Origin of the sequence: Gorillibacterium sp. CAU 1737 (assembly GCF_039888655.1) — a bacterium.
GTDB lineage: Bacteria > Bacillota > Bacilli > Paenibacillales > NBRC-103111 > Gorillibacterium.
On the sequence record NZ_JBDQQO010000001.1, the window covers coordinates 745,103 to 860,445 of the forward strand.

General features: G+C 55.4%; 100 protein-coding genes and 2 pseudogenes (2 of these 102 running past the window's edge). 81 read left to right on the plus strand and 21 right to left on the minus strand.

From position 1 onward, the window contains the following. Positions 1–622, plus strand: the end of a protein-coding gene (locus AAFN83_RS03460) for a DUF5808 domain-containing protein (RefSeq protein WP_347767074.1). It extends 767 nt beyond the left edge of the window; the window shows 622 of its 1,389 coding nt (coding positions 768–1,389); its start codon lies off the left edge, out of view; its stop codon occupies positions 620–622. Positions 623–670: 48 nt separating this feature from the next. On the opposite strand, the gene AAFN83_RS03465 is transcribed toward AAFN83_RS03460, so the two are convergent. After that, positions 671–1,447, minus strand: a complete 777-nt coding sequence (locus tag AAFN83_RS03465; RefSeq protein WP_347767075.1) for a TetR/AcrR family transcriptional regulator — start codon at positions 1,445–1,447, stop codon at positions 671–673. Here AAFN83_RS03465 and AAFN83_RS03470 point away from each other — a divergent pair. Then, positions 1,425–1,967 carry a hypothetical protein gene (locus tag AAFN83_RS03470; RefSeq protein WP_347767076.1) on the plus strand — a complete coding sequence of 181 codons (543 nt, stop codon included), beginning with the start codon at positions 1,425–1,427 and terminating at the stop codon, positions 1,965–1,967. The two genes, AAFN83_RS03465 and AAFN83_RS03470, sit on opposite strands and share 23 nt — an antisense overlap. A gap of 75 nt (positions 1,968–2,042) precedes the next feature. Here the strand turns inward: AAFN83_RS03470 and AAFN83_RS03475 are convergent, their stop codons facing one another. Beyond that, positions 2,043–2,291, minus strand: a complete 249-nt coding sequence (locus tag AAFN83_RS03475) for a helix-turn-helix domain-containing protein (RefSeq protein ID WP_347767078.1) — start codon at positions 2,289–2,291, stop codon at positions 2,043–2,045. A 140-nt stretch (positions 2,292–2,431) separates the two neighbouring features. On the opposite strand from AAFN83_RS03475, the gene AAFN83_RS03480 reads away from it, so the two are divergent. Beyond that, a complete protein-coding gene (locus AAFN83_RS03480; protein ID WP_347767080.1) occupies positions 2,432–2,749 on the plus strand; it encodes a DUF6809 family protein in 318 nt (105 codons plus the stop codon). 71 nt (positions 2,750–2,820) lie between these two features. Here the strand turns inward: AAFN83_RS03480 and AAFN83_RS03485 are convergent, their stop codons facing one another. Next, the gene (locus tag AAFN83_RS03485; RefSeq protein ID WP_347767082.1) at positions 2,821–2,988 is read right to left on the minus strand and encodes a hypothetical protein; all 168 of its coding nucleotides are present in this window, start codon (positions 2,986–2,988) and stop codon (positions 2,821–2,823) included. A 132-nt stretch (positions 2,989–3,120) separates the two neighbouring features. Between AAFN83_RS03485 and AAFN83_RS03490 the strand changes: the two genes are divergently transcribed. The 13 genes from AAFN83_RS03490 to AAFN83_RS03550 all read left to right on the plus strand — a co-directional run bounded on the left by AAFN83_RS03490 (position 3,121) and on the right by AAFN83_RS03550 (position 17,993). Then, a complete protein-coding gene (locus AAFN83_RS03490; RefSeq protein WP_347767083.1) occupies positions 3,121–3,798 on the plus strand; it encodes a response regulator transcription factor in 678 nt (225 codons plus the stop codon). Next, positions 3,795–5,174: a HAMP domain-containing sensor histidine kinase gene (locus AAFN83_RS03495; protein ID WP_347767084.1), complete on the plus strand. Its 1,380-nt coding sequence runs from the start codon at positions 3,795–3,797 to the stop codon at positions 5,172–5,174. Before AAFN83_RS03490 ends, AAFN83_RS03495 begins: the two co-directional genes overlap by 4 nt. A 62-nt stretch (positions 5,175–5,236) precedes the next feature. After that, positions 5,237–6,361: an ABC transporter permease gene (locus AAFN83_RS03500; RefSeq protein ID WP_347767085.1), complete on the plus strand. Its 1,125-nt coding sequence runs from the start codon at positions 5,237–5,239 to the stop codon at positions 6,359–6,361. Then, positions 6,358–7,035 carry an ABC transporter ATP-binding protein gene (locus tag AAFN83_RS03505; protein ID WP_347767086.1) on the plus strand — a complete coding sequence of 226 codons (678 nt, stop codon included), beginning with the start codon at positions 6,358–6,360 and terminating at the stop codon, positions 7,033–7,035. Before AAFN83_RS03500 ends, AAFN83_RS03505 begins: the two co-directional genes overlap by 4 nt. A gap of 142 nt (positions 7,036–7,177) precedes the next feature. Next, positions 7,178–8,032, plus strand: a complete 855-nt coding sequence (locus AAFN83_RS03510) for a VanW family protein (protein WP_347767088.1) — start codon at positions 7,178–7,180, stop codon at positions 8,030–8,032. Positions 8,033–8,109: 77 nt separating this feature from the next. Then, the gene (locus AAFN83_RS03515) at positions 8,110–8,832 is read left to right on the plus strand and encodes an ABC transporter ATP-binding protein (protein WP_347767090.1); all 723 of its coding nucleotides are present in this window, start codon (positions 8,110–8,112) and stop codon (positions 8,830–8,832) included. A gap of 467 nt (positions 8,833–9,299) precedes the next feature. Next, positions 9,300–11,267, plus strand: coding sequence for a COG1361 S-layer family protein (locus AAFN83_RS03520; protein ID WP_347767092.1), 1,968 nt, complete (start codon positions 9,300–9,302; stop codon positions 11,265–11,267). Beyond that, positions 11,260–12,621, plus strand: coding sequence for an ABC transporter permease (locus AAFN83_RS03525; RefSeq protein ID WP_347767094.1), 1,362 nt, complete (start codon positions 11,260–11,262; stop codon positions 12,619–12,621). Before AAFN83_RS03520 ends, AAFN83_RS03525 begins: the two co-directional genes overlap by 8 nt. A 202-nt stretch (positions 12,622–12,823) precedes the next feature. Then, complete coding sequence (locus AAFN83_RS03530; protein WP_481810472.1) at positions 12,824–13,507, plus strand: response regulator; 684 nt, start codon at positions 12,824–12,826, stop codon at positions 13,505–13,507. 4 nt (positions 13,508–13,511) lie between these two features. Continuing rightward, on the plus strand, positions 13,512–14,642 hold the full coding sequence (locus AAFN83_RS03535) for a sensor histidine kinase (RefSeq protein ID WP_347767097.1): 1,131 nt from the start codon (positions 13,512–13,514) through the stop codon (positions 14,640–14,642). A 122-nt stretch (positions 14,643–14,764) separates the two neighbouring features. Continuing rightward, entirely contained in the window at positions 14,765–15,700 is a 936-nt protein-coding gene (locus AAFN83_RS03540; RefSeq protein WP_347767098.1) for an ABC transporter ATP-binding protein, read from the plus strand. A 12-nt stretch (positions 15,701–15,712) separates the two neighbouring features. Next, positions 15,713–16,840, plus strand: a complete 1,128-nt coding sequence (locus AAFN83_RS03545) for an ABC transporter permease (protein WP_347767099.1) — start codon at positions 15,713–15,715, stop codon at positions 16,838–16,840. Between the two features lies 1 nt (position 16,841). After that, positions 16,842–17,993 carry an ABC transporter permease gene (locus AAFN83_RS03550; protein WP_347767101.1) on the plus strand — a complete coding sequence of 384 codons (1,152 nt, stop codon included), beginning with the start codon at positions 16,842–16,844 and terminating at the stop codon, positions 17,991–17,993. A 74-nt stretch (positions 17,994–18,067) separates the two neighbouring features. Here the strand turns inward: AAFN83_RS03550 and AAFN83_RS03555 are convergent, their stop codons facing one another. Continuing rightward, positions 18,068–18,472: a CBS domain-containing protein gene (locus AAFN83_RS03555; RefSeq protein ID WP_347767102.1), complete on the minus strand. Its 405-nt coding sequence runs from the start codon at positions 18,470–18,472 to the stop codon at positions 18,068–18,070. 314 nt (positions 18,473–18,786) lie between these two features. On the opposite strand from AAFN83_RS03555, the gene AAFN83_RS03560 reads away from it, so the two are divergent. Both AAFN83_RS03560 and AAFN83_RS03565 read left to right on the plus strand, forming a co-directional pair. Beyond that, on the plus strand, positions 18,787–19,755 hold the full coding sequence (locus AAFN83_RS03560; protein ID WP_347767104.1) for a LacI family DNA-binding transcriptional regulator: 969 nt from the start codon (positions 18,787–18,789) through the stop codon (positions 19,753–19,755). Between the two features lie 25 nt (positions 19,756–19,780). Further along, positions 19,781–20,665 carry an ROK family protein gene (locus tag AAFN83_RS03565; protein WP_347767106.1) on the plus strand — a complete coding sequence of 295 codons (885 nt, stop codon included), beginning with the start codon at positions 19,781–19,783 and terminating at the stop codon, positions 20,663–20,665. A gap of 116 nt (positions 20,666–20,781) precedes the next feature. On the opposite strand, the gene AAFN83_RS03570 is transcribed toward AAFN83_RS03565, so the two are convergent. Further along, on the minus strand, positions 20,782–21,708 hold the full coding sequence (locus AAFN83_RS03570; RefSeq protein WP_347767108.1) for a helix-turn-helix domain-containing protein: 927 nt from the start codon (positions 21,706–21,708) through the stop codon (positions 20,782–20,784). A gap of 233 nt (positions 21,709–21,941) precedes the next feature. On the opposite strand from AAFN83_RS03570, the gene lpdD reads away from it, so the two are divergent. After that, entirely contained in the window at positions 21,942–22,292 is a 351-nt protein-coding gene (lpdD, locus tag AAFN83_RS03575) for a prenylated flavin chaperone LpdD (protein WP_347767110.1), read from the plus strand. A 150-nt stretch (positions 22,293–22,442) separates the two neighbouring features. Here the strand turns inward: lpdD and AAFN83_RS03580 are convergent, their stop codons facing one another. Beyond that, positions 22,443–23,045 carry a beta-class carbonic anhydrase gene (locus AAFN83_RS03580; protein ID WP_347767112.1) on the minus strand — a complete coding sequence of 201 codons (603 nt, stop codon included), beginning with the start codon at positions 23,043–23,045 and terminating at the stop codon, positions 22,443–22,445. 173 nt (positions 23,046–23,218) lie between these two features. Between AAFN83_RS03580 and AAFN83_RS03585 the strand changes: the two genes are divergently transcribed. Then, positions 23,219–24,736, plus strand: a complete 1,518-nt coding sequence (locus tag AAFN83_RS03585; protein WP_347767114.1) for a carboxypeptidase M32 — start codon at positions 23,219–23,221, stop codon at positions 24,734–24,736. Positions 24,737–24,825: 89 nt separating this feature from the next. Here AAFN83_RS03585 and AAFN83_RS03590 read toward each other — a convergent pair whose 3' ends face one another. Continuing rightward, positions 24,826–25,623, minus strand: coding sequence for a DUF2935 domain-containing protein (locus AAFN83_RS03590; RefSeq protein ID WP_347767115.1), 798 nt, complete (start codon positions 25,621–25,623; stop codon positions 24,826–24,828). Positions 25,624–25,860: 237 nt separating this feature from the next. On the opposite strand from AAFN83_RS03590, the gene AAFN83_RS03595 reads away from it, so the two are divergent. From AAFN83_RS03595 to AAFN83_RS03615, 5 genes are all read left to right on the plus strand, one after another. Further along, complete coding sequence (locus tag AAFN83_RS03595; RefSeq protein WP_347767117.1) at positions 25,861–28,230, plus strand: mannosyltransferase YkcB-related protein; 2,370 nt, start codon at positions 25,861–25,863, stop codon at positions 28,228–28,230. Between the two features lie 20 nt (positions 28,231–28,250). Continuing rightward, on the plus strand, positions 28,251–29,264 hold the full coding sequence (locus AAFN83_RS03600) for a glycosyltransferase family 2 protein (protein WP_347767119.1): 1,014 nt from the start codon (positions 28,251–28,253) through the stop codon (positions 29,262–29,264). A gap of 208 nt (positions 29,265–29,472) precedes the next feature. Then, positions 29,473–30,474 (plus strand): ABC transporter substrate-binding protein, encoded by a 1,002-nt coding sequence (locus tag AAFN83_RS03605; protein ID WP_481810473.1) that lies wholly within the window; start codon positions 29,473–29,475, stop codon positions 30,472–30,474. Between the two features lie 100 nt (positions 30,475–30,574). Continuing rightward, positions 30,575–31,366, plus strand: a complete 792-nt coding sequence (locus AAFN83_RS03610; RefSeq protein ID WP_347767122.1) for an ABC transporter ATP-binding protein — start codon at positions 30,575–30,577, stop codon at positions 31,364–31,366. Beyond that, entirely contained in the window at positions 31,363–32,193 is an 831-nt protein-coding gene (locus AAFN83_RS03615; protein WP_347767124.1) for an ABC transporter permease, read from the plus strand. Before AAFN83_RS03610 ends, AAFN83_RS03615 begins: the two co-directional genes overlap by 4 nt. Before the next feature lie 105 nt (positions 32,194–32,298). Here AAFN83_RS03615 and AAFN83_RS03620 read toward each other — a convergent pair whose 3' ends face one another. Next, positions 32,299–33,270: a MerR family transcriptional regulator gene (locus tag AAFN83_RS03620; protein WP_347767125.1), complete on the minus strand. Its 972-nt coding sequence runs from the start codon at positions 33,268–33,270 to the stop codon at positions 32,299–32,301. A gap of 349 nt (positions 33,271–33,619) precedes the next feature. Here AAFN83_RS03620 and AAFN83_RS03625 point away from each other — a divergent pair, with 349 nt between their 5' ends. From AAFN83_RS03625 to AAFN83_RS03635, 3 genes are all read left to right on the plus strand, one after another. Next, the gene (locus AAFN83_RS03625; protein WP_347767126.1) at positions 33,620–36,271 is read left to right on the plus strand and encodes a glycoside hydrolase family 9 protein; all 2,652 of its coding nucleotides are present in this window, start codon (positions 33,620–33,622) and stop codon (positions 36,269–36,271) included. A gap of 31 nt (positions 36,272–36,302) precedes the next feature. Continuing rightward, on the plus strand, positions 36,303–39,167 hold the full coding sequence (locus AAFN83_RS03630) for a glycoside hydrolase family 48 protein (protein ID WP_347767127.1): 2,865 nt from the start codon (positions 36,303–36,305) through the stop codon (positions 39,165–39,167). Positions 39,168–39,575: 408 nt separating this feature from the next. Beyond that, positions 39,576–40,964: a glycine--tRNA ligase gene (locus AAFN83_RS03635; protein WP_481810467.1), complete on the plus strand. Its 1,389-nt coding sequence runs from the start codon at positions 39,576–39,578 to the stop codon at positions 40,962–40,964. Positions 40,965–41,061: 97 nt separating this feature from the next. Here the strand turns inward: AAFN83_RS03635 and AAFN83_RS03640 are convergent, their stop codons facing one another. Both AAFN83_RS03640 and AAFN83_RS03645 read right to left on the minus strand, forming a co-directional pair. After that, positions 41,062–42,390, minus strand: a complete 1,329-nt coding sequence (locus AAFN83_RS03640; protein WP_347767129.1) for a glycosyltransferase family protein — start codon at positions 42,388–42,390, stop codon at positions 41,062–41,064. A gap of 153 nt (positions 42,391–42,543) precedes the next feature. After that, the gene (locus AAFN83_RS03645; RefSeq protein ID WP_347767130.1) at positions 42,544–42,690 is read right to left on the minus strand and encodes a hypothetical protein; all 147 of its coding nucleotides are present in this window, start codon (positions 42,688–42,690) and stop codon (positions 42,544–42,546) included. A 159-nt stretch (positions 42,691–42,849) separates the two neighbouring features. Here AAFN83_RS03645 and AAFN83_RS03650 point away from each other — a divergent pair, with 159 nt between their 5' ends. Further along, a complete protein-coding gene (locus AAFN83_RS03650; RefSeq protein ID WP_347767131.1) occupies positions 42,850–43,833 on the plus strand; it encodes an aromatic acid exporter family protein in 984 nt (327 codons plus the stop codon). Between the two features lie 6 nt (positions 43,834–43,839). On the opposite strand, the gene AAFN83_RS03655 is transcribed toward AAFN83_RS03650, so the two are convergent. Next, positions 43,840–44,340, minus strand: coding sequence for an AAA family ATPase (locus AAFN83_RS03655; RefSeq protein WP_347767133.1), 501 nt, complete (start codon positions 44,338–44,340; stop codon positions 43,840–43,842). Between the two features lie 185 nt (positions 44,341–44,525). Here AAFN83_RS03655 and cotE point away from each other — a divergent pair, with 185 nt between their 5' ends. Both cotE and AAFN83_RS03665 read left to right on the plus strand, forming a co-directional pair. Next, positions 44,526–45,086, plus strand: a complete 561-nt coding sequence (gene cotE, locus AAFN83_RS03660) for an outer spore coat protein CotE (protein ID WP_347767135.1) — start codon at positions 44,526–44,528, stop codon at positions 45,084–45,086. Between the two features lie 155 nt (positions 45,087–45,241). Then, positions 45,242–46,762, plus strand: coding sequence for a putative amidoligase domain-containing protein (locus AAFN83_RS03665; protein ID WP_347767137.1), 1,521 nt, complete (start codon positions 45,242–45,244; stop codon positions 46,760–46,762). 102 nt (positions 46,763–46,864) lie between these two features. On the opposite strand, the gene AAFN83_RS03670 is transcribed toward AAFN83_RS03665, so the two are convergent. Beyond that, entirely contained in the window at positions 46,865–47,731 is an 867-nt protein-coding gene (locus AAFN83_RS03670) for a helix-turn-helix domain-containing protein (RefSeq protein ID WP_347767138.1), read from the minus strand. A 209-nt stretch (positions 47,732–47,940) separates the two neighbouring features. Here AAFN83_RS03670 and yiaY point away from each other — a divergent pair, with 209 nt between their 5' ends. From yiaY to AAFN83_RS03690, 4 genes are all read left to right on the plus strand, one after another. Continuing rightward, positions 47,941–49,095: an L-threonine dehydrogenase gene (gene yiaY / locus AAFN83_RS03675; RefSeq protein ID WP_347767140.1), complete on the plus strand. Its 1,155-nt coding sequence runs from the start codon at positions 47,941–47,943 to the stop codon at positions 49,093–49,095. Positions 49,096–49,314: 219 nt separating this feature from the next. Further along, positions 49,315–52,062: a DNA mismatch repair protein MutS gene (gene mutS, locus AAFN83_RS03680; RefSeq protein WP_347767377.1), complete on the plus strand. Its 2,748-nt coding sequence runs from the start codon at positions 49,315–49,317 to the stop codon at positions 52,060–52,062. Between the two features lie 80 nt (positions 52,063–52,142). Continuing rightward, positions 52,143–54,236 (plus strand): DNA mismatch repair endonuclease MutL, encoded by a 2,094-nt coding sequence (mutL, locus tag AAFN83_RS03685; RefSeq protein WP_347767141.1) that lies wholly within the window; start codon positions 52,143–52,145, stop codon positions 54,234–54,236. A 282-nt stretch (positions 54,237–54,518) separates the two neighbouring features. Further along, complete coding sequence (locus AAFN83_RS03690; protein ID WP_347767142.1) at positions 54,519–55,235, plus strand: FlxA-like family protein; 717 nt, start codon at positions 54,519–54,521, stop codon at positions 55,233–55,235. 120 nt (positions 55,236–55,355) lie between these two features. On the opposite strand, the gene xylA is transcribed toward AAFN83_RS03690, so the two are convergent. Beyond that, positions 55,356–56,672 carry a xylose isomerase gene (gene xylA / locus AAFN83_RS03695; RefSeq protein ID WP_347767143.1) on the minus strand — a complete coding sequence of 439 codons (1,317 nt, stop codon included), beginning with the start codon at positions 56,670–56,672 and terminating at the stop codon, positions 55,356–55,358. A gap of 207 nt (positions 56,673–56,879) precedes the next feature. Here xylA and AAFN83_RS03700 point away from each other — a divergent pair, with 207 nt between their 5' ends. The 21 genes and pseudogenes from AAFN83_RS03700 (at position 56,880) to glnA (ending at position 78,084) form a co-directional block, all read left to right on the plus strand. Then, positions 56,880–58,025, plus strand: coding sequence for an ROK family transcriptional regulator (locus tag AAFN83_RS03700; protein WP_347767144.1), 1,146 nt, complete (start codon positions 56,880–56,882; stop codon positions 58,023–58,025). A 15-nt stretch (positions 58,026–58,040) separates the two neighbouring features. Continuing rightward, the gene (locus tag AAFN83_RS03705; protein WP_347767146.1) at positions 58,041–58,937 is read left to right on the plus strand and encodes an ABC transporter ATP-binding protein; all 897 of its coding nucleotides are present in this window, start codon (positions 58,041–58,043) and stop codon (positions 58,935–58,937) included. Next, complete coding sequence (locus tag AAFN83_RS03710; RefSeq protein ID WP_347767147.1) at positions 58,934–59,638, plus strand: hypothetical protein; 705 nt, start codon at positions 58,934–58,936, stop codon at positions 59,636–59,638. Before AAFN83_RS03705 ends, AAFN83_RS03710 begins: the two co-directional genes overlap by 4 nt. A gap of 28 nt (positions 59,639–59,666) precedes the next feature. Then, entirely contained in the window at positions 59,667–60,437 is a 771-nt protein-coding gene (locus AAFN83_RS03715; RefSeq protein ID WP_347767148.1) for a class I SAM-dependent methyltransferase, read from the plus strand. After that, complete coding sequence (miaA, locus tag AAFN83_RS03720; protein ID WP_347767150.1) at positions 60,434–61,438, plus strand: tRNA (adenosine(37)-N6)-dimethylallyltransferase MiaA; 1,005 nt, start codon at positions 60,434–60,436, stop codon at positions 61,436–61,438. The genes AAFN83_RS03715 and miaA overlap by 4 nt, the downstream gene beginning before the upstream one ends. Positions 61,439–61,488: 50 nt before the next feature. After that, positions 61,489–61,725, plus strand: a complete 237-nt coding sequence (gene hfq / locus AAFN83_RS03725; protein ID WP_347767152.1) for an RNA chaperone Hfq — start codon at positions 61,489–61,491, stop codon at positions 61,723–61,725. A gap of 206 nt (positions 61,726–61,931) precedes the next feature. After that, a complete protein-coding gene (locus AAFN83_RS03730; protein ID WP_347767154.1) occupies positions 61,932–64,466 on the plus strand; it encodes a PBP1A family penicillin-binding protein in 2,535 nt (844 codons plus the stop codon). Further along, entirely contained in the window at positions 64,463–65,143 is a 681-nt protein-coding gene (locus AAFN83_RS03735) for a peptidylprolyl isomerase (protein WP_347767156.1), read from the plus strand. Before AAFN83_RS03730 ends, AAFN83_RS03735 begins: the two co-directional genes overlap by 4 nt. A 332-nt stretch (positions 65,144–65,475) precedes the next feature. Further along, positions 65,476–67,293 carry an APC family permease gene (locus AAFN83_RS03740; RefSeq protein ID WP_347767158.1) on the plus strand — a complete coding sequence of 606 codons (1,818 nt, stop codon included), beginning with the start codon at positions 65,476–65,478 and terminating at the stop codon, positions 67,291–67,293. 223 nt (positions 67,294–67,516) lie between these two features. After that, positions 67,517–68,746, plus strand: coding sequence for a DUF445 domain-containing protein (locus AAFN83_RS03745; protein ID WP_347767159.1), 1,230 nt, complete (start codon positions 67,517–67,519; stop codon positions 68,744–68,746). A 93-nt stretch (positions 68,747–68,839) separates the two neighbouring features. Next, a pseudogene (locus AAFN83_RS03750) lies at positions 68,840–69,415 on the plus strand (AAA family ATPase); the annotation flags it as partial. 127 nt (positions 69,416–69,542) lie between these two features. Further along, positions 69,543–69,743 (plus strand): cold-shock protein, encoded by a 201-nt coding sequence (locus AAFN83_RS03755; protein ID WP_347767160.1) that lies wholly within the window; start codon positions 69,543–69,545, stop codon positions 69,741–69,743. 220 nt (positions 69,744–69,963) lie between these two features. Continuing rightward, positions 69,964–70,170, plus strand: coding sequence for a cold-shock protein (locus AAFN83_RS03760; RefSeq protein ID WP_347767161.1), 207 nt, complete (start codon positions 69,964–69,966; stop codon positions 70,168–70,170). Between the two features lie 175 nt (positions 70,171–70,345). Further along, the gene (locus AAFN83_RS03765) at positions 70,346–70,723 is read left to right on the plus strand and encodes a BlaI/MecI/CopY family transcriptional regulator (protein WP_347767163.1); all 378 of its coding nucleotides are present in this window, start codon (positions 70,346–70,348) and stop codon (positions 70,721–70,723) included. Positions 70,724–70,889: 166 nt separating this feature from the next. Continuing rightward, on the plus strand, positions 70,890–71,063 hold the full coding sequence (locus AAFN83_RS03770; RefSeq protein WP_347767164.1) for a hypothetical protein: 174 nt from the start codon (positions 70,890–70,892) through the stop codon (positions 71,061–71,063). Positions 71,064–71,150: 87 nt separating this feature from the next. Beyond that, positions 71,151–72,683, plus strand: a complete 1,533-nt coding sequence (locus AAFN83_RS03775) for a recombinase family protein (RefSeq protein ID WP_347767166.1) — start codon at positions 71,151–71,153, stop codon at positions 72,681–72,683. Then, positions 72,658–73,095 (plus strand): annotated as a pseudogene (locus tag AAFN83_RS03780) (AAA family ATPase); the annotation flags it as partial. The gene AAFN83_RS03775 and the pseudogene AAFN83_RS03780, both read left to right, overlap by 26 nt. 213 nt (positions 73,096–73,308) lie before the next feature. Further along, positions 73,309–74,616, plus strand: a complete 1,308-nt coding sequence (gene hflX / locus AAFN83_RS03785) for a GTPase HflX (RefSeq protein WP_347767168.1) — start codon at positions 73,309–73,311, stop codon at positions 74,614–74,616. Between the two features lie 125 nt (positions 74,617–74,741). Next, positions 74,742–75,992, plus strand: a complete 1,251-nt coding sequence (locus tag AAFN83_RS03790) for a methionine gamma-lyase family protein (RefSeq protein ID WP_347767170.1) — start codon at positions 74,742–74,744, stop codon at positions 75,990–75,992. Positions 75,993–76,120: 128 nt separating this feature from the next. Beyond that, positions 76,121–76,507: a MerR family transcriptional regulator gene (locus AAFN83_RS03795; protein WP_058304694.1), complete on the plus strand. Its 387-nt coding sequence runs from the start codon at positions 76,121–76,123 to the stop codon at positions 76,505–76,507. A gap of 239 nt (positions 76,508–76,746) precedes the next feature. Continuing rightward, positions 76,747–78,084, plus strand: coding sequence for a type I glutamate--ammonia ligase (gene glnA, locus AAFN83_RS03800; RefSeq protein ID WP_347767172.1), 1,338 nt, complete (start codon positions 76,747–76,749; stop codon positions 78,082–78,084). 146 nt (positions 78,085–78,230) lie between these two features. Here glnA and AAFN83_RS03805 read toward each other — a convergent pair whose 3' ends face one another. The 3 genes from AAFN83_RS03805 to AAFN83_RS03815 all read right to left on the minus strand — a co-directional run bounded on the left by AAFN83_RS03805 (position 78,231) and on the right by AAFN83_RS03815 (position 79,800). After that, positions 78,231–78,797 carry a YhcN/YlaJ family sporulation lipoprotein gene (locus AAFN83_RS03805; RefSeq protein ID WP_347767173.1) on the minus strand — a complete coding sequence of 189 codons (567 nt, stop codon included), beginning with the start codon at positions 78,795–78,797 and terminating at the stop codon, positions 78,231–78,233. A 118-nt stretch (positions 78,798–78,915) separates the two neighbouring features. Beyond that, on the minus strand, positions 78,916–79,287 hold the full coding sequence (locus AAFN83_RS03810; RefSeq protein ID WP_347767175.1) for a hypothetical protein: 372 nt from the start codon (positions 79,285–79,287) through the stop codon (positions 78,916–78,918). A 171-nt stretch (positions 79,288–79,458) separates the two neighbouring features. Then, positions 79,459–79,800: a cupin domain-containing protein gene (locus AAFN83_RS03815; RefSeq protein ID WP_347767176.1), complete on the minus strand. Its 342-nt coding sequence runs from the start codon at positions 79,798–79,800 to the stop codon at positions 79,459–79,461. 171 nt (positions 79,801–79,971) lie between these two features. Here AAFN83_RS03815 and AAFN83_RS03820 point away from each other — a divergent pair, with 171 nt between their 5' ends. Then, on the plus strand, positions 79,972–81,228 hold the full coding sequence (locus tag AAFN83_RS03820; protein WP_347767177.1) for a DUF438 domain-containing protein: 1,257 nt from the start codon (positions 79,972–79,974) through the stop codon (positions 81,226–81,228). On the opposite strand, the gene AAFN83_RS03825 is transcribed toward AAFN83_RS03820, so the two are convergent. The 3 genes from AAFN83_RS03825 to lexA all read right to left on the minus strand — a co-directional run bounded on the left by AAFN83_RS03825 (position 81,229) and on the right by lexA (position 82,902). After that, the gene (locus tag AAFN83_RS03825; RefSeq protein WP_347767179.1) at positions 81,229–81,729 is read right to left on the minus strand and encodes a Crp/Fnr family transcriptional regulator; all 501 of its coding nucleotides are present in this window, start codon (positions 81,727–81,729) and stop codon (positions 81,229–81,231) included. Between the two features lie 112 nt (positions 81,730–81,841). Further along, the gene (locus tag AAFN83_RS03830; RefSeq protein ID WP_347767181.1) at positions 81,842–82,165 is read right to left on the minus strand and encodes a carboxymuconolactone decarboxylase family protein; all 324 of its coding nucleotides are present in this window, start codon (positions 82,163–82,165) and stop codon (positions 81,842–81,844) included. A 113-nt stretch (positions 82,166–82,278) separates the two neighbouring features. Next, positions 82,279–82,902: a transcriptional repressor LexA gene (gene lexA / locus AAFN83_RS03835; RefSeq protein ID WP_347767182.1), complete on the minus strand. Its 624-nt coding sequence runs from the start codon at positions 82,900–82,902 to the stop codon at positions 82,279–82,281. A gap of 145 nt (positions 82,903–83,047) precedes the next feature. On the opposite strand from lexA, the gene AAFN83_RS03840 reads away from it, so the two are divergent. From AAFN83_RS03840 to murA, 8 genes are all read left to right on the plus strand, one after another. Beyond that, positions 83,048–83,554 (plus strand): LysM peptidoglycan-binding domain-containing protein, encoded by a 507-nt coding sequence (locus AAFN83_RS03840; RefSeq protein WP_347767184.1) that lies wholly within the window; start codon positions 83,048–83,050, stop codon positions 83,552–83,554. Positions 83,555–83,737: 183 nt separating this feature from the next. Then, positions 83,738–83,929: a DUF896 domain-containing protein gene (locus AAFN83_RS03845; RefSeq protein ID WP_347767186.1), complete on the plus strand. Its 192-nt coding sequence runs from the start codon at positions 83,738–83,740 to the stop codon at positions 83,927–83,929. Beyond that, entirely contained in the window at positions 83,919–84,434 is a 516-nt protein-coding gene (locus AAFN83_RS03850; RefSeq protein ID WP_347767188.1) for a hypothetical protein, read from the plus strand. Before AAFN83_RS03845 ends, AAFN83_RS03850 begins: the two co-directional genes overlap by 11 nt. 17 nt (positions 84,435–84,451) lie before the next feature. Then, positions 84,452–85,270: an HAD family hydrolase gene (locus AAFN83_RS03855; protein WP_347767190.1), complete on the plus strand. Its 819-nt coding sequence runs from the start codon at positions 84,452–84,454 to the stop codon at positions 85,268–85,270. Positions 85,271–85,361: 91 nt separating this feature from the next. Further along, positions 85,362–86,240 carry an NAD-dependent epimerase/dehydratase family protein gene (locus AAFN83_RS03860; protein ID WP_347767192.1) on the plus strand — a complete coding sequence of 293 codons (879 nt, stop codon included), beginning with the start codon at positions 85,362–85,364 and terminating at the stop codon, positions 86,238–86,240. 171 nt (positions 86,241–86,411) lie between these two features. Then, positions 86,412–89,855 (plus strand): methionine synthase, encoded by a 3,444-nt coding sequence (metH, locus tag AAFN83_RS03865; protein ID WP_347767194.1) that lies wholly within the window; start codon positions 86,412–86,414, stop codon positions 89,853–89,855. A 71-nt stretch (positions 89,856–89,926) separates the two neighbouring features. After that, positions 89,927–90,886, plus strand: a complete 960-nt coding sequence (gene rnz / locus AAFN83_RS03870) for a ribonuclease Z (RefSeq protein WP_347767195.1) — start codon at positions 89,927–89,929, stop codon at positions 90,884–90,886. A 407-nt stretch (positions 90,887–91,293) separates the two neighbouring features. Next, on the plus strand, positions 91,294–92,598 hold the full coding sequence (gene murA / locus AAFN83_RS03875; protein WP_347767196.1) for a UDP-N-acetylglucosamine 1-carboxyvinyltransferase: 1,305 nt from the start codon (positions 91,294–91,296) through the stop codon (positions 92,596–92,598). 216 nt (positions 92,599–92,814) lie between these two features. Here the strand turns inward: murA and AAFN83_RS03880 are convergent, their stop codons facing one another. Continuing rightward, a complete protein-coding gene (locus AAFN83_RS03880) occupies positions 92,815–94,629 on the minus strand; it encodes an ABC transporter ATP-binding protein (RefSeq protein ID WP_347767198.1) in 1,815 nt (604 codons plus the stop codon). A gap of 3 nt (positions 94,630–94,632) precedes the next feature. Next, positions 94,633–96,486, minus strand: coding sequence for an ABC transporter ATP-binding protein (locus AAFN83_RS03885; protein WP_347767200.1), 1,854 nt, complete (start codon positions 96,484–96,486; stop codon positions 94,633–94,635). A gap of 185 nt (positions 96,487–96,671) precedes the next feature. Here AAFN83_RS03885 and AAFN83_RS03890 point away from each other — a divergent pair, with 185 nt between their 5' ends. From AAFN83_RS03890 to AAFN83_RS03965, 16 genes are all read left to right on the plus strand, one after another. Next, positions 96,672–98,963 (plus strand): DEAD/DEAH box helicase, encoded by a 2,292-nt coding sequence (locus tag AAFN83_RS03890; protein WP_347767202.1) that lies wholly within the window; start codon positions 96,672–96,674, stop codon positions 98,961–98,963. After that, complete coding sequence (locus tag AAFN83_RS03895) at positions 98,960–100,531, plus strand: ribonuclease H-like domain-containing protein (RefSeq protein ID WP_347767204.1); 1,572 nt, start codon at positions 98,960–98,962, stop codon at positions 100,529–100,531. The genes AAFN83_RS03890 and AAFN83_RS03895 overlap by 4 nt, the downstream gene beginning before the upstream one ends. Before the next feature lie 120 nt (positions 100,532–100,651). Further along, positions 100,652–101,455 (plus strand): Fpg/Nei family DNA glycosylase, encoded by an 804-nt coding sequence (locus AAFN83_RS03900; protein WP_347767205.1) that lies wholly within the window; start codon positions 100,652–100,654, stop codon positions 101,453–101,455. Beyond that, on the plus strand, positions 101,452–102,321 hold the full coding sequence (locus tag AAFN83_RS03905) for a deoxyribonuclease IV (protein ID WP_347767379.1): 870 nt from the start codon (positions 101,452–101,454) through the stop codon (positions 102,319–102,321). The genes AAFN83_RS03900 and AAFN83_RS03905 overlap by 4 nt, the downstream gene beginning before the upstream one ends. A 202-nt stretch (positions 102,322–102,523) precedes the next feature. Further along, positions 102,524–103,294 (plus strand): ABC transporter ATP-binding protein, encoded by a 771-nt coding sequence (locus AAFN83_RS03910; RefSeq protein WP_347767381.1) that lies wholly within the window; start codon positions 102,524–102,526, stop codon positions 103,292–103,294. Positions 103,295–103,474: 180 nt separating this feature from the next. Continuing rightward, on the plus strand, positions 103,475–105,139 hold the full coding sequence (locus tag AAFN83_RS03915; RefSeq protein ID WP_347767207.1) for a serine/threonine protein kinase: 1,665 nt from the start codon (positions 103,475–103,477) through the stop codon (positions 105,137–105,139). Positions 105,140–105,437: 298 nt separating this feature from the next. Continuing rightward, positions 105,438–106,559 carry a CpaE/TadZ family protein gene (locus AAFN83_RS03920; protein ID WP_347767209.1) on the plus strand — a complete coding sequence of 374 codons (1,122 nt, stop codon included), beginning with the start codon at positions 105,438–105,440 and terminating at the stop codon, positions 106,557–106,559. After that, entirely contained in the window at positions 106,552–107,775 is a 1,224-nt protein-coding gene (locus AAFN83_RS03925; protein WP_347767210.1) for a TadA family conjugal transfer-associated ATPase, read from the plus strand. The genes AAFN83_RS03920 and AAFN83_RS03925 overlap by 8 nt, the downstream gene beginning before the upstream one ends. After that, entirely contained in the window at positions 107,772–108,722 is a 951-nt protein-coding gene (locus AAFN83_RS03930; protein ID WP_347767212.1) for a type II secretion system F family protein, read from the plus strand. The genes AAFN83_RS03925 and AAFN83_RS03930 overlap by 4 nt, the downstream gene beginning before the upstream one ends. 15 nt (positions 108,723–108,737) lie before the next feature. Further along, positions 108,738–109,526, plus strand: a complete 789-nt coding sequence (locus AAFN83_RS03935; protein ID WP_347767214.1) for a type II secretion system F family protein — start codon at positions 108,738–108,740, stop codon at positions 109,524–109,526. 16 nt (positions 109,527–109,542) lie between these two features. Further along, complete coding sequence (locus AAFN83_RS03940; protein ID WP_347767215.1) at positions 109,543–109,743, plus strand: Flp1 family type IVb pilin; 201 nt, start codon at positions 109,543–109,545, stop codon at positions 109,741–109,743. Between the two features lie 10 nt (positions 109,744–109,753). Continuing rightward, complete coding sequence (locus AAFN83_RS03945) at positions 109,754–110,776, plus strand: TadE/TadG family type IV pilus assembly protein (protein WP_347767217.1); 1,023 nt, start codon at positions 109,754–109,756, stop codon at positions 110,774–110,776. 15 nt (positions 110,777–110,791) lie between these two features. Beyond that, positions 110,792–113,047: a hypothetical protein gene (locus tag AAFN83_RS03950; protein ID WP_347767219.1), complete on the plus strand. Its 2,256-nt coding sequence runs from the start codon at positions 110,792–110,794 to the stop codon at positions 113,045–113,047. Further along, on the plus strand, positions 113,043–113,729 hold the full coding sequence (locus AAFN83_RS03955; protein ID WP_347767382.1) for a TadE/TadG family type IV pilus assembly protein: 687 nt from the start codon (positions 113,043–113,045) through the stop codon (positions 113,727–113,729). Before AAFN83_RS03950 ends, AAFN83_RS03955 begins: the two co-directional genes overlap by 5 nt. Positions 113,730–113,757: 28 nt before the next feature. Continuing rightward, positions 113,758–114,288 (plus strand): A24 family peptidase, encoded by a 531-nt coding sequence (locus tag AAFN83_RS03960; protein ID WP_347767221.1) that lies wholly within the window; start codon positions 113,758–113,760, stop codon positions 114,286–114,288. Continuing rightward, positions 114,285–115,343, plus strand: partial view of a DUF6382 domain-containing protein gene (locus AAFN83_RS03965; RefSeq protein WP_347767222.1) — the 5' portion only. It continues 489 nt past the right edge of the window; the window shows 1,059 of its 1,548 coding nt (coding positions 1–1,059); the start codon lies at positions 114,285–114,287; its stop codon lies beyond the right edge, outside the window. Before AAFN83_RS03960 ends, AAFN83_RS03965 begins: the two co-directional genes overlap by 4 nt.

Sequence of the window (115,343 nt, forward strand, 5' to 3'; positions counted from 1 at the left end):
AATTGTGCTCGTGCTTTCCTATACCTGGCTATGGTTCTCTCACAAGAAGAAATGGCTGGGCGACGAAGGGGAAGCCGAGCTGCCGGTAGACGAGGATGACCTATGGATCGGCGGGCTTCTGTACCGCAACCCGAATAATCCTGCGATCTTTGTGGAGAAGAGATTCGGCTTCGGCACGACGGTGAATGTCGGGACGCGGGGAGGGAGAGCCTTCCTGTGGGGAACCTTAGGCGTGACAGCAGCGGTGATTCTCGGCGTAGGCCTTCTCATCGGGATACTGGACAGCCGAACGCCGCAGCTGGAAGTTACCGCTGATCAGAAGGTAGACATCCGCTACCCGCTGTATTCGTACTCCTTCTCGCTGGATCAAATTCAGACGCTCACCCTGGAAGAGAGCTTGCCCTCGGGAAGGCGTACGAATGGCATCGCAACGGATCGAATCGCCCGTGGGGATTTTCGTCTGGATGGATGGGGCCGATCGAAGCTGTATGTCTTTAAGGATATCCCGCCGTATCTCGTTATCAACCTGGGCGAGCTCCATGTGGTCTACAACACGGACAATCCGCAGGCTACTCGAGCGCTGTACGAGCGTTTAAAAGCAGCATCCGATAGTGGGAAATGACCTTGCATCTCAATCAATCAAAAAGAGCTCCTCGTCCGTCATGGCGGATCAGGAGCTCTTTTGGGGTTGGGGCGGCTCCGTCCCGAGGGAATCGGATAGACAGAGGTGATCCAGATGGGCGGAGAGAATCGCGGTGATGGTGTCGGAGGAGAGCCTCCCGGGTTCCATCAATGCATGCAGGGCGAGACCGTCAACAACCGCGTACAGTCGTTCCGCCTCCAGCTCCTTGTTCAGGTCGGGGCGGAGTGCGCCGGCTTCCTCCAGATCGTCCATCACTCGGGTAACCAACCACAGGATGCCATCCGGCTCGATGCTGGATGAATCGGAAGAGGCCGCCAGCTTCTGAAAGGTGAAGGAGAACCACACTTCGAGTTCTGTCATTTTCTCTGCGGTCGTCGGTAGCAGCTCCAGAAGGAGTCGAGTTGCCTTTTCCTTCGGGGGCATAGCAAGCGGGTAGAGGCTCCGGACGCGTGCTCCCACCCGTTCCTGAACGAGCTTCATCGCGAAGGCAAGCAGTTCCTCCTGAACGGAGAAGTAATGACGGAGGGCGCCGAGGGTCAGCCCCGCCTCCGCTGCGATGTTGCGAACGGTAGCAGCCTGAACGCCGTCGCGAAGAATGACACGCCAAGCAGCTTCTGCAATTTCAATTTTTCGTTGGGTATGATCGACTCGTTTCACCATATCCTCATTGTAGCAAAAGAAGAAGGCGGACACAACGAAATGATACACTTGTATGGAATAGATGTTCATGATAAACTGTGATGGATCGAAATCATACAACTGTATGGACTGGAGGGTCTTGATGAGTGGAATTGCTTGGGCCATCATCGCCTGCGAAGTGGCCTTTTGGCTTTTTATTGGAGCGGGGCTTGTTACCCGGTATGCATTCAAGATGGAAAAGGCAGGCCTTGTGCTGCTCGCCATGACGCCGGTGATTGATGTGCTGCTGCTGCTCTTGACGGGAATCGACTTGTATGGCGGAGCGACTGCGACAGCCGCGCACGGTATCGCAGCCGTGTACATTGGGGTATCCCTCTTGTTTGGCAGAGACATGATTCGTTGGGCGGATAAGCGGTACCAGGTCTTCATCCTTCGAAAAGGGGCATTGCCTCCCAAGAGGTATGGGCGGGAGCATTCCATGCAAGAGCTTAGAACCTTTCTTAAGCATGTAGCCGCGTTCTTGGTGGCCGCCGGACTTATTTGGGGGCTTACCCTCATCATGGATGATGCCTCTCGTACTTCTGGATTAGCGGGTGTGACGCAGATTTGGTCGGTTGTTCTCCTGATTGACTTTGTGATCACGGCTACTTACTTGGTCTGGCCCAAGAAGAGGCCTCAGGCTTGAGCTTCGACATTTTGATTTAGCTCTAACACATGCGAACCCAGGGCAAGTAAAAAGACTAGTCACGCAATTGCGCGGCTAGTCTTTGTTTTCGTACGGGACTTCCTCCATTTCAGCTTCCATCAGCTCGATAAATTCAGATGCCTTCATGCCGAGTGCTTCGGCCAGGGCGAACAAGGATTGCAGCGAAGGCTGATGAACATGACGCTCCAGCATGGAGATATAGGTTCGATCCAGGTTGCTCTGAAAGGCTAATGTTTCCTGGCTGATCTGAGACTTTTTGCGCAGATCGCGCAGGACGTTTCCAAAAATCTGTTCGGGTAACAAATGCATTCCTCTTTTTAGCTTCATTATCTTGTGGGGGATCGTTATCAATCTACGTAGTATACTCTACAAAACAGCCTTCGCTCATGGTATGATTTCACCATAATGTTCCAATTAGAAAGGACTGTCCGAAGGAGGAAGCAATGAAGAGTATGATTGAACAGTTAATTCGCGGGGAACTGTGCCACCCTGATGAAGCCATTATCCGGAATGAAGCCGTGAGAAAAGCAAGCGAGACCATCCTCAAGGCGTTGGAGGACTGGCGGCGTCGCCATTCGCATTCCGATTGGGTTGAACTTGAAGCGTTGCTGGAGCTATACGGCAAACGGCACGCCATCGAACAAGGCCTATCGTTTCGCACCGGATTTCGGGCGGGAGCGGGGCTCATGGTGGAGGTTCTCACCGGAAACGGCGCAATCGCCGATCAAATCAGCTCGACCAGAGACGAGCTCCAGGCTTAGTTCCCGCACAAAAGTCCCGTTAGCGGCTCAGATGAGCGCGGCAAACGGGACTTTTTTGAGGAAACAGACGGTTACGGCTCGTCTTCCACCAGATCTTCGGGATCGAACAAGGCGGCGGGCTTGGCGACCCATTCATCCGCTTCAGGTTCAATATCGACTCCGCTTTCGATCTTTTTCTTTTCGGCGAGGGAGTCATTCTTCTCATTCAGCTGGTTGCGAAGTTCTGCTTCATCCGGCATGGGGGTTCCTCCTGGCTCATAATGGACTTGCCTGTGGAATAGCGTTTCCAACCGATGGCGATTTCATCCAACGCGATTTGTCAAACCAGCCCGATATGCTATTCTTGTCGTGACAGGACAGGAGGAACCTCAATGAAGCATATCTTAATTGCGGATGATGATGCCAATATTCGTGCGCTGGTGCGCCATGTACTGCTCCGGGAAGGCTACCGGGTTACCGAGGCGGAGGATGGGCTTGCTGCGGAAAGGCTGACCGAGACGGAGACGTTCGACCTGGCCATTCTTGATGTCATGATGCCCGGGCTGGACGGGTATACCCTCTGTGAACGGCTGCGGGAACGAGAGGATCTTCCCATTATCCTGCTCACCGCTCGGGATCAATTGGCGGACAAGGAGAGGGGCTACCGGCACGGTACCGACGATTATGTCACAAAGCCCTTCGAGCCGGAGGAGCTGCTCTTCCGCATCAAAGCCTTGTTCCGCCGCTATCTGCACGTTTCGCTTGACCGGATTCGGTTGAACCAAATCATCATCGACCGCAAGACGGCGGAGGTGACGGACGGGGAGACGGTCTTCCTTTTGCCGTTGAAGGAGCTGGAGCTGCTGTCCCAACTGGCTCAGTTCCCCGGCAGGGTCTTCTCCCGAGAAGATCTGATCCGCCTCATCTGGGGCGCAGACTACGAAGGGGACGATCGAACGGTAGATGTGCACATCAAGCGGCTGCGACAGCGCTTTGCCGGCTATGAGCAGGATTTCACCATCGAGACGGTACGCGGTCTGGGGTATAAGATCGAGGTGAAGGGCCGATGAAATCGATCTATACTCGTGTCTTCCTCATTACCATCGGCACCGTTTTGTTCAGCAGCTTGTTCGCCTTTCTCCTCTCGAATGTTTACTACCATGTGAAGCTGAAGCCCTACAATGACAACAAGCTGACCGAAATCACCCAAACGATCCGCTCCTACGCGGAGGAGCATTCGAAGGACCTTACGGAGTATTTGACGAATACAGCGGCCATCGGGTACGAGCTGTACCTGGTGGACGACCAAGGGAACGGAACGTTTTTTGGGCGGCCGTTTCGTGAAAAAGAGATCGCGCAGGAAACCGTGCTGGCGGTTCTGGCGGGCGGCGTTTACCACGGAGTGGGACAGTTTCCCACCAAACCCTTCATCACCGGCTTTTTTGACAACAGCCTAACCAATACCATCGGTGTTCCGATCCAAGCGGAAGGCAAAACCTACGCGTTGTTTCTTCGCCCTGATGTGGTGCTCCAGTTCGGTGAACTGCGCATCTTCTTCGCATTGATCGGGGCGCTGACGGTCTGCTGCAGCCTGATCTTCTTCCTCTTCAGCACCCGCTTTGTCGTTCGCCCGATTACGGACCTGACCGAAGCTACGAAGCGAATGGCGGAAGGCCATTTTCAGCACAAGTTGCCGGAGAAGCGCAAGGATGAAATCGGCCAGTTGGCGGTTCACTTCGGCAAGATGAGCCGCGAGCTGGAGAGAACCGAGCAGGCGCGTCAGCAGTTTGTCTCCAACGTCTCGCATGAGATCCAATCTCCGCTGACGTCCATTCAAGGCTTCGCCCAGGTTCTGGCGGACAGTGAGCTGCCGAACGATGAGCTGAAGCGGTATGCGGAGGTGATCGCTCAGGAGAGCCGCCGCCTGTCCCGGCTCGGCAAGGAGCTGCTGACGCTGTCCGCCATCGAGCAGGGCAAGGAAGGGCTGAAAGTTCGGCGGTTTTCTTTGAAAGCTCAGCTTCGGGAGGCGCTGCTAGTGTTGGAGTGGCAGCTGGAGCAAAAGGAGCTGGCCGTTTCGTTCGCAGTCCCGGACGGCCTGGAGCTGACCGGTGACGAGGTGCTGCTCATGCAGGTATGGATGAACCTGCTCGGCAACGCGATTCAGCATATCCCGGCGGGATGCTCGATTCAGGTTAAGGCAGAGCGTATCGGCAGCCGAACGATCCTTCGTTTCTCTGACACGGGGGAGGGCATCGATGCGGAGCACTTGCCTTACCTGTTCGACCGCTTCTACCGAGTGGATGAAGCGAGGGAACGGCGTTCGGGCAGCACGGGACTCGGACTGAGCATCGCCCTCAAAATCGTGCAGCTGCATGGAGGAACCCTTGCCGTCGAGAGCACGAGAGGAGAAGGAACGACGTTCACGGTCGAGCTTCCTGACCTGTAATCCCTTGTTCATACGGAGTTCATAAACCCTTCCTATACTTGGCCTATAGAGAGAAGGAGGGAATGAACCCGATGTATTTGGCACTCCGTGAAATTCGTCATGCCAAGCTGCGATTCGCGCTTGTCGTGACCATCATGCTGCTGGTGTCGTTTCTCGTGCTGTTTATAACCGGGCTCGCCAGAGGGCTGGCGTACGACACCACTTCGGCCTTGGAGACGATGAAGGCGGATCATTTTGTTTTGGAAAAGGGGGCGGACAACCGCTTCGGACGGTCTCTCTTGACCGGGAATGAGTTGGATGCAGCCCAAGAAGTGGTTGGTTCGGACAAAGCTTTGCCGCTCGCGGTGCGGATGTCTACCGTATCCATCGAAGGAGCGGCCGTGAAGAAGGATGTCACCCTGTTCACGGTGGATGCGGACAGCTGGCTCCTGCCCGACGTGATGGAAGGAAGCACGATCACGAGTACAAGCGAAGGTCACGTTCTGGCGGACAAAAAACTGAAGAGCGCAGGAGCAGAGGTCGGCACGGTTCTGAAGGATCCGGCCTCCGGGATGTCCTGGACGATCAGCGGGTTTGTGGATCAGTCGGCATACAGCCATACGCCGGTTGTGTTCCTGAACCAGAAGGACGGTGCCAAGCTTCGAGCCGCTTTCCGCTCGCAAGCCTCCACCCAAACAGATTCCTATAATGTCATTGCCGTTCAAGCGACGAAGGAGCAAGTCCATGAACTGGCTCAGCGCCTTCCCGAGACGGATATCATTCCGCGGCAAGATGCGATTGATGCCATTCCGGGCTACAGCGAGGAGCAAGGCTCCTTCACGCTTATGATCGCTTTCCTGTACGTGATCGCCGCTTTTGTTCTGGCTGTGTTCTTCTATGTCATCACCTTGCAGAAGCTTAGTCAGTTTGGCATCCTCAAAGCAATCGGTGCCAGAACCGGAACGCTGGCAGCGGGGCTCATCGTCCAGGTGCTGCTCCTGTCGGTGGGAAGCGCGGGCATCAGTCTTCTTCTCGTCCGGTTCATGATGCAGGCGCTCCCGGACACGATGCCCTTCCGGCTCGGAACGGCAACCATGCTGCTGACCGCCGGAGCCTTCGTTCTGGTCGCGGTGCTCGGTTCGCTGCTGTCCATTGGAAAAGTGGCGCGTACGGATGCTTTGGAAGCGATAGGAGGGACAGCCGGATGAAGCCGAAGCTCAGCTTGCATCAGATAACACATTCCTATGAGGATGGCAGCGGCAGGGTCTCCATTCTGCGCGAGCTGTCACTGGACGTGCAGCCAGGGGAATTCATTGCGGTCATGGGGCCGTCCGGGTCTGGCAAAAGCACCTTCCTGTCCATTGCGGCGGCGCTGCTTACTCCAACGAGCGGTGAGGTTCGGGTCGACGGCCGCTCTCTTGCGGACAAGAGCAGCAAGGAGCTTGCCGATTTGCGCCTTCGCCAATTCGGATTCATCTTTCAGAGCGCCCACCTGGTTCCGTATTTAAAGGTGGAGGAGCAGCTGCTCTATGTGGGCAAGCTGGCCGGGATGAGGCGATCGGAAGCCTCTGCACGCGCCAAGCTGCTGCTCGGTCAGTTGGGGCTGGCGGAACGCAGGCTCGCCTATCCTGAGAAGTTGTCCGGCGGAGAGAAGCAGCGGGCGGCCATCGCCCGTGCCTTCATGAACAAGCCGGACGTCCTGTTTGCCGATGAGCCTACCGCAAGCCTGGATGCGGCGAGAGGGCAGGAGGTCGTGCAGCTCATCGCGGATCAGGTCAAGCGGGAAGGAAGCTCGGCTATCATGGTTACCCATGATGAGCGGGTGCTTCATCACTGCGACCGCGTGCTGGAGCTGGAGAACGGGAAGCTGCGCGTTTCATAATCGCGGTGGAAACAATGAAAATGAGCGAATCGAGTGGGCAACCGCAGCCCGTTCGATTCGCTCTTTTTTGCGAAGGAAGATTCTGTAACATATCCTCCAGTGAAAACGTCTAGTATTCAGTATCAATAATGGGGGGAACGTCATGAAGAGTGCCATTCTCAAGCGGTTTCCAGTCCTATATCAAGCGAGGGTCAATCAGCTTCGGATCAATCGGAAATGGAAGGATCTCCGGCCTTCGCTTCGTTTTGCATCGGTTCAAACAGAGGAAACGTTCTCTTTTGCTTGTAAGAAGCATCAGTCGCTGCTTCGCCGAAGGTTGGGAGCTTCCGATCCTCAGCTTCAAGAGAACAAGGTGGTGAACCTCGGGATCGCCAGTGCAACGATCGACGGGCTCCTGATTCGACCGGGTGAAACCTTCTCGTTCTGGAACCGAATCGGGGTTCCTTCCGCCGATAAAGGGTATATCGACGGCCTTCTCTTGTCCAGAGGGGAGGTCAAGACGGGAGTAGGCGGCGGCCTCTGCCAGCTGGCCAATCTGTTGTACTGGATGGCCCTGCACTCTCCACTCGAGGTGGTGGAACGGCATCATCACAGCTTCGATCCCTTTCCCGATGACCAGCGGGTCTTGCCCTTCGGAAGCGGAGCCAGCGTCTTTTACAATTATATCGATCTGAGGCTATTCAACCCGACTTCCCACACCTTCCAAGTTCGGGTCTGGCTGACGGAACAACACCTGAAGGGAGCCTTGTTTTGCGAAGAGGAATGGCCGCTTTCCTACCATATTGAAGAACGCAAGCACCGGTTTGTGCGGAAACACGATATTTTGTATCGAGAAAATGAGATTTGGCGTTTCTCTACAGACAAACGGACGGGAACCCAAGCCGGTGAAGAAAGGCTCATCGCCAACTGCGCAGAGGTCAAATATGAGCTGCCGGAGGGCATTCTCGTCGAGGAAGAAGATTTGCTTCAATCCCCTCGTAAGATTGAAACAAAATGAGGGGGTAGATCGTCTATAATAGAGGTCGGACATACATAGTTGAACATCGGGAGAAGACAGGGGGGAACACAAGCATCGTGGGGGAGCCCATCATTGAAATCAAGGACCTGCGCAAGGTCTATCGGCTCGGGAGCGAGAAGGTCGTTGCCCTGAACACGATCAATCTCACCATCGAAAAGGGAGAATGCTGCTGCCTGCTCGGGACATCGGGTTCCGGGAAGTCAACGCTTCTGAACATGATGGCGGGACTGGAGAAGCCGACCAAGGGAACCGTCACCATTCGCGGCGAGGTCGTAAGCCGCATGAGCGAGAAGAAGCTTGCTCGCTTTCGTCAAGACTATCTCGGCTTTATTTTTCAATCGTATAACCTGATCCCTTCGCTCAGTGCGCTGGAAAACGTCTGTATGCCGTTGACCTTCAAAGGGATTTCGCGAAGGGTTCGGGAGAAGCGTGCCGCCAAGCTGCTTGAAGCGGTCGGACTCGGCACCCGCGTGAAGCACAAGCCGTCCCAGATGAGCGGCGGCCAGCAGCAGCGGGTCGGGATTGCGCGCGCCTTTGCAGCAAATCCCGAAATCATCTTCGCGGATGAGCCGACAGGGAACCTGGATACCAAGACGACGCTCGAAGTCATGGAGCTCATGATCAGGCTTGCGCGTCAGAAGAACCAGACGCTTGTTATCGTCACGCATGATCTGGAGATCGCGGCTTATGCAGACCGCATCATCCGAATCCGGGACGGCATCGTCGAGGGCATGGAAGTCAAACCAAAGAATGAAGAATCGGTCGGGGTGGTCATGTGAAACGGAATCTATGGGTAGCACTTATTTTGGTCATTGGCCTTATTGGCGGGCTTTTGCCTGCGCCTGCTGTTCATGCGGCAGGACCGGAGTTGTTTGTATTAAATTACACTTCAAGTTCGCAAAAGATTAAGGAAAAAGAAAATGTTAAGATTACCGTGAACTTTAAGAAAGCTAACCAAAAGCTCAATGATCTCTACGTTGAAATTGATGAGTCAAGTTCCTTTTATGGTCAAACATCAAATCGCATAGGAGATGCGGACCTAAATGATCAAGATAAATATTCTATTGGTTTGCCGCTTGTTTACAACGGAACAGGGAATAAATTAAAGCTCACGTTTTTCTACACCCTTGAGGATGGAACGAGTGGAAACTTTCAAGAAACGTTGAATATTACCCAAGCACAGCCAACCGTCGAAGTAATCCCAACCCCCACCCCGACGCCTTTCCAAATCGACACGAGCAAGCTCGTGCCGAAAATTAGCATCGTGGGTTCGGGCGACATCCCGACGGTCAAGGCGGGAAGCACCCTCAGCCTCAAGCTTCCCATCAAGAATACCTCTACCTACAGTGCGCAGAGCATCATGGTGACGCTGGAACCGGAAGACAAGACAAAAATTCCCTTCCTGCAGGGGATGACCAACCTGTCCGCCTCGGTAGACAGCCTGGGGAGCTCCGTCACCAAGACGGCGGATTTCTCGATTCCGATCAAAGCAGATGCGGCCTCCGGAATCTATGCAGTGAAGGCCGGCTTTTCCTTTACCAACGGGATGGGAGATTCGTTCACTTCCTCGGAGACGCTCTACATCAAGGTGAACAACGATTCGACCGGGCCTGTTATCGTCTTGGAAAAGGTAGACAAGTCGCCCGCCCAAGTGGTCCCTGGTGGGAAAGTATCGTTGAAGGTGGCGCTGTCCAACTCCGGCAGCCTGCCCGCGAAGGACGTCCGCATTACCCTGACTGGACTGAAGCCCGAGGGTTTTACGCTGGATAACTCTACCGATATTCGTAAAATCAATCAGATCAATGGCTTTAGCCTCGAAACGGTAACCTATAACCTGAGCGTATCCTCCACAACGCCGGGAGGCAGCCAGCAGTTGGGGCTCAAATGGCAATACAAGGACGAGACCGGAACGGTCATCACGGAAGAGAGCCAAGTCTTCATTCCGGTTATCACCAAATCCAGCGGGCAAGCGCTGCTGACCCTGGCTGACATTCAAGCTCCGCAAGCGACGCTCGTGCCGAAGGATGCGTTCATGGTCTCCTTCGTGGTGAAGAACACGGGAACGAAGAAGAGCGAGAACATCAAGGCTGCCCTTACAACGGATAAGGAATTGATCCCGAAATCCCTCAGCACGATGGTGATTCCGGCGCTGAGTCCCGGTGAAAGCAAGAAGTTGACCTTCGCCTTCGAAGTAGCGCCGGACGCTGCGACGAAGAGCTATCCGATCGGAATTACGGTCGAGTACGATGACCCGAAGGCAACAGGAGAAGCGGCCGCTGGCAAGGCAACCTTGAGCCAATATGTCGGGGTCTACGTAGAAGGAAAAACCACTGATCCGGACGGAGAAAAGAAAACCGTTCCGCGAATCATCATCAGCCAATACCAGTTCGATCCGCAATCCGTTCTGGCTGGACAGGACGCCGTGCTGTCCATGTCGATTCTCAATACGAGCCGCCTGACGAGCGTTCGGAACATCAAGCTGACGGTTACTTCCGACGACGGCACCTTTACCGCCCTCGGCAGCAACACCTTCTTCATTGAGAATATCGGGCAGACTGCTTCGGTGGAGCGTTCCTTGAAGCTGCGAGCCAAGCCGGATGCAGAAGCGAAGATCTACCCGATCTCGCTCAACTTTGAGTACGAGGATGAGAAGGGCAATCCTTACACCTCCAAGGAATCGGTCAGCATCCCGGTCATGCAGAACAATCGCTTCATGGCCGGCGAGGTGAACGTACTGGGTGAAGCTTATCCCGGCCAGCCGGTATCACTCAGCATGGACTTCTATAACATGGGCAAGTCGGTTCTGTACAACCTCATGATTAAAGCCGAAGGGGATTTCACCACCACCGGCGGTGGCGGCTATTATGTCGGCAATTTTGCATCAGGCCGGACCGATACGTATGATTTCTCGATCATTCCGAATGCAGCCGGAGAGTTGAAGGGGGATGTCGTCTTCACCTTCGAGGATGCGACCGGCAAGCAGACCGAGATTCGCAAAGCCTTCACCGTCAATGTTATGGATATGCCGGTCATGGAGCCGATGCCGGGCGAGCAGCCCGGTATGGAGCCGCCGATGAATGCGGGCTCCGGCGACAAGTGGAAAAAGATTATGTGGATCGGCATTCCATCAGCCGTGGTTCTGGCTGCCTTGACAACGGGGTTGATCCTCCGCAGGAAACGGCGGAAGAGAAAGGAACTGGAGCTGGATGAATAGCTTCGATCTGATCCGACTCGCGACGATCAACTTTCTCCGAAGCAAGATTCGCTCCTTCCTGACCATCCTCGGCGTGGTGATCGGAACCGCGTCCATCGTCGTAATGCTGTCCGTTGGCCTCGGGATGAACGAGGGCTTCAAGCAGCAGGTCAGCCAGATGGGGAGCTTGACAACCATTGATGTCTACCCTGGTGGTGGAGATGGAGGGATGATGATCGGCGGAGGAGGCAAGACGGGGACGGCCAAGCTCGACGATAAAGCCGTTCAAACGATGAGCGCGATGAAAGGCGTTCAAGTCGCGACTCCGCTTGTGCAAACCTCTGCCAAGGTCATTGTCGGCAAGTACATGGCTTGGATTCAGTTAACGGGGATCCGTCCGGAAGCGATCGAGAAGCTCGGCTATAAGGCAGCCACCGGACGACTGCTGGAGGAGACGGATACCGATTCCCTTCTCTTCGGATTCGGCGTCCCCATGAACTTCTACAATCCGAAGTCACGTGTTTACCAGCCTGCCCCACAGATGGATTTGTTGACGGAGAAGATGCAACTGACCTTCGATACCATGTACGGGGAAAACACCGGCAATTCGGAGAATCCGGGTCAGGAAGAAAAACAGCCTTCGAAGCTGTACAAAATCAAGGCGAGCGGCGTTCTCGTTCAATCGAACAATGAGCGGGATTGGTCGGTCTACATGAACCTGGAGCATCTCAATAAGCTTCTTCGGGAAAATTCGAAGGCCAACCGCCAGCAAGGGATGGGGAACAACACCCAGTCCGGCTACCAGCGAGCGATTGTTCAGGTGACCGACATGAAATACGTCGAGCCGGTCCGCGAGGAGATCAAGAAGCTGGGCTTCTCGACCAGCGCATTGACCGACGTGTTGAAGGGGATGCAGGAGCAGTCCAAGATGATGCGGATGCTGCTCGGCAGCATCGGGGCCATCTCTCTGGTCGTTGCGGCGATTGGTATAGCCAATACGATGATCATGTCCATCTACGAACGCACGCGGGAGATCGGCATCATGAAGGTGCTTGGCTGCGAGCTGAAGGACATTCGCCGCCTGTTCCTGCTGGAGGCCGGCTTTATCGGATTCTTCGGCGGTATCTTGGGGGTACTGGCCAGTATCGGGGCTTCCTACCTGCTCAACAAATTCGGCGGCAGCCTGCTCGGCTCCACCATGGGTGGAGGCGGGATGGTGGACGCGAACGGAGTACCGATCAAAAGCTCCATCATTCCGTTGTGGCTAATGGGATCGTCGGTTGTGTTTGCCACCTTGATCGGCTTAATCTCGGGGTTCTACCCGGCCCGTCGGGCGATGAAGCTGAGCGCCCTCGAGGCGATCAAAACCGAATAGTTGGCAACTTACAGCACGCCTGCGTGGAGGCTTCTACTCCTTGCAGGCGTGTTTTCTCCTTCTAGCAGATGGGAGCTTTCGATCAATTCCTGCTTGCTTTTGCCAGGGGATTGGTGTGTAATTAAGCCGTTATCAGGGAAGGGGACTTCCGGTGAAGATCAAAGTGCTTATTGCGGATGACAATTCCTTTATACGAGAAGGAATGAGGATTATCCTTACCACCTTTGAGGAGTTCGAGGTGGTGACTACGGTGGAAGACGGAGCTCAGGCGGTGCAAGCCTGCCGCGAGCAGGAGATTGACGTCGCTCTCTTGGATATTCGGATGCCGGTGATGACCGGCGTGGAAGCGGCTCGCGAAATTGTGGCTGCGACTCGCACGAAGCCGCTCATGCTCACCACGTTCGATGACGATGAATTTATTCTTCAAGCGATCCAGGCGGGGGCGAAGGGCTACCTGCTGAAAAATAACGACCCGGAGCGCATTCGAGATGCGATCCGAACAGTGCATCATGACCATCATGTTCTGCAGGATGTCGTCGTAGAGAAGATTCGGGCGAGCCTGGCGCAAGCCGCTTCTTCCTCGTTTGCATCCTCTGCAGGCACATTACCAGACCCGGCCCCTGTCGTGCCGAAGGAAGCGTCCGCGGGGAGTGCCTTTATCCCCGGAGATCGAATTGACCGCTCTCTCTTCACGGAGCGGGAGCTTACCATCATGGAGTTGATCGCCAAAGGCTTGTCCAATCGAGGGATGGCCCGCCAGCTCTACCTGTCTGAGGGCACGGTAGCCAACCACATCACCTCGATTTTAAGCAAGACGGGCTTGAGCCACCGGACGCAGATCGCCATCTATTATTTGACGGGAGAAGTTCATCAAACGGAGGAATAGGGTTATGCCAAGCTCGGAATTAGGGTCTTTGGGGAACAAAGTGCTCCTCCTGCTTTTCCTGTGGGTGGACGCTTACGAACGAGCAGGCAGCGGGATGAACCCGTGGATGATTTTGGCCTCCCTCTGTTACCTGGCCCTTTCCCTTGCGGCCGCGATTCTGTCCAAGCATCCCAAGGCCTATCGGACACTGGAGATGGGCTCTGCTCTCTTTGTCCTCCTGTGTACCTTTCAGATGGAGGAGGCGTTCGTGCTGCTGTTCCCGATCTCCCTTTGGGGGATCGGAGGGAGAGCGAACTGGCATGGGGCCATTCTGCTCAGCGCTTGTCTCGTTCCACTCCCTTTCCTTTCTCAGGATCAGGTTGCGGTCTACGTCCTCGCAGCCGGACTGACGGGGCTTCTTCAATTCAGTGTGAGGCGCTATGCGCAGCGACTGGCGAAGATTGAGGAAGAATTCGAGCTCATGAAGGGGCAACTGGATGGGGTAAAGCGGTCCCTGCGTGAAAACGGAGAGCTGCTCCGGCAATCCGCTTACACGGTCAAGCTGGAGGAGCGGAACCGGCTCTCGCAGCAGATTCACGATGACATCGGCCATTCGATGGCAGGTGCCTTAATCCAGATGGAAGCGGCCAAACGGCTGCTGCATCATCAGGTGGATCAAGCGGGTGAGCTGCTCACCAATGCCATTTCGATATCGAAGGAGGGGCTGGAACGCATCCGCCTCACCTTGAAGGATGTGAAGCCGAAGCCGGAGGAGTTGGGCTACCAGCGCCTTCGCTTGTTTGCTGAGAAGGTCGCGGCCGAGCACCTCATTCAAACAACAGTAGCCTGCAGCGGAGAGATGAGCCGGGTGACGCCCATTCAGTGGAAGGTTATTCATGAGAATGCCATGGAGGCGGTAACCAATTCCATTCGCTACAGCGGCGCCAGTACGATTCACCTCGACATTCAAGTGCTCAACCGATTTGTGAAGTTTGTGGCGGTGGATAATGGCCGCGGGACTGATAAAGTGGTCAAAGGATTGGGCATCATCGGCATGGAGGAGCGAGCGGCTACTCTCGGAGGGACTGTGACGGTCAATGGGACGAACGGCTTTACTGTGACGAGCCTGCTGCCCTGTACGGATCGCCCCGCATGAGCATGAGAAATCTCATAGGACCTCTTTCGTTCGGGGGAGAAAAGGGATGAACTTCTGCACTGGCAGGAGTTCATCCCTTTTTTTACAATGAAACAAGGACGCAGCAGATAGGAGATTGACCCATGAACATACTGGAAATTGAAAACCTGACCAAGAAGTTTGGAGATTTCGTCGCAGTCGATCAGATGAATCTGACAGTGCGAAAGGGGGAGATCTTCGGCTTTCTAGGAGCTAATGGAGCCGGTAAGAGCACCACGATCAATATGGTAGCTTCCCTGCTCCAAATCACCCGAGGCGAAATTCGATTGAACGGGCGGAATATAGAGAAGAATCGCACTTATGCGAAGATGAACACCGGGATCGTCCCTCAGGAGCTGGCGATCTATGAGGATATGACCGCCTATGAGAATGTGAGCTTTTTTACGGGATTGTACGGCTTGCGAGGGGCGCTGCTGAAGGAAAGAACGGAAGAGGCGCTGGAGTTTGTTGGCCTTGGCGACCGGATGAAGGCGATGCCCAAAACCTTTTCGGGCGGGATGAAGCGGCGGCTGAACATCGCCTGCGCCATTGCCCATCGGCCTGAGCTGATCATCATGGATGAACCGACGGTAGGCATTGATCCGCAATCCCGCAACTACATTTTGAAATCGGTTCGGAAGCTGGGTGAGCTCGGCAGCACCATTATCTACACGACTCACTACATGGAAGAGGCGGAAGAACTGTGTACGCGCATTGCCATCGTCGATCACGGTAAAATCATTGCAGAGGGAAGCGCGGAGCAATTGAAGGCGACCATCACGGATTCCAAGGAAATCTGGATCGGCCTGAAGCTCGAAACAGAACCGAATCTCGGCAAGTTGAAAGAGCTCCCCGGGATTACCGCCGTTCATTTGGAGGACCAGACGCTCAAAATCATCTCCAAAGCAGAGGTAAACAATCTGAATCTTATTCTCCAGCAGTTGATGGAGGATCACATAGAGATTCGATCCGTGGACGAGAAAGCGCCGAATCTGGAAACGGTGTTTCTCACCTTAACCGGACGAAATTTGAGGGATTGAGGAGGGGTGGTTATGAGCAACAGCTTGAGGATTGCCTGGAAGGAAATCAAAACCACCCTGCGGAACCGATTTACCTTTCTGCTGATGATCGCTTTTCCCATCGCCATGATGACAGTGCTCGGATTTGCCTTGAGTGAAAACTTCTCTTCAGAGCCTTCTCTTGACAGGATCTCCATCGTGGTGCAAAAGAACGTCAACCAGGATGAGCTTCGTACAGCATGGGATTCGTTTGAAAAAGGCATGGCGGAGAGAGGAGTCAACTGGACAGAGAACCTGGGCCGAGCAGAGAGCGAGCGCGGCGTAACCCAAGGCCGGTATACGGCCTATCTGGACGTGAACGACAAGGGAATCCGATACACATCCCGTCATTCGGGAGGGATCGAGGACAATATCGTGGAGGGGATGCTTTCTGCCTTTGTAGACCGTTACAACCTGGCGGTAGCTGCTTTCCAGGAATCCCCGGAGCTCGGCATGCGGTTAACAAACGCTCTGTCAGCAGAGGCAACGCCGATCAAGGAAAGCTCCATTAACCCGAACCGCTCTCCAGGATCCATGGATTATTACGCTATGGCGATGTCCACCATGATCGCCTTTTACGCAGCGACGACCAGCACCCATCTGATCCAGGGAGAGCGGGCTCGCAAAACAGATAGCCGGCTCATGTCGTCCCCGCTTACCAAAGCCCAGCTGTTTGTTGGCAAGGTGCTGGGAGCCACCCTCATCAATACCTTGTTCGTGCTCGTCGTGGTATTGTTCAGCCGATTCGTGTTTCACGCCGATTGGGGCGGCCATTACGGGGTTGTCCTCGCACTCCTCATGACCGAAGTTCTCTTGTCCGTAAGCATCGGCCTGGCCGCTGGCTATCTGTTCAAAAAAGACAGCAGCACCGCCGTCATGATTATTCTGACGCAGGTCGTCTCCTTCCTCGGAGGAGCGTATTTCCCGCTGTCTCAAATAGGCGGGTTTCTGGGCAGCCTAACCTGGCTGTCGCCCCTTCGCTGGGCTAACCATGCGATGATCGAGATCATCTACAACGATCGGCTGACCGCGGCTATCCAGCCTATAACGTTGAACTTGGCACTGGCCGCCTTGTTCCTATTCATCTCAGCGGTTTCTCTGAAGCGAAAGGAGGGTCTCTAGGATGGCCAACATTCTCTGGATGATGCGCAAGACCTGTTTGAATACGTTTCGAAGGCGCATGAGCTGGCTGATCCTCTTTTTCATGCCTGTCGTCGGAGTCCTGATTTCCATCCTGCTTTATTCCGGCACGAGCTCCATGCCGCTTCGCCTCGGGGTGGTCAATATGGATGGAACAGAGAAGCAGGCAGAGGACACGATTCACTTCCTGAAGGGGCTGAACAAGGTCTCCTTAACCTTGATGGAGGAGAAGGAGCTGAACGAGAAGATCGCCGCCGGTGAACTGGATGCAGGCGTTCTCCTTGCAAAAGGGTATTCGGATGCGCTTCTTGCAGGAGACCGAAGCGGACTGGAGATCCGGTCCATGAAAGGAGCCGAATCGACAGCCTTTCTAAAAGCGATGCTGGAGCAGTATTCCGGCAATCTCGCCTCGATCGGAGCGGCGGTTCAGGGAGATCGGGAGGCCTTCGATCAGTTGCATGATCGTTATCGACAACAGAGCTTTCAAGTAGAGCAGGCGTCGGTATCCGCCGATACGACTCATTCTCAAGATGTAACCTACCAAACCTTCGGCTTCCTGATCCTGTTCATGCTCTTTTCCGCAACCAACATGGCCTCCTTGATATTGGAGGAAAAAGAAAACCGGACCTATCTGCGGTTGATGTCCTCTCCGCTCACGGCCCGGGCTTATGTTTTATCCAACGCACTCGTTAGCCTGCTGGTGCTGCTGCTTCAGATTGTCGTCACTCTGTTTGTCATGAAAGAGCTGCTCGGGCTTGATCCCGGAATAAGCACCTGGAAAATCGTGATGGTGTTTACCGTATTCAGCTTAGTGGCGATCGGATTGGCTCTCATGCTGGCTTCCCTGTGCAAATCAAGCAACAGTATGATTTCCATGCAGAACCTCATCGTGGTACCGAGCTGCCTCTTGGCCGGCTGCTTCTTTCCTATAAGCGTAATGCCCGCAGCACTTCAGAAGGCGGCAGCCTTCACCCCGCAGCATTACATCCTGGATGCGCTCGATCGGTTTCAGAGCGGCCAATCCATCTCCGGATTCGGCATGAATTTCGCTATCTTGTTCGCTTTTGCTCTTGTCTTCGTTCTCGCCGCCATCTATCGGTTCGGACGCAATAACGATACCCGCATGTTCTTTTAACGGTTACAATGAAAAACCGCGCTGACGCTCTCCTGTTTCGGGAGGAGAGGCAGCGCGGTTTTTGCGTGGTGCGATTAATCCATAATACTGTCGTTATAGTATTCAATGATGTCCCTGCGTCGGATGATGCCCAGAAACACTCCGCTCTCGTCCACGACCGGAATAAAGTTCTGGTCCGCGGCCAGGTTCAGCATATCCTCCATGCTAGTGTCGATTCGAACACTTTCCAGCCGAAAGCGTTTCTCCACGTCGGAGAGCGGAACCTGATCCATCGTAGCGAAGGACAATCCAGGGGTTCGTTTGATTTTCCAGAGGAGGTCGCCCTCCGATAAGGTTCCGATGTATCTGCCGTCGGGATCGATTATGGGGATGGCCGTGTAAAGGTGTTTTTCCAGCTGCTCCGCTGCCTCCAGCATGCTGACGGACGAGAGAAGATAGGCAACCCGCTCCTTCGGCAGCAAAAATGAAGAGACCAACAATGTCCTCAGCTCCTTATTCCATGCTTCTGGAGCGTGTTTGCTAACCTAGGAAACGTCGATTAGCAGGTGAGAAAAGAAAACTCGACCGAAGATCGGGTTTGTAAACACGCTCTAAATCATTAAAGCACAGCAGGAAGGGCTTTGAAAGGTTTGAGCGAAAATTCACAAGAAAAAAATATGGTTCACCCTGCATCAAATGAGATATCAGCATGCGTTGAAACGTTTCATCGAAGGTGGTATACTCGGAACATCTGCTTGGTGAGGCTTCTCTGTCGGCAGAGAGTACGATCATTTTGACGAATGCAGGTGATTCCATGCCGAGCATGAAGGACGTTGCCAAGCTTGCCGGAGTGGCGATCGGTACGGTTTCCCGCGTGATAAACGGCAACCCTACGGTTACCGATGAAGTGCGCTGGAAGGTTCAGCAGGCGATTGAGCAACTGCAATATGTCCCCAATGAAATGGCGCGAAACCTCAAGAAGCAGACCTCAAACCTCGTGGCCTTGCTCGTGCCGACGGTGTGGCATCCCTTTTTCTCTGAGCTTGCCTCCTATGTAGAGGAGGAGCTGGACAGCTGGGGCTACAAGCTTCTGCTCTGCAACAGCGGGAGCAAGCCTTGGAAGGAGAAGCAGATCATCGGCCTCCTGGAGCAAAATAAAGTTGCCGGGATTCTCGGGATCTTCTCCAATCCGGTGGAGGAATCCGTCTTGCACCGCATCCCGGTGGTGAGCATCGATCGACCTTTCCGGGCGAATATCCCTTGCGTAACCTCGGACAACCATGCGGGCGGGAAGCTGGCTTTGCATGAGCTCGTGAAAGCAGGCGCGCGTCGGTTGGCGTATTTGGGAAGTGTCCCCACCGTACCGAATGAATGCGTTCGACGGCGAGACGGCTTTCTTGAAGCGGCGTCGCAGCTCGGCATCCCGGTTACGGTCTTTGAACCGGAGGAGCCGATCGGCGATTGGAACGCCTACCTGGAGCGCTTTTTGGATCAGACGCCCGGCATTGACGGTATTTTTGCGAGCCAGGATGAGAAGGCGATTCGCTATATTGCCTTTGCCGAGAAACGAGGCATTCGGGTTCCGGAGGATGTGAAGGTCATTGGCTACGATGGGATCGCCTTTGAGGGAGGACTTCGCGCAAGCTTGTCCACCATCCGGCAGCCGGTGGAAGAGATGGGACGAATGGCGGTCCGTCTGCTGCTGCAGCGGATTGCCGGTGAAAGCATGGAGGAGAAAGTGTACCCCCTTCCGGTCGTCTATCGGCCGGGAGATACAACTTGAAGAGACCTGAGGGAGGATGTACAGCATGCGCTTTGGAGCAATAGAAGCCGGAGGAACGAAATTTGTTTGCGGCATTGGCAACGAGAACGGCGTCATCGAGGAGAGAATCAGCATTCCGACGGAAATGCCGGAGAAAACCATTCCGCAAGTGATCGAGTATTTCAAGGACAAGCAGGTAGCGGCCATCGGGATTGGGTCGTTTGGTCCCATCGATATCGACAAGAACAGCCCGACTTACGGGCATGTAACCACCACGCCGAAGCCGGGCTGGAACGGGTATGATTTTCTGGGAGCCTTAAAGTCGGCCTTCGACGTACCGTTCGGCTGGGATACGGATGTCAATGCGGCCGCATACGGCGAAGCCATCTGGGGCGCAGCCAAAGGGCTCAAGAGCTGCGTGTACTACACCGTCGGTACCGGGATTGGCGTCGGCGTTTATTCCCAAGGACGGCTGGTTCACGGCCTGGTCCACCCGGAAGGCGGACATGTGCTGCTTCGCCGTCATCCGAGCGACAGCTTCGTCGGCTTTTGCCCGTATCACAATGACTGCTTTGAAGGACTGGCTGCCGGACCCGCCATTGAGAAGCGCTGGAAGGTCAAAGGAAGCGAGCTTGCCAAGGATCACGAGGCCTGGGAACTTGAAGCCTACTACCTCGGGCAATCCATTGCCAATACGATACTGATGCTCTCGCCCGAGAAGATTGTGCTGGGGGGCGGAGTCATGAAGCAAGAGCAGCTCTTCCCGCTGATTCGTGCGGAAGTTCGCAAAAACCTCAATGGCTACGTAAGCGCACCTCAGCTGCTGGACGGGCTGGACGATTACATTGTAAGCCCGGGACTCGGCGATAACGCAGGGCTGGCCGGCTCGCTGGCGCTTGGGGTCGCAGCCTACCGCAAGGAAGAAGTTTGACCGAACGAGCGCTGAACTTGAGATAAGGATTGCGATGCAGAACCTCCATCCATGAAGAAACCCTTCCGGGCAGTAGGAGCGAGAACCGCTCTGCCTGGAAGGGTTTTTCGTGCTGGTTACATCAGAGATGCAGCTTCACGATTCGCCTGCCGAACAGGCCGCGCTTCAATGTAGCCGCGGTAGCCCATCGGGGCGAGTTGGAAGCGCGGGCCCTCCTCGTCGGCCCAGGTGAAGCCGTACAAGGTTGGGTCGTAGCTCTTCATCATATCCCACACCTCGCCGATGGCTTCCCCGTAATTCTCATCATCATACGGCTGGCCTTGGAAGACCATCAGCTTGCAGGCAGCGAGATCGATGACCTCGAAGCCTTCCGGCACCGAGCCTGCGTAGTCTCTAGGGACTTCTACACCCTGAGTGTAGACAGAAGTTCCAGCCGGACGAAGAGAGTCGGGCATCCACATGCCGATCGGTTCGTAGAGGGCCCCCTTAATGGCGGTAAGAACCTCCCAAATGTCACAGCCCATCTCTTCGCAATACTCGAAATAATGGGTGGCCTTCTTTCCTCGTTTCAAAATCAGCTTTCGAGCCGGACGCTCGACCACTTGCACGAAGACGGTGCGAGCTTGCGCTTTTTTCGTCATGGCTTGATCTCCTTTTTGAATAGTGAGGTAGTAATCCTGGACCCGGGGAGGCATGAACAGCTTAACGGCGGGCTGATCCTTGCAATAGGTTTTCGGGCAGATACCGAATTCGCGGGTAAAGGCTCGCGTGAACCCTTCATGGGAATCAAAGACATAATCGAGGGCAACATCGAGAATCCGCATCCGCCCCTCCTTCAGGCTAAGGGCCGCTTGAGTGAGCCGAAGGGACCGAATATAGTCGAAGGGAGTTTTACCGAGAAGTTCTTTGAAGATGCGGCTGCTGTGCCAAGGGGAATAGCCGGCTTGCGCCGCCAGTTGATGCAGGGTGATCGGTTCGCTGAGGTGATCTTCGATATACGCTTGCATGCGTTGTACGGCTTCGACTTTTTCCCGGTTCTCCATTTCTTCCACCTCCTAAACCCAGCATACGACAACGAGGAGAAACGCACTTGACCGCAATTGCGAAGCTGAAGGCTCTATCATAACGGGAAAATAAGGAAGGTTCTATGCGCTCCTCGAGCGCCTTTCTTTTTGTCCAACCGTTGAAAAATAGCTTGAATGCGCATACAATAAGAAGGAAGTATTGAGAATATTTCGCAAACAATATCGATTCCAAAGAAACGGAGGCGACCGGCATGAGCGCAGGGGCAAAGAAACCGTTTGACATCCGCATCCACACCATTCGATTAGGCAGTGATTATCTATTCGTGGTGACGGGAGGGGAGGCACACATCGGGGCTTCGGCAATGGCTTACTTTCAGGACGGCAAGATCCACACGGAGCTGGCAGTGGTCCCCGGACACCGGGAAGACCGGCTCGCCCTCGAATGTGCGGGATTGGCTAGCACAAAGCTAGGGGCAACGGTGACCGTCACCATGGGCATTCACATCGAGAAGGCGAGCCGTTCGGACATCGAACTGGCGGTTCAGACGGTCCGCGAGGAGATGAACCGGGTGTTGGATGAGCTGCTTCAGCCTGCAGAATGAGGAAGCAACGCAGACCCTTCGGGTTCCGGCCATGTGCCGGGACTCGAGGGGTTTTCTACGGATACCAACACAAAAACCCTCAGGAGGTCACTTGTGTCAACCGTGACTCCTGAGGGTCGCCGCTCACCTTCCGCTGGTGGCAGGCTGTTGTTATGATAGGGTTTTGTTCGGTTCTTCTGTATGCTCGGTCTCCCGTTCTTTGCCGCGGGTAACGACGAGCAGCTCGCCGGTCTCGGGATTCATGACCAGCCCGTGGACGCCGATATCGGAAGGAAGCAGGGGGTGGTTGCGAATGACGCGTACGCTGTCTGCCACGGCATCCGAAACGGAATGAAAGCCGGTAAGGAAGCGTTGGAGGTTGATCCCTGAGTTCTCCAGGGTCCGGATGGTTTCTTTGGAGATTCCGCGCGCTTCCGCGTCCGTCAGGACTTGCTCGGCATTCAAGCTTGTCATGCCGCAATCCTGATGGCCGACCACGTAGACCTCTTCGGCGCCAAGCGAATAGATGGCGACCAGGATACTGCGCATGATACTTCCAAAGGGATGGGCGACGATGGCGCCGGCACTCTTGATAATCTTGGCGTCGCCATTGCGAAGGTTCATGGCCTTGGGCAGCAGCTCGACGAGGCGGGTATCCATGCACGTGAGGATAACCATCTTCTTATCAGGGAATTTCGTGGTGCGAAAAGCTTCAAACTCTCGGTTTTGAACGAAAGTCCTATTGTATTCCAGGATTTCAGTAAGACGCGACATGGTGTCCCTCCTTATGGATTTTATTTGAGTGAAGCGATCGATAATCAGTGTAGCACAAGGCAGTCTCTGACACCAACTGGTTTCCTGTGAGCCATTCCATTGAAAAGATTGGAGAAAATCGGTAAGATCGAAGATGGAGTTCATTTCGGAATGAGAGAAACGAGGCGAATGGAATGAGTGTATTTGAAGAGAAAAAGAAAAGCTTTCTTGACCTGACCAGCCGCATGAAGCAATACCAAGAGGCTGTGGGGATCATGTATTGGGACCTTCGCACCGGCGCACCCAAGAAAGGGGTAGCGAAGCGGTCCGAGGCCATCGGCCTTCTGTCCACGGAGATTTTCAAGCTTTCGATCTCGGATGAAATGGTCGGGTACCTGACCTACTTCGAGCAAGAAGAGAATGCCAAGCAAGTGGACCCGATTACGAAACGTCTCGTGGAAATTCTTCGCAAGGAATACGACCGCAGCGCGAAGATTCCTGCCGAACGCTACCAGGAGTATGTGGTTCTGACTTCACAGGCGGAGTCCGCTTGGGAAGAGGCCAAGAATGCCGACGATTACAGCAAGTTCAGCCCTTACCTGGAGAAAATCATTGCCTTCAATCGCGAGTTCGTCGAGATTTGGGGCTATGAAGAGCATCCTTACAACGCGCTCCTGGATCAATTTGAACCAGGGATGACCGTGGCGAAGCTGGATCAAGTGTTTGGCGCGCTCCGTGAGAAGCTGGTTCCTCTCGTTCACGGCGTTCAGGAATCGAGTCACAAGCCGAAGACCGACTTTATGTTCACCTCCTACCCCGTCGAGAAGCAGAAGACGTTTAATCGCTTCATTCTCGAACAACTGGGTTATGACTTTGATGCAGGCCGTGTCGATGAGACCGAGCACCCGTTTGCCAGCGGCTTCAACTTAGGCGACGTTCGCATCACGACACACTATAAAGAAAACCATTTCTCCGATGCGCTGTTCAGCACCATCCATGAATGCGGACATGCCCTTTATGAACAAAATGTGATGCAAGAGCTGGACGGAACGCTATTGTGCTCGGGAACGTCAATGGGCATTCATGAATCGCAATCCCGCTTCTGGGAGAACATGATCGGTCGCAGCCGTTTCTTCTGGGATCGATATTTCACCGATCTCAAGAAGCAATTCCCGGAGCAGCTGGACGGGGTAACCGAGGAAGCCTTCTATGTTGCGCTGAATGAAGCGAAACCGTCGCTCATCCGCACCGAATCCGATGAGTTGACCTACAACCTGCACATCATGATCCGCTACGAGCTGGAAAAGGACATCATCAGCGGCAAGGTTACCGTGGACGAGCTTCCAGCACTGTGGAATGCCAAGTACGAAGAGTACCTCGGTGTGACCCCGCCGAACAACAAGCTCGGCATCCTTCAAGATGTTCACTGGGCTGGCGGTAGCTTCGGTTATTTCCCGAGCTATGCGCTTGGCAACATGTATGCTGCGCAGTTCGAGCGCGCACTGCGCAAGGACCTCCCCAACCTAGATGAACTCGTCCAAGCCGGTGATTTCGCACCGATTAAGCAATGGCTCACCGACAAAATCTATCAATATGGCATGCTGAAGACCCCGGGCGAGCTCATCACCGGCATTACCGGCGAAGAACTGAACCCGGATTACCTTGTCCACTACTTGACGAAGAAGTATTCCGACATCTACAAGCTGGTGTAAGCGGAACGATCGAGATACCAGCCGAACATCCTTGAAACCGAAAAGCGAACCAAGCCGGACATCCACCGGCAGGGTTCGCTTTTTGCTTGTTACCCGGATTTGCTGACCAGAGCCCCTTCAAACAGATCAATGATGTGCAGGAAGTGCTCCGCCTCCCGGAAGACATGATCGGCGAGCAGCGGGTGAATGATGCTCTTGATACGGCAGGCTTCAATCAGATCGCGGGCTGTCTTTTTGAAATCCCGTAAAGACTTTACCGAAACTCGGTTTTGATCCAGGAATTGATCGAGAAGAGGAACCGTTTGAGATTGCGGCCGCATCGAGTCCAGGTCTCGGGCCTGATTCAACAGTTGGTCGAACTCGTCACTGAAGGTTCGAGCTTGATCGACCAGCTTCCTCTCGGAAGGATCGAGCAGGTGACCGATGAACTTGGCGTGGTCGGCCATGATGCGGAGGAAGAAGACATTTTCATTGATGATGGCATCCGGCAAGGCATCCAGCTGTCCCGTATTGAGCTGTTCGAGCCGGTTGCGGAAATAGAAGGCCTCACGGCTGACGTGGTCCACCAACAGAGGGAAATTGTTTTGTCCAGGTAACTGGCATCGCAAGATCAAGCCCAATACTTTTCGCTTGAAAGCCCAAATGTGCGTAACGGCGGTATGGACCTCGGCATTGAACCGCAGGATGGTTTGGGGGTCCGTCCCTGCATTATAGGTGTGCGACTTGCTTTCAATGGCTTCAAAGATCGAGTAAAACTGATTGGCTTCCTGAATCAAGGTTGTATCCTCGCAGCGAAAGCCCAACCGGAGAAACAACGAGTGTTCCTTCATGATACGAGACCAAAATTGGATTTCATCTAACGAACGAATAACAAAGGCATCTGGCACAGAATGTCCTCCTTTTGGTGGATCTCCCTACTAGTGATGTATTCCGAACCGAATGTCCTTTATACCGCTGTCACGAAATGTTTGCCGCTTCTCCAGTGCTCAACGGGAGCAGTGTTTTTTTCGCTCTTTAAGCTTCCATTAAGCTAATGATAACGTGCCGTTAAGGAGGATCGTGCACAATACAGAAAAACCTCTGGAACGGTGCGGGTGACACGAGGAATGAAGGAGTCGGTTGGGATGGAGAAACGATGGAAGCGAGTGGATGGGTATTTAGCAGGGATCACGCTCCTGTCTTTGTTTTTGAATGTGTTTGGCATATGGAGGGACACCTACTCCAATTCCTACTACACCGCAGCGGTGGCGAGCATGATGGAGAATTTCAAAGCCTTTTTCTTCGGGTCACTCGACCCGGTAGGCTTTGTGACAGTGGATAAGCCCCCGGTTGTATTCTGGATTCAAACGCTGTTTGCCAAAGTGTTCGGGTTATATGGCTGGAGCGTGATTTTGCCTCAAGCCCTCGCCAATGTTGGGTCGGTGCTGCTCCTCTACTTCCTTCTGAAGCCGACGTTCGGCAAGCTGGCTGCACGCATGGGAGCGCTCGTTCTGGCCCTCACCCCCATTGCAGTTGTCATCAGCCGCTCCAACAACATTGACGGGATGCTGGTGTTCACCCTGCTGCTTGGAGCCTGGATGCTGATGAAGGGAGTCCGAACGAAGAAAGCAGGATGGGTCCTCGGAGCATTCGCAATGATCGGTATCGGCTTCAACATGAAGATGCTGCAGGCATATATGGTGCTTCCCGCTTTCTATCTCTTTTATTGGCTTGCGGTAAAAGGTAACTGGAAAAAGAAAATCGGGCTTCTCTCAGGAGCTACGGCTCTCTTGTTGGTGATTTCGGTATCGTGGGCGGTCATTGTGGATGCCATACCAGCCGACAAGCGGCCTTACATCGGAAGCAGTCAAACCAACTCGGTGCTGGAGCTGGCCTTTGGTTATAACGGTGTTAGCCGATTAACCGGCGACCGAAACAATGGAGGAAGCGGAGGCTTTGGCGGCGGGCAAATGCCAAGCGGGTTTGAGCGGTCTGCAACGGGACAGGCAGCTCCAGGTGAGCAGGGCTCTGGACGCGGGCAGCGGGGCAACTTCAACGGTGGCAACAGCATGACAGCTCCTGGTGGTCGCGATGGACAAGGGAATGCGCAAGGCAGCTCGCCTGGACAGAGCAGCAGTGCCGACGGGGCGACCGATGGCGCAGCAGGCGCACCGACCGGAGAAGCCATGCAGGGCGGACCCGGCGGGATGAATGGTCAGATGCCCGGCGGGAATTTCCCCGGCGCGGGCGATGACGGTGGCGCCAACCGCAATGGCGGCAGCGGCGGGATGTTTAACACCGGGACGCCGGGTGTCTTCCGCCTCTTCCAGTCGGAGCTCTCCGGCCAAGCCAGCTGGCTCTTGCCCTTCGCGCTTGTCGCCAGCATCGGCTTGCTGGCCGGCATCCGGTTCCGCCGCGGCGGCATGGCGGCTCGTGAACGAGAGACGCTGTTCTGGCTGGCCTGGTTGATTCCGGTCGGCGGGTTCTTTAGCATCGCGGGGTTCTTCCACCAGTATTACCTGATCATGCTGGCACCGCCGATTGCGGCCTTGGCAGGTGCCGGCTGGAGCGTGTTATGGAGCTACTACCGCGAGAAGCAAGGCTGGAAGGCATGGCTGCTTCCTGCTGCTCTACTCGCGACGACTGCCTTCCAGCTCTATGTGCTTGACCCTTACCAAGAGTCGATGGGCAAGGGATGGCTGATCGGGGTAGGAGCAGGCGGCACAGTCCTTTCGATTTTGTTGCTTCTCCGGCTTCTTCCGAAGAAAAGCTCCTTTGCCGCTGCCTTGCTCGGAATGCTCGTCCTGCTCTCGGCTCCAGGGTACTGGTCCTACTTTCCTTCCACGCAAGCGAACCCGAACTCTTCCGTTCCAGCGGCTGGCCCCACCGGAGCGACCGGGATGGGGATGGGCGGCGGAAACCGAACCGCCATGGCTTTCCCCGGCGGGATGCCGGGAATGAACGGATCGACGGATGATACGGGCAACCCAGGCAACCCGGGGAACTCAGAGAATCCGAGCGCCTCGGGTGACTCAGCCCAACCTGGCGATGCCTCTGTGGCGTCCGGTGAGCGTACGGATGGTCGGACTGACGCGAACAGCGGCGGCTTCAACTTCTCTCGAGGCTCCTCATCGGTGGACACCGATCTGGTCGCTTATCTGAACAAGAACAACACTGGGGAGAAGTACCTGTTTGCCACGACCAGCTCGCAAACGGCGGCTCCCTATATCATCCAAACCCGGCAAGCGGTCATGGCCATGGGCGGTTTCTCCGGCTCCGACCCCATTCTGACGGTCGACAAGCTGAAGGAGATGGTCGCAAACGGCGACGTGAAGTACTTCCTTATGAACGGAGAAGGCGGAAGGGGAGGTTCTTCGGAAGTAACGGAGTGGATTATCGCGAACAGCACGGCGATTCCAGAGAGCGAATGGAAGGGTGCCTCCGCCTCCACCGAAGAAGGCGTGATGGGAAACGGAGGCTTTGGCGGAACGACCTTGTATGAAATCAAGTCATGAGGGAAGGAGGCGGATTGGGCATGGAAGGAACGTTGAAATACAGCATCGTCATCCCCGTATACAATGAGGAGGAGGTCATCCATGAGACCTACCGACGTCTGCAAAACGTCATGGACACCACCGGAGAATCGTACGAGCTGATCTTCGTCAACGACGGGAGCCGCGACCGTACCGCCGAGATTCTCAAAAGCTACTGTGCGGTGGACGGAACGGTGAAGCTGATTGATTTCGCTCGGAACTTCGGCCATCAGGTGGCCATCACGGCCGGGATGGATTACGCAGGCGGGGAGGCGGTCGTCGTCATTGACGCCGACCTCCAGGACCCTCCGGAGCTGATTCTGGAGATGATCTCCTTGTGGAAGCAGGGCTATGAGGTGGTCTACGCAAAGCGGATTGCACGCAAAGGCGAAACTTGGTTTAAGAGGACGTCTGCCCAGCTCTTTTATCGCGTACTGCGGGCCTCTACCGAGATCGACATACCCGTAGACACCGGTGATTTCCGATTGATCGATCGGCGGGTGTGCGAGGAGATGAAGAGGCTGCCGGAGAAAAATCGGTTTGTCCGGGGACTCGTCAGCTGGGTAGGCTTTCGGCAGACCGCCATTGAGTACGTTCGCGATGAACGGCTGGCGGGGGAAACGAAGTATCCGCTTAAGAAGATGCTTAAGCTCTGCTTGGACGGGATCACGTCCTTTTCCCATAAGCCCTTGAAGCTGGCCGGGTACGCAGGCTTTCTCTGCTCCGCGGCAGGCTTCATCTACATGCTGACGGTTTTCTATCAGCGATTGTTTACCTCGCATGCGGTTCCCGGCTGGTCCTCGCTCATGATCGTGCAGCTCTTTTTCAGCGGCTTCATTCTGATCATGCTGGGAGCTGTCGGCGAATACATCGGGCGAATCTATGAGGAGGCTAAGGGCAGGCCGCTCTATATTGTCCGAGATGTGGTTTCGATGAGAGCCGATTCCGCTGCCGCTCCCGCTCCCGCTCGCCAGGAGTACTCCAATGTGCGGGAACTGGCGTCGAGACGGCGATAATCTCAAGTATTCGCAGGGAACGCTAGAATCGCACTTCCTGCTAGACGGGTTTGCAAACACGCTCTAAGCCTTGCGTAGGGGTTTCGGAAACCGAAGCCCGCGCAGGGCTTTTTGCTGTGTCGTTCTCCTCGTAAGTGGGACCACTTTTCCCATAGGCGCATACACTGTTGAAAGACAGCATGACTTGGGAGGGAAGAGGATGAGGAAGATGGCATGGTGGAGGCGGACCGCCCTTGCGGGGCTAAGCATAGCCCTGGTGATCGGGCTCGCGGGATGTGGAGAGAAAGAGGCATCGAAGGTGAAGATTGGGGAAGTGACGCGCTCGCTCTTTTATGCCCCGCAGTATGTTGCCTTGTCTCAAGGGTTTTTCAAGGAGGAAGGGCTGGACGTCGAGCTTCAGACGACCGCAGGCGGCGACAAGACGATGACCGCCATTCTGTCTGGAGTAGTGGACATTGGACTCGTAGGCTCCGAGACGTCCATCTATGTCGAGCAGCAGGGCTCGGATGATCCGGTCATCAATTTTGCTCAGTTGACGCAGACGGACGGAACCTTCCTCGTCGCGCGGGAGAAGAAAGCGGCGTTCGATTGGAATGAGCTCAAGGGGTCCACCTTTCTCGGTCAACGAAAGGGCGGCATGCCCCAGATGGCGGGCGAGTTTACGCTAAAGAAGCATGGGATAGACCCGCATCAGGACATGACGCTCATTCAAAACATTGAATTCGCCAACATCGCGACCGCCTTTGCTTCCGGGACCGGGGAGTTCGTGCAGCTCTTCGAACCGCAGGCTTCGGTCATGGAGAAGGAAGGCAAAGGGGCGGTCGTCGCTTCCTTCGGCGTAGAAAGCGGGCACCTTCCTTACACGGTATTCATGGCAAAGCAGAGCTTTCTGAAGAAAAATCCCGAGCTGGCACAAAAATTTACGAATGCCCTTTACCGGGCGCAAATCTGGGTTGAGAAGGAGTCGGTTCCGACGATCGTCGATGCGATTCAGGAATACTTCCCCAACACCGATCGCGATATCCTGGAGAGCGCTGTGAAGCGGTACAAGGAACAAGGGTCATATGCGGCGGATCCGATCATTGACGAGAAGGAATGGAACAACCTGCAGGATGTGATGGAGCAGGCAGGAGAATTGAAAGCCCGCACGGACTACGGAAAGCTGGTTGATAACTCCTTCGCGGAGAAAGCGATGGAGGCCAAGAAGTGAGAAAGCGCAGGCCGACCGCCACCGTGCAGGGTTATCCTGCCTGGAGGAGGCCGGCCTTCGCCTTCCATTTTGGTCAACCGGCCAAGGGAGGGATGAAACGTTGCGCGAATCGGCTCTACAGGTAGAGGGCATCACCCATGTGTATGTGTCGGAGCGAGGCGCTTCGCTTGCGCTTGATGACATCTCGTTTGCCATCCGAGCCGGCGAGTTCGTCAGCTTGGTAGGACCAAGCGGCTGCGGCAAAACGACGTTGCTTTCGATCATGGCCGGCCTGATCGTACCGACCCGAGGAACGGTTGTGTTCCCCGAAACAGGCAGTAGTCCGGGAGCTTCCTCCCGTATCGGGTATATGCTGCAGCAGGATTACCTGTTTCCCTGGCGGACCATCCTCGACAATGTCCTGCTCGGCTTGGAGCTTCGGGGCCGCGTGGCCGAGGAGCGCCGGGAATGGGTGCTTCAGCTCCTGGATGAGCTTGGGCTCTTGCAGGTGAAGGACCGTTACCCGCACCAGCTGTCGGGGGGGATGAGACAGCGGGCGGCCCTGGTACGGACGCTTGCGACGGAGCCGGATCTCTTACTTCTGGATGAGCCCTTTTCCGCCCTCGACTACCAGACGCGGCTTCAGTTGGAGGAGCTGATCCTGGACATTTTGCGGATGCATAACAAAACAGCGCTCCTCGTCACCCATGACATCGCAGAGGCGGTGGCGATGAGCGACCGGGTGCTCGTCATGGAGCGAAACCCCGGCCGCATCCGGCATGAGCTGTCCGTCCCGGATGCCGTTCGTCTGGTCAGCCCGATCGAGGCGAGGGAGACTCGCGGGTTCCACTCTCTGTTTCATGAGATCTGGCGAGAGCTGGAAGACCCCGACAGCAAGGAGGGACGAACATGAAGCGAGACTTGGAGGAAGAGCGACTCCGGTTGACGCAGCAAGCGCATCGGGCTTATTTGAATGAACGCAAGCGCATAAGGCTGCACGTTCGGATCACTCAGCTCACTCTGCTCGTGCTCTTCTTTGGGCTGTGGGAGTGGGCGGGCCGAAGCGGCCGGATCGACACGCTGTTGTTCAGCTACCCCAGCAAGATTATCCGGCTTTTGTCCGAGATGACGGGAGACGGCTCGCTGTTTCCCCATATCGGCATGACGGTGACCGAGACGGTGATTGGATTTGTGCTGGGCACGATCATGGGTACGGCGGTGGCCGTTCTGCTGTGGTGGTCACCTTTTGCAGAGCGGGTACTCGATCCCTTCATCGTTGTCCTGAACAGCATGCCCAAGGTGGCGCTTGGTCCGCTGTTTATCGTGGGGCTCGGTCCGGGCATGCTCTCGATCATCGGCACGACACTAGCCGTGAACGTGATCATTACGACGCTCGTGATCTATGCGAGCTTTCGCGAAGTGGAGCCGGGGTATACGAAGGTGGTTCGCCTGCTTGGGGGGAGCCGCTCCCAGGAGTTCCGCAAGGTGATCTTCCCGGCCGCTTACCCCGCGATCGTCTCCACGCTCAAAGTGAACGTAGGCCTGTCCTGGATCGGTGTCATCGTTGGGGAATTTCTCGTCTCCCAGAAGGGGCTCGGCTATTTGATCGTATACGGCTTTCAGGTCTTCAACTTTACGCTCGTGCTGGGCACGCTCTTCCTGATCGCCATTGTTGCGACCTTCATGTATCAGGCAGTAGCGTGGGCAGAACGCAAGCTGGTAAGCACGAAGCAGGGCTGATCTCTCCTAACTAACATAATAATAGCCGTTCGGATGAGAAGGCCTCCCTCTCTCCCGAACGGCTTCGAGTTTTTCCTCCTGCATGTGCAAACCGTAACGGTTTCACTACTTAAGCGAAGAAACCATTTCTTCTTGCGGCAGCGGACTGCGTTTCACAATGGGAATGAACAGATCCATCTGCTCGCGGCGGTTGCCTTCGGCATCTTCCATCGATCCGATGATGTGGCCCATGTCGTAACGCTCGGCCTCATCATTTTCGAGGGTGGAGACGGCATAGACCTCACTGGCTTCCGCCCATTTGTGAACGAACGTGTTCACTCGGTTGATATCATCATCGTCAAACGCAACGGCCGCTGCGTACAAGCCTCCCGGAAAGTCAAATACCTCGAAGCCGTTCGTATCGGTCATGCCTTCCGGGATGGCAAACAGCCATTCGAAATCATTTAACACGGGGTTAAACCACATGAAGTCGCGCGGAAACAGGTTTTGCGGCGGATGGATCGCGCTGAACCAACGGTCGAAGGGTTCCAGGCCCTTTTTCCCAGACCGAGCCATTCGAACGGGAGGCAGGGTGAGAATGCGGATATCGGGCTTCTTCTCCAACTGCTCAACGGTCTCCAGGAGGGAAGGAGCGGCCTTTGCTTTTTCTGCGTCCTGAAAGCCTTCAATATAAGATTCGACCTTGTTCGCCTTCTCATAAAGGAGCTTCAGATCCATTTCCTTCTGCATGTCGTAGCTTTCGATCTGCTCGATCAAAGCGATCAACAGGCTGCGCAAGTGCAGCAGCAGTTCCTTCTCGCGGTCGATCGTCTTCAGCTTGTCACTCAGCACTTCAATCAAGACCGAAGCATTCGGGCTGGAAAAGATGCGGGCAATGTCCTTGATGGAAATATCCAATTTGCGAAGGATCAGGATGTGTTCCAGGCGTTTGACGGCTTCCTCGTCATAGCAGCGATAGGAGTAATCGTCGACATGCAGGCTTTTGATCAAGCCCATTTCCTCATAGTACTGCAGGGCTCTTGTGGTGATGCCGTATTGCAAGGTAACTTCACGAATCTTGAGCAGTGGGGCGGTCACGGGAAATCCCTCCTATTGGTAATTGTCTCTATCTTAAACGACGACGCAGCGGCAGAGTCAAGAGAAAGAGAGAAGAAGAGGATGCACGCTTGTGAAAAAGGGAACCTTTAGGGGGATAAATGTTCAATGTGAATAAATATTATAGCATGAGGAAAATATGGCACCAATTAGCAAAAAGGTGGATTATTTTATAGAAAAGTAGCTTTTCCACCCTATGAAATTTGTTAAATAAAGGCAATAATTGGCTTGTCAGAGGGAATTCCAATCTGATAATAAGAAGAAAGGAGGAAGTGTAAGCGCTTAATTGATGTTCACTGGGAGCTTCCAACTAAAAAAAGAGGGTGAGAGAATGAGATGCAAGAGCCGTAGTTTCAAGCATGTGAGCATGTGGCTGTTGGTGATCTGTCTGGTAGCGGGGTTGTTTCCCGCGACCCGGAACGGAGGCGTGACCGAAGCGGCAGGAAGCTACAACTACGCGGAGGCCTTGCAAAAAGCTATTTATTTCTATGAAGCGCAGCGATCGGGTGATCTCCCAGCGAACAATCGGGTAGAATGGCGCGGAGACTCGGGCATGTTGGACGGCTCCGATGTCGGAATTGACTTGACCGGCGGTTGGTACGACGCGGGCGACCATGTGAAATTCGGGTTCCCGATGGCGTTCTCGGCCACCATGCTCGCTTGGTCGGCTTACGAGTATCGCGCTGGTTATCAACAAGCCGGCCAGCTCGACAAGCTTCTGGAGAACCTGAAGTGGGCTACGGACTACTTCATCAAGGCTCATACCGCACCGAACGAGCTGTATGGTCAGGTCGGAACCGGCGGCATCGACCACTCCTGGTGGGGGCCTGCTGAAGTGATGCAGATGGAGCGGAAATCGTACAAGATTGACGCAACGAAACCGGGTTCGGATCTCGCAGCGGAGACGGCAGCAGCCCTTGCCGCCTCGTCCCTCGTTTTCCGGCCGACGGATCCTGCTTATGCCGATACGCTGTTGACTCATGCCAAACAGCTCTATTCGTTTGCAGACACGTATCGCGGCAGCTATTCGGACAGCATTACGGATGCCGGACAATTCTACAAATCCTGGAGCGGGTATCAGGATGAGCTGTCCTGGGGCGGAGCCTGGCTCTATCTGGCCACGCAGGATACGACTTATCTGAACAAGGCCATTGCCGCTACTGCAAGCTGGGGCAAGGAGCAGGATGGGAGCTGGCCGGTCAAGTGGACGATCAATTGGGACGACAAGCGATATGGCGCCCAACTGCTGCTCGCCCGGATTACCTCCAAGCTCGGCATGCCGGAAGCGCAAACCTTCACCCGAGAAACCGAGCGCAACCTGGACTTCTGGACGGTCGGCACGAACGGGCAGCGGGTTTCCTATACCCCTGGCGGACTGGCATGGCTGGATACCTGGGGTTCGCTCCGCTATTCTGCAAACGCTTCCTTCCTTGCTTTTGTCTACTCTGATTTTGTAACGGACCCCGTCAAACAAGCGCGTTATCGTGATTTCGGCGTAAGTCAAATCCGTTACATGCTGGGTGACAACCCTTCGAACCGGAGTTATGTCGTGGGCTACGGGAACAATTCGCCGCAGCATCCGCATCACCGAACTTCGCACGGTTCCTGGTCGGACAGCCAATCGGTCCCGGTTAATCACCGGCACATTCTGTACGGAGCATTGGTAGGCGGCCCAGACAAGTCCGATGGTTATACCGACAGCATCTCCGACTACGTGAGCAACGAAGTAGCGACCGATTACAACGCTGGCTTTACCGGTGCATTGGCGAAGATGAACCTGCTTTATGGCGCCGGTCAGCTTCCGCTCGCAAACTTCCCCGCGCCGGAGACGCGCGAGGACGAATTCTTCGTGGAAGCCGCAATCAACCAAGCCAACACGAACTTCACTGAAATCAAAGCCCTCTTGAACAACCGTTCCGGCTGGCCGGCCAAGATGGGCGATAAGCTCTCCTTCAAGTATTTCATCGATCTGAGCGAGGTTTATGCCGCAGGGTACACCGCCGACCAAGTGACGGTGAACACCAATTACAATCAAGGGGCCACCGTCTCGAAGGTGCTGCCTTATGATGCGGCCAACCACATCTACTATGTGCTGGTAGATTTCACGGGAACGAAGATTTATCCCGGCGGCCAGCCTCACTTCAAGAAGGAGATTCAATTCCGCATCAGCGGACCGCAAGGAGCCTGGAATCCGGCAAACGACTTCTCGTATGCAGGCCTCACCAGCTCCGGTGTTGTGAAGACGTCCAAGATTCCAGTCTATGATGCAGGCGTGAAGGTGTTCGGCCAAGAGCCGGGAGGAGTCATCCCGACGCCGACCCCGACTGCAACGCCAACGGCCACGCCGACTGCAACGCCAACGGCCACGCCGACTGCAACGCCAACGGCTACGCCGACTGCAACCCCGACGGCCACGCCGACTGCAACGCCAACGGCCACGCCGACTGCAACCCCGACGGCTACGCCGACTGCAACGCCAACGGCCACGCCGACCGCAACCCCGACGGCAACGCCAACCTCGCCGCCTGGGGCCCTTAAGGTGCAATACAAGGCGGGGGATACCAATGCAACGAACAATGCGATCATGCCTCAGTTTAATATCGTGAACACCGGGTCGACGGCCGTTGACTTGAGCACGCTTACGATTCGGTACTACTTCACGAAGGATGGGCAGACATCCCTCAACTTCTTCTGCGATTATGCCCAAATCGGAAGCACAAACGTGCAAGCGAAGTTCGTCACGATGGCGACTCCGACGGCAACAGCCGATACGTACCTGGAGCTTACCTTTAAGGCTGGATCCGGTAATTTAACAGCAGGCGGGGAGTCCGGTGTGATTCAAACCCGCTTCCACAAAAATGACTGGTCCAACTTCAACGAGGCAAACGATTACTCGTTTGATGCCACGAAGCTCAACCTCGTCGATTGGAATCAAATCACGCTCTATCAAAACGGAACGTTGGTTTATGGGATCGCTCCCTAACCATATCAAACCCTAAGGAGGTTGTTCGAGGATGAAAAAGAAACGGTTTCGCAAAGGCCTTGCGGTCGTGCTGAGCTCCGCTCTTCTCTTCACGGGCTTTACGAGCACGAATCTTCAGAAGGCTCAAGCGGCGGACAGCGAGAACAAAACTCGCTTCCTGCAGATGTACAACCAGATCAAGGATCCATCCCACGGGTATTTCTCGGTCGAAGGCATTCCGTACCATTCCATTGAGACCCTGCTCAGCGAAGCGCCTGACCACGGGCACATGACCACCTCGGAAGCTTACAGCTACTGGCTGTGGCTGGAAGTGATCTACGGCAATTATACCGGCGATTGGAGCAAGCTGGAAGCGGCATGGGACAACATGGAAAAGTACATCATTCCAAGTGCCACCGAGCAGCCGACCATGAGCTATTACAACCCTACCAGCCCGGCGACCTATGCGGCGGAAAAGCCTCAGCCTGACCAGTATCCATCCCAATTGTCGGGACAATATGCACCAGGGAAGGATCCGCTTGACGCCGAGTTGAAGGCGACCTATGGCAACAACCAAACCTATCAAATGCACTGGCTGGTCGACGTAGACAATTGGTACGGATACGGCAACCTGCTGAATCCGTCTCACATTGCGACCTATGTGAACACCTACCAACGCGGGGAACAAGAGTCGGTGTGGGAGACAATTCCGCATCCGTCTCAGGACAACAAAACCTTCGGGAAAGCCAATGAAGGCTTCATGAGCCTCTTCACGAAGGAAACCAATACTCCTTCCGCTCAATGGCGTTATACGAGCGCAGCCGATGCAGATGCCCGTGCTGTACAGGTCATGTATTGGGCCAAGAAGATGGGCTACAACAACTCGGTCTACCTGAACAAAGCGAAGAAGATGGGGGACTACCTCCGCTACACGATGTATGACAAGTACTTCCAAAAAATCGGAAGCGCTTCCGGCGGTTCCCCGAGCGCCGGTACCGGCAAGGATGCCAGTGCCTACCTGCTCGCTTGGTACACGGCTTGGGGCGGCGGTTTGGGAACGACCGGCAACTGGGCTTGGAGAATCGGCGCCAGCCACTTCCACCAAGGGTACCAAAACCCGGTAGCCGCTTACGCGCTTTCGCAGCCGGAAGCCGGACTGATTCCGCTTTCTCCGACCGCTCAAGCGGACTGGAATACCTCGCTCAAGCGGCAGCTGGAATTCTACACCTGGCTGTTGTCCAATGAAGGAGCTATGGGCGGCGGTGCGACCAACAGCTACAATGGTGCTTATCAGCAATACCCGGCCGGCACCAGCACCTTCTACGGCATGGCTTATCAAGAAAATCCGGTTTACCGCGATCCGGGTTCCAACACCTGGTTCGGGATGCAAGCTTGGCCATTGGAGCGTGTAGCGGAAATGTACTACATTCTCGCCTCCAAGGGAGAGCTGACCTCCGAGAATTATCAAATGGCCAAGACGGTTATCACCAAATGGGTAGATTGGGCGATGGATTACACCTTCGTTAACAAGAAGCCCTTGTCGGATGCGGACGGCTTCTATCTCACGTCTACCGGTCAACGGGTTCTTGGCGGCAACAATCCGGTGATCGCCACGGTTGACGCGCCTGGACAATTCTACATTCCGAGCAATGTCGATTGGACCGGTCAACCGGATTCGTGGAATGGCTTCTCCTCCTTCACAGGCAACCCGAATCTCCGCGCCGTGACCAAGAACCCGGGTCAAGACGTAGGCGTATTGGGCAGCTACATCAAGGCCCTGACCTATTTCGCAGCAGCAACCAAGATTGACAACAGCGGGAACTACTCGGCTCTTGGCACCCAAGCCAAAACGCTTGCCGATCAACTCCTGAATGTTGCTTGGGGTCTGAATGACGGGATCGGGATTGTGACGCAAGAGCCGAAGGGCGATGCTTACCGCTACTTCGAGAAATCCGTTTACTTCCCTGCAGGCTGGACGGGAACCTTCGGGCAAGGCAACACGATTCCCGGCCCGACGGCTGTCGCTTCCGATCCTGCAAAGGGCGGCAACGGAGTTTATATCAGCTTCGCGGAACTACGTCCGAAGCTCACGCAAGATCCGAATTGGTCCTACCTGCTGAACCTGTATAACACGTCCTGGAATCCGGTGACGAAGAAGTGGGAGAACGGCACCCCGACCTTCACCTTCCACCGCTTCTGGTCGCAAGTGGATATCGCCACCGCATTCGCTGAATTTGATCGGTTGATTGGATCTTCGGGACCGACACCAACTCCGACACCTACGGCTACTCCAACGCCGACCCCGACGCCAACGGCCACGCCGACTGCAACGCCAACAGCAACCCCAACTGCAACGCCAACGCCAACCCCAACGGTCACCCCGACTGCAACCCCAACACCTACGCCGACGCCGACCGTGACGCCGACCGCAACGCCGACGGTCACGCCGACACCGGCTGGCAATGTAAAAGTACAGTACATGACCAGTTCCACTAACGCAACGGATAACTCCATCACTCCGCACTTCAATGTCGTCAACACCGGCACAAGTGCAGTGAACTTGAGCGATGTCAAAATCCGTTACTACTTCACGAAAGACACGACCACGGCTAGCCTGAACTACTTCTGCGATTATGCTCAAGTAGGCGGCAGCAACATTCAAGCTCAGTTCGTGTCTCTGGCAACGCCAACGGCTACTGCGGACACGTATCTGGAGATCAGCTTCAAGCCGGGAGCCGGCTCGCTTGCTGCAGGAGCTCAAAGCGGCATCATTCAGAGCCGGATTCACAAATCCGACTGGTCCAACTTCAATGAAACGAACGATTTCTCCTACGGAGCAACCCAAACGAGCCTGGGCGACTGGTCGAAAGTGGCCGTGTACGTCAACGGTACCCTGGTATCCGGAACGACTCCGTAACGGACATTCTCCTTGCCCCCGTGAATGTCCAACGCTCCGGTACGGATGAAAATCCGGTTTGACAATTGTCCGCGAAAACGGTAATCTGGATGCAAATCAAATTCGGCGATGAAAGAGCGATAGTACGCGGAGATTTGTTGGGCAAGCGATCCAGGGGCGGTGCGAGCCTGGACCAACAACCGGGGAAACGGCACTCCCGAGCTGAATGGCGTGAAAGTGGGCATGGCTGCAAGCCTTCCTTCGGGAGTGGCCGGCAGAAGTGTCAACCGGGGTGGAACCGCGGGAGCGTGATAGCTTCCGTCCCCGGACAAGAGGCGATCTTGTCCGGAGGACGGGGGCTTTTTATTTTCCTCCAGCGCAAGTTCGCCAAACGGTTGAACACTTTATGATGAAGGGGCAGAACACACAATGAGCACGAAGGTAACGATGGACCAAATTACTGCAATCGCCAAGCACCGGGGATTCATTTTCCCGGGATCGGAAATTTACGGCGGACTCGCAAACACCTGGGATTACGGTCCACTGGGCGTTGAGCTGAAAAACAATGTCAAGAAGGCTTGGTGGAAGAAATTCATCCAGGAGTCTCCATACAACGTTGGGCTTGATGCAGCCATTCTGATGAATCCCAAAGCATGGGTCGCCTCCGGCCACGTGGGCAATTTCAACGATCCGATGATCGACTGCAAGCAGTGTAAAGCCCGTCATCGTGCGGACAAAATCATCGAGAATGCCCTGGCGGAGAAGGACATCGAGATGGTGGTCGACGGCCTCAGCTTCGATCAGATGATGGACCTGGTGAAGGAGCATCACATCGTCTGCCCGGATTGCGGTGCCTTCGATTATACGGATATCCGTCAATTCAACCTGATGTTCAAGACCCATCAAGGTGTTACGGAGTCGAGTACCAACGAAATCTACCTGCGTCCGGAGACGGCGCAAGGGATCTTCGTCAACTTCAAGAACGTTCAGCGCACGATGCGCAAAAAGCTTCCTTTCGGGATTGGCCAGATTGGCAAGAGCTTCCGCAACGAAATCACGCCCGGCAACTTCACCTTCCGGACTCGTGAATTTGAGCAGATGGAGCTGGAATTCTTCTGCAAGCCAGGCGAAGACATGAAGTGGTTCGAGTACTGGCGCGCCTTCTGCAAGGAATGGCTGCTGAATCTCGGCATGACCGAGGAGAATATGCGTCTGCGCGATCATTCCGAGGATGAGCTCTCCCACTACAGCAACGCGACGACTGATGTGGAGTACCGCTTCCCGTTCGGATGGGGCGAGTTGTGGGGCATCGCAGACCGGACGGACTTCGACTTGAAGCAGCACATGGAGCATTCCGGGGAAGACTTCCAATACATTGACCAGGAAGCAGGGGAGCGCTACGTTCCGTATTGCATCGAGCCGTCGCTCGGCGCAGACCGCGTCACGTTGGCCTTCCTCATCGACAGCTACGAGGAGCAAGAGCTTGAGGGTGGCGACAGCCGTACAGTTCTTCACCTGCATCCAGCACTTGCCCCCTTCAAGGCTGCGATCTTCCCGCTGTCCAAGAAGCTCGCGGATGGCGCAGGTCAAGTATTTGCAGAGCTGGCCAAGGACTTCATGGTGGACTACGACGACGCCGGGTCCATCGGCAAGCGGTACCGCCGTCAGGATGAGATCGGTACGCCGTTCTGCATTACCTATGACTTTGAATCCGAGCAAGACGGCCAAGTGACGGTGCGTGATCGCGATACGATGGAACAACTGCGCATGCCGATCGCCGAGCTGAAGGGCTTCCTGGAAAAGAAGCTGGCTTGGTAAGCAAGGCTGGGCTCTTCGGATAGCAAGAAAAAAAAGGACTCCATTTTCCTCGCTTGAGGGAATGGAGTCCTTTTGAATTTTTCGCCGGAAGACGAGATTAGAAGACAAACTTTAGTACGAAGAGCACCGAATAGAAGCAGAGAGAGAAACCGAGCACAACATCCACCCCGGAGCGAACGATGGTCGGTGCTTTCCGAAGCAGGAGAGCGCCCATCAGGTAGAGGACAAAGAGTCCGCCGACATAGCGGGGGCCGCTCAGAAGGCCGGTTGGAGAGAACGAAATGATGATGTAGACAAAGGCGAAGGCTGCATAGGAGAGCCTCAGCTTCTTTAGGGTGACGATCAGCAGGACAAGGGCGATGAAGAACAACAAAATGCCGGGAATCCAGATGCCGAAGGCATAGCGGGTTTCGCCTGTAATGATCTTGCCGGTATGGCGGGCAAGCAGATCTGCGAAGAATCCGAACTTCTGCTTCCAGTGCTCGCGTTGATAGACGAGAAATTGCAGCCAATCGCCCGTAACAAGCTTGTTCACGAGAAGGTAGATCCCGATTCCGATCGGCGGCAGAGCCAGTGCAGACAGGCGGCTGGCAATCCCTTTGAGCTTCGTTCGGAACGTCGTGTTCTCAGACCGGAGATTACGGAAGAATTCGTGATCATACAAGATCTCAATGAGAATCGGCAAGGCCAGCAATACCCCTTGGTTCCGGGTCAGCGCGGCCAGCATCGCAAACAGACCGGCGAGAAGCCATTTTTTGCGGCGCAAGGTATAGAAGGTCAGGATGGTAAAGGCAATGAAGACCGATTCTGTATAGGCGATGCTGAAGAAGAAAGAGAACGGGAACAGCAGCAGGTATTTGGCAGTGAGAATGCCAGTCTCCGAATCCTTGTATTCCCACTCCACGAGCCGAACCAGGTAATAGAGGGCAACGAGGAGGAACAAGTTAGAGACGACCACTCCAGAAGCGAAATAGCCCGGAATGACGTAATGGAACAGCTTGACGAGAGCGGGATAGAGCGGATAGAAGCAGATCGAAAGGCGATCATGCCCAGTGGTGCGATAGCCGTACTGAGCGATGCCCAGGTACCATTCCGTGTCGTAGATCTTGAACATCTTAATGAAGGTTTGAACGAGCGGAGGCTTGGAATTGGTGGTGACCGCCTTGTAGCAATAGGCCCCTACGAAGATCAACACGCGGGTAATGGCGTAATAAGTTAGAACGCTGGTCCACAGCTTACGGCGGCCCAAGGGGACAAAGGGAACATCTGCAGCTTGAGGCGGATAAGCAAAGCGGCCGGTTATGGGCTTGCCCAGAAGGGTGCCGCTGATGTATTCCTGAGTGAATTTCACCAGAAGCACACAAACACAGGCAAAAGCGATGAGAATGGAACTGTAGCGGACAAGCTCGGGTGCAAACGATGACATAAGTAACATCCTTTTTTTTACATGATTAATAGCGGCTCCTCTCCGATTATAGGGATTGCATCTTCAAATGGCAATGGGAGGGAACGAATCCTCCGACACGCTATGACAAAACCAGCCGAAGAAGCGGACTTCTTCGGCTGTTCTCAAGCTTTCTCAGCGGGGCTCCTCCGTCAGGTATTCGTTTGGCGTTAAGGAGTCGCCGGTGCTTTCGTTCTTGATTGCGCTTTTGCGGCCGTTTCGCTGCTCGCCGGTATGCTTTGGCTTGTCCGGCTCGTCTCCGGCTTTTTTGGGACGGGTCATGGGAAATCCCTCCTTTCCTTGGTTAACGCCTGTGTAGTGTTCCCGGCCAGATGGAGGTTCACACGAAACAGGGTCGAAATGGGAGTTGTTGGGGAAGGGCAAAGCGCGTATACTGTCAAAAGAAGTTTGAAGCCCGCGAAACCGGAGGGAACCATCATCATGCTTGTCCGCGTCGTCAAATCATCCATCGCAGCCGTCCTCTCCATAGAGGGGGCGCTGCTTCTCGGCTTGAGCAATGCTTATACAGCCGGGCTCTTTGCCATTCTCGGCATTGATACCACCAAAAAAAGAAGCGTTCAAAGCATCATCGTCCGCTTCGCCGCATCGGTCATCGGGTTATTCATCGCGATCGGAGCCTTTCAATTGTTCGGCTATCACGTTTGGGTGATCGGCTTGTACTTGCTTGTCACGTACTATGCCCTCTATAAACTGAAGATGCAGGACGGCATTGTCATGAGCTCGGTGATCATGCTGCATTTCTATGCGGCGAGGGACACCTCGCTCCCGCTAATCGGCAATGAGATTGCATTGCTCGCCATCGGCCTCGGGATTGCCGCCGTCATTAACTTGATCTATACCCCTCGATCTGAGCAGCAGATGCTGCGTACGAAGGTAGAGATCGAGGAAGCCTTCTCCAAGATCTTCAAGGAGATCGCAGGTCACTTGGGTGATGTCCATCGCATCTGGGACGGGACGGAGCTGCTTGTCGCCATGGAGAAGGTCGAATACGGCTGCAAGCTCGCTCGTGAAGCGGACGAAAATGCCTTGTTCCAAAACAAAGGGGAATGGCATACGTATTTTGAAATGAGGCGGCAGCAGCTGTTCTCCATTCAGCGGATGCTGGATCTCGTCTCTCAGGTTTATCAGAGCCTTCCGCATGGAGAAGCGGTTGCCCGTCTTTTTGAAGAGCTGGCGGAAGACTTGAAGATTCCCTATTACACCGGAAGGATCGACGAGGAGCTGAGTCTTCTGGATGCCGGGTTTAAGAGGATGCCGCTGCCTGCAGACCGTCTTGAATTCGAGGTCCGTTCGGCTCTCCTGCAGATCAACCTGGAGCTCAAAACCTTCTTGTCCATCGCCAAGCAGCTCAAGAAAAAACGCCCTCAAGGGCGTACCGAAGTGAAAGCAGGGCGAGGGGAATAAGGACCTTTACCCCGTAGCAAGCGGCTTTTTGTAATGGGTAAGAACCCAATCCCGGATGCGAAGGGCGGTTTCCTCCACCGTCAAATGATCGGTTACCACGACTTGGATAGGCGGTTGAACCTGATTCGTCAGCTCCAGCATGTTCTGGGCAAATTGGCGGGAGTACTCGATCAGAAACTCTTCCCACCCTCTTGCCTCGAGCCTCTCTCGCCGGACCGCATCGCTGCAATGAAGATTGAGGTAGAGAAAGTGGATGTGGCTCCCAAATTTTTGTCTAATCGGTTCAAAATGCTGGGGCAAATAGTTTCCACACACGATCATCCCTATATCGCTTTTGGCTACATTCCATGCCAAACCTGACCATCCTGAAATCGCATACTCAAGCGGCTGGAGGAGATCGGCGTCAAACACGACAAAACGGGGGAGCAGGCGGCGCAACTCCGGTATAACCGTCGTCTTTCCCGACCCGCATGCACCGGTCACGATAAAAAGCTGGGCCGTAGTCATGACGTTCCCCTTTCTATATAGGCGACTCAAAAAATTCCGATAAAGACATGCCCTGCTCCTCCACGGGGAGAAGGAACAGAAGCCTGCCTAAAAAATATCTTGGGCTCTGAGGGCTCGGTTAATCAACATCTGCCCATGTCCTGCATACACTGCTAAAAGAATGAGTGTATGGAGGAGGTTGAAACATGTCGTTCGCAGATAGAGACTTGCAAAGAAGAGAAATCATTACCAAAGCGGTATGCGGCAAAGGACGTAAATTCAGTCAGGTGAGCCATACCGTCACGCCGTCTAACGCTCCAACCAGCATCCTGGGCGCTTGGATCATCAATAATCAGTATGAGGCGGTTCATTCCACGAACGGAGTAGAAGTGATCGGGTCCTACGATATTAACATCTGGTATTCCTATGATCGGAACACCAAGACCGATGTCGCCAAGGAAACGGTCTCGTACGTGGATGTGGTTCCGCTCTCGTATCTGGACCGCAAGCATAAACCCGCGACGGCTGAAGTGTACGCTTTGGCGGTTACCGATCCGAACTGTGTGGAAGCGAGCATTTCGGGGGCGGGGGTCATCATCCGAGTGGAGCGGGAATTCCAGGTGGAGATGACGGCAGAAACGAAAGTGTGGGTTCTCGTCGACCCGAACGGGGGGGACGGAGAAGAGAAGAGCTTCGAGTTCGACGGCTCCGACGAAACCGGCTACGACGAACTCGATCTGGAGCTGCTTGACGAAGAATTGAGCTGATTTCGGGAGGGATGATTGATCACGGCGGTGATCGTCCTCCTCCCGAAGAGGGTTACATCATCATACGCAATCTTAGGGGCACTGCTCGCGGCGGATGCCCTCTTTTTGTATGATGGACGAAAACAAGGCCTTGAAACGCCAAGGAGGTGGTAGGGGTGAAGTGCTTTTGGCTGCATGCCGGAGAAAAGGGGATTGAGCGGTTGACCGGATTGCTCACCTTTCCGAATGGCAGCAAACTTCCGGCCGACGCGGAGGCGGACGTGGTCATCCGTTATGGGCGACTTGCCCCCGAACCGGCGAGTCCGGTGCTGTTGGGTCGTTTGGCGCCTATTCTGAGGATTTTGCGCGGCAAGGGACAAGGAGACCTGCTGAGAGAATGCGGGCTGAAGCCAGCTTTCTTCTTTGGAACTCGCCGTTCGCAGGCAGATTCTTCCGTCTTGCCGCCAAGCGTCGTCTGGGAATATCGCATCCCGGTATTCCAGCAGGAAGCGCTCACTGTCTATGGGCGGAAAGCCGGAGCCGCCGGAGAAGCCATGCTGGTGAAACAGGGAGACCAACGGTTTCGTGAGCTGCCCGATGAGGAGCGTCAGCATCGGGCGCGCCGCGCGATGAAGGATGCCGTGCGGGCGGTCTATGCGCTCGGGCTGGATTACGCGCTGGTGACGGTGCTCTCCACCGCAGAGAGCGAAACCTGGATCGCCGAAGTCGACGCCATGCCGGACTGGCGCGGGGAATGGACGATCCGTTTCGCTGAGGCGTTCAATCGGTTCGCGGCAGAGGAGTGGCCCGAGAAGCCGTCGCTGCTGCTCGGGGCAGACCCCGAGTTCCTGCTGGTCAGCGAGAGCGGCAAGGTCGTCCCCGCCTCTCGCTACCTCGACCGGCAGGGGAAGGTGGGCTGCGATGCCGTGATTCTGAGCGGCCACCGCGTCATCCTGCCGCTCGCGGAGCTGCGCCCCGCCCCGAGTCTGGACGTGGCGGGGCTCGTTCGCTCGCTGCGGCGCACAATGCGTGCCGCAGCACAGCGCATTCCCAGCGCGGAGCTCGCGTGGCTCGCTGGAGGCATGCCGGTCAAGGGATTGCCCCTTGGGGGGCATATCCACTTTAGCGGCGTGCCGCTCACGAGCCCGCTCTTGCGCGCGCTGGACAACTACGGCGCCCTCCCCTTGCTGCTGCTGGAAGGGGAGGGCTCGCGGGGCAGGCGGCCGCGCTATGGCCGCCTCGGGGACAGCCGCCGCAAAAGCCACGGCGGCTTCGAATACCGGCCGCTGCCGAGCTGGCTGGCTTCGCCGGAGCTGGCGGCCGGGGTGCTGGCGCTCGCGCGCACGATCGTGCTTCACTGGCGCGAGCTGCGCCAGGACCCGCTCCTGCACCCGGGGCTGCGCCGCCGCTTCTACCGCGGCGATGCCGACGCGCTGCGGGAGACGGCCGCACGCCTCTGGGCCGAGCTGGAGCCGCTTGCGGCTTACCGCGAGCAGGCGAAGGAGCTCGCCTGGCTGAAGCGGCAGCTCTTCGCGGAGCCGGCAGGCCGCGGCTTGATCGACTCCGGCGGCGACATCCGCGCGGCCTGGGGCATAGGCGCGGCGGATTACACCTTGCCCGAGTCCCTCGCGGCACCTCTGCGCGGGCCTCTTCTCAAAGATGCTGCGCTCCACCCGCTTATACCGGAGCTCGTTTAACGGGAGCGTCCACTTTCTTCACAGAGCCCCGCTTGTCTGCTGCCTCCTGACGGCAATGGACAGCGGGGCTTGTTTGCTTTGGTCAACGGCAGAGCGAGTCGCTTAGTGCAGCTTGCCCATGCAGTCCAATTGGTACTGCTTCGGGGTTTGGTTGAACTTTCGTTTGAACAGGGCAATAAAATGCGACAGGTTCTCGTAGTTCAGGTCGTAGGCGGTCTCCGTCACACTCTTCGTGCGCAGCATTTCGCGGGCGAGCATCAGCTTCTGATTCGTGATGTATTCGAGCGGGGAGAGCCCCGTCACTTTTTTGAATTGATTGGTGAAGTGAGCGGCGGACATGTTGTAGCTTGCAGCGAGATCCTTGACGCGATGAATGGAGAGCAGGTTGTCGTGAATGTCGCGGACTGCCCGGCGGATGGGATGCGAGCTGGCCGGACCCAACAGACTGCGCGAGCCTTCCAGCCGAAGAACGTGGTAAGCCATCTCTTGCGCGGCGAGGTCCATCAGGAAGGCGAGGTCCGCAGGATTGCCCGTCAGACAGGCTTTGATTCGTTCAAGCGGTTCCGAGAGAAGTTGCGCCTCTCCGTTTAGGGGATAGCGATTCAGGGAATAGCCCCGTTCGGGAAGCTGCATCTCCAGCTCCTCCGCTACCGGACCGCGGAGCTTGTCCAGCAGATGATCGTTCAGTTCAAGAGCAAGCGCCTTGGTATGGCGCACTATGGACATCTCTACTCGGCTGTGCGGAGGCAGGAGAATAAATTCACTTGCGTCGTAATGAAAATTCTCCGTTTCGTTCAACGTAACGGCTTTTTCCCCATCCAGGATGAGGCAGATCCGAGGATTTTCATAGGATGCATACGTTTCCGCGTAGGCTTCCGGCAAGTCGTAATAGAGCAGGCGAAGAGATTCCGACTCAAAGCCGTAATGAAGTTCATCGTAACGGTCAAAATTATGCATGCAGCGCTCCATTCGGCACCTCTCCATGTTAAATAAATCACATAAGGCGGGGGAGAACCCCGCTCTAGTAAAAAACAAGCTAGTTTTTCATAGATTCGGTTAGTTTTGAACCGCCCCGATTTGATAGGCTAAGTCCGTAAAACACCAAGCAGCAAGATTAGCAAGCAAGAAGCAATTCCCATCCTACCACAGAAATTTCCGTAAAGAAAGGATGCAATGATATGGCAAAGGTGTATAAATTTGCAATGCCTGCTTTGAGTCTGATGGGCTCTGGTGCACTGAAAAGCGCAGGAGAAGAAATTCAATCGATGGGGTTCCGCCGTGCCCTCATCGTCACGGATGAAGTGCTGGTGAAGATCGGACTCGTCGCCACCGTCCAAGGCGTGCTTGCCGATGCTGGTGTGGAATCGACGGTCTACAGCGGCACCCAGCCGAACCCGACCGTCACCAACGTGCGTGAAGGACTGACTCTTCTGAAGGAAGCCGACTGCGACATGGTCGTGTCCCTCGGAGGCGGTTCTCCGCACGATTGTGCGAAGGGAATCGCGCTCGTCGCGGCGAATGGCGGGGAAATCGCCGACTATGAAGGCGTGAACCGCTCCGCCAAGCCGCAGCTGCCGCTCGTGGCGATCAATACCACGGCAGGAACCGCTAGTGAAATGACCATGTTCTGCATCATCACGGACGAAGTGCGGCACATCAAGATGGCGATCGTGGACAAGCACACCACACCGGCCATCGCGGTGAACGATCCCGATCTGATGATGGCGATGCCAAAGTCGCTGACGGCGGCTACCGGCATGGATGCGCTGACTCACGCCATCGAGGCTTATGTCTCGACGAATGCGACCCCGATCACAGATGCTTGCGCGCTGCAAGCCATCGGCTTGATCCGCGACCACCTGGCTGCCGCTGTCCGCGACGGCAGCGATGCTCATGCCCGCGACCGCATGGCGTATGCCGAATTCTTGGCCGGCATGGCCTTCAACAATGCCGGACTCGGCTATGTGCACGCGATGGCCCATCAGCTCGGCGGCTTCTACAACCTGCCGCACGGGGTGTGCAACGCCATTCTTCTGCCGCACATTGAGCGCTTTAACGCTACGGTCGCCGCAGAGCGCTTGCGTGACGTTGCGAAGGAGCTGGGCGTACCTGTGGAGGGCCTGAGCCCCGAGCAAGGAGCAGCCAAAGCCATCGAGGCTATCGTTGCCCTGGCTGCTGAAGTGGGCATCCCGAAGGGACTCGCCGACTTGGGCGTCAAGGAAGAGGATTTCGATACACTTGCGGCCAATGCCATGAAGGATGCCTGCGGGGCCACGAATCCCATTCAACCGACGCACAGCCAAGTGGTCGAGCTGTTCCGCAACGCACTTTAATGACCCTGCTGTTGTCTGCTTCACTGCCATGGAGCGGTTACACCAGACGCTTCCCGATGTTCGGGAGGCGTTTTTTCTTTGGTCCGGCAAGTCTATTTTCGTAGCAGCAGGAGGGGGAGAGATTAGGTACTAGGCTTCCTTTTCCCTGCGAGATTTGGAGCGCGGTATGGTATACTGAGAAGAAGAATCATGCCGAAATGGCGTTGTTGGAGGCTGGACCTGTTGGCATATACCCCTATGATGGAACAATACTTAAGCGTAAAGGCCGAAGTGCCGGATGCGTTTCTCTTCTTTCGGCTTGGCGATTTCTATGAAATGTTCTTCGAAGACGCCGTACGGGCATCTCGGGAACTGGAGCTTACCTTAACGGGACGGGAAGGCGGGGGCGGGGAGCGCGTCCCCATGTGTGGAGTGCCGTATCACTCTGCCGAAGGCTACATTTCTCGCCTCATTGAAAAAGGCTACAAGGTCGCCATTTGCGAACAGATGGAGGACCCGGCGACCACGAAAGGGATGGTGCGGCGCGAGATCGTGCGCATCGTCACCCCCGGTACGCTCATGGAAGGCAAGCTTCTGGAGGAGCGGGCGAACAATTACATCGCCTGTGCAGCCGAGGCGAACGGCCGCTACGGGTTCGCTGCTTGCGACCTGTCGACCGGCGAGTTCCACGTCACGAGCCTGTCGCACGAAAAGGATCGTCTGGCGGATGAATTGACGGCTTTTCAGCCTGCTGAGCTGCTGGCGCATGGTCCGCTCCTGGATCTCATCACCGAACTCCCGATGACGGCCAATGTGCCGCGTACCGATTGGACAGAGCGGGATGAAGCGTTCGTCCGCGGGCATTTTGGAGTAGAGGCGATGGATCTGCTTGAGCCAGCTGCCCGGGAAGCCGCTATCCTGCTCATGACGTACTTGCAGGTTACCCAGAAGCGCTCACTCGCCCATATCACCGAGCTTCGTGTCTATGAGACGGACGACTTCATGACGATGGACCCGTTTACCCGCCGCAACCTGGAGCTGACGGAGACGGTGCGGGAGCGGGCCAAAAAGGGCTCGCTTTTCTGGCTGCTCGATCGCACGGAGACCGCGATGGGCGGTCGGCTGCTGCGCCGCTGGATCGAGAAGCCGCTCTACAGCCGCTCGCGAATTGAAGAGCGGCAGGAAGCCGTCGAGCGGCTGGTGAACCGCCTCATCGAACGGGAGGAGCTGCGCGGCGTGCTTCGCGATGTCTACGACCTGGAGCGCCTCGTCGGCCGCGTCTCGTACGGCAGCGCCAATGGCCGTGACCTGGCGGCGCTGCGCCGCTCGCTCGCGCAGATGCCGGCATTTCGGGCCGCCTGCCTGGCGAGCGGCTCGGAGACGCTCCGCCGGATGGCGGAGACCCTCGACGATTGCGCGGATGTGCGCGGCTGGATTGAAGAGTCGCTCGTGGAAGACCCGCCCTTGTCGGTGAAGGAAGGCGGTATCATCAAGGACGGCTATCACGAGCATCTGGACAAGCTCAAGGAAGCGAGCCGGAACGGCAAGACGTGGATCGCCGGGCTGGAGCGGCAGGAGCGCGAACGGACTGGCATCAAGTCGCTCAAGGTCGGCTTCAACAAAGTGTTCGGCTACTATATAGAAGTAACCCGTTCGCACCTGGGCTCCCTTCCGGAGGGACTGTATGAACGCAAGCAAACCTTGGCGAACGCCGAACGCTTTATCACCCCGGACCTAAAGGAGAAGGAAGCGCTCATCCTCGAAGCCGAGGAGAAGATGTTCGGCCTCGAATACGAGCTGTTCTGCACGCTGCGCGACCGAATTGCCGCTGAGACTCGCCGCCTGCAGGAGCTGGCCGAGATCGTCGCGGCGGTCGATGTGCTTCAGGCATTCGCGGTTGTCAGCGCGGAGAATCGCTTCACGCGGCCCGTCATCACCGACGGATACGATTTGATTGTGGAGGGCGGGCGTCATCCCGTCGTCGAAGCGGTGATGGGCGATTCGGCCTTCATCGCCAACGGTACGAAGCTCACGGAAGAGGAGACGCGGGTGCTGCTCATCACCGGCCCGAACATGGCCGGAAAGAGCACGTACATGCGTCAGGTTGCCGTACTCACGATCCTGTCTCAGATTGGCTGCTTCGTTCCGGCCGAGCGCGCGGAGCTTCCGCTGATCGACCGAATCTTCACGCGCATTGGGGCGGCGGACGACCTCATCGGCGGCCAGAGCACCTTCATGGTCGAGATGATGGACATTCGCGTCATGACGGAGAAGGCGACAAAGAACAGCCTCGTCATCATTGATGAATTGGGCCGCGGAACCTCAACCGGCGAAGGAATGGCTATTGCGCAAGCCGTCATTGAGTTTTTGCATGACCGCATCGGCTGCAAAACCCTTGTGTCCACGCACTTCCACGAGCTTGCTCATCTGGAGGAAAGCCTGGCGTATCTGCATAACGCCTGCATGGCGGTCAAGGAGAGCGGGCAGGACGTGACCTTCCTGCGCAAGCTCATTGCCGGCGCAGCCAGCACCAGCTACGGCATCTATTGCGCACGGCTCGCCGGTTTGCCGGATTCGGTCATTGAGCGCTCTTATACGCTCCTGAATGTCTTTGAACAGCGCGCGGCTGCCGAACAAGCGGCCGTTTCGGCGGAGGCCGGCTCCACCCTGGTGTCTGCGAACCGGACGGAGAAGCTGCAAGTGCTTGAGGAAGCAGCCGCTCCTTCAAGAACGGAAGCCCGGTCCGAAGAACCTCACAGCGGGCCGGTCGCATCTGCGGACGGCATCGTTCAGCTAAGCCTGTTCGCCGATCCGTTGCCCGAGAAGGATAGTGCCCGCTTGCGCAAAGGCGAGGAAGCGAAGCTGACACAGCTCGCGGATCACCTCCGCTCGGCGGATCTCATTAACATGACCCCAATTGCCGCGATGAATTTCCTCTTCGAGCTGAAGCAGAAGCTGACAGAGGCAGAAGCGAAGGGCGGCAAATGATAACGCGGACAGCCGACATCCCAACGTCTGAATTAGACCCTGCCGATGTTCGGCTCCGCTTGTTCTGAAAGGAGAACACCATGGGAATCATACAGCTGCTGGATGACCATATCGCGAACCAGATCGCCGCGGGCGAGGTGGTTGAGCGGCCTTCATCCGTCGTCAAGGAGCTCGTCGAGAACGCCGTCGATGCCGGGAGCACCCGCATTGACGTTACCATTGAGGAAGGCGGGCTCCAGCTCATCCGGGTCAAGGACAACGGGTCAGGAATTGCCGACGATGATTGCGAGATCGCCTTCGCTCGCCATGCGACGAGCAAGATCAAGAGCGGCAAGGAACTGTTTCAGATCCGAACGCTCGGCTTTCGGGGCGAGGCGCTTCCCAGTATCGCCGCCGTCTCGAAGGTGGAATGCATCACGACGGGCCGCACTGACGGGCTCGGCCGACGCATTGTGATTGAAGGAGGCACCCTGCAGGCCGTCGAGGAGACGGCGGCGGAGCGTGGAACGGACATCCGGGTCCGCGAACTGTTCTTTAATACTCCTGCCCGGCTGAAATACATGAAGACCATTCAGACGGAGTTGGGTCATGTCTCGGACTACCTGTATCGCATCGCCATGGCGCACCCTGAGGTTGCCTTCACGCTTCGCCACAATGGACACACGCTGTTGAACACCTTGGGCAATGGCGATTTGCTTGGCGTTCTAGCCGCCGTCTACGGCGCATCCACAGCCAAAAGTATGGTGGACGTGCAGGCGGAAGATCTGGATTATGCCCTCAGTGGATATGTTTCGCGACCGGAGACGACCCGCACCGGCCGCGCCGCGCTCACGCTGGTCGTCAATGGCCGCTACATTCGCAGCTATGCGGTGACACAAGCGGTTTTGCGCGCCTATCATACGCTCTTGCCGGTGAATCGCTATCCGGTCGGAGCGCTGCATTTGACCATGCATCCTTCCCTGTTGGATGTGAACGTGCATCCCTCCAAGCTGGAGGTTCGCTTCAGCAAGGAAGCGGAGCTTGTTCACCTGATTGAGCAAGCCGTCCGTGCGGCTTTGGGCCGACAGACGCTGATCCCATCGGGAGGGAAGACCACCGTTGGCAAGCAGGCGGTCGTGCAGGAGCAGCTTGCTCTCTATCGGCCTGACGAGCATGGGGAGGAGGGCCAGAGAAGAACGTCAGCCGACCTCTCCGCTGAGAAAGAGTCCGTTCCGCTTCCACCCGAGCCGCCCGAGGGAACTCGCAACCAGCCGGAAGACTGGCAGCCCTCCTTCCAAACGGAAGAACGAGGTGTGCTCCCCCGGTCGGAAGGTTCCGGTACGGCCCCTCGTTCGGAGGATTGCAGCTCGATTCCTTTCGAGGAAAAGCGAGCTGCAGCCCCTTGGCAGAATCGCGCGGATTCTCCCGACCGATTCCCCATGGACTCTGCTCGCTCCTCTTCGGTTCCGGCTGCGGGTTCACCGCGGCCATCCAATGGAGCAAGCTCCTCCTGGAACCGTACGGGCTCGAGCGGCGTCTCTGCTCCAATCCCGCTAGAGCAGCTCGCCCGCATTGCAGTCCCGGCTGATGGGACCAGCCCCGAGCTTCCGGCCTTCCCGAAGCTGGACCCGGTCGGTCAGCTTCATGGGACGTACCTGGTAGCTCAGAACGAGGAAGGCATGTACCTGATCGATCAGCATGCTGCTCATGAGCGGATCAACTACGAGTATTATCGCGATAAATTTGGCAAGCCGGAGGAAGCGAGCCAGGAGCTTCTTCTCCCGATTACGCTGGAATTTACGTCGGCCGAAGCAACCGTTCTGGTCTCTCGTATCTCCTTGTTGGAGCAAGCGGGACTCTTCCTGGAGCCGTTCGGCGGCTCTGCGTTCCTCGTTCGAGCTTACCCGCATTGGCTCCCGAAGGGAGAGGAGAAGGCACTCGTTGAGGAGATGATTGATTGGGTGCTGGCGGAGAAGAAGGCGATTGACCTGGCCGCTTTCCGGGATGCCGCCGCAGCGATGTGCTCCTGCAAGGCATCCATCAAGGCGAATCAGCCGATCACCAGGACGGACATGGAATCGCTTCTCGATCGCCTCGCCGCTTGCCGCAACCCTTACACATGCCCGCACGGCCGTCCGATTCTCGTCAGCTTCACCTTGTACGAGCTGGAGAAGATGTTCAAGCGCGTCATGTAACCATCACCACCCGGGCCTCTCAGGTCTCATGATAGGCATCTCTTGATATTGACAGGTGACCCTCTCCAGGACAAACCGATGTCAATTTTAGAGATGCCTTTTTATTATCCAAGCAGGAGACAATACGTCCTTCTTATGGAAAAGAATAGGTTGCTCTCTATCAAATTTACTTACATGATGCCGATAACTACCTATATAGAGAAAGGTAGGAGGCTGCAGGCTTTCTCCAAGCGCATTTCAAATGGAAGAAATTTTTGCGGGTGAAAGGTGAAAGGTGGATACATGCAGATCACTTCGGTTTCGACTCGAACAATTCAACCGACCGTGAGGGCGAGCGGGGATCCTGTCCTGGACGGGTTACGCAAGGCGAAAGAGACTTTAACCAACCAAATGCAAAGCCTCAAGCAGGATCAATCCCTGAGCCCCGATTCCAAAGAAACGAAACGGAAACAGCTGCAAGCCCAGATCGATGAAATCGACAAGCAGATGCAGACGCGGCAGCAAGAAAAAAGGGTGGAGGATCGCCAAAAGGCAGAAGAATCCAACCGCTCTTCCGCAGCTTCTGATCGCAAAACAGATGAAGAGCAAAAGAAGGATGCTCAATTCAAAATGGATCACAGCCTGATCTCAACGTCGGTTCACGGAAATCAATTGAACGGGTTAGGGTCCATTCGAAGGCGGATTTTTTCGGAGGACGGCGGGTATAGCGATCGGGTTAGGCGGACAGAAGAGATGATGGGGGATCGGATCAAGCAGGTCAAAACCTCTATCGCAAAGAATCAGGAAGCCCAAGGCGAGTACAACGAATTCATTCGAAACGCACAACCAACTCGAAACAAGCCTTCCGACGATAGCCAAGTCAGCGGCGCACTCAGCGAGGCAGAACGTGAGGAAGCCCGGGAACGCAAGACGTTTGAAGTCACGATTGAAAAGTACAAGGAGGCGGCAAAACCCGCTTCTGCGGAAAATGATGAGAAGAGGATTGATGTCTCGCGATAGAGGCTGACCATGAAAAGGAACGAATCCTGAGGGGAGAGCTGAGCCCCTTTCGGATTCGTTCCTTCTTTTTGCCTATTCTTGTTTAGAAAAGCGGATCACGTCATGGCCTGCTAATAAGAGTTATGCGTTCAACAGGTATTGGTTGACGATCGAGCGAACCAACTCCAGGTTGCCGGACTTGTTGACGATCGGGTTGTTTTGCAGAGCGTAGGCTTCAAGCGACTTGAAGTTGGCTTTGCCTGCCACGATGTCGGCGCCGATGCCGGATTGGAAGGAAGCGTACTTGTTGTCGATCACGTTCACCAGAGCGCGGTCTTCCAGCAGCTTGGCGGCTACGACGAGCCCGCGAGCGAAGGAGTCCATCCCAGCGATGTGGCCGTATACGACGTCGATCGGTTCGAAGGATTGACGGCGAACCTTGGCGTCGAAGTTTACGCCGCCGCGGCCGATTCCGCCTTCGTTTTGGAGAATTTCATACATGGCTAGCGTCGTGGAGTACAGATCGGTTGGGAATTCGTCCGTGTCCCAGCCGAGCAGAACGTCGCCTTGGTTGGCATCGATGGAGCCGAGGGCGCCGTTGATGCGGGATACATGCAGCTCGTGCTCGAAGGTGTGGCCAGCCAGCGTGGCATGGTTGGCTTCGATGTTGAGCTTGAAGTGCTTGAGCAGGTCATACTTTTGCAGGAAGGAGAGGGAGGTTGCCGCGTCAAAGTCGTATTGGTGCTTGGACGGCTCCTTCGGCTTCGGCTCGATCAGGAATTGGGCGTCGAAGCCAATTTCCTTCGCATAGTCTACCGCCATGTGCAGGAAGCGGGCGAGGTTGTCGAGCTCGAGGCCCATGTCGGTGTTCAACAGGGATTCATAGCCTTCACGACCGCCCCAGAAGACATAGTTTTGACCGCCGAGCTCTTTGCCGTGCTCGAGGGCTTTCTTCACTTGAGCCGCTGCATATGCATACACGTCAGCATTGCTCGTCGTTGCTGCGCCGTGTACGAAGCGCGGGTTGGTGAACATGTTGGCGGTGTTCCAGAGCAGCTTCTTGCCCGTTGCCTTCATGTTGGATTGAATCAGGGCGACGATTTCGTCGAGGTTCTTGTTCGTTTCTTGCAGCGTTGCGCCTTCCGGAGCGATGTCGCGGTCATGGAAGCAGAAGTAATCGGCATCGAGGATGTTCAGCAGCTCAAAGTTCGCTTCTACGCGAGCCTTTGCCAGGTCCATTCCGGTGAATTTGTCGTAGCCGCGCAGCATCGTGCCGGCGCCGAACGGATCGCTGCCGTTGTACGTATAGGAGTGCCAGTAAGCAACCGCGAAACGAAGATGCTCGCGCATCGTTTTGCCCAGAATGACCTGTTCAGGGTTGTAGTGCTTGAAGGCGAGCGGGTTGGTCGACGTTCTGCCTTCGTATTTGATTTTGTCCACATTGCCGAAATAGCTCATGGAATGATTCCCTCCGCTAATAGATTGGCGCCTGCTCCAAAGGAGAAACGCTTTCATGTTTATCATACCACTTGCTGCCCACTTTGTAAATCGAATAAACTAACTTAAGGGAAAGAAAGATGAAAACGTTTCTGAAACATGGTAAAATCGAAAAATATCGAATATCGGTTGGGGGAAGTTATGAAGCAAACTGGCGACTTGAGTTTAATGAAAAAATTGAATAAATCGCTCGTGCTGGAGCTGATCCGCCATGACTCTCCGACTTCTCGAGCGAGAATTGCGGAGAGTACGGGCTTGACCAAGGCTACGGTCTCCACGCTCGTGAATGAGCTGATCGAGGCGAACCTCGCCTACGAGAGCGGAGCGGGAGAATCTCGCGGAGGCCGGAAGCCGGTTACGCTGCTCTTTCAGGAGAAGGCCGGCTATGCTGTCGGCATCGACCTCGGGACCGACGGGATGACCGGCGTGCTGACGGATTTGAATGGAACGATCATTAGCGAACGGAGAGTCCAGCACAACAACCGGGACATCGAATCCGCGATTGAACTGCTCAGCCGATCCATACAGGAATTGATCGACTGTGCGCCGCCGTCTCCTTACGGCGTCATCGGCATCGGCATCGGGATTCCCGGGTTCAGCGACGAGGCGGGCAATGTTCTGTTCGCACCGAACCTCGGCTGGGAGAATGTTCCGCTGCAAGCCTTGCTGGAACCCAAGTTCCAGTTGCCCATTGTGATCGAGAACGAAGCGAATGTCGGTGCGCTTGGCGAAAGCCGGTACGGGCTGGCCAAGGGCGTATCCGACCTCGTCCATGTGAGCATCGGCACCGGGGTCGGGACGGGCATCCTGCTGAAAGGGGAATTGTATCGCGGCGCATCGGGATTCTCCGGCGAAATGGGTCACATCTCCATTCACCCGGATGGGAAGCCTTGCCGCTGCGGCAATGTCGGCTGCTGGGAGCTGTACGCTTCCGAAAGCGCACTCATGGATCGAGCGCGCACCGAGCTCGCCGAGCCAGGCTTGCAGCTGGAGGACCTGTTTGCAAGAGCGGAGCAGGACGACGCTTCTGCGATTCGGTTACTGGAAGAGCATGCCCGTTACTTGGGGATAGGGATCATCAACATCATCAATAGCTTTAACCCGGAGCTCATTATACTGGGCGGGAAGCTCGCAGAGGCGGAGCGCTGGTTGACGGTGCCGCTTGAACGTTTTGTGAAGCGGCGGTCGCTTCCGTATCCACGAGCGAAGCTTGCGATTCGGTTCTCTCAGCTCGGAGATCGAGCGACGGTGCTGGGCGCTGCTTCGAGCGCGATTGCCAGCTTCTTTGCTTCGCCGAAGTTGTCTGTGGAATAGAGAAGGAGCGCCGATATGGAGACTCTTCTGAGCATGAACGCTGTGAGCAAGCGCTTTCGAGACAAAGCGGTGCTGGATTCGATCACCTTTACGCTTCGCGCAGGGGAATGCATGGCCCTCAAAGGGCCGAATGGGGCCGGGAAGAGCACGCTCCTTCGCCTTGCAGTCGGCTTGAACGAGCCTTCCTCCGGGAAGCTGGAGTTTGGGGTGAGCCGAAACGAAATCGGATATGTTCCCGATCGATTTCCCTACCCGCGGTGCACACTAACGGAGTATTTAACCTCGATGGGACGCATTCACGGATGCCGAGAAGCGGAATTGCGCGAGCAAATTCGCAGCTTGGCCCGTTTTGCTGGCCTGGAGCAGGATGCCGATCGGCAAATCCGCTACTATTCCAAAGGGATGCTGCAGAAGACAGCGCTCCTGCAGGCCCTGCTCGGCCGTCCTCGGCTGCTCGTCATGGACGAACCCATGTCCGGGCTTGATCCAAGATCAAGGGAGGACATGTTGGGGCTGCTGCTTAAGCTTCGCTCAGAGGGAATGGCTCTGCTCTTTTCCTCCCATGAGGATCGCTGGATCGAGCGATTAGCTGATCGGGTCTATCGAGTGGAGAAGGGACGGCTGCATCCCCTCGAAACAACCCGACCGCGGCAGGTCCGCATCATCGAAATCGAGGCGGAGGAGGCAGTGCTGGCCCAATGGGCCACACCGCGGGAGACAGAGGCCTCTCTGCTGCATCGTCTGGCGAAGGAGGCAGTGCCGATTCCAAACGGTCTCCGGTTCGAGGTGCTGGCCTCGCAAGCCGATGAGCTGCTGCTTGCCGTTCTAACGAACGGGGGCTCCGTTCGGTCTGTTCGGTCCGATCAGCCCGATCAGGAACAAGCACCTCTTCAGGAGGCGATTTCTTCATGATAGCCCTCATTCATTATTTGTTGCGTGATTTTAGCCGTTCTCACCGCTATTTGGCTCCGCTGCTGCTCGGAGTGGGATTTATCACCTGGATGTATTCCCTGGTGCCGAATCCCGTCATGGAGAGCTACATTTTCACCTCTACTTTTTTGTATGGGATCACAGCCTGGCTGACCTTAAATTTCCTCCGAAGCGAAGCGCCGGTGCAGCGGGAGCTGTCGGCCCTTCACGTGGGTAGCCGCATTCGCTATGAGTGGGGACGACTTCTTTCAGCAGCCCTGTTCGCTTTCTTCCTCTCGTTGTTCGCTACGTTCTACCCTGCGCTTCGCGGGGCATTTGATCATGTTCCGAACCTGTCGGAACTGCTTCTTGGTTTAGTGGCACACCTGTCGGTTACCTGGCTCATGATCGTGCTCGTGTGGATGGTTGAAGGAGACGGCACGAGGCCGTATCCGAATGTACTGTTTGTCCTGATTTTACTCCTCGTGTTGTCCATCGGAGGGCAGGGGATCGGGAACAAACTCCCTGACTCCATTTCATGGGTTATCGGAGTCCTGCCTCCGGTTTTTCGAGTAAATAAGGCTCTCTATCAGGCAGAGTCTCACCTGTCTATTCAAGTGTGGGGCGGGCTGATGCTTCCGATTGTATATAGCCTGATCCCGCTATTTTACGGCTTTACTCGATTTCGCAAGCGGTCCCGATAGATCAAGGTTGAAAGTGGGTTTGAAAATCATGCTTGTCACAACATCGTATTATGCTACCCCCGAGACGCGGGCGGAGGCGGAGCGCCTCGCGGCCAAATCCGGCGGGCGCTATGTGAATCGGAGAAGAGACTCTCTGCCGGATCTTCGCAAGCGCTTCGGGAATCAAGGCATCCTGCTGCTCACAGAAGAGAAGCTGATGTACTGTCCGGTCGATGCCGAACCGATCTATTTCCACCCAAGCACGGCTTACATCCGCGTCAAGCGAATGACCAAAGGCGAGAGCGATCCGCTGGTGGACCTATCCGGCGTTCGTGCGGGTGATCGGGTGCTGGATTGCACCGCCGGACTCGCCAGCGATTCCATTGTCTTCGCCCATGCGGTCGGGCCGGAGGGCAAGGTGACGGCGTTGGAGAGCGAGGCCATCACGGTCCTCCTGCTGGAGGAAGGGCTTCCGAACTACCAAGCCAAGTTCCAGGCGGTGAATGATGCGATGCGCCGGATCGAAGTGGTTCAAACGCATCACCTGGACTATCTTCGCCGTCTCCCTGACAAGAGCTACGATATCGTCTATTTCGACCCGATGTTTCGCATCCCGGTGGAAGAATCCAGCTCAATCTCGCCCTACCGCGGGATTGCAAATGCGGATCCGCTCACGCTGGAGGCGGTGGAGGAAGCGCGCCGTGTCGCCGTCCGTCGTATCCTCCTGAAGGAGCACCGGGACAGCCCCGAATATGAACGCCTCGGCTTCACAAAGCATCGCTCGCGCACGAAGATCGCTTATGGAGTGATCGAGCTGTGATCGGGCGCGTGGAGCCGCTGCCGGTAGCCGAGAACAAACCTCCGCTTCTCGTCTTAATCGGACCGACCGCAGTCGGCAAGACCAAGGCGAGCATCTCGATCGCGCAGAAGTGGAATGCCGAAATCCTGTCGGGCGATTCCATGCAGGTGTACCGGGAGATGGATATCGGCACGGCCAAGATCCGCCCGGACGAGATGGGCGGAATTCCCCATCACCTAATTGATATCGTCAACCCGGATGAGACCTTCAGTACGGCCGATTTCCAAAGAAAAGCCCGGGAAACGATCGAGGAGATCGCCTCCCGGGGAAAGCTGCCTTTTGTCGTTGGCGGTACGGGGCTCTATATCGAATCCCTTATCTACGGCTATGAATTCAGCGAGGGAGGAGCCGACGAAGCCTTTCGCCTTGCCCAGCAGCAGTACCTGGCTGAGCAAGGAGAGCAGGCGCTGCACGACCGCCTTCGGGCGATCGACCCTCCATCCGCCGATCGTTTGCACCCGAACGACCATCGGCGGGTGATCCGTGCGCTGGAGGTCGCCCACCTGACCGGCATCCCGCTCTCTGAGCATCTGGCCCGTCAGACGAAGGAATCTCCGTACCGCCTGTGCCTCATCGGGCTGTCGATGGAGCGCACCGAGCTGTACCGCCGAATTGAGCAGCGGGTCGATCAGATGATCGCAGAAGGCTTTGCCGAAGAGGTCCGCCTTCTCCTGGATAAGGGCTACGCACGGGAGCTGCCGTCCATGCTCGGCCTCGGCTACAAGGAGATGGCCGCCCATCTGGCGGGGGGGCTTACCCTCGAAGAGGCGTCCGATCTCATCAAGCGGAACACGCGTCGGTTTGCCAAGCGCCAGCTGTCCTGGTTCCGTCATATGACGGACATCCAGTGGGTCGAGACGGGCGAGGGCAAAAACTTTTCCAAGCAAATGGACGAAATTGATGCTATAATAGCAGGAAAGCTCGTTCTAAAAGCGAATGAATCCATTAACGACATACAATAGACAGCCGGAGGCCGTATCGGTCAGTTTTCGATAAGGAAAGGGGAACTTGAATGAACAAGTCGATCAATATTCAGGACAACTTTTTGAATTCGTTGCGCAAGGAGAACATTCCGGTAACGGTTTACCTCACGAACGGGTTCCAAATCCGCGGACTGGTCAAAGCCTTTGATAACTTCACGATCATCATCGACAGCGAAGGCCGCCAGCAAATGGTATACAAGCACGCCATCTCCACGTTCACCCCGCTCCGTTCGGTTTCGTTCCTGTCCGACTCGAACGCCGACTGACCGATGGATCACCTGAACGCCAGCAACGGCTGAGAAGCCCGTATGAACTTGATCAGAGCAACCCGCGTGTTACCTGCCGGGTTGTTCTTTGTTTATGACGTCTCTTTTATCAGGAGGCGAGGAAAAACGAAACATATCAGCTGTTTGAATCGTATAGTTAACGGTTAGAGAGAGAGAGAATAAAGAACGAAGGGGGAAATCTGCGCATGTCCAATCGAACCCCGCAGAAGAAACCGGTACGCAAAAAAAAGAAAATGAACAAGAAGAAGGTCTTCCTGCTGCTCCTGATCGCAGCTGCACTGGCCATTGTCATCGCATTGGCTGGTTATGTCTTCATTCTGTACAGCGGGCAGAAGGCCTTGAAGGAAAATGAAAATAAATTCGTCATGTCCCAAGCCTCCATCATCTATGACGTCGACAAGAACGAGATCGCCAAGCTGTACGATGCGGAGGGGAATCGGGAAATTGCCAAGTATGAGGAATTCCCGGATATGCTGATCGACGCCTTCGTCGCGACGGAGGACAAGCGGTTCTGGGACCATTCCGGGGTTGACCCGCAATCGATCCTTCGGGCCATTGCCAAAGATATCGTTCAGCGCCGAGCAGCTGAGGGCGGCAGTACGATCACCCAGCAGCTTGCGAAGAACATGTTCCTGAACGCAGACAAGACGTTCTTCCGCAAAGCGACCGAAATGTCGATGGCCATGGCGCTCGAAGAACGGTTCGACAAGAAAGAGATCATGGAGATGTACCTGAACCGCATCTTCTTTGGCAACAGCTCCTGGGGTGTGAAGACCGCGGCCAAAACCTATTTTGGGGTAACGGATTTGAAGAAGCTGGAGCTGTGGCAGGTGGCGACCCTCGCGGCCATGCCGAAGGCGCCTTCTTACTACAACCCTATTAAGAATCCGGAAAAGTCGCTTGAGCGGCGTCAGGTCGTGCTGACGCTGATGTACAACCAAGGGTATATCACCAAGGAACAGATGGATGAGGCTTGGGATGTCGAGTATGTGCGGCCGGCAAAGAGCACCGGTACGGCAAGCACGTCGATCTTCGACAGCTTTAAGGACTATGTCGTGCAGGAAGCAGCCGACCAGTACGGCATTGACGAAGACAAGCTCGCGCGCGGGGGTTATAAGATTTATACGACCCTGAACCGGAACGCGCAAAAGGTAATGGATACTGCCTACAAAAATAACGATCTGTTCCAGGAGGACATGAACGGCGAGCGCATGCAGAGCAGCATGGTCATCCTGGATAACGCAACCGGAGGAATCGTCGCCATGATCGGCGGCCGAGATTACGAGTACAAGATGACCTTTAACCGGGCGGCAAACATGGCTCGCTCGCCTGGATCGTCGATCAAACCGTTGCTCGTTTATGCTCCGGCGCTCGAGAGCGGCGCTTATACGCGCTACAGCCAGCTTAACGATACACGCACGGATTTCAACGGCTACAGCCCGCGCAATGCGGACGGCAAGTATGAAGGCAAGGTATCGCTGGAATATGCGGTGAAACGCTCCAAGAACGTACCGGCCGTCTCGGTCCTGCAGGACATCGGCGTGAAGACGGGCAAGGCCTTTGCGGAGAAGCTTGGCCTCACCTTTGACAAGACGGATAACAACCTGGCGCTGGCGCTGGGCGGGATGGCGCATGGGGTGTCTCCGCTCCAGATGGCGCAAGCCTACAGTGCCTTCCCGAACAACGGGATTCTGCACGAAGCGCATGCGATTGTTGAAATCACGAATGTAGACGGGAATACCGCAGCTGAATTCAAGACGAAGGCGAAGCAGGTTATGAGTGCCGAGACGGCCTGGACGATGACCGAGATTCTGCAAACGGTCGTGCAATCTGGAGGAACGGGCACGAAAGCGGCCATGAACCGTCCGGTTGCCGGCAAGACCGGCTCCACGCAGATGACGATCGCCGGGTTGGAGAAGTACAACACCGACCTGTGGTTTGCCGGATACACCCCGGAATGGACGGCTGCTGTCTGGATGGGCTTTGACAACACGAACAAGTCCCATTACATCACGATGGGGAGCGGAAGTGCCGCCGCCATCTTCAAGGCGGTCATGCAGGAGGCGCTCTCCGGGTACCCGGTCAAGTCGTTTGCTCGACCGGACGGGGTGAAGGATGCGGCATCACCTCCTACAGGGGTGACGGACTTGTCCGCCGCATACGATTCGGAGACGAAGCAGGTGAAGCTCGCCTGGAAGGCGCCCCAGAATGCGGCTAAGCTGACCTTCCGCATCTACCGCAAAGAATCGGCAGAGGAAGCGGCCTCCTTGCTGCAGGAGCTGACAGGGGTCAGCGAGTTCGCGGACATGACCATTGTTCCGGGAGGCAAATATTCGTATTATGTGACGACGTATGACCCGGGCCAGGATCAGGAAGGGACAGCTTCGAATACGGCGCTGATCGAAATTCCGATGGAGGCCGTAACCCCGACTCCGTCCGAGACTCCGCTCGAAACCCCGACCGTAAGTCCCAGCGGGGAAGAAACGCCGAACGGAGAAGAAACGCCTACTCCGTCCGAAAGCGGCGGCGATTGGCTGGAGCCGGGTACCGAACCGACCCCCACCCCATCGGCTTCCGTCAGCCCGTCACCGGGAGGTCAGGAAGGACCGGGTGCGACCGCTACTCCCGTCTCCGGCAGCTCAGGGAACGAGCAGCCTGGCAATGGAAACGGCAATGGGAATGGAAATGGCAGCAATAACGGAAATGGAGGCAACCCGTGAGACGATTTCGAATGATGCAATGGACCATCCTGGCGGTGGTCCTCCTTCTCGGTTTAACCGCATGTGGCAAAGCCGCCGACAAATCGGAGAGCCCTTCTCCGTCGGCCGCCGGAGCGGCGGAGCCGACAGCAAGCCCGCTGCAATGGTCGAAGGCTCCTGACCTGACCATCGACAAAACCAAGGCTTATCAGGCCGTAATGGAAACCAACAAGGGCAGCTTCACTATAGAGCTGTTTGCCAAGGATGCGCCCGAAACCGTCAACAGCTTTGTCTTTCTGGCGGAGCAGCACTATTTTGACGGAGTTCCCTTTCACCGGATCATCGAAAGCTTCATGATTCAGACCGGCGACCCAACCGGCACGGGATCAGGTGGGCCGGGCTACACGCTGCCTGACGAATTGAACAATGGCCATTCGTATGAGCCCGGAATCGTGGCGATGGCGAATGCCGGCCCGAACACAGGGGGAAGTCAGTTCTTTATCTGCACCGGTGACGACAGCTTAAACCTGAACGATCCCCAATATGCGAATTACACGATCTTTGGGAAGGTGACGGAAGGGATGGACGTGGTGAAGGCCCTTGCCGCAACTCCTGTGACGTCCACCTTGAGGGGAGAACGCAGTGCTCCGACCGAAGAGGTCAAGATCAACTCGGTCACGATTCAACCCGCAAACTAATCGGATTCGATATCCTGTGCTTTGCAGCAGTCCGCCAAATCGGCGGGCTGTTTTTTTCTAGAAAATGATAGCGATTACAGAAAGGAATGAGGAAGAGAATAGAAGCAAAAGCTAGCTAGAAGCAGATGCGAGCATGAGAAAGACTCTTTCGTCGGTGCTTTTGACGACGGATGGCAAAGAGTGAGAAAGGATCGGCGCTGGCGAGAAATGGTGTTTCTTTACGGGAAAATGGCGTTACTTTATGATTAGAAATCGGGCTCACCGAGAATGTGCGTGCACGCTCATTCTCGCCTGAAACCAAACGCATGTTAAAGAAAAAGGAGCAAGAAATCATGGCCAATCAACTGAAGCGCTTTTTGATCGGTCGTCCGATGAAGTCGACCGAACTCGAAGACGAAAAACTCTCCAAGCTGAAAGCGCTGGCCGTCTTATCCTCGGATGCCTTGTCATCCGTTGCCTACGGCACAGAGCAAATCCTCATCGCCCTTATGGCGGCGGGAGCCGTCGCGATCTGGTACTCCATTCCGATCTCCATTGCGGTTCTCGGTCTGCTGCTTGTGCTCATCCTATCGTACCGACAAACCATCTATGCTTATCCATCCGGAGGCGGGGCTTATATCGTCGCCAAGGACAACCTGGGAGAGAGCACGAGCCTCATGGCGGGCGGATCGCTGCTCGTCGACTACATTTTGACCGTAGCCGTCAGCTCGTCGGCCGGCACCGATGCCATTACATCCGCGTTTCCATCGCTGCATGACTACCGGGTGATCATTGCTCTCGGCATGATTATATTCCTAACGCTCATCAATCTTCGGGGCACAACGGAATCCGCCAGTTTCCTCGCCATTCCGGTTTATCTGTTTATCGTCTCAATCGCGGTCTTGATCATCTCGGGAGTTGTCAAGTATGCGATGTACGGCGGGCCTGAGCACGTTCCGGCGATGGGTACCACCGTCTCCAGCATCAGCCTGTTCCTCCTGCTGAAAGCCTTCAGCTCAGGTTGTACCGCTCTGACCGGGGTGGAAGCTGTGTCGAACGCCATTCCGAACTTCAAGCAGCCTTCCGAAAAGAATGCCGCAAAGACGCTTATGATGATGGGAGCCATTCTCGGCTTCATGTTCCTCGGTATCAGCCTTCTCGCTTATTGGAACGGTGTACTGCCGAACGAGAAGATGACCGTCGTTTCTCAAATCACCGAAGCGACGTTTGGCCGTCACGTTCTCTTTTACTGGATTCAAGGGATTACCGCGTTGATCTTGTTCCTGGCCGCCAATACCGGCTATGCCGCCTTCCCGCTGCTGGCCTTCATGCTGTCGAAGGACAAATACCTGCCTCACGCCTTTCAGGTGCGCGGCGACCGTCTCGGCTTCTCGAACGGCATTATTTTCCTCGGGGTTATGTCGGCCCTGCTGATCATCGCATCGGGAGGGGACACCACGAGCCTTATTCCGCTCTATGCGGTCGGGGTATTCATTCCCTTTACCATCTCTCAGCTCGGGATGATGGTCCGCTGGTTCAAGCTGCGTCCTTCCGGCTGGCTGATCAAATTCGCCATCAACACGATCGGGATGCTGACGACCCTTACGATTACGCTCATCTTCATCGTAACCAAGTTCTCTCACGTGTGGGGCGTCTTCCTCTTCCTTCCGGCGGTCATCTACCTGTTCAAGCGCATCAGCCTGCACTACAAGAACACGGCGGATCTGCTTCGTATTGATATCGAAAAGGAAAAACCGGTGATCAAGGGAAGCACGATCATCGTGCCGGTTGCCGGTGTCACACGCGTCGTTCTCCACACGATCAGCTACGCCAAATCCTTGACAGAGAACGTGGTTGCCGTATACGTTGGATTTGATGACGAGGATATTCGACGCATGGAGGAGAAGTGGGAGCTGTGGAATCCGGGCGTTCGTCTCATTACGTTGCGCTCCCGATACCGGAGCATCATCCGCCCGCTAACCCGGTTCATCAACACGGTGGAGTGGAAGACGGCGGAGACGGATCACATTACCATCCTCATCCCGCAGTTTATTACGAAGCACTGGTGGCAAAATCTGCTGCACAACCAGACGAGTCTGCTCATTCGTGCCTATCTGTTCGCGCAGAAGGACGTCGTCATCGCAACCGTACCGTATCACTTCAATCGCTAGCAGCCCATTACCACTCCTCATGCATGAAGAGTGGATGAGTTGCCAAAAGGCAGAGGCTTTCGTTCCTCGCCGCCTATCCGGTTGAAGATGCGTGCTTTTGCGGACTCGTCAAGTGCGATAGGAGGTCAACATCATTCGAGCCAAACGGAAAGTGACTGCCTCTGTTTCGGGCAATGCCATCACCCCGAGCGATGCCCCGAAACCTGAAAAGAATACTCGCAAGATGGCGACCGTTTCATTGGTCGTGATGGCAGGAGGCTTTCTCGGAAGCCTCCTCTTGCCAGATACGCCGTTCTACCGAATCTTATCCGGCGGATTTGAAGCAGGTCTTGTCGGCGGATTAGCGGATTGGTTCGCTGTGACAGCTCTGTTCCGGCATCCGATGGGGATTCCCATCCCGCATACTTCGCTCCTGCTTAAGAACCGCAACCGGATCGTGGAATCTCTGATCACAGCGATGGAGACGGAGCTGTTGAACAAGGAGAGCATTCAGAAGAAGCTGAAGGAGGTTCGTCTGCTCCCCGCAGCCGCCTCTGCTGTTGTCGGAGCGCTCGGCAAACGGAAAACCCGTCTGGCGGTTCTGGAGAGCGCTCAGGCGGCGGTTCGAAGCCTTCCCATGGAGAAGGCAATCCCGCTCGTCCAAAACGGCCTCTCGAAGACGCTGGAGAAGGCGGAGCTTCAGCCTCTGCTGACCCGCCTGGTGCACACGGGCTTGCAGGAGGGATGGGACGAGCGCGCCTTCGATGCGGTCCTAAAAGCCGCAGATGAATGGATCGGGAAGCCGGAGACGGAGGCCATGCTCGGCCGGATGGCCCATGGCAAGCTGCGCGAGCTGCAGATGGGCGGGTTCATGGGCTTCGCCTTCCAAGCGGCAGCCGGCTTCCTCAGCGAGGACAAGCTGGGCAGCATGCTGAAGGGGATGCTCCGGTCCACGCTGTGGGATATGAAAGCACCTGCCTCGCCGATGAGAGGTAAGCTTCTGGGCGAAATCCAGCAAAGGGCTCGTGAAGCTGCGCTTGATCCCGTTCTTGCCGACTCGCTGCGCAGCTGGACGCTGGGCAAGCTGGAGGAGGAGTCGACGGCGGATTGGGCCCTGGAGCGGCTGGAAGAGCTGCGAGAAGCCATTCTCCGTTGGCTTGAGGAAGAAGCCCGGCGCGGCGGTCCGATTCTTGTGCGCCTCTTGCGCCTCACGCTCGACAAGCTGTCCGGCATGCCGGAGGTAACGAACAAGTGGGAGCAGCAAATCGCGGAGGCTCTCGCAAATGCGGTGGAGCGTAATCACTACCGGATCGGGGAGCTCGTTCGAGACAACCTGAACAAAATGGATGATGAATCGCTCGTCGAAATGCTGGAGGAGAAGATCGGGGCGGATCTGCAATGGATTCGGCTGAACGGAGCCATCTGCGGCTTCCTCGTCGGCCTGGTGCTCACCTTGTTCCGGTTGCTGCTCTAAGGTTGCCCAACATTCCGGACAGAAAGAGAACGATTTTCTGGGCTCCTGCGTATACTGATATCACCTGAAGGGAGAGGTGATATCATGAGTGTGATGGAGAACCGCATGCCCCAGCAACCAGCAGGAAACGACCGGCCTTCCCGGCAGATCAGCGTCGTTCTGAGCCAGCCCCAGGCGACCGCACCGAAAGCGGCACAGTCCGTGGCAGGGAGCCTTCCCGCCGAGTGGAGGGCGGAGCCGTTTGCCGAGCTGATGCAGGAGTTTGACCGGATGGTGGGGCTGGCGGAGGTCAAGGATTTGCTTTATGAGATTTACGCCATGCTGGCAGTAAAGAGGTATCGATCCGAGGCGGGACTGGCGGTTCAGCCTCAGGTTTACCATATGATCTTCAAAGGCAACCCGGGTACCGGCAAAACGACGGTAGCTCGAATGGTGGCAAAGCTGTTCCAGGAGATGGGTGTGCTGTCCAAAGGCCACCTGATCGAAGCGGAGCGAGCCGATCTGGTCGGCGAATACATCGGGCATACGGCCATCAAGACGCGCGAGCTTATTAAGAAGGCAATGGGCGGCGTCTTGTTCATTGACGAAGCATACAGCCTCGCTCGAGGCGGGGAGAAGGACTTTGGCAAGGAAGCCATCGATGCGATGGTGAAGACCATGGAATCCCATCTGCGAGGAAAGGACCGGCAGGACTGCCGGTCCTTTTTTGCAGTTCGCATATATTTCCTCCCCTTCCTGCATACTATAGAAAGCCGGTGTGAAATCGGCTAGTCCAAGTTGAAGGGAATTACGAAATATGACGACAGGTACAGTAAAATGGTTCAATGCAGAAAAAGGCTATGGCTTCATCGAAGTGGAAGACGGTAAGGATGTGTTTGTGCATTTCAGCGCCATCCAAACCGAAGGCTACAAATCGCTGAATGAAGGTGAGCGTGTTCAACTCGACATTACCCAAGGAAACCGCGGCCCGCAGGCGGAGAATGTGGTCCGGCTGTAAGCGCCGTTAACCAGCATAGAAGAAGGGCGAGTGCCTGTCATCCATCCCGCCACTCAGCCATTCCCTAAGGGAAAGGCGGACGGTGAGGATGGAAGACACGCGGTAGAGCGTTCTCTCCAACCGTTCTTAGGAACGAGCATCTAGGTTGGAGGGTTCGCTCTATGCGGTTTTGGTGAAGGTTCTGCTCGTTAACTCGCGGATTCGAGAAAGGAGGGTTGCGATGTTTTCCAAAAAGATTCCTGAAGCGCTGCCGGAGGAGGATACCGCGGTCTGGTCCTGCGCGAGCGGGGATTGCAAGGGTTGGATGAGATCGAACTTTGCTTTTCTGGAGGAACCGGCCTGCCCCCTCTGCGGGTCTTCCATGCAGCAGGAAACCCGAATGCTGCCCATCTTGCAGAACTCCACGAAAAATAATGCTTTTTCTTGAACAGAGATCCGATTTCTATTTCGAATGGACTTCGAATGGCGGACACCTTATTTCGTGCCTGGATGCGGCGAAATGAGGTGTTTTGCATTTTCGCGGAGATCTGTGAAGCATTGACGGCGAGAAAAGACAGATGTAGAATATAAAAAGACAGTTGTAGAATATGGAGGTGCGCTTCATGAGCTTGATCAAGAAGCTCCCGGATGCGGAATTCGAAATCATGAAGGTGGTTTGGGCGAACGAGCCGCCTATTTCCAGCGCATTGATCATGGAGCAATTGGGCAGAGAGAGGGAATGGAAAGCCCAGACGATTCTCACCCTCATGGTCAGGCTCGTGGATCGCGGTTTTCTCCGAACCGAAAAAAACGGCAAGGAACGTACCTACTATCCGATGATCGCCAAGGAAGATTATTTGAAATTTGAGACAGGCGACTTCATGGAACGGTTCCATGGCAATTCCTTCGCCAGTTTGGTTGCCACCCTGTACAACGGCAAGAAGATGAAACCAAACGACCTCGATGAATTGGAGAAATGGCTGAAGGACAGGAGGGATTGACGTGCAGCTCATCCAGGCTGCGCTCATAAGACGAGCGAATGAACGGCTGACGGTGGTTTTCCTTCTGCTGACACCTTTCGGGAATCTCCCGATAAGGTGTTTTTTGTGGTGCTGCCGGAATGGGACATTCCTTGTGCTTCATATAGGTGAAGCGGGAGGGATGGCCATGGCGCGAAAGCCGCTCCGCCAGTCGGATATCGCCATTCTTGAGCATTACGAGTCATTGGAGGAAGCGAGTGCGAGGGACGAAGAGGAACGCATGGGGCGCATCGTCAGGCTGCTGCTGGTAAGCCGGGATCACGGCAAAGTACAGGGAGACCGGGAAGAGAGTGCGGAGTAAGGAGAGGCTTCAAATCCCGAATGCGGGCCAGAGGGGAGAGAGCAGATGCCCCATGAGAGCGTGACGAGTAAGGGGAGTAACGCAAGGATGCCGGAAGCCTTCCTAGAAGAAGCGGCCGGGGGTAAGCCGCCCTGGAAAGCGATTGTGTATGCCCGGGTATCCACGGAAGAACAAGCGGAGCGCGGCTACAGCCTGGAAGCCCAGCGAGAGGACTGCCTGCGGCGGACGAAGGAGCTCGGGTACTCGCCGGACGCTGTGCTTGTGCTGTCGGATGAAGCCTCCGGCGCCCAGCTTGACCGACCGGGACTGAATCGCATGCGGGAGCTCGTGGCAAGCGGTTCGGGCATTGAAATCGTTGTCGTCTATGACCCGGATCGGCTGTCCCGCAAGCTGTCACACCAGCTGATTGTGACTGAGGAATTGGTTAAAGGAAAAATCACCCTTGAATTCGTCAACTTTGCATGGAACAATACACCTGAGGGAAGAATGTTCTACCAGCTCCGGGGGATGTTCGCAGAGTTCGAACGGGAGAAGATCCGCGAGCGCACCATCCGCGGTCGTCTTGCGAAGCTGAAGCACCATGGAAAGCTAAGTCTCGACCCCCGGTTGTATGGTTATCGGTTTGACACGGAGGAGGACGTGCTCGTTCCATCTTCGGATGAAGCCTCTAGGGTCCAGCAGATCTTCCGTCTAGCCGCGGATGGGCAGAGCGCGGCAGCGATCGCTCGCCAGTTGCAGGCGGAAGGCTGCCCGGCCCCGAGGGGAACGCGCTGGTACGGCTCCACCGTGAGCCGGATTCTGCGCAACCCCAGCTACCTCGGCACCTATTCGGCCTATAAGGTCGATTACCACCTCGGGTACCGCCACGAGCGGCCGCCCGAGGAGCAATTCCCGCTGCCGCTCGTCCCGCTGGTGGACGAGGCGCTGTTCGCCGCCGCCGGGCGCATGCTGGCCCGGAAGGCGTCCAGCGCCGCTCGCCCAGGCCGTGCCGAGCGGCTTGCCGCCGGCCGCGCGATCTGCGCGTGCGGCCGGCGCATGACCGCCGCCTACGCCCCCGGCGGCGGCGCGTACTACCGCTGCCCGGCAGGCGGGCGAGCGGGCAAGGGCTGCGGCCGCTACTGGAATGCGGCCGCCGTCGACGCGCTCCTGTGGGAGCGCGTAAGCACCGCCGCCGCTCGCGAGGCGCGGCACTGGCTTGCCCGCGGCGCCAGCACGGCCGTGGGCGGCGCCCAGGCGGCGGAAGCCGCGGAGCTGGCGCGGCGGCGGGATCGGCTCGAGGAGCGCCGGGAGCGGCTCCTCGAGCTGTACCTCGCCGACGAGCTGGAGCGCGCGGCTTTCCGCCGCAAGGACGCGGCGCTCGCGGAAGATGCGCGGCGCCTGGGCGCGCGGCTCGCGGAGCTTCGAGCCGCGGCGACGGCTCCTTGGGCGGCGGAGGAAGCCGCCCAGGCGGTCGAGGCCGCGCTCGCCGGCGCGGACTTCGCGCTCCGCCGCGCGGTCTTCGAGCTCGCCGTCCGCGAGGTGGTCTTTGCGGCCGGTTCCGGCCTGCAGCTGGACATTCGCTACCGACTCGCCGATTCCTCGCAAATAGCGAGCGATGGTGAAAGCCATGGAGGACCATAAGAATCAATTCATCCTCATCCTGGCGGGCTATCCAGAGGAGATGAAGGAGTTTCTCAGCACGAACCCGGGCTTGCCCTCCCGCTTCCCGGTCCTGATCGAGTTTCCCGACTACTCGGTCGATCAGCTGCTGCAGATCGCGGACATTCAACTGAAGGAGAGGCAGTACGTGCTGACTCCGCAAGCGGAATGGAAGCTGAAGCAGCAAATTCAGCGGGAGAAGGATACGTGCCTGGAGGCGTTCAGCAACGGCCGCTACATACGCAATCTTCTGGAGAAGGCACTGCGAAACCAAGCGGTTCGTCTGCTGCGTCAAGGGGGAGGGCCCTCGAAGCAGGAATTGATGGCGCTCCGGCCTGAAGACCTTCCCGAGCAAGCGCCGGCTCTCCGGGAAAAGCTCCTGTTTTCCTTGTGAGGGATAAGCAGGGCGAGTCAGGTACATGATGGAGACGAGGGCTTAGGTGCCGCCTCTTTCCGCATTGAGGCTGTTCTTCGGTTCCCGCTCTTTGAATTCCGCTCACACGGGAGCTTCCTGATAGTACGTCATTTGCAATATATTGAAAAAGAGACAGTCAACCGGCCGGGGAGCGGTTATCCGCTCTCCAGGCTCCGGCTGCAAGGAGGTTCTATGAAATCAACAACCCATAACGTGGAGAGCTTGGTGGACGAAAAAGCGGTCCTCGTCAGTCTCGTCACCGACGACCGCCGCTGGACGGCGGAGATGGCCAAGCATTCCTTAAACGAGCTGATCAACCTGGCGGAGACAGCGGGGCTTGAAGTCCTCGGCGTAATCACGCAAAACCGGGAGACGGCCGATCCCAAATGGTTCATCGGCAAAGGCAAAGCTGAAGAGGTCAAGCAGTTGGTCATTCAAACCGAAGCGAATATCGTTGTCTTCGATCAGGAGCTGTCCGGGGCCCAAGTGCGCAATCTGGAGGAGTTCCTCGATGCGAAGATCATCGACCGCACCCAGTTGATCCTGGATATCTTCGCCCAACGCGCCAAGACACGGGAAGGCATTCTGCAAGTCGAGCTGGCGCATCTAAGCTATCTCCTGCCTCGCTTGTCCGGCCAAGGGACAAATCTATCCCGGCAGGGCGGCGGCATCGGTACCCGCTTTGGCGGCGGGGAAACGAAGCTGGAGACGGATCGCCGTCACATCCGCGAGCGGATCTCCACCCTGAAGGGGCAGCTCGCCGAGGTGGTTCGCCAGCGCACATTGCACCGGGAACGGCGCAAAAAGACCGGCGTCACGCAAGTGGCTCTTGTCGGGTATACCAACGCCGGCAAATCCACGCTGCTGAAGCGCTTGACGCAAGCAGATGTCTATGTGGAAGACAAGCTCTTTGCCACGCTTGACCCGACTACCCGCAGCTTGACGCTTCCGGGCGGGAAGGAAATCGTGCTCACCGACACCGTCGGCTTTATTCAGAACCTGCCCCATGACCTCGTGGCCGCCTTCCGTGCGACGCTGGAGGAGGCGAATGAAGCGGACTTGATCCTCCATATCGTCGACAGCTCCTCGGAGATGAGAGACGAGCAGATGCGCGTCGTCGACGAAGTGCTTCGCGAGCTGGGAGCGGAGGGCAACGAGCGGGTGACGGTGTTTAACAAGATCGATCAGATCCCGATAGCTGAGCGCGATCTGCTTACGGCGCCTGGTGAATGGCTGCGCATCTCCGCTCTGCAGGAGAAGGATTTGGAGAGCCTGCTCCTCTTCCTGGAGAACAAGCTGTCGGGCGGGACGGCGTCCTATCGTATTCCGGCTGACCGAGGCGACCTGATCGCGTTTGCTTACCGGATCGGAACGGTGCTGGATAGTGAAGTGGATGGAGACGACATGATGCTGAACGTTCGGCTGGATGCTACCGATGCGGGGAAGTTCGGCCACACGCTGGAGCCTTTTCGTGCTCACTCCGAGTCGGCTTCTCGATAATCGAAAGGCTAACCGATGCGAGAAAAAGGTTCGCGCAGAGGGGAGGGAACGGGAGTTGACCATGCTGGGACGGCGTGGTAAACTCCTCTTTTCTGCTTGTATGTGAAACGAAGGAGATTGGAGTCATGATTTTATCGGACGAGATTCGCCGCATTGCGGAAGCGGCGGAAGTGACGGCGGAAGCCCGCCTGAAAGAGCTGGATCGCCTTGCGGAAGCGAACCAATGGAAGGTAATCGAGGCGTTCCAGAAGCACAAAGTCAGCGATTTTCATTTTGCCGGCTCGACCGGTTACGGATACAATGACCGCGGGCGAGAAGTGTTGGATCTCGTCTATGCGGACGTATTTGGGGCGGAGGCGGCTCTCGTACGCCCTCATTTCGTCTCAGGTACGCATACGATTGGCACAGCGCTGTTCGGGGTGCTTCGGCCCGGTGACAAGCTTCTTTACATCACCGGAGACCCTTACGACACCCTTCATCACGTGATTGGAAAAGGGAAGGACGGCTCGGGCTCATTGGCCGACTTCGGCATCGGATACGGCAAGGTAGAGTTGACCGAGGATGGAAAGCCGGACTGGGCGGCCATTGAGGCCGCGCTCACGGATGATGTCCGGGTTGTCGGCATCCAACGCTCTCGCGGGTACGCTTGGCGGTCGTCTTTTACCGTGGAAGAGATCGAAGAAATGACAGCCTTCGTCAAAAACCGGAAACCGGATGCAATCGTGTTCGTAGATAACTGTTATGGAGAGTTCACCGAGCTCACCGAACCGACCCAAGCAGGCGTCGATCTCATCGCCGGTTCTCTGATCAAGAACCCGGGCGGAGGGATCGCCCCGACTGGCGGGTACATAGCAGGAAGAGCGGAACTGGTGGAAAAAGCAGCATTTCGGCTGACCGCGCCGGGAATCGGCGGGGAAGTCGGGGCTATGCTCAACACGATGCGAAGCTTGTTTCAGGGCCTGTTCCTCGCTCCCCATCTGGTGGGACAGGCGCTCAAAGGAAGTGTGTTCGCGGCGGCTGTCTTTGAGGAACTCGGGTTCGATACAAAGCCCGGCTGGAGAGACCCGCGTACCGACCTCATTCAGGCGATTCGCTTCACGGGAGCCGATCATCTGATCGCCTTCGTACAGGGTATCCAGAAGGCGGCTGCCGTCGATTCGCATGTGGTTCCGGAACCGTGGGATATGCCGGGGTATGACGATCCGGTTATTATGGCTGCCGGAACGTTCATCCAGGGAGGAAGCCTCGAGCTGTCTGCTGATGCTCCGGTTCGTGCTCCGTACATCGCCTATATGCAGGGCGGCTTGACGTACGCTCATGCGAAGCTTGGCGTCCTTCACGCGTTAGAGAATATGAGGGTGCGAGGGCTATTGTGAATCTTTTGTAATCAAGCTGTAATTAAACCTCACACTGGTTGACACTTTTTCTGGTTCAATGGTAAGATGAAGAGGAATATCCGTCACAGGAGTGATTGGCCTTGAACAATGATGAAATCCGAAGGAACATGGCCTTGTTCCCGATCGGGATCGTGATGAAGCTGACCGACCTTACGGCAAGGCAAATCCGATATTATGAGCAGCATGAATTGGTGAAGCCTGCACGAACGGGCGGCAACCAACGATTGTATTCGTTCATTGATGTCGAACGTCTTTTGGAGATCAAGAATTTGATCGAGAAGGGCGTGAACATCGCCGGGATCAAGCAGGTTCTGTCTCCGATCACGCAGAACTCCGAAGAAGCGACCGTGATTACGGTGGAGACCGAGCAGAAACGCAAGGAGCTGTCGGATTCTCAGCTTCACAAGATGCTCAAGCAGCAGCTCTTTACCGGAAACAAGCGGCCAAACCAGGTTTCGCTCATCCAAGGGGAGCTTTCCCGCTTTTTCCACTAGACGTAAGCTTCTCTCCCGAAGGAGAGACTTGCGCACAACCTTACGACAGGTTCAATGCATTTGCAGAATACGGAGAGGCTCTGCCTCGAATAGGGCAGACTTCCAGGTAACCGCAGGGAAGCGAAGAAGCCCGTTCCTGGCGTCTCCGTGTCAATTGTTGGGATCGCATTCATGGACCGCCTTGTGCACCCGGGCGGACAATTCTTTCGTACAATGACCCATAGGGAGGAATCGGTTTCGTGACGACCAAAGGATTTAGCAAAGAAGACATTCTTCGCATTGCGAAGGAAGAGAACGTCCGGTTTATCCGCCTTCAATTTACGGATTTGCTTGGAACCATCAAGAACGTTGAGATTCCGGTAAGCCAGTTGGAGAAGGCGCTCGACAACAAAATGATGTTCGACGGCTCGTCCATCGAAGGCTACGTGCGGATCGAAGAATCTGACATGTACCTTTACCCGGATCTCGATACATGGGTGATCTTCCCTTGGGTTACGGAGGATCGCATCGCTCGCCTTATCTGCGACATTTATCTCCCGGACGGTACGCCGTTCCCTGGCGATCCTCGCGGCATTCTCCGCCGCGCCTTGAAGGAAGCCGAAGAGATGGGCTACACGACGATGAACGTGGGACCGGAACCGGAATTCTTCCTCTTCAAGACTGACGAGAAGGGAAATCCGACCACGGAGCTGAACGACCAAGGCGGTTACTTCGATCTGGCTCCTACGGACCTCGGTGAAAACTGCCGTCGCGAAATCGTATTGACGTTGGAGGAAATGGGCTTTGAAATCGAAGCCTCTCACCACGAGGTGGCTCCCGGTCAGCACGAGATTGACTTCAAATATGCCGATGCCCTCAAGGCAGCGGATTCGATTCAAACCTTCAAGCTGGTGGTTAAGACGATCGCTCGCCAGCATGGCCTGCATGCTTCCTTCATGCCGAAGCCGCTCTTCGGCGTAAACGGCTCGGGGATGCATTGCCACCAATCGCTGTTCCGCGGCTCGGAGAACGCCTTCTATGACGAGAGCGACAAGCTTGGTCTCAGCCAAGAAGCCCGCTATTACATGGCAGGGATCCTCAAGCATGCTCGTTCGTTTGCCGCCGTCACCAACCCGACGGTCAACTCGTACAAGCGGCTCGTTCCCGGCTATGAAGCTCCGTGTTACGTAGCTTGGTCGGCAAGCAACCGCAGCCCGATGATCCGCATTCCGGCTTCCCGCGGCCTTAGCACCCGCATCGAGGTTCGCAACCCGGACCCCGCGGCCAACCCTTACCTGACGATGGCGGTTATGCTGAAGGCAGGATTGGACGGCATCAAGCACAAGAGCCCATTGCCAGCACCCGTTGACCGCAACATCTATGTTATGACGGAGGACGAGCGTATCGATCAAGGCATCCCGAGCTTGCCGGGCGACCTGAAGGAAGCGCTGAACGAGCTTCTCCGTGACGACGTGATCTGCGAAGCCCTCGGCGACCACGCCTTGTCCTACTTCTTCGAGCTCAAGGAGATCGAATGGGATATGTATCGCACCCAGGTTCACCAATGGGAACGCGACCACTACATGACGCTGTACTAGAATAGTGAATCCCTTGGCCTATGCGGGCCAAGGGATTCTTTGCTTTTTAGAGGCGGAATAGCAATCGCCCCAGCAAGCTCATTTAGCTGACGGGGCGATTGTAAAGCAATATAGATAGCTGGAACCGCCGATGTGGCAGATCCCTTTTATCGGAACGAATGGAATTCGATTCGGTCAATGTCCGTGATGAGAATACCAACATCGTCCGAATAGTAACGGACAGATTGTCCGTCCGTTGGCTCCAAGTGCATTCGAAGGCCTTGAATTCGCATGATCAGATTTTTGTCGGTCGTAACATGAACAAGCGAATGCGGATGGAGCCCCTTGACGATTCGGGTTGCCTGGTTTTTTGCTTGATTTTCTTGTGCCATGTTCGGTATATCTAACCCAATCAACACATGGTTTCCATGGATTAAGGCTGTCGCCATCTGGATCCCGTTAACGGTGGTTAATTGTTCCGCGGTTTTATCGGCAACTGCCCTTTCGGAAGAGGCTGGGGTTCTATATCCTTGTGTACGAATATAGGGGCCTTCTGTTTTTACCCCCGTTTGTTCGTGTGGCATACGGTGTGATTCGGAACGAACTTGCTCATTTTGGGGGATTGGGCCGACGGAATGATAACTTTGAGGCCTCATGTTTCTTGCTGAGCAGCCGTTTGAAAAGACTAGAATAAGGCTGATCGCGAGCAACATGATTAGGGTTTGTCGTTTCATCTTGTCCACCTCCGCCCCATACTGTGTACCCGAATTGAATGAATTATGCGTGTACAAAGAGGGGGGGAGCTGCTGCTCTCCATCTATAGGAAAAGAACGCCCCAGAGGAGGCGTTCCGTTATTCGATCAGTCCCATTTTTCGCAGGCGGTTCATGATGGCGATTTGCTTCTCCGTTGCCACATGTTGCCCTCTTAGCGTCTCTAAGTCGAAGTAGAAGTCCGAATGGTCAGATGCTCGTTGAATGAGTTTGGTTGTGATTTCAAGGTCGTGATCGTTCTCCAACACTCCCCCAAACTCCAACAAGTTTAACCGCAGCAGGTCCCTCAGCGAAGCAATGTCGTGTTCTCTCAATACCTGCAATGCCGGAGCCAGTTGCTCCCGTTCCTTGGTACTCGAAGCCACCGCACTCAAACTGGAGACTAGCAGGTGCTGACATTCGGGCGGCAAAGGGAAGAGAACATACAAAGGGATCAATAGTTTGTTGTTCATGCTGTCACCCCCGCTGTGAGCATAGCATAGGCGCTTTACAGGATTGAAGCGGTAAATGTATCCAATGCAGAAAAACGGACATTCCTGATGCCGGGCGCGGTCTTTTGGCTTGCATGTGCCAAAAGACTGTTCCAAGCAAAGGAATGTCCGTTATTTAGCGGGAAGGATGGATTACACGTTCTGAGTGTATGCCTCGCTAGGCGGCTGCAGAAGGGTGACCAGAAGGCTGGACTTCTCATTCGAGCTGCCAGCATATGCGAAGGTATCCTCACCGGAAATGTGCAAAAGATCACCCTTCTCGACGGAATGCGGCTCACCCGCAACGGTCATAACGCCGCTGCCTTCGAGGACGGTAATGTACACGATGGAGCCGGGGTGTTTATGCTCGGGAAGGGTATGGCCGGGTCCGAAGTTCAGGACAAACACGGCATGATCCGCTTCTTTAAATAACATGCGCTTGGTAAATCTCTCTTCCAGGTACTCTTGGTATTGAGCGATCACTTTCTTTTCCATGGGGATCACACTCCTTTGGGCTTGGATCGTATCACGATCGAGTCATTTTCATTTTGTCCTCTTTTTGGTGTGCAAGTTGTGATCTGAATCACAAGATGGTTCCCTTCAACTTGGTAGTGTAGGAAGTGAGATGAGAATCGTTATCAAGTGAAACTTGAAGGAGGAACGATGATGAGCGAAATTATCAACAATCGTGAGCATGCTGCTTCGATGCGCCCGGAGCGCCGGCAAATGCTCAAGGAGATCATAAAGGATTTGCATGATGGAAAACAAGTGGAGGACGTAAAACGACGCTTTGACGAAGCCGTCGGCTCTGTATCGGTTCACGAAATCTCCGAACTGGAGCAAGCGCTCATGGAAGAGGACGGGATTCCTGTCGAGGAGGTACAACGGCTATGCAGCGTACACGCGGCCTTGTTCAACGGATCGATTGAAGACATTCACCGCTCTTCCAATCCAGAGGATCAGCAAGGGCATCCGGTGCATACCTTCAAGCTGGAAAACCGGGAGATCGAGCGGCTGGTCTCGTTCACCATTTCTCTGCACAGGGATCGGTATTTGAAAGACCCGTCCGAGGAGACTCGGATGAAGCTGATCGAAGACTTCTCGCTTCTCTACGATGTGGATAAACACTACAGCCGCAAAGAAAATCTGCTGTTCCCTTACCTCGAAAGATACGGCATCTACGGACCGACGAAAGTGATGTGGGGTGTGGATGACGGGGTACGACTGGGCATCAAAGAGGTATTGGCCGCGCTCAGAACGGGTGAAACCGCTCCGGCCGAACTGAACGGGCTCATGGAAAGAGTGCTGAATGAAGTGACCCAGATGATCGTCAAGGAAGAGAATATTTTGCTGCCGATGTCCTTGGAAAAGTTGACGGAGGACGAATGGCTGAAGATCGCCCATGAAAGCGCGGAAATCGGGTTCTGCTTGACTGCGCCGGAGCGGGAATGGATCCCGGCACGAGTTCCCGAGCCGGCTGAAGCGGCAGAATCCGAAGAAGCAGAGCTGCCTCATGCAGCAGGCCGAGTGCGGATGGCGACCGGCAGTCTTTCCATCGAGCAACTGGAGGGGCTGTTGAATCACATGCCTGTGGATCTCACGTTCATCGATGAGGATGATGTGGTTCGTTACTTCTCCCACGGGAAGGATCGCATCTTCGCAAGAACGAAGGCGGTCATCGGCCGTACGGTCCAAAACTGCCATCCGCCGCAAAGCGTTCATGTCGTGAATCAGCTGCTGGCAGACTTCAAGGCTGGAGTGAAGGATGAGGAGAGCTTCTGGATTCCTTTCCGGGAACGGTTTGTCCATATTCAGTATTTCGCTGTACGCGCAGAAGATGGTCGTTACTTGGGAACACTGGAATTTACCCAGGATATCGGTCCTCTGCAAAAGCTCACGGGTCAAAAACGGATTCTGTCGTAATCAGCGACGGGGATTTCGCATAAGCCGATTGACGGTTTCGCGTCGCAGCCCGATGATCTGTCCGATCTCGCCCTGCGTGAGCAGGTCTGTGAGGGAAGCCGGTTGAATATACGCGTCAAACCATTCTTGAAGCCGATTCAGACGGGCGGCGGGGGATACCTCGGTTAATTGATCGATTCGCTGCTGCATCATTTGAAGCTTGAGCTGCAGCTGCAGGGCAATCGCTCGAAACCGTTCGGGATCTTCCTCCAAGCCCCGGTACCATTCCTTGTTCGACAGAACTTCGATCTCGCAGGTCGTGAGCGCTAGGGCCGTTCCATAATAGGGGTTTGGGCTGATTAAGGAATGATGCGGAATAATTTCGTGGGGTACAATGACGTTAACCAAAAGCTGGCTTCCATCCTCATGTACGCGGACAATCTTGAGCATGCCGCTTTTGATGTGGTAGAGAGGACCGGACTCCCCCTGGCGAAACAGAGTATCTCCCTTTTGCAGAATCATTGATGTTCCTCCCGTTCTTGGAATCGCTTCTCTGATTATAGCGATTATCCAAGGCGAAAGCCAAGAGAAAAGGCCCTCAAGTCATGCCAGGCATGACTCGAGGGCCTCCTTGTTACTCCTCGCGGTCATAGGCGGCGAGTGCAGCGGGCAAAGCTTGAATGACACTTTGTCCGACAGCGGGAAGTCCGATTAGGATGGCGCTGATGATTTCATCACGGCTTGCTCCCAGCGATTTCGCATGGCTGACGTGAAAGGGAATTCCGCTCTCCATGCGGACGGCCGCGAGGACGGCGAGGTAAGCGAGCTCCTCGGTTTTGGGATCGAGGCTGCTTGCGGTCCCAAGCTTGTGAACGGCCTCCATCCAGGCAGCCTGATGATTCGGGGCCTCCCGTAGAAAGGTCTGGAAGGAAGAGCTGACTCCGTTGGTTGTGCTCATGAAGCACCTGCTTTCTGTAGAATTGAGCCCAAGAATAGAAAACAGCCTCTTCCACATGCAAGCATCATGCTGTGGAAGAGGCTGGACTTGGCTGATTCGGTGTCTGCCTTCTCTTAATGGATGTCCCGGTAAACGCCGATGACTTTGCCGAGAATGGAGACATTCTTGAGCAGGATCGGCTGCATCGTCGGGTTATGCGGCTGAAGGCGTATGTAATCCCTCTCTTTGTAGAAGCTCTTCACGGTTGCTTCGTCGTCTTCATTCATGGCGACGACGATATCGCCGTTGTTCGCGGTGCTCTGTTGACGGACGATGACGTAATCTCCGTCATGAATACCGGCATCGATCATGCTGCTTCCTTGAACGGTCAGCATGAACACCGTATGATCGCCTACCACATGATTGGGTAGAGGGAAGTAATCTTCAATGTTCTCGGTAGCGGTGATCGGTACCCCCGCGGTTACCTTGCCGATTAAAGGAACGCGAGCGACGGAATAAGAGAACGGCGTAGACGCTTCATCGCCGGGAGACAGCAATTCGATAGCGCGAGGCTTCGTTGGATCTCGACGAATCATGCCCTTCTTCTCCAGACGGTCCAGGTGACCGTGAACGGTGGAGCTGGACGCGAGCCCGACTGCCTCTCCGATTTCGCGGACGGAGGGCGGATATCCTTTGGCGCGGACTTCGTTGCGGATGAATTCAAGAATGGCCTGCTGGCGGCCCGATAGCTTCGTCACGTTTATCACTCCATGAGGGAATTAATTAAGGAAAGTATACCATAGAATAGGGGTTCGTACAAACATAAGTTCGTTTTCTGCGTTGACATGAACATGTGTTCGCGTTATAGTAAAAGCAGAACAAATGTTTGGAGGTTGATGAGCGATGAGTGTTATGTACTATTGTGAACCGGTTGAGTCGATGAAGACGGTGAGAAGAAATGATGGCTCTGGTCAGGCAGGGAACCGAAGAGGAATGGGTTCGAGCCGCTTCAAGAACACGCGCCAAACCGGAAGCACTCATACGGCTGACAAGCCCCAAGCATTTGTTTCGAGAGCCTTCATTCTTGGACTGCTGATCGTGTTCTCGTTGTTCAGCGGTTTCCTGGTAACGGCGTATGCCACGGCGGATAATGCGGCAGCAGGCCGTCACATGGGGACAGGAGCCTTCTATCAGCAAGGACAGCCTGCACAGGAACCCTCATTAGAAGAGAAGGCCCTAGGTCGCCGCATCATTGACGTAGCCCCGGGAGAGACCTTGTGGGCCATCGCGAACAAATATTCGGAGGGCCGTTCCATTCGGTCCTACCTTCAGGAAATCAAAGACGTGAACGGCTTAACCTCGACCCAGCTTCAGATCGGTCAATTGTTGATTCTCCCCGATTCGAAGTGATCCCCCTTTGCCAATTCCCTATATAGAAGAAGAGATTATGCGGGCATCTCCAACTGTGCAAGTGGAGAGGACCTGCTTTTTTTGTTTAGCCAAGTCTGTCCGTTGGGCGTGTCGGCTCCGCTTGACAAGGCATTGCTCGAATGGCAAAGTAATAGAGATACTCGCATCAGGGGAGGTGCTTTCATGAGCATGGACGATACGATCGCCCGCATTAATGAGCTGGCGCGTAAAGCCAAAACAGAAGGGCTGACGGACGAAGAACTGGAGGAGCGCAACGCGCTTCGCCGTATCTATATTGACGCGTTCAAGAAGTCCATGAGATATCAGCTGGAATCCATTAAATTTGTAGAGGATGAAGAGAACAATGTCCCGTAAGTGGGAACGTATGGTGGAGAAGAATCAAAAAACGATCAATGCCAAACGCAAGAAGGATGGGCTGGCTCCTGTATCGGTGAAGGGAAAAGAAGTGAAGCAATCCTTCAAGGGCATGAACTGGATGCTGCCTTTCTTTCTGATCATCATCACGATTCTGAACATTGTCATGTTCATTCAGCAGGATGCCATGACGAGAGGGAACCTCATCACGTTCCTCGTCTATATCCTGCTTGCGGTCTTGCTCTTGTTCATGAATCGTCCGACGCTCGCCATCGGCCGCACGTCGATTACCTCTCGACGCTTTGCCAGCTTCCAAACGGCGTCCGCATCCGATATTGAAGAGATTCAATTGATGAAGAATGCGGTGGTCATTCGGCTGAAGACGAAAAAGAAACGTTGGGTGTATACGAAGGTAACCCATTGGTTCCCGATTGCAAATGTCTCGGTGAGGCTTCGTGAATTCGCAGCGGATAACCAAATCGCGTTGGTGGATAACCAGTCTTAAAACGGGGGTAGAATGGGATGGGGACGAAGGCGGTTCTGTTTGATCTGGATGATACCTTGCTCTGGGATGAGCGAAGTGTGAAGGACGCGTTTGAAGCTACGTGCGTTTATGCTGCGGAGAAGGTGCCGGGGATAACCCCCGACCAACTGGAGGCGGAGGTACGTCGTGAGGCAAGAGCCTTGTACGAATCGTACGAGACGTTCCCTTTCACCAAGATGATCGGAATTAACCCCTTCGAAGCCCTATGGGCGACGTTCAGCGGCGGTGAGCATGAGAGCTTCCGCAAGCTGCAGCAGCTCGCTCCCGGCTATCGGATGGAGGCATGGACAAGAGGCCTTCGAGCCGTTGGCGTCGAACACCCCGAAGAACTAGGCGCAGAGCTGGCGGAACGATTCCCGCAGGAACGGAGAGCAAGACCTCTCGCTTATGAAGAGACATTTGAGGTGCTGGACGAGTTAAAGGGGCGGTACAAGCTGCTTTTGCTCACAAACGGGGCCCCAGATCTTCAGCAAGAGAAAATTGCAGGCCTTCCGCAGCTCGCGGGTTATTTTGACCACATTCTCATCTCCGGCGATTTTGGAGAAGGCAAGCCCTCACCGGCTATCTTCCACAAGGCAATCCAACTGCTGGACATCCTTCCGGAGGAAGGCATCATGGTAGGAGATAAGCTGACGACGGACATTCTCGGTTCGAGCAAGATCGGCATGCCCAATGTCTGGATCAATGCGCATGGAGCAACATCGGCTGGCGCGGACGCTCTGCCTACTTATGAAATCACTCGTCTGCGGGAGCTGCTCGCTATTCTGCAAGATCGGAAAGACAAGGAACCGAAATAACCAATCCAGGGCGAATCTCTCTCCATGCGAGGAGCGGAGGTTCGCTTTTTCACAACCATCATAACGATGACGATGAATAGGGGGATTTGACATGACGAGGGCATTGGTACTAGGCGGGACGCGGTTTTTTGGAAAACGGCTCGTGGAGCTCTTGCTGGCAAACGGTGTTGAAACCACGATTGCGACGAGAGGGCAAACCTCCGATCCTTTCGGAGATCAGGTGAACCGGATTCAACTGGATCGGGAGAACCGGAATTCGCTGGAAGCGGGACTGGGCACTGGGGAGTGGGATGTGGTTTATGACAACATTTGCTACTCTCCCGATTCGGCGCAGGATGCCTGTGATCTCTTCAAGGACCGGGTAGGCAAGTATGTGTTCACATCCAGCATGAGTGTCTATGAGGGGGGAGCCTTGATCCCCGAAAAGGTGTTTGACCCGTACTCTTATCCCCTGCAAAAGGGGTCTCGTCATGACTTCGCCTATGGAGAAGGCAAACGACTGGCTGAAGCCGTCTTTGCGCAAAAGGCTCCCTTTCCGGTAAGCATGATTCGCTTCCCCATTGTACTCGGCACCGACGATTATACCCGCAGGCTTCACTTCCATGTGGAACACATTGCGCGCGAGCAAACCATCGGAATACCGAATGTGGAAGCCGAGATGGTCTTCATCCGGTCCGACGAAGCCGCGCGATTCCTTCGCTGGCAAGCCGATCCCTTGCTAACGGGGCCATTCAATGCCTGCTCAACCGGAACTGTTGCCCTGGAAACCCTGCTCGGCTGGATCGAGTTGGCGGTCGGCAAGAAAGCGGTGCTCGCTTCGGAGACGGAGAAGGAGGACATGTCGCCCTTTGGGGTCGCAAACACGTGGACCGCTTCCAATGAGAAAGGAAGCAAAGCCGGATTTCCCTTCCTTACGCTTTCGGAATGGCTGCCAGAGCTTGTGGAGTCGATAGCGCGAGAGACAACGTAACCTCGTGGGGGAACTCTTTTGTTCCCGCATGAATTCTGGTACACTTTGATTACCTTTTTGATGACAATCGGTGGAAGACATGTGATCCCATTCGAAGGGTGCGAGAGTAATGATTCTCGTACGGCGTTTCTGCGGGTTTGGATCACATGTTAAGGCGAAGGGAGTAGGAACGTGGAGAAACCGTCTTTGCAGCAACAGATGACGAAGAAGATCTTGATACTAGACGGCGCAATGGGAACCATGATCCAACGCGAGCCCTTGACGCCTGAAGACTTTGGCGGAGTAGAGCTGGAAGGCTGTAATGAGATGCTGGTTCTCACTCGCCCGGACGTCATTGCCCGCATTCATGAAGCTTATTTGGAGGCGGGAGCCGACATCCTGGAGACGAACACCTTTGGGGCGACGAGCGTGGTTTTGGCCGAGTACGACATTCCGGAAAAAGCGGATGAGATCAATCGGGAAGCGGCCCGTCTTGCCGTTGAAGCCGCAGCCAAGTTCTCGACTCCGGATTGGCCGCGTTATGTGGCCGGGGCTCTGGGACCGACAACCAAGACCCTGTCTGTAACGGGCGGAGTAACCTTTGAACAGCTGGAGGAAAGCTATTTCGAGCAGACCATCGCCCTCATCGAATGCGGAGTGGATGCCATTCTGATCGAAACCTCCCAGGATACATTGAATGTAAAAGCGGCAAGCATTGCCGTCCGTCGAGCCATGCATACGGCGGGGCAAGAGCTGCCGATTATGATATCCGGTACCATCGAGCCGATGGGAACAACGTTGGCCGGGCAATCCATCGAGTCGTTCTATATTTCTCTGGAACATCTGAAGCCGATTTCGGTGGGCCTGAATTGTGCCACCGGTCCCGAGTTTATGCGCGATCACATTCGGACGCTCTCGCAGATCTCCCACAGCGCCGTAAGCTGTTATCCCAATGCCGGCCTGCCCGACGAGGACGGCCACTATCATGAGTCGCCGGATTCCCTTGCGAGGAAGATGGCGGGCTTTGCCGAGCAGGGCTGGCTGAATATTGCCGGCGGCTGCTGCGGAACCACCCCCGATCATATCCGGGCGATGGCCGACGCCTTGTCGGCCTATACTCCGCGCTCCAATCCAGGGAACCACTCCCCCGCAGTATCAGGGATCGATACCGTGTACATTGAACCGGATGGTCGGCCGTATCTGGTTGGGGAACGGACGAACGTGCTGGGTTCGCGGAAATTCAAGCGCATGATCGCCGAAGGAAAATACGAAGAGGCTTCCGAAATTGCACGCGCCCAGGTGAAAAAAGGGGCGCATGTCATCGACGTTTGCTTACAGGACCCGGATCGCGACGAGGCCGACGATATGAAGCAATTCCTGTCCCTTGTCGTCAAGAAGGTGAAGGTCCCGCTCATGATCGATACAACCGATCCCAAAGTACTGGAGCTTGCCTTGACCTACACCCAGGGCAAATCAATCATTAACTCCATTAACCTGGAGGACGGGGAAGAGAAATTCCACCAGGTTGTCCCGGTGATTCATCGTTTCGGCGCATCGGTCGTTGTGGGCACTATCGATGAACGAGGTCAAGCGATCACGGCTAAGGATAAAGTGGATGTAGCCATCCGTTCCCGGGATCTGCTGGTGAACAAGTACGGCTTGAAGGAAGAGGACATCATCTTCGATCCTTTGGTATTCCCCGTAGGCACCGGAGATCAGCAATATATTGGTTCTGCAGGTGAAACCATCGAAGGCATTCGTCTGATCAAAGAGGCGATGCCGCACTGCCAGACGATATTGGGTCTGTCTAACGTTTCCTTTGGCTTGCCCGAAGCAGGGCGGGAAGTGCTCAATGCCGTCTTCCTGTACCACTGCACGAAGGCTGGGCTCGATTATGCGATCGTGAATACCGAGAAGCTGGAGCGGTATGCCTCCATTCCCGAGGAAGAGCGGAAGCTGGCGGAGGATTTAATTTTCCGAACCAATGATGATACCCTGGCTGATTTTGTGGCAGCCTTCCGTGGCAAGAAGGTGGAGAAGGTCATTCAGGTCTCCAATCTTACCCTCGAAGAGCGCCTAGCTGGTTATGTAGTGGAAGGGTCCAAAGATGGCCTTACTCCGGATCTTGATGAAGCGCTCAAGAAGTATTCTCCTCTCGAAGTCATTAACGGCCCGTTGATGAAGGGGATGGAGGAGGTCGGCCGCCTGTTCAACAACAATGAACTGATTGTGGCGGAGGTGCTCCAGTCGGCAGAGGTCATGAAGGCGTCGGTCGCTTACCTTGAGCCGTACATGGAGAAGAAGGACAGCGCCGTCAAAGGCAAGGTACTGCTCGCCACGGTAAAGGGAGACGTTCACGACATCGGCAAAAACCTGGTTGAGATCATCCTATCCAACAACGGTTACAAGATCGTGAACTTGGGCATTAAAGTGCCGCCGGAGCAGATCATCGATGCCTACCGGGAGCAAAAGCCGGACGTCATCGGCCTTTCAGGATTGCTGGTCAAATCCGCTCAGCAGATGGTTCTTACGGCCCAGGACTTGAAAGCAGCGGGAATCGATGCGCCGATCATGGTTGGCGGGGCGGCACTCACCCGTAAATTTACGAAAACCCGCATTCAACCCGAATATGAAGGAATGGTGCTCTACGCCAAGGATGCGATGGAAGGCCTCGATCTCGCCAACCGGCTCACCGATTCCGAGAAGCGCGAGCAGCTCGTACAAGAGCTGAGAGAAGCGAAGGCTTCCTTCGTCCAGGATTCCGGAAAGAGCAGTACCGAGGGCATCGTGCTTACCCGCGCTCGGAATACGACCATTGACCGGGAAGCCGCTGTATTCACGCCTCCTGATTTGGAACGGCATCTGCTGCGCAACTATCCGCTGCCTTATCTCATTCCCTATGTGAACTGGGAGATGCTGCTCGGGCACCATCTCGGTATCCGGGGATCAGTGGAGAAGAAGCTCAAAGAAGGGGATCCCAAAGCCGTACAGCTCAAGGAGACCGTTGATGAGATCTTGGCCGAGGCCGAAAAAGAAGGCTTTATCACCACGCATGCTATTTATCGCTTCTTCCCTGCTCAAGGGGATGGAGACGACATCTTGATCTATGATCCGGAAGACCCCTCTCGCGTGCTGGAACGGTTTTCTTTTCCCAGGCAGGCCGTTGAGCCTTATCTGTGCCTATCGGACTATCTGCGGTCGGTGGACAGCGGAGTCATGGACTATGTCGGGTTCTTGACGGTCACGGCAGGACACGGTATTCGCGAATTGGCGGAACGGTATAAGAACAACGGAGATTACCTGCGTTCTCACGCTGTTCAGGCCTGCGCGTTGGAGATTGCTGAATCGTTTGCGGAGCGTGTCCACCAGATGATGCGGGACACCTGGGGATTCCCCGACCCGGCCGAAATGACGATGAAACAGCGGCATGGCGCTCGCTACCAAGGGATTCGCGTCTCGTTCGGCTATCCGGCCTGCCCCAACCTGGAGGATCAGGAGCAGCTGTTCCGGCTCTTGAAGCCGGAGGATATCGGCATCCATTTGACGGAAGGGCATATGATGGACCCGGAGGCCTCGGTTTCCGCGATGGTCTTCGCCCACCGCCAAGCGCAATATTTCAATGTGGAAAAGGTGTAAGCTCGCACAGTGCGATCCGTACGAGGAGCGCGTTACCCTAGACATCAGCTGAAGGGACGGACAGAAGGGATATGGAACTCACTTTTCTCGGTACAGGAGCAGGGACGCCGACCAAGTTTCGCAACGTCACCTCCATGGTTCTTAACCTGCAAAAGGAATGCGGCGTCTCCTGGATGTTCGACTGCGGGGAAGGCACGCAGCATCAGGTGCTGCGAACTTCGCTTCGCCTGAGCCGGATTACCCGGCTGTTCGTGACGCACCTTCACGGGGATCACCTCTTCGGGATTCCCGGTCTGCTGTCGACGCGCTCGAATCATGGAGCAGAGCTGCCGCTTACGGTATACGGACCGAAAGGAATTGCGGAGTACATTCAGACCTCCCTGCGACTGAGTGAATCTCGGATGAAGGCTCCCGTAACGATCGTAGAGATTGAGGAAGGCGTCATCTTTGAGAATGCTGACTTTTCGGTGGAAGCCGCGAGGGTGGATCATCGGATCGAATGCTTCGGCTATCGCATCCGGGAGAAGGATCGACCGGGAACATTGGATGCGGCTGCGTTGAAGAAGCTCGGAATTCCAGCTGGTCCTCTGTTTGCCGCCCTAAAGAGAGGGGAGACCGTCACGCTGCCCGATGGTCAGGTAGTAGACGGCCGAAGCTTTGTCGGCCCGCAGTTGCCGGGGAGGATCGTAACGATTATCGGAGACACCCGGCCGCATCCCAATGCCATCCGACTGGGCAAGGATGCCGACCTTCTCGTTCACGAGGCGACGTTTACGAAGGAACGCGAGGATCTGGCCGTGGATTACGGGCATTCAACGGCTCGCCAAGCGGCCGAGATCGCCAAAGCTGCAAACGCGCGCCGATTGGTCATGACTCATGTGAGCGCCCGCTATCAGGGAGAGGAGCACGTATTGCTTGAGGAAGCTCGTGAAATCTTCCCATCTACGGATTACGCAGATGACTTCCTCACGGTTGAAGTGGAGCGCAAACGGACCCTTCGGACAGAAGAAACAAAAAATATTGTCGAATGAACCAATTCCTCATTCCCCCCGATATAAAAATGTGGTAAGCTAAATGCTGAGTTTTTGGTAATGGATTTCCTAATCTCGCTCCACCTCACGAGGGTGATGTGATTCGACTGTCTCAAGCTGAGGTAACAATAGAATGATAAGCCGTAACAAGCGGCGTTCCCATAGTGATAGGAAACAGGAGGAACAGACTAGCCTTTACATAAAAGCGGCGGTACGCACCAAGTGGGTTTGAACGGTGTGTGCTGGGACGAATAATGTCCCTGTCGGACGCTTTCGTGAGGATGTCCGTTCGGAAATCGGTAGAGACGCAGGCGTGTTGCCAAACACGCTCCAGGATTAAACTCACAGCATTTGGCCAATACAGATAAGAGCATATCGTCCGTGAAAATCGGGGGGAGGCAGCCGAGATGAAGTTCATCGAAGTCGGTCCGTCTGGGCCGCTCAACGGAAGCGTGAAAGTGTCAGGTTCAAAGAATAGTTCCCTTGCCTTGCTGGCGGCAGCCTGCATGGCAGATGGTCCCGTAAGACTGAAGGGGATTCCGAATATTTTGGATTTTCGCTACATTGAAGAGATTATGGCCGGAATCGGCATCACGATGGTGCGCGAGCTGAATCGCGATGTGGTCGTGGATTCCTCTCGCATGAACTCAAGTGACCTGAATCGGGAGAAAACCTCCTCTTATCGGGCTTCCTACTACTTTGTCGGAGCTTTGCTCGGCAAGATGGGCAAGGTGACGATCGGTTATCCCGGCGGAGACAACTTCGTTTCGCGTCCGATTGACCAGCACATCAAAGCGCTTGAAGCGCTTGGTGCGGTGTTTACCTTCGCGGAAGGCTACTACACGGTTGAAGCGAAGCAGCTTCAAGGTGCCGTGATTTATTTCGATATGATCACAATGGGCGCAACCATCAACGCCCTGCTGGCGGCTTCGACGGCAGAGGGCGTAACCGAGCTTCGCAACGCCGCCAAGGACCCGGAGGTCGTAGACACGGCCAATCTGTTAAACCAGATGGGGGCTCGCATCTACGGGGCGGGGACCGATACCATCCGCATTGAGGGCGTGAAGCACTTGAGTGCGGTCGAGTATACGGTCATCCCCGACCGGCTTATTGCTGGCGCTTTCCTGATGGCAGCGGGGTTAACCCGCGGAACCGTGACGGTCGAAGACGTGATTCCTGAGCATCTGGGCAGCGCCATCGCCAAGATGCGCGAAATCGGGCTTGAGATTGAGATCGGAGACAACTGCATCACGGCTTACGGCGATGTTCCGCTGCGTGCGACCCGCGTGCGTACGGGCATGTACCCCGCCTTTGCTACGGACTTGCAGCAGCCATTAACAGCTCTTCTGTTGAGAGCTCCTGGTCGCAGCATCGTCACGGAGAAGGTCTACCCGAACCGCTTTAGTCATGTGCCCCAATTGAAGAAGATGGGAGCTCACATCGATGTCAGACGCGGCTCCGCTTTCATTCAAGGCGGCATGCCGCTCACGGGAGCGATCGTGCAGGCATCCGATGTGCGAGCGGGAACCTCACTCATCATGGCTGGACTTGTGGCAGAGGGAACGACCCTGATCGCCGGTACGGAACACATTGAGCGCGGCTATGAGGACGTGATCACGCTCTTCAATCAGCTTGGGGCGAAGCTCCGTTACACGGATCAAGCCGTACTTGGTCATGAGAGCGCAGCTCCCATTATCGCAGCCTCGTTGTAGTGGTCACGTAAGGTTCGCGAACCGATATTCGGAGATCCGTAGAGAAGAACGAGGGGCTGACTTTTCCCGGGAAAGCGCAGGAACCGACAGAACGTCGAGCACTGTCTTACGCTTGGAAAGCAGCAGAGTTCTTCGACAGAATCAGAGAGATGCAAAGGGCTTCCGCCAATTGGCGGAAGCCCTTTTTGACGAACCAGCTCATGCGGCGGCGGACCTTTACTCGTTCCCGACGGCACGCTGGGCTAGTTTTTGCTGCATGGCGAACTGGGTGTAATAGAGATTGGCGTAGATTCCCCGGTGCTTGAGCAGCTCGTCATGATTGCCGCTCTCGGCGATCTCTCCGTCTCGAATGACGAGAATCTTATCGGCACTGCGGATCGTGGAAAGGCGGTGGGCGATGATGAAGGAGGTACGCCCTTCCAAAAGGGTGTCCAACGCATCTTGAATGTGCTGCTCCGTCTCGGTATCTACACTGGAGGTAGCTTCATCAAGGATAAGAATGCGCGGATTGGCGAGAAGCACCCGACCGAAGGCGAGCAGCTGGCGTTGACCCACCGACAGCTTGGAGCCGCGTTCCTCGACCTGTGTTTGGAACCCTTCCGGGAAGCGATTGGCTATCCGATCAACGCGAACGCTGGCCGCTGCGAGCTTTAGCTCTTCGTCGGTTGCGTCCTTTTTCCCGTAGCGGAGGTTCTCTTCAATCGTTCCCGAGAAGATGAAGGAGTCCTGCAGGACGATCCCCATCTGGTTCCGCAGGGAGGGCAGGGTCACATCGGTCAGATCGATTCCATCGATAAGCACGCGTCCTTCACTCGGATCGTAGAACCGCATCAGCAGGTTCACAATCGTGCTCTTGCCAGCTCCGGTTGGGCCGACGATGGCGATTCGCTCACCCGGCTTTGCTTCGAAGTGGAGTCCCTTGATCACATCCGGCTTGTTCGGCTCGTAACGGAATTTCACATTCTCGAACACGACATGACCTTGGATGGCAGGCATCTCCCGCGCATCGGCTTTGTCCTTGATCTCCGGCTCTGTGTCCAGGATTTCGAAGATCCGTTCGGCGGAGGCCATGGCGGACAGCAGCTGGCTGTACACCTTGGAGAGCGCCGACAGCGGTCCCCAGAAGCGCCATAGGTAGTTGATGAAGGCCACGATAAAGCCAACGGTTAATTCGCCTGAAATGACGCGGCTAGCACCATACCAGAGGACGATGACCGTACCGAGCATTCCGATCAGCTCGACAAGCGGCCATACGGTGAGCTCCAGCTTGACGGCGCGCATGAAGGCCAATCGGTTGCGATTGTTAATGTCAGCAAACTTTTTGTTGTTCGTCCCCGCGCGAGAGAAAGCCTGGATCACGCGCACCCCTTGAATGGTCTCGTTCAGGTTGCCGTTGATCGCGGACATCGTCTTGCGAGACCGGGTCCAGGCGCTCTCAATGCGAGTGCGGAACCCGGTAACCAGCAGAACGAGAAACGGAAGCACGGTGAACGCCATGAGCGCGAGCTTCCAATCCCAATAGAGCAGGATCACGACGATCCCGACCAGGTGGGTCAGCTCCATGATGATCGTCACGAGGCCGCCGTTGATCAGCTCGCCGATGGCATTCGTGTCATTCGTTACACGGGACATAATCTTGCCGGCCGGGCGGCCGTCGAAGAACCGGAAGGAGAGCGTCTGCAGGTGGTCGAAGAGCTGCTGCCGGATTTCAAAGAGGATGCGTTGACCCGTGTAGTTCACCTTGCGTATCTGAATCCGCTGCAGGAAGAAGGAGATGAAGCGGATGGCGAAGACCGAGATCGCGAAGATGTGAATGACCGACATGTTCTTCTTGGTCATCCCTTCGTCGATGGCATAGCGGATGAGCATCGGCTCCAGAAGGCTGAGCAGCATGGAGATGATGACCACAACGGCTACGACCGAAAGGGTCTTCTTATGGGGCTTAAGATAGCCCATCATGCGAAGCATGTATTCTTTGTTAAAGCCTTTCTCGGATTCCTCTTCATCGGAATCCCATTCGATTTGACTCATGCGTTACACCTCCCTTGAGCCGGATACAGCGTGATTCATGGGCAGAGGAGTCTCTTCCAGAGCAGACATTCCTTCTGCGTCCTGCTGGAGCTGATAGAGCTTGCGGAAAAAGCCGTCTTGAGCCATCAGTTCCTTATGGGTTCCTTGCTCCGCGATTCGGCCGTCCTCCAGCACGATGATTCGGTCTGCCGTCTGAACCGAGGACAGGCGCTGCGCCACGATGAAGGTGGTCCGGCCTTTCATGACATCGGCAAGCGCCTCGTGGATTGCTGATTCAGTGGCCGTGTCCACGCTGGCTGTTGCCTCGTCGAGCACCAGAATCGGCGGGTTCAGTAGTACGGCGCGTGCGAGGGCTACCCGTTGGCGCTGTCCGCCGGAGAGACCGACGCCGCGTTCGCCGATGATGGTGTCGTATCCGTTCGGCATCGTTAAGATGAAGTCATGGATTTGAGCGCGCTTCGCGGCTTCCTCGATCTCCTCCTGAGCGGCGTCCGGGCATCCGAACGCGATATTCTCGCGGATGGTAGCCGAGAAGAGGAAGGTTTCCTGTGGTACGATCCCGATCGCTTTGCGCAACTGCTCCAGGTTGTATTCACGGACGTTAACGCCGTCAATGAGCACTTCCCCGTCCGTCGTATCATAGAAGCGGGCGAGCATCTGAATAAGCGAGCTTTTGCCGGAGCCCGTTCCGCCGAGAACGGCGATAGCTTCTCCCGCTTTTACATCAAGGTCGATCGAATCGAGGACGCTGGCCGAGGCTTGTTGTTCCTCGGATGGAGCGAGGGCAGAATCGCCTTCCTCTGTGGACGGATTGCTTCCCGCGTACCGGAAGGTAACCGAACGGAACTCAACGTTCCCCCGAATCCCTTCGGTTGATTGGCCTCCATCTTCCGGAGAGGCAATGTCGACGGGCGCATCGAGGATTTCAAAGACGCGAGGAGCGGCCTTGAACGCCTGCTGCATGATGTTGATGATCCAGCCGAGCATCTGCAGCGGCCAGATGAGGCCCCAGGCGTACCATTGGAAAGCGGTCAGCGTCCCGATGGTCATTTCGCCTTTTACCACATAAATGCCGCCGACCCAGTTCATGAGGAGGAAGACGGCTCCGCCAAACAGGTTCATCACCGGGAACGAATTGGCTTCCAGGTTGGCGCGGCTCATGTTTGTTTCGAAGTTGACTTCGTTGCGGGCGCCGAACTTCTTGCGCTCGAGCTTTTCCTGGGCGAAGGCTTTGACAACGCGGATCCCCGCAATGTTTTCCTGCAGGGTGGTGGTCAGCTTGCCCATCTGCTCACGGATGTCGCCCCAGGCCGGCCCGACCTTTTTGTTGAATTTGTACAGGACGAAGATGAGAAGCGGGACGGTCGTCATGCTGATCAAGGTCACTTTCCAGTTGAGCACGAGCATGACGACGATGGTGCCGACGAAGGTCAGCACGCCGAGGAACAGATTGATAAAGCCGAAGGAAATAAAGTTCTTGATAGAGTCGATGTCCCCGGTCATCCGGGACATGATCTGCCCGGTCTGAGCCTTGTCAAAATACGAGAAGGACAGCCTTTGCAGATGGGTATACAATTTCTGGCGCATGTCGTAGATGACGTTCTGTCCAACAAGCTCCTGGTTATAGCCTTGCAGGTAGCTGATGACGGTCTTCATCAGTTGTCCGGCTGCGAGAAGCAGACAGAACTGGATGACCACGGACATGCTCTTTGCTTTGATCCCGTTGTCCACCGCCATTTGCAACAGCCACGGAGCAATGAGGTCGAATGCAACGCCGAGCGTCATGAGGACGAGGGCGAACAGCGCGCGGCCTGCATACGGTTTCACGAATCCGAAGAGGCGCGAGTACAGCTTCATGAGGGGTTCCCTCCTTCTTTTTCTATCCCAAGCACAAGCGCATCTTACCATTCCCTTTCGAAGGGCTGCAACAGAAAAAATGGACTTATTAAAAATACCCGAAAATGCGAAAAAGGTAGTTGATATACGAACATGCATTCTGTAAACTAGGTAAGATACCTACCGAGCATTGGACGGGAGGACTTATGAATCCACTAACCGGAAAAGCATCAGGTGTGACGGAGATGATTGAGCTGATCCGCAGCACGCCCGAGATCATGAACCAAGTAACCCATTGGCGGACCATTCCCCCTCGCGAGCCACACTATGCGGACTTTCCAGACGAACTCAATCCGCAGATCGTGGAGGTTTTGCGTCAGCGCGGAGTGTCCGCTCTCTATACTCACCAGGCGGCTGCTTTTCAAGCGGCTGCAACCGGGGATCATGTCGTTGCGGTCACCCCGACGGCATCCGGCAAAACCATGTGCTACAACTTGCCTGTGCTGAATACCATTTTGCAAAATGAGAATGCGAGAGCCTTGTACCTATTTCCGACCAAGGCCCTCGCGCAGGATCAAGTCTCGGAGCTCCTGGAAGTGGTAAACGTGCTCGGAGCCGATATCAAGGCCCACACCTATGATGGGGACACGGCGCCAACGGTGCGGACCGCGATTCGGAACGCCGGTCATATCGTCGTTACGAATCCGGATATGCTGCACTCGGCGATTCTGCCGCATCACACCAAGTGGGTGAAGCTGTTCGAGAACCTTCGTTTTATTGTCATAGACGAGCTTCATTCTTACCGAGGCGTCTTTGGCAGCCACGTGGCGAACGTCATTCGCCGCTTGCTTCGCATCTGCCGATTTTACGGCTCGAACCCGCAGTTTATTTGCGCCTCTGCGACCATTGAGAATCCGCGAGAGCATGCGGAGCGGCTGACGGGCTGTCCGATGACACTCGTAGCCAACAACGGAGCGCCGTCCGGCGAGAAGCACTTTGTCTTCTACAACCCGCCGGTCGTCAATCAACAGCTCGGCATTCGCAAGAGCAGCGTGCTGGAGACGCGGAAGATCGCGGGCTCGCTCCTGCGCAACGGCGTGCAGACGATCGTCTTTGCGCGCAGCCGAGTGCGCATGGAGATCCTGCTCACTTACCTCCAGGACTTGATCAAGGGCGAGCTGGGGCCAAAGACGATCCGCGGCTATCGGGGCGGCTACTTGCCCAAGGAGCGGCGCGAGATTGAGCGTGGCTTGCGCAACGGGGACATCCGGGGTGTCGTCAGCACGAACGCACTGGAGCTTGGTATCGACATCGGGCAGCTGCAGGCGTGTGTCCTGAACGGCTACCCGGGTACGATTGCAAGCACTTGGCAGCAATCGGGACGAGCCGGGAGGCGGCAGGAGAGCTCGATCACGTTCCTTGTGGCTAGCAGCAATCCGCTCGATCAATATGTGATCGAGAACCCGGATTTCTTTTTCAACAATCCGCCGGAGAGGGCGCTTATTCATCCCGAGAACCTCATCATTCTCGTCGATCATGTGAAGTGTGCGGCGTATGAGCTTCCTTTTGAGGAGGGAGAGACGTTCGGGGGAGAATCGCTGTCCGATATTCTGGAGTTTCTGACGGACGAGAAGGTTCTTCATCACGTAAAGAATCGCTGGTACTGGATGGAGCAGTCGTTTCCCGCACACGACATCTCCCTGCGTTCCGCCGCTCAGGAGAACTTCATCATCATCGACACCACTCATGGGAGCCGAGTGCTCGGCGAGGTGGATCGATTCGGGGCGCCTACTCTCATTCATGAGGAAGCCATCTACATTCACGAGGGAGTTCAGTACCAGGTCGAGAAGCTGGACTGGGAGGAGAAGAAGGCATTCGTCCGCGAAGTGAGCGTCGATTACTTCACAGACGCTTCGCTCGCTGTTCAATTGAAGGTACTTCACGTTCACCGGGAAGAAGAACTCTTCGGGCTGGAGAGGCAATACGGGGAAGTGACGGTGAACGCCAAGGCGACCATCTTCAAAAAACTCCGTCTCCGCACGCATGAGAACATCGGATCGGGACCGATTCATCTGCCCGAAGAAGAGCTGCATACGAGCTCTTATTGGATCACGCTCAGCGAGGAACTCACCCGCGAGATGAGCCCGAATGACGTGCAGAGCGCACTGCTCGGCCTGTCCAATGTCCTCGTGCACATTGCTCCGCTCTACCTGATGTGCGACCCGCAGGACATTCGCGTGGTCGCGCAGGTGAGGGCTGTGCACAACAAGCTGCCGACGCTGTTCTTCTACGACCGCTATCCGGGCGGAGTCGGCTTAAGCGAGCGGCTGTATGACGTGCACGGCACGCTGATGCGTCAGGCCGAGGAGCTGATTACCCGCTGCGGCTGCCTGAGCGGCTGCCCCGCCTGCGTCGGGCCGATCGAGGAGGTCGGCCTGCTCGGGAAGAAGCAGGCGCTCGGCCTTCTGCGACGGATGACGGGAAGGGCTGCACCATGAGCGGGCTGCGCGACCGGCTCAACCGGATGAAGAGCTCGATCATCCCGACCTCTGGAGCAGAGGCAGGAGGGAGAGAGCCGGGAGAGATGACTCCTCTCCAAGAGTCAAATTCGAGCGGCAATCCGGGTACCTTGGGAGGCTCGTCGATCGAGCACAGGGCCGATCAGGGGTTACCTGTGCCTGTTATTGAGAAAGAGTCGGAGTGGTCGATCCTTGGAGCCGAGTGGGTGGAGACCGAATGGGGCGGCTTCGTCCGCCGTCGGGTGAGCTATCCGCTGGGGCACCAGCATGGCCGCTGGCGGCTTGACGAGCTCCCGGATGTCCTCTCGGGTCTCGATGCATTCGGCATGCCCTATGCGGCCAATCCCGAATCGCTTCTCTTTTTCGATACGGAGACAACCGGGCTTGGCCAAGGAGCGGGTAACGTCCCCTTCATGATCGGCCTCGGGCGCTATCAGGCCGAGTGCTTCCAAGTGGAGCAGCTCTTCATTCGTAATCCAGCCGAGGAGTTGGCCATGCTGGCCTACCTCAACGAGCAGGTGGCCGCTTGCTCGCATCTCGTGACCTACAACGGCCGCTCTTTCGATTGGCCGCTCATGCTGAACCGGTATGTCATGAACCGGATGAAGGCCGCGGCTGCGCCTGCGGTTCATCTCGATTTCCTTCATCCTTCCCGAAGCCTGTGGAAGCACACCCTGCCTTCCTGTCGATTGGGTAAGGTGGAGGAAGAGCGGCTCGCTTTCCAGCGCGTGGAGGATGTTCCCGGTTCGCTCGCGCCTACGCTCTATTTTCGCTACCTGGCGGAGCAGGACCCGGAGATTATGCAGGGCGTGTTTCAGCACAATGAATGGGACATCTTATCGCTCGCAGGGCTCTCCATCCATTTTGGCCACTTGCTGAACGGCCGGATCCCTCTGGACAGCTTAGAGGCGGAGGAGCTTTTCCGTCTTGGCTTATGGCTTAGCCGGATGGATCAGGAGGAACGGGCTGAAGAGGCATTCCTCCACCTTCGGGAACGTTCCGCGGAGGAATGTGCTCCGTATTGGTACGAGCTTGGGCTCTACTACAAGAAGCGAAAGCAGATGCCCCTTGCCGTTTCGCTCTGGAAGCAGGCTGTGGAGTGGCGTTCGGAACGAACCTTTACGCCTGTAGAACCCTATGTGGAGCTTGCCATGTACCACGAGCATGGAGATAAGGATTATCGGCAAGCGCTCTTCTATGCGGAGGAGGCGCTGTCGGCTGTCCGCAAGCGGCTGTCGCTCGCCAGACCAACGGAAAAGCAGAGGGCTGAGATAGCCGCAATGGAAAAGCGGGTGGATCGCCTTCGCCGCAAAGAGCGTGCGCAAGTTTTATCTCGCATAAACAGCGGAACAATGAGCAGCGAAGAGAGCCCAGAAGAGGGTCAAGAAGAGAACGAAGAACGACAAGCACCGATGATAAAGAAGCTTCCTATCCGCCCGGAGGGAAAGGAAGCAGCAAATCGACGACGCAAGAAGCAAAGCGCCTCCTCGGCCCCCAGTTATGCGGGAACCCTTTTCGATGACTACTCACTCCCGGAAGGGTCCTGACGGAATCCACGACTAAGATCCCCAGTGGAAGGACATACCAACTCTATATGACTTCATGCGGCGAAGGGTGGCAGTCATCCTTGCGTCTGATCCGGAGTCCTGTAGAGAAGGAGAATCGAGATGCCCGAGCTTCCTGAAATGGAAACCTACGCGAACGCTTTACGACCGCGTGTGGTTGGACGCCGGATTACCCAAACCATAATTACCCGCGAGAAATCGATCAATGTTCCCGTCACCGTTTGGACGGAATGTTTGGTGGGCTCGGCCATCACCCAGGTGGAGAGAAGAGGGAAACATTTGCTTTTTCACCTTCCCGGAGAGCAATTGCTGCTCCTTCATTTGATGCTGGGCGGTTGGATGTTCTGGGGCCGGGAGGATGACAAGCCGGAGCGCACCATTCAGGTTCAGCTTTCCTTTGGAGAGGAGCATTTGTATTTTATCGGGCTTCGGCTGGGGTATTTGCATTTGTGGAAGATGGAAGAGGCAGAGCGTAAATTGGCCGCGTTAGGCCCGAATCCGCTTGAACTGACAGAGGAGATGTTTCGGAAGAGACTCCTGACTCGACGGAGTACGCTGAAGGCCGCCTTCCTCGATCAAGGCTTTCTGGCTGGCATCGGCAATTGCTATACCGATGAGCTCTGCTTTGAAGCAGGCATTCGTCCAGATCGTCGTACGCATGAGCTTCCAGATGAGGAGCAGACCCGATTGTTCCAGGCTATGCTTGAACTGCTAAATCGCGGTATTCGAAGTGGAGGGTACATGGAGCATCCCTTTTATGTTGGTGATGCGCATACCGGGGGCTTTAATGAGCTCTGTCAGGTCTATGACCGAGGAGGAGAAGCCTGTCATCGATGCGGGAACTCCATCGTCCAAAGCGAGCTCGCGGGACGCAAGCTGTTCTACTGTCCGGGGTGTCAGCGATGAAGGAGGCCGATCTCCTCCGTCCGCCAATCGGCTGTCACATCAGCATTCGTCGAGGTTACCTGGAAGCGGCCCATACTGCGTACCGCATCGGGGCACAGGCTTTTCAATACTTCCCGAAAAACCCCCGTTCTCTGTCTGTAAAAGCCTTCGACAAGGCAGATGCTCTATCATGTGCTTCCTATTGCCATGAGTATGGCATTGTCTCCATTGCGCATACGCCGTACCCGACCAATTTGGCGACAGCAGACCCTAAGCTCGCACAGGCGACCGTCCAGTCGTTGCTGAACGATCTGGAAATCGCTAATGCGTGCGGTTCTCTCGGCGTGGTCGTTCATTTCGGCAAAGGGCATTCGGGAGATCCGCTCTCGGATTATCAAAGAATTCTCTCTATGCTAAACGAGGTTCTGGACAACTGGCAGGGAGAGGCTAAGCTTCTCATTGAGAATCAAGCCGGGGATGGAAGCCCGATGGGTACCACGCTGCATGAATTGGTCCAAATCCGCAGTTTATGCGCCCAACCCGAGAAGGTCGGATTTTGCCTGGATACCTGCCATGCCTACGCGTCTGGGCTCTGGGAGCCCGATCGCTGGGGAGAACTGGTCCGCATCGGGGAAGAGCTGGGCTATTGGCAGCAGCTCGTTGCTGTGCATCTGAACGATTCGGTGTATCCGCATGCCTCTCGCAAGGATCGCCATGCCTCTATCGGTAGGGGAGCCATCGGGGAGGCGCAGCTTCGAGAGGTGCTCACCACCCCATTTCTCCGTTCCGTTCCCTTTGTTCTGGAGACGGCAAGGGGAGTGGACGGCACCCACCGGGAGGAAATTCGGCTGGCGCAAGAGTGGTCAGGCCATCCGGGGAAGTCTTGATGTTCCATGAAAGAGAGCCCTGCTCCGAAGGAGCAAGGCTTTTTTACTTGGTTCGGGCTAAGAGGGACATACGGATTGTTAATCGCCCTGCGAGTCATAATGAATCAGGGCAATCTGGCAATCCGACAGAAGCTGAGCTACAATAATGAAATTATACGCTTGGCGAAAGAGCGAAAAAAGCGGGGGTTGTCTCATGAATCCGATCATTGAGCTTCATCAGCTAACATTTCAACGGGGGGAAAGGACGATCCTGCAGGACGTCTCGCTTTCCTTTTCCGAGGGAGAGCATTGGGTTATCCTCGGGCGCAACGGCTGTGGAAAAACGACACTGCTTGAAATGATCAACGGCTATCTGTTCCCAAGCTCCGGCCGGGTGAAGGTTTTGGGAGAATGGTACGGGGAGACCGATGTCCGGGATATGCGCAAACGGATCGGGTACATCAGCCAATCCTTGTTTGAGAAGATGGCGCTTCGCGACCCGGTGTGGGAGGTCGTGGCGACGGGAGCCTATGCTTTCCTGCGCTTCTATCAGCAGATTCCGAAGGAAGTGAAGGAGAAGGCGCTGGAGCTGCTTGAATTCGTTGGCTTGTCCAAGGTGAAGGACCAGCCCCTGGGGACGTTGTCGCAGGGAGAACGAAAGAAAATCCTGCTTGCCCGCACCTTGATGGTAGAGCCTTCGATCCTGATCATGGACGAGCCTTGCTCGGGGTTGGACCTGTTTGAGAGGGAGCGCTTTTTGGAAAAGGTGGAACAGGTTCGCCGGAGATCGCCGCATCTCCTTATGCTCTACGTAACACACCACATTGAGGAAGTTATGCCGGCTTTCACCCACTGTGCTCTGCTGGAGGAAGGGCGGCTCATTCGATCAGGACGGAAGGAAGAGGTCCTGCAAGCCGAAGCGCTCTCTCAGGCTTTTGGTGTTCCGCTCCAGCTGGATTGGCATTCGGGAAGGCCCTGGATTCGGGTTGGGTGATATGATTAATGAGATTAACTGATCAGGACTTTCCTATATTTAACCGGGTTAACAATGCGCAAGATCGCTTATATTCTGGAGGAGAAGGTCGAATGACCTTCTTTTTTTCGTTCTGGACAATGTTCCCATCCAATCCTTATACTGATGGGCATACGAGTATGGAAGGGGGACGAGTTACGATTGCAAGAGTCAAAAGATAGGACTCCACTTGACTTGGGGCAGGTGCTGGCTGGTCGCTATCGGCTGGAGGAAGTCGTGGGCCATGGTGGAATGAGTACGGTTTATTTGGCGGAGGATTTGCGGCTTCCCGGTAAAAAGTGGGCGGTAAAAGCTTCGCTGCGGCATGCCTTTGATCTGCGCGGTTTTGAGGAGGAGGCACGAATGCTGGCTTCGCTGGAGCATCCATTCCTAGCCAAGGTGGCGGATTATTGTCCACCCGACGAGAGCGGGTACAGCTATCTGATCACGGATTATATCAAAGGCGAGACCCTGCAGACTTGCTTCGAACGCGGCGAACTCACCGTTCGACGTGTCTTGCAGATTGCGACTCAGTTGTGTGACCTGTTTGATTATCTCCACCATCTTCAACCGAAGCCGATTATCTACCGGGACCTTAAACCAAGCAATGTCATGCTTGATGAGCAGGGGCACGTGCGACTCATTGACTTTGGGATTGCTCGGAACTACACCGAAGGCTCTCTCGCGGATACCATCAGCTTTGGAACGATCGGGTTCGCGTCTCCCGAGCAGGTGGAACAAGGCTTGACCGACGTGCGTAGTGATCTGTATTCCCTTGGGGCGATGCTCTATTACTTGCTATACCGGGGTGAGTTCTATCGAGGGGGTTCCTTGCCGGACAGCGAGCAGGTGCCGGCCGATTTGCGGACTCTGCTGCAGCGATTGCTGGAACGGGACCCCAATCGTCGGTTAGCTTCCGCCCGCGAGCTGGGGGCGAAGATGGCCGAGCTTCTAGAGAAGAGAGAAGGAACAATCGGTGTTTCTCATGAGCAAAAACAGGGGGCTGCGCCGCTTGTTCTGAATCGTCAGCTCATCGTGGTGGGCAGCGTGTACCCCGGGGCAGGCTCCAGCTTCGCAGCCATGGCGCTCTGTCGGGAACTGAACCGTCTTGGTGTTGCTCATACGCTGGTAGAGTTCCCCGGTAACGAGCCGGAACTGTTTCACCTGCTCCATGGCGAGCGGCATGCTCCTTCTCGTGTGCGAACGATTCAAGAGCTTCTCGCAGGGGAATCTCCCTCTTCCGGGAAGTCGGAGCAACTGCGAACCTGGAGTTCGGGAGCGTCGGAGTGGCTGCCTCTCGATCCGAATTGCGAGCCTCCAGCCATCCCGATGTACTCCAAACTTTTGCCTAAACTGACCCGCCCTGTTGTCATTCTTGATTTGTCCGGTCATTGGGAGCATGCGGAGGCTCAGGAATGGTTGGGGTTGGCTGATGTCATCTTGGCCGTATTCGGCCCGAATCCGGCAAAACTCGCTTCTCCATCGTGCCGCCGCAAGGTTCAACGCGTCGAGAATTGGAAAACCGCCGGAAAGACCGTTTTGTACACCGCGAATCGAGACACCGATTTCTCAGGCAGGAGGGAATGGTTGTCCTGCATGCCCGAGTCTGCCGAGGTTGTCCTACCTGAGCTGCCGGCAGGTTCGGTTCATACAGCCGAATGGAAGGGAGAACGCGTTCACGATCATCCCGACTATACAGCTATTCTATCCGAGGCATTGTCTCCGCTTCTGAAATGCTTTTTGCCGGTCCAACTGCTCCGTAAGGGAGATCGAAAGCGATCATTTTTCCGCTTTTTTGGGCGTCGTTCGTCATCGTCGGTCAAGTAACGGGGAAAAAAGTCGAAATTGAATCTTGTAAAAGTTTCCGAATGTGTTATACTCAAGCCAATTCATATTGATCGTGCGGAAGCGCCGCCGATGCAGAAGTATCATTCTGCATGGGCGGCGTTTTTTTTCGTTCGATCCGATAGGGGGAGCTAGGTGGAACACTGGTTTCGGAGTCGCCATCATCTGCTGCTTGCCGTAGTGACCTCTTTGATCATCATCGCTGGATTTCTGGATTGGATGCATCGTTGATCCTGTTCCCGTCCAGTACACCTATTTCGCAATGAAGGAGAACCTTTCGATGAGGCTGTGGAAGATCGGGATCCTGGAGCAGGATCGTGAATATTTAGAGCCGCTTAAGGCTTATTTTCGAGCAGAGGAGGAGGCGAAAGGGTTCGTCCTGGTGACCTTTACCCAACGAGAGGCGGCGGAGAAGCATTATGCCAAGTTCGGAATGCTGGACATCCTGCTCATTGGAACGGCATGGTGGCCGGAAGCCGCGAGCCTGAAATCCTTCGCTCGAGAATGCTGCTTATTTGGTGACGATGCCATCGCAGGCGAAGCAGCGGACACCGATTTTTCCATGATTGCCAAATATCAACCTCTGCCAACTCTCCTCTCCGAGCTTAAGCAGCAAGCAGCCCAAGGGATACCCGTTGCTCCGTTAGCCGGGAATCCGCGAGGCGGGCATCTCCTCTCCGTCTACTCTGCTTCCGGAGGGAGCGGCAAAACGATGGCAGCCTGGAATTTGGCGACAGGGCTCGCTTATTACGGAGGACGCACACTCCTGGTGAGCTTAGAGGGGATCCCATCCGAGCTTCCTTTCTTGGAAGGGTGTGGAGAGGATCGCTTCGGCAAGCTGCTCTATTATGTAAAAGCAGATCCAGGCAACTTATCCTCTCGACTGTCCGGATTTACACGAATTGATCCGCGATCCGGCTTGCACTACCTGGAGCCCCCTATGCAAGGTGACGATTTAGAAGGCTTATCCCCAGCCGAGATGAATGCTTTGATGACGGCTTTTCGCAACAGCGGGTATGATGATGTCGTCCTTGACCTGTCCTCCACCTTGGATTCGCAAGTAGAGGCGGCGCTGACCGCCAGCGACCTCATCCTATGGCTTGTAGCCGACGAGGCGATCTCGCTACGCAAGGCCCAGCGTGCATGGGCCGAATGGGAGCGTCGGCTCGGGAACGGTTCGCTTCAGGAGCGAATTCTGCTGGGCGTGAACAAGTATACCGGAACCTTGAATCAGCCCATTGAGCTGGCAGGAAGAATGCCAGATGTCTTCCTTCCCTATATGCCCGAATGGAAAAGCTTGCTGACCCCCGCTCATCTCTTAACCGAGCCTGTTATTCCGGATCTTCTGATCGCGGCGGTGAATCGGCATCGAGCGGGAGAGGAGGCGCTGAGCCTTGCTTGAGGAAGCCAGCAAACGGATTCGAGAACGTATTCTTGCTCAATTGGAAGGAGCCCCGGCTCGAACAGATTCGGAATTGCGTTCCCTCATCGAAGAAGAAGTATTTCGCTTCTCCGAGAGCTCTTATCTGACCGCGGACCGAAAATGGAAGCTGGTCGAGCGGGTATTCCACTCCTTTCGCGGGCTGGACATTCTGCAGCCTCTATTGGAAGACCCGGACATCACCGAGATTATGATCAACAGCCACGAGGAGATCTTTATTGAACAAAACGGGGCGATTACCCGAGTGGAAGGTCGCTTCGATAGCAAGGAAAAGCTTGAGGATGTCATTCAAGCTGTTGTCGCCAAGGTGAACCGTACTGTTAATGAAAGCAGCCCTATCGTGGATGCCAGACTTTCGGATGGTTCCCGGGTTAACGTGGTGCTTCCTCCCGTCGCGCTGAAAGGACCGACCATGACGATTCGCAAGTTCCCGTCAAAGCCCATGACGATGATTGATCTCATCGCCAAGGGGGCTCTTACGGAACGGTCGGCGGCGGACCTCAGTCGGCTTGTGGAGTGCAAATATAATATTTTTATTGGAGGTGGTACCGGGTCAGGGAAAACAACATTCCTCAATGCCCTCGCCGGATTTATTCCTGAGGATGAACGGATCGTCACCATTGAGGATTCCGCGGAGTTGCAAATCCGCACAATACCCAATCTCGTCGGGCTGGAAACCCGTAACGCGAACACGGAAGGAAGGGGGGAAATTACGATACGCGACCTTATCCGATCCTCGCTGCGCATGCGGCCCAATCGGATTCTGGTCGGAGAAGTGCGGGGAGCTGAAGCACTTGATATGCTCTCCGCCATGAATACCGGACACGAAGGCTCGATCAGCACTGGACATGCGAATTCATCTATCGATATGCTGAGTCGTTTGGAGACAATGGTGCTGAGCGGAGCGGAGCTTCCTCTTGCCGTTGTGCGAAAGCAGATTGCATCCGCTCTTGATATCTTGATTCATTTGAGCCGGATGAGAGACAAGTCTCGCAAAGTTACGGAAATTCATGAGGTGCTGGGGGTGGAAGATGGAGAAATACGGCTCAATCCTCTCTATCTTTATGAAGAGCGAGAGAATGGGACGGCCGGTCTGGTGCGCACCCGCAATCCACTCCTTCACGTTCGCAAGCTGGAGCATGCCAGCATGAAGTTGACGGAAGGAGAGGAACTATGATTGCCAAGCTGGCGGCCATGGCAGGTGGAGCGATGATTCTGCTGATCGTGGGCCGTTTGACGGCCGTTCATCTCTCGAACCAGGGCCGCAAAGAGAATGAGCAACGATCTGAAGACGTTAGGCGGGTTCCCCTCAGGATCCGTTTGAAATCATCGAAAAAGGATGACAGGGGTTCGAAACCTGCCGCTTCAACGGCGGAAGTTGAGATGGATTATCGCAGTTATACCATGACACGCCGGGAGAGGGCCTTCGCTTTGATCCTGGCAGGGAGTCTCGCCTCATTCGTGGGCTATCTGTTTTACCAAAATCTGTTCATCACGATGTTGTTCTTTCTAACAGGGTTCTTCTATCCCCCCGTAAGAGCCAAGCAATTGGCGGAGAAGAAGAGGGTTGAATTGACGGCCCAATTCAAGCAAGCTCTTTATTCGCTGTCCTCGCTCTTATCTGCCGGGCAGTCGGTTGAGAATGCATTTCGCGGAATAGGCAAGGATTTACGGATGGTGTACCCCCAACCGGATACCCCTATTTTGCGAGAGGTGGAAAGAATGGTGCGGCGGATGGATCACGGTGTCACGATCGAGGAAGCGCTGATGGACTTTGCCATGCGCAGCGGGGTGGAGGACATTCAAAACTTCGCGAATGTGTTCGCCGTCAGCAAGAGAACGGGGGGGAACCTGGTTGAAGTGGTTCGTCGATCCTCTCAGATCATTGCCGAGAAGATTGAGGTGAAGCAGGAGATTTCGATCATGCTTGCGCAAAAACGATTCGAATCGAAGGTACTAGGCTGTGCGCCGCTCGTAATTGTTGCCTTCCTCTCTCTTTCCTCGCCTGATTACATGCAGCCCCTGTATGGGAACCTTCGAGGGATCTTGCTGATGACGGTGTGCCTTCTCGCATTATTCTTCTGTCTTTGGTTAAGCGGGAAGATTATGGACTTGCAAGTTTGATGAGGGAGGATGCGCTTGAAAAAGGAGAATTCGATCCTGGAGCGGCTCGGTCCGCTGTCCGAGGCTTTCCTTCGATTTGTGAAGGCGGAGCAGCGGTTGCCTTCTCTCTATACCAAGGTTCAACTGGCTTATCTTCAACTGGAAGGGCCTTCAACGGATTCTGATCGGGCCAACCGATTCATTCGGGACATGCTCACCAAGACCGTTTTGGCGTTCTTGCTTGCCATTCTTCTCGGGATTGTGCTTCGAGACATAACCCTGCTTGTCTGCATCCTCCTGCTAACAGCCTTTCTGCCTGTTCTGGATTATACAAGTCTCCAGAAGAAGACGGTTGCGAAGAAGCGAAGCATCATCATGGAACTTCCCGAGCTTCTTAATCAACTGGTCTTGCTGGTGAACGCGGGAGAGACGGTACAACAAGCTTTGTTTCGTTGCGGAGCGTCCATACCTGACGATCTTCATCCTTGCTCCGCCTTGCAAAAGGAGCTTGCTCTGCTGTTGCAGGACTTGCGCAACCAAATCTCGTTGCCGGTAGCCCTGGACAATTTCAGTAAACGCTGCGGGGTACAGGAAGTATCGTTGTTCAGTAACACCATTCTGCTTAACTATAGGCGGGGCGGAGATGATTTTGTAACCAGCCTGAGGGAGTTGAACCGCGGGCTTTGGGAGCGGCGGAAGACTCAGGCGAAGACCCTTGGGGAAGAGGCTTCCTCCAAGCTGGTTTTCCCGATGGTTCTGATCTTCCTGATTGTCACGGTTGTGGTAGCGGCCCCCGCTATTCTCATGATGGGAACTTATCAATAATGAAGGAGAGAAATGCATGATCAAAACATTCTGGCTTCCATTCTGGAAAGATGAAGAAGGCCTTGGGACCCTGGAGCTTCTTCTAATCCTGGCGGTGTTGGTTATCATCGCCATTGCATTCCGCAAGTGGATTATCAATTGGGTAAATGGGTTGTTCACAAGTACTGATAGTGAAATGAACAACAAGGGTGGCGCGGTTCAAACCCCTAAACCTTAACGGGGGCTCGATGAAACCTAGAAAAAGTACACAATACTTCTCATTTAAGTTCCATTTCCTCCATCGTCAAGAAGGCAGCTTTACCCTCGAAGCAACAATGGTCTTTCCACTGGTGCTCCTGATCAGCTTCCTCGTGCTGTTCATCAGCTTGTTTCTTTGGCGAACGGCTCAGCTGGAGCTGCGTGCGGAGACAGCAGCGGAGCGGGCGGCATACAACTGGGACAACTCTTATCGGGATCCCGTAAGCGGAGCATTTGCTGTCAGCAATCGGGACGGGCTCTATTGGAGGACCTCTTTGACGGAGCTGTCCTCCTTGTTTCGCATCTCCGGACGTTCATCCAGTACCCTGAACGTTCCCGCCTCGGGTACGGAGAGCTTATCCCTCAGCCAGAGCAAGCTGATCAACCAAATCGACATCGTGCCCCCTGATTCTCAAGGAACCTTCCTCTACAAGAATTCCCTGCTGGAACGAAGCGTTCAAGTGGACCTCGATCGAAAATCCGGCATTCCGCGCCTCTTTGCGAGGCTGATCCCGGAACAGAGCGCAGCAGGGATCGCTGAATCTTACATAACCGAGCCTGCGGAATTTCTCCGCAACCTTGATCTCCTGACCGATTATGCCGGACGGCTCTACGAGTACCTCAGCAAAAGGGATGAGGTCGCTTCTCTTGAGTCCTTTTCAGAGGACAAGCCGCCGCCCTATATCGATTCGGCCGCAAAAGCAAGCCGCTATATTCAAGAGCTGGTGAACGGGAAGCCGCAGGCCTTTCCAACCTCAACGGTGGGCAAGGAGAGGCAGTATGATGCGATCGATCCGGACGGAATTGCCCATGACGCCAAATACACCGTGAATAAAAAAGATGCCCTCGATCAAATCAAGAAGGATGTCGAGCTGATCAAGAGCGGCAAGGTCAAGGGGGTTGTGTGGCACTTCTTCCAGCTCAAAAAAGGGAGCAAGCCCATTGACCTTACTCCAGCCCTGAGGGCTGAGCTGGAGAAGAACGGGATTGTCGTCGTGATCCACCACTTGTAGAGAGGAGTAGCATCCATGAGTCGTAGGCGTTTCCCGCGATGGATGGGGAAGGAGGAAGGCTCGGTTTCTGTCTATCTCATCGTGATTCTGCTCCCCATCTTCTTCTTTCAAGCGGTTCTCGTCGACTTCATTCGCTATGAAGTGGCGGAACGGGAAACCGAACGCGCCGTGAAGGCAGCAGCCAGATCGGTCATGTCGGAGTACGAGACAAAACTACGTGAATACGGGTTGTTTGGCCGTTCTGATGACCGGGACCAGATGACGCAGTTGTTCTCTGCGTTGATGGCTCAGAACAGCTACGAACCCGGTGCCTTGGCCGGCTTTGCTTACCTGGATGCTTCCTTTCAACCGGAAAGCACGCACGTTTCTTCTATGTATAGTCTTGCCAATCAGGTGGTCTTTCGCAATCAGGTGAACGAGGACATGAAGTATCAGGCGCCTATTGAGTTCACCTTGGAGTTGGTGGAGAAGTTCAAGAAGAACGGCGCGGTGGAGGGGATGAACGCCACAGGCGAGCTCTATGAGAACGCGAGCGGGCTGGAATCCAAATGGAACGACATCCAAGTGGAATTGGATGGAGCCTGGGATGAAGCTCAAACCTTCGCGAAGGAAGCCAAAAAGCGTTCGGAGCGCTATCAACAAACGTACCTAGAATTGAAGGAGCTGGCGGACAAGACCGGAATGACCTCGGTTGTCGATGCCCAGAAATCCCTAGAGCAAATCGAGCAATCGATGGAGCAGTTGCAAGGCTCCATAAGCCGGTTGGGGACTGATCTGCAGGATGCGGAGAAACGATTGACCGACCTGCAAAAGGATCCGAAGAAAAACAAGGATCCCATCGCTTCATTAACGGACTCCATTCGAACGATGAGGGAAAGCTTGGCCAGCCTGAATCAATCATTGGCCAAACTGGTTCAAGACAAGCAAGCCGTTGCCGATCTTATGCGGGATCTGGCTGCTTACACCCTTAAGCTCGAAGAATCAAAGCTGTTGCTTCCGCAGGACCAAGCGAAACTGAACGAGCTTCAACAGAGTTTGAATGGACGGATCAACGAGGCACAGAAACGAAATGCCGAACTCCGCAAGGAAAAGGAACGCTTGATCGCTGAAGCTTCCAGCAAGGGGGGGGCTGCAAGCAAAATCTATGAATCGGTACAGGTATTGGACGAAGATTATTTTATGCATTATCAAATCGACAGCGGTCGAGTCCTATCGATCTTTAATGGGCTGGCCTTGAAATGGCAGGAAACAACCTGGTTCACGGGGGAGTCAGGGGATGCGATTCACGAAGCTGCAAAACAAGCAGTTCAGCAACCCGACGAGTTTCTGGCGAAGCAAGGGGCACTTGAAGAGAAGCGGAAAGCCAATCGCAAGGAACGGGAGAACCAGCAACAATCCACGGAAGCAGAGCTGGAGGAGCTTCTAGCCCAAGGGCGAGACTTTCTCGGGTCTGGCTCCAATCAAGCGATCTATGAACAATTGAATGGCACCGCGAAAGATCGAAGCACGGGGCTGTTCGCCAAGTACATCACTTTCAATTCAGCTGGGTCTATCGAGTCAGGAACCAGTGGGTTAGCGAATGCACCCTACTCTTCCAGTAGGGGAAGCATCAAGGAAGCAATGGGCTTGGGCAGCCGAATCGAACAGCTCCTAACGGATGCTAGAGGAGAGTTGTATTTGAATGAATTTGCCCTGCAGCATTTCTCGAATCGAACATCCGCGTTGGCGGATTATGCCGATCGCTCCTTGGCAGGCCAGGAAGCGGAATATATTCTATATGGGTTTGACTCCCAGCTCGGGAATTACTCAGCCGCATATGGAGAGATGTTCACCCTCCTGTTTGCGATCCGTACGGTCGAAGCGCTGCTGGACCCGAAAACCGAGGTTCTGAACATTGGCTCCCCCTTACTTGTTCTTCTTGTGGCTGCTGTACAAGGAGCGAAGGACGCTTATCTGGATATGCGAAAGCTTTTGGACAACCAAGCCATTCCGCTAATCAAGAAGCTCCCAGCGATGAAAGTCACCTATAAAGATTTTCTTCGGGTGTTCTTTTTACTACACAGTAACGACAAGAAGATGATGGCCCGGATGCAAGCCTTGATCGAAATGGACACCGGCCTTGATCTGACGCATCAGACTACTTACATTCAGGCGCGTGCTTCTTCGACTTATCGAGTCTGGTTCCTGAAGGGGATTGTCTCCAAACTGGGCGGCATTGAGCTGGATGGTCGATACGGGAAGGCAACAGCAACGGCGGTGATGACTTATTAACAAAAGCGGGAAGTCGAAGGGCTCTCTCTTTCGGAGTGCTTCGGGAAGTCTTACGCTTGAAGCAGCCCTGGTTCTGCCTCTATTTCTTGTTTTTGTTTTGGCCATGCATGCTCTAATTCGATTGTCGATTGCAGAGGTGAAGGTACAGGCGGCCGCATCCGAGACCGTGAAGGAGATCGCCACTCACTATGCTCCAGTAGATCGGTTGTACAGCAAAGCGAAGCAAAAAGCGGCAGGCACTCGAACAGCGGAGGTTATCGGACAAGTGCTGGACCAAATACGCAAGGCGAGAGGGGCCGTTACCCAGGCAGAGGAATCCGCCGCCACTTATGAATCGATAATTCCCGATTCAATCCTGTCCCTTCTGGAATGGGAAAAGAAGCGGCGCGAGCAATGGGAGGCAGAGGGGCAGAGCATGGGAGAGGATGTTGTCCGAACTTGTGTGGATCCGGTGTTGAATGGAGCTTTTCAACCTATTGTTTGGCATTATGCGGATAAGCGGGTCTTGCAGAAAGAGCAGTTTCGCGTCACCAAAGTTACGTTGCCTGATTTAAACCGAGCGGGGGAGCCGTGGTTTGGGGTCGAGGTGGAATATCGGGTTCGATTGCCGCTGCCTTTTGTCTCCAAGACCATCGTAATCCGAAAAAAGGCGATGGAACGAGCCTGGGTTGGAAATCGATAACCTATTCGTTCGTTTAGGAGGGCATGGATTGATCTGGATCTTATTGTTTCTTTTGATCACAGCAGCCGCGGTGACCGATCTGCGGGACAGCAAAATCCCGAATGCGGTCTGCTTGGCTGGCATGGGCAGTGGAATGGGCATGAACCTGCTGCTCTCTGGATGGACAGGTGCCTGGCATTCGCTGACGGGACTGGTCATTGGGTTTGCGTCTCTGTTTCTGTTGCATGTGATCGGAGCGCTTGGAGCGGGAGACGTCAAGCTCTTTGCGGCCATCGGATCGATCTCGGGAGGAGGATTTGCTATCCAATGCGCACTGTATTCCATTCTCTTTGCCGGTGTGATTGGGATCCTGATCTTGATCAACCGCAAGCTGTTTAAGGAACGATTAACCCGAGTGGGATTCATTCTAATTTCGGTTTTGGGAATGAAGCAGGTGAGCGCTCTGACGGAGGGCAAGAAGAAGGATATGCTTCGTTTTCCCTTTATGTACGCGGTTGTGCCGGCGGTTATCCTGCTGGCGATGGACAGTTGGTTAAATCGGGGGTGGGGATTCCTATGACCGTGTTGCACGGGGTAAATTGGGACCGGATCGATCGTTCCGGTCATTATGTGGCAGTAAGCCGAGGAACCTCTGGATTTCTCACAGAAGAGATCAACCGAACCGAACGAATCATGTTGGAACGACATCGAATTCAAGGCTTGCTTCCCCTGGTGGTGGAGGAGGAGGATCTGGAGCTGCGATTGTATTATGCATGTTCCGGTTTGCGGCCGCTCGCTCAAGAGCTTCGCTTTCACCCCTTGGAAGAAGAGGATTTGGCACGTTTGATCGTGGATCTGGTGTTTGTTCTGGAGAATGGCAGGGCTCATCTGCTTCAGGATCATCGATTTGTTCTTGATCTGGATCAGGTATATCTGTCTCATGAGACCAAATCGCCGGAGTTGGTATACTTGCCCCTGCGATCAATGGATGAGGAAGAAGATTTTCAGAGCCGCTGGCACAAGCTCATCTCGGCCATTCGGGAAGGGGTCAAAGACACAAGCGGGCAGGTCTTGCGAGTGCTTGATTCTTTGCTCCAGCATAAAGCTCATCCTATGGAATATAAGAAGGGACTGCTCTCTGCTCTTAAACAATCAAGCAAGCTGTCGGTGGAGCAGGAAGGCTTGATTCATCCTCATCAGCGGAAGATTCCCACTAGCTTGTCTCCCTCTACTCTCACGGAATCCTCGCTTAGCCTGAATAAAGGTGGGGAGGCATTGGGCTCTCCGAAGTCATTCCAATCTCCTGCGGGAAAGGGAGTGATGGCGCAGCAGTCCCAAGCGACGCCAACCGCCCAACAGGCTCCTTCTCTTACACTGTCTGATAAGCAAAAACTAATCCTCATCGTTCCCGTTTTGCTGAGTTGGGGACTGTTTGCCTGGTTTGCTGCAGAATGGCTTCTCTTTGCTGCACTTGGTATCACCGTCTTTGCAGTCTCGGTTGGCTACCACCTATCCAAAGGCCAGACTAAAGGGTGGAAGGAGCCATTATCGCCTAATCCTCTTATGGAGTCCGACCACAAGGGCCAAGAGAACGTGGATCGTCAGAAGAAGCCGAAGGCCGCCTCGTCTCCGATT

Coding starts and splice junctions, on each gene's coding strand:
- AAFN83_RS03470 (WP_347767076.1), top strand. CDS start 1,425: ATGAGTGGAATTGCTTGGGCCATCATCGCCTGCGAAGTGGCCTTTTGG.
- AAFN83_RS03465 (WP_347767075.1), bottom strand. CDS start 1,447: ATGGCCCAAGCAATTCCACTCATCAAGACCCTCCAGTCCATACAGTTG.
- AAFN83_RS03480 (WP_347767080.1), top strand. CDS start 2,432: ATGAAGAGTATGATTGAACAGTTAATTCGCGGGGAACTGTGCCACCCT.
- AAFN83_RS03485 (WP_347767082.1), bottom strand. CDS start 2,988: ATGCCGGATGAAGCAGAACTTCGCAACCAGCTGAATGAGAAGAATGAC.
- AAFN83_RS03490 (WP_347767083.1), top strand. CDS start 3,121: ATGAAGCATATCTTAATTGCGGATGATGATGCCAATATTCGTGCGCTG.
- AAFN83_RS03495 (WP_347767084.1), top strand. CDS start 3,795: ATGAAATCGATCTATACTCGTGTCTTCCTCATTACCATCGGCACCGTT.
- AAFN83_RS03500 (WP_347767085.1), top strand. CDS start 5,237: ATGAACCCGATGTATTTGGCACTCCGTGAAATTCGTCATGCCAAGCTG.
- AAFN83_RS03505 (WP_347767086.1), top strand. CDS start 6,358: ATGAAGCCGAAGCTCAGCTTGCATCAGATAACACATTCCTATGAGGAT.
- AAFN83_RS03510 (WP_347767088.1), top strand. CDS start 7,178: ATGAAGAGTGCCATTCTCAAGCGGTTTCCAGTCCTATATCAAGCGAGG.
- AAFN83_RS03525 (WP_347767094.1), top strand. CDS start 11,260: ATGAATAGCTTCGATCTGATCCGACTCGCGACGATCAACTTTCTCCGA.
- AAFN83_RS03530 (WP_481810472.1), top strand. CDS start 12,824: ATGAGGATTATCCTTACCACCTTTGAGGAGTTCGAGGTGGTGACTACG.
- AAFN83_RS03535 (WP_347767097.1), top strand. CDS start 13,512: ATGCCAAGCTCGGAATTAGGGTCTTTGGGGAACAAAGTGCTCCTCCTG.
- AAFN83_RS03540 (WP_347767098.1), top strand. CDS start 14,765: ATGAACATACTGGAAATTGAAAACCTGACCAAGAAGTTTGGAGATTTC.
- AAFN83_RS03545 (WP_347767099.1), top strand. CDS start 15,713: ATGAGCAACAGCTTGAGGATTGCCTGGAAGGAAATCAAAACCACCCTG.
- AAFN83_RS03550 (WP_347767101.1), top strand. CDS start 16,842: ATGGCCAACATTCTCTGGATGATGCGCAAGACCTGTTTGAATACGTTT.
- AAFN83_RS03560 (WP_347767104.1), top strand. CDS start 18,787: ATGCCGAGCATGAAGGACGTTGCCAAGCTTGCCGGAGTGGCGATCGGT.
- AAFN83_RS03565 (WP_347767106.1), top strand. CDS start 19,781: ATGCGCTTTGGAGCAATAGAAGCCGGAGGAACGAAATTTGTTTGCGGC.
- AAFN83_RS03570 (WP_347767108.1), bottom strand. CDS start 21,708: ATGGAGAACCGGGAAAAAGTCGAAGCCGTACAACGCATGCAAGCGTAT.
- lpdD (WP_347767110.1), top strand. CDS start 21,942: ATGAGCGCAGGGGCAAAGAAACCGTTTGACATCCGCATCCACACCATT.
- AAFN83_RS03580 (WP_347767112.1), bottom strand. CDS start 23,045: ATGTCGCGTCTTACTGAAATCCTGGAATACAATAGGACTTTCGTTCAA.
- AAFN83_RS03585 (WP_347767114.1), top strand. CDS start 23,219: ATGAGTGTATTTGAAGAGAAAAAGAAAAGCTTTCTTGACCTGACCAGC.
- AAFN83_RS03595 (WP_347767117.1), top strand. CDS start 25,861: ATGGAGAAACGATGGAAGCGAGTGGATGGGTATTTAGCAGGGATCACG.
- AAFN83_RS03600 (WP_347767119.1), top strand. CDS start 28,251: ATGGAAGGAACGTTGAAATACAGCATCGTCATCCCCGTATACAATGAG.
- AAFN83_RS03605 (WP_481810473.1), top strand. CDS start 29,473: ATGGCATGGTGGAGGCGGACCGCCCTTGCGGGGCTAAGCATAGCCCTG.
- AAFN83_RS03615 (WP_347767124.1), top strand. CDS start 31,363: ATGAAGCGAGACTTGGAGGAAGAGCGACTCCGGTTGACGCAGCAAGCG.
- AAFN83_RS03625 (WP_347767126.1), top strand. CDS start 33,620: ATGAGATGCAAGAGCCGTAGTTTCAAGCATGTGAGCATGTGGCTGTTG.
- AAFN83_RS03630 (WP_347767127.1), top strand. CDS start 36,303: ATGAAAAAGAAACGGTTTCGCAAAGGCCTTGCGGTCGTGCTGAGCTCC.
- AAFN83_RS03635 (WP_481810467.1), top strand. CDS start 39,576: ATGAGCACGAAGGTAACGATGGACCAAATTACTGCAATCGCCAAGCAC.
- AAFN83_RS03640 (WP_347767129.1), bottom strand. CDS start 42,390: ATGTCATCGTTTGCACCCGAGCTTGTCCGCTACAGTTCCATTCTCATC.
- AAFN83_RS03645 (WP_347767130.1), bottom strand. CDS start 42,690: ATGACCCGTCCCAAAAAAGCCGGAGACGAGCCGGACAAGCCAAAGCAT.
- AAFN83_RS03650 (WP_347767131.1), top strand. CDS start 42,850: ATGCTTGTCCGCGTCGTCAAATCATCCATCGCAGCCGTCCTCTCCATA.
- AAFN83_RS03655 (WP_347767133.1), bottom strand. CDS start 44,340: ATGACTACGGCCCAGCTTTTTATCGTGACCGGTGCATGCGGGTCGGGA.
- cotE (WP_347767135.1), top strand. CDS start 44,526: ATGTCGTTCGCAGATAGAGACTTGCAAAGAAGAGAAATCATTACCAAA.
- AAFN83_RS03670 (WP_347767138.1), bottom strand. CDS start 47,731: ATGGAGCGCTGCATGCATAATTTTGACCGTTACGATGAACTTCATTAC.
- yiaY (WP_347767140.1), top strand. CDS start 47,941: ATGGCAAAGGTGTATAAATTTGCAATGCCTGCTTTGAGTCTGATGGGC.
- mutL (WP_347767141.1), top strand. CDS start 52,143: ATGGGAATCATACAGCTGCTGGATGACCATATCGCGAACCAGATCGCC.
- AAFN83_RS03690 (WP_347767142.1), top strand. CDS start 54,519: ATGCAGATCACTTCGGTTTCGACTCGAACAATTCAACCGACCGTGAGG.
- xylA (WP_347767143.1), bottom strand. CDS start 56,672: ATGAGCTATTTCGGCAATGTGGACAAAATCAAATACGAAGGCAGAACG.
- AAFN83_RS03700 (WP_347767144.1), top strand. CDS start 56,880: ATGAAAAAATTGAATAAATCGCTCGTGCTGGAGCTGATCCGCCATGAC.
- AAFN83_RS03705 (WP_347767146.1), top strand. CDS start 58,041: ATGGAGACTCTTCTGAGCATGAACGCTGTGAGCAAGCGCTTTCGAGAC.
- AAFN83_RS03710 (WP_347767147.1), top strand. CDS start 58,934: ATGATAGCCCTCATTCATTATTTGTTGCGTGATTTTAGCCGTTCTCAC.
- AAFN83_RS03715 (WP_347767148.1), top strand. CDS start 59,667: ATGCTTGTCACAACATCGTATTATGCTACCCCCGAGACGCGGGCGGAG.
- hfq (WP_347767152.1), top strand. CDS start 61,489: ATGAACAAGTCGATCAATATTCAGGACAACTTTTTGAATTCGTTGCGC.
- AAFN83_RS03730 (WP_347767154.1), top strand. CDS start 61,932: ATGTCCAATCGAACCCCGCAGAAGAAACCGGTACGCAAAAAAAAGAAA.
- AAFN83_RS03740 (WP_347767158.1), top strand. CDS start 65,476: ATGGCCAATCAACTGAAGCGCTTTTTGATCGGTCGTCCGATGAAGTCG.
- AAFN83_RS03745 (WP_347767159.1), top strand. CDS start 67,517: ATGGCGACCGTTTCATTGGTCGTGATGGCAGGAGGCTTTCTCGGAAGC.
- AAFN83_RS03755 (WP_347767160.1), top strand. CDS start 69,543: ATGACGACAGGTACAGTAAAATGGTTCAATGCAGAAAAAGGCTATGGC.
- AAFN83_RS03760 (WP_347767161.1), top strand. CDS start 69,964: ATGTTTTCCAAAAAGATTCCTGAAGCGCTGCCGGAGGAGGATACCGCG.
- AAFN83_RS03765 (WP_347767163.1), top strand. CDS start 70,346: ATGAGCTTGATCAAGAAGCTCCCGGATGCGGAATTCGAAATCATGAAG.
- AAFN83_RS03770 (WP_347767164.1), top strand. CDS start 70,890: ATGGCGCGAAAGCCGCTCCGCCAGTCGGATATCGCCATTCTTGAGCAT.
- AAFN83_RS03775 (WP_347767166.1), top strand. CDS start 71,151: ATGCCGGAAGCCTTCCTAGAAGAAGCGGCCGGGGGTAAGCCGCCCTGG.
- hflX (WP_347767168.1), top strand. CDS start 73,309: ATGAAATCAACAACCCATAACGTGGAGAGCTTGGTGGACGAAAAAGCG.
- AAFN83_RS03790 (WP_347767170.1), top strand. CDS start 74,742: ATGATTTTATCGGACGAGATTCGCCGCATTGCGGAAGCGGCGGAAGTG.
- AAFN83_RS03795 (WP_058304694.1), top strand. CDS start 76,121: ATGGCCTTGTTCCCGATCGGGATCGTGATGAAGCTGACCGACCTTACG.
- AAFN83_RS03805 (WP_347767173.1), bottom strand. CDS start 78,797: ATGAAACGACAAACCCTAATCATGTTGCTCGCGATCAGCCTTATTCTA.
- AAFN83_RS03810 (WP_347767175.1), bottom strand. CDS start 79,287: ATGAACAACAAACTATTGATCCCTTTGTATGTTCTCTTCCCTTTGCCG.
- AAFN83_RS03815 (WP_347767176.1), bottom strand. CDS start 79,800: ATGGAAAAGAAAGTGATCGCTCAATACCAAGAGTACCTGGAAGAGAGA.
- AAFN83_RS03820 (WP_347767177.1), top strand. CDS start 79,972: ATGAGCGAAATTATCAACAATCGTGAGCATGCTGCTTCGATGCGCCCG.
- AAFN83_RS03825 (WP_347767179.1), bottom strand. CDS start 81,729: ATGATTCTGCAAAAGGGAGATACTCTGTTTCGCCAGGGGGAGTCCGGT.
- AAFN83_RS03830 (WP_347767181.1), bottom strand. CDS start 82,165: ATGAGCACAACCAACGGAGTCAGCTCTTCCTTCCAGACCTTTCTACGG.
- AAFN83_RS03840 (WP_347767184.1), top strand. CDS start 83,048: ATGAGTGTTATGTACTATTGTGAACCGGTTGAGTCGATGAAGACGGTG.
- AAFN83_RS03845 (WP_347767186.1), top strand. CDS start 83,738: ATGAGCATGGACGATACGATCGCCCGCATTAATGAGCTGGCGCGTAAA.
- AAFN83_RS03850 (WP_347767188.1), top strand. CDS start 83,919: ATGTCCCGTAAGTGGGAACGTATGGTGGAGAAGAATCAAAAAACGATC.
- AAFN83_RS03855 (WP_347767190.1), top strand. CDS start 84,452: ATGGGGACGAAGGCGGTTCTGTTTGATCTGGATGATACCTTGCTCTGG.
- AAFN83_RS03860 (WP_347767192.1), top strand. CDS start 85,362: ATGACGAGGGCATTGGTACTAGGCGGGACGCGGTTTTTTGGAAAACGG.
- rnz (WP_347767195.1), top strand. CDS start 89,927: ATGGAACTCACTTTTCTCGGTACAGGAGCAGGGACGCCGACCAAGTTT.
- murA (WP_347767196.1), top strand. CDS start 91,294: ATGAAGTTCATCGAAGTCGGTCCGTCTGGGCCGCTCAACGGAAGCGTG.
- AAFN83_RS03880 (WP_347767198.1), bottom strand. CDS start 94,629: ATGAGTCAAATCGAATGGGATTCCGATGAAGAGGAATCCGAGAAAGGC.
- AAFN83_RS03885 (WP_347767200.1), bottom strand. CDS start 96,486: ATGAAGCTGTACTCGCGCCTCTTCGGATTCGTGAAACCGTATGCAGGC.
- AAFN83_RS03890 (WP_347767202.1), top strand. CDS start 96,672: ATGAATCCACTAACCGGAAAAGCATCAGGTGTGACGGAGATGATTGAG.
- AAFN83_RS03895 (WP_347767204.1), top strand. CDS start 98,960: ATGAGCGGGCTGCGCGACCGGCTCAACCGGATGAAGAGCTCGATCATC.
- AAFN83_RS03900 (WP_347767205.1), top strand. CDS start 100,652: ATGCCCGAGCTTCCTGAAATGGAAACCTACGCGAACGCTTTACGACCG.
- AAFN83_RS03905 (WP_347767379.1), top strand. CDS start 101,452: ATGAAGGAGGCCGATCTCCTCCGTCCGCCAATCGGCTGTCACATCAGC.
- AAFN83_RS03920 (WP_347767209.1), top strand. CDS start 105,438: ATGAGGCTGTGGAAGATCGGGATCCTGGAGCAGGATCGTGAATATTTA.
- AAFN83_RS03930 (WP_347767212.1), top strand. CDS start 107,772: ATGATTGCCAAGCTGGCGGCCATGGCAGGTGGAGCGATGATTCTGCTG.
- AAFN83_RS03940 (WP_347767215.1), top strand. CDS start 109,543: ATGATCAAAACATTCTGGCTTCCATTCTGGAAAGATGAAGAAGGCCTT.
- AAFN83_RS03945 (WP_347767217.1), top strand. CDS start 109,754: ATGAAACCTAGAAAAAGTACACAATACTTCTCATTTAAGTTCCATTTC.
- AAFN83_RS03950 (WP_347767219.1), top strand. CDS start 110,792: ATGAGTCGTAGGCGTTTCCCGCGATGGATGGGGAAGGAGGAAGGCTCG.